The organism is Alcanivorax sp. P2S70 (assembly GCF_000475295.1).
Lineage (GTDB): Bacteria > Pseudomonadota > Gammaproteobacteria > Pseudomonadales > Alcanivoracaceae > Alcanivorax > Alcanivorax profundi.
The window spans coordinates 1-115,343 of sequence record NZ_AXBZ01000001.1; the positions used below are offsets into that span (position 1 = coordinate 1).

The 115,343-nt window shown below is 58.2% G+C and carries 89 protein-coding genes (1 of these 89 running past the window's edge); 37 read left to right on the forward strand and 52 right to left on the reverse strand.

Going from position 1 to position 115,343, the window contains the following annotated elements; all coding sequences use genetic code 11:
- Positions 1–42: 42 nt before the first annotated feature.
- Entirely contained in the window at positions 43–960 is a 918-nt protein-coding gene (locus Q672_RS17475) for a DUF808 domain-containing protein (RefSeq protein ID WP_022983681.1), read from the reverse strand.
- A 139-nt stretch (positions 961–1,099) separates the two neighbouring features.
- Between Q672_RS17475 and Q672_RS17480 the strand changes: the two genes are divergently transcribed.
- The gene (locus Q672_RS17480) at positions 1,100–1,792 is read left to right on the forward strand and encodes a 4'-phosphopantetheinyl transferase family protein (protein WP_022983682.1); all 693 of its coding nucleotides are present in this window, start codon (positions 1,100–1,102) and stop codon (positions 1,790–1,792) included.
- 134 nt (positions 1,793–1,926) lie between these two features.
- Here Q672_RS17480 and fhuF read toward each other — a convergent pair whose 3' ends face one another.
- The 8 genes from fhuF to Q672_RS17520 all read right to left on the reverse strand — a co-directional run bounded on the left by fhuF (position 1,927) and on the right by Q672_RS17520 (position 25,879).
- Positions 1,927–2,649, reverse strand: coding sequence for a siderophore-iron reductase FhuF (fhuF, locus tag Q672_RS17485; RefSeq protein ID WP_022983683.1), 723 nt, complete (start codon positions 2,647–2,649; stop codon positions 1,927–1,929).
- Positions 2,649–3,941, reverse strand: a complete 1,293-nt coding sequence (locus Q672_RS17490; RefSeq protein WP_031225681.1) for a lysine N(6)-hydroxylase/L-ornithine N(5)-oxygenase family protein — start codon at positions 3,939–3,941, stop codon at positions 2,649–2,651. Before Q672_RS17490 ends, fhuF begins: the two co-directional genes overlap by 1 nt.
- 158 nt (positions 3,942–4,099) lie before the next feature.
- A complete protein-coding gene (locus Q672_RS17495) occupies positions 4,100–5,152 on the reverse strand; it encodes a GNAT family N-acetyltransferase (protein ID WP_235047170.1) in 1,053 nt (350 codons plus the stop codon).
- Positions 5,076–7,334, reverse strand: coding sequence for a TonB-dependent siderophore receptor (locus Q672_RS17500; protein WP_022983686.1), 2,259 nt, complete (start codon positions 7,332–7,334; stop codon positions 5,076–5,078). Before Q672_RS17500 ends, Q672_RS17495 begins: the two co-directional genes overlap by 77 nt.
- Before the next feature lie 128 nt (positions 7,335–7,462).
- Positions 7,463–12,985, reverse strand: a complete 5,523-nt coding sequence (locus Q672_RS17505) for a non-ribosomal peptide synthetase (protein WP_022983687.1) — start codon at positions 12,983–12,985, stop codon at positions 7,463–7,465.
- Positions 12,986–12,998: 13 nt separating this feature from the next.
- A complete protein-coding gene (locus Q672_RS17510; protein WP_022983688.1) occupies positions 12,999–23,915 on the reverse strand; it encodes a non-ribosomal peptide synthetase in 10,917 nt (3,638 codons plus the stop codon).
- Positions 23,916–23,947: 32 nt separating this feature from the next.
- Positions 23,948–24,151, reverse strand: a complete 204-nt coding sequence (locus Q672_RS17515) for an MbtH family protein (protein WP_022983689.1) — start codon at positions 24,149–24,151, stop codon at positions 23,948–23,950.
- A gap of 69 nt (positions 24,152–24,220) precedes the next feature.
- A complete protein-coding gene (locus Q672_RS17520) occupies positions 24,221–25,879 on the reverse strand; it encodes a multidrug ABC transporter permease/ATP-binding protein (protein WP_022983690.1) in 1,659 nt (552 codons plus the stop codon).
- A gap of 228 nt (positions 25,880–26,107) precedes the next feature.
- Between Q672_RS17520 and Q672_RS17525 the strand changes: the two genes are divergently transcribed.
- Positions 26,108–26,719: a TetR/AcrR family transcriptional regulator gene (locus Q672_RS17525; RefSeq protein WP_022983691.1), complete on the forward strand. Its 612-nt coding sequence runs from the start codon at positions 26,108–26,110 to the stop codon at positions 26,717–26,719.
- A gap of 104 nt (positions 26,720–26,823) precedes the next feature.
- A complete protein-coding gene (locus Q672_RS17530; RefSeq protein WP_022983692.1) occupies positions 26,824–27,459 on the forward strand; it encodes an endonuclease in 636 nt (211 codons plus the stop codon).
- A gap of 122 nt (positions 27,460–27,581) precedes the next feature.
- On the opposite strand, the gene Q672_RS17535 is transcribed toward Q672_RS17530, so the two are convergent.
- From Q672_RS17535 to Q672_RS17550, 4 genes are all read right to left on the reverse strand, one after another.
- Positions 27,582–29,357 carry an acyl-CoA dehydrogenase C-terminal domain-containing protein gene (locus Q672_RS17535; RefSeq protein WP_022983693.1) on the reverse strand — a complete coding sequence of 592 codons (1,776 nt, stop codon included), beginning with the start codon at positions 29,355–29,357 and terminating at the stop codon, positions 27,582–27,584.
- Between the two features lie 123 nt (positions 29,358–29,480).
- On the reverse strand, positions 29,481–29,846 hold the full coding sequence (locus Q672_RS17540) for a YbaN family protein (protein ID WP_031225685.1): 366 nt from the start codon (positions 29,844–29,846) through the stop codon (positions 29,481–29,483).
- A 98-nt stretch (positions 29,847–29,944) separates the two neighbouring features.
- Positions 29,945–31,429: a DUF945 family protein gene (locus tag Q672_RS17545; RefSeq protein WP_022983695.1), complete on the reverse strand. Its 1,485-nt coding sequence runs from the start codon at positions 31,427–31,429 to the stop codon at positions 29,945–29,947.
- Positions 31,430–31,807: 378 nt separating this feature from the next.
- On the reverse strand, positions 31,808–33,604 hold the full coding sequence (locus Q672_RS17550; protein ID WP_022983696.1) for an acyl-CoA dehydrogenase C-terminal domain-containing protein: 1,797 nt from the start codon (positions 33,602–33,604) through the stop codon (positions 31,808–31,810).
- 288 nt (positions 33,605–33,892) lie between these two features.
- Between Q672_RS17550 and Q672_RS17555 the strand changes: the two genes are divergently transcribed.
- Together Q672_RS17555 and Q672_RS17560 are read left to right on the forward strand one after the other, a co-directional pair.
- Entirely contained in the window at positions 33,893–34,081 is a 189-nt protein-coding gene (locus tag Q672_RS17555; RefSeq protein WP_022983697.1) for a Trm112 family protein, read from the forward strand.
- A gap of 30 nt (positions 34,082–34,111) precedes the next feature.
- On the forward strand, positions 34,112–35,182 hold the full coding sequence (locus Q672_RS17560; protein WP_022983698.1) for a phospholipase A: 1,071 nt from the start codon (positions 34,112–34,114) through the stop codon (positions 35,180–35,182).
- A 135-nt stretch (positions 35,183–35,317) separates the two neighbouring features.
- Here Q672_RS17560 and Q672_RS17565 read toward each other — a convergent pair whose 3' ends face one another.
- Genes Q672_RS17565 through Q672_RS17585 form a run of 6 tightly spaced genes read right to left on the reverse strand, consistent with a single transcriptional unit; the run spans position 35,318 to position 41,237 of the window.
- A complete protein-coding gene (locus tag Q672_RS17565) occupies positions 35,318–36,442 on the reverse strand; it encodes a DUF3570 domain-containing protein (RefSeq protein WP_031225689.1) in 1,125 nt (374 codons plus the stop codon).
- Positions 36,433–36,651: a DUF4266 domain-containing protein gene (locus Q672_RS17570; RefSeq protein ID WP_022983700.1), complete on the reverse strand. Its 219-nt coding sequence runs from the start codon at positions 36,649–36,651 to the stop codon at positions 36,433–36,435. Before Q672_RS17570 ends, Q672_RS17565 begins: the two co-directional genes overlap by 10 nt.
- Positions 36,648–37,145: a TlpA disulfide reductase family protein gene (locus Q672_RS0116940; protein WP_031225690.1), complete on the reverse strand. Its 498-nt coding sequence runs from the start codon at positions 37,143–37,145 to the stop codon at positions 36,648–36,650. The genes Q672_RS17570 and Q672_RS0116940 overlap by 4 nt, the downstream gene beginning before the upstream one ends.
- A gap of 22 nt (positions 37,146–37,167) precedes the next feature.
- Positions 37,168–37,833 carry an outer membrane beta-barrel domain-containing protein gene (locus tag Q672_RS17575; protein ID WP_022983702.1) on the reverse strand — a complete coding sequence of 222 codons (666 nt, stop codon included), beginning with the start codon at positions 37,831–37,833 and terminating at the stop codon, positions 37,168–37,170.
- A complete protein-coding gene (locus Q672_RS17580) occupies positions 37,803–38,567 on the reverse strand; it encodes an outer membrane beta-barrel protein (protein ID WP_022983703.1) in 765 nt (254 codons plus the stop codon). The genes Q672_RS17575 and Q672_RS17580 overlap by 31 nt, the downstream gene beginning before the upstream one ends.
- 45 nt (positions 38,568–38,612) lie before the next feature.
- Entirely contained in the window at positions 38,613–41,237 is a 2,625-nt protein-coding gene (locus Q672_RS17585) for a hypothetical protein (RefSeq protein ID WP_022983704.1), read from the reverse strand.
- A gap of 203 nt (positions 41,238–41,440) precedes the next feature.
- Between Q672_RS17585 and Q672_RS17590 the strand changes: the two genes are divergently transcribed.
- The 4 genes from Q672_RS17590 to Q672_RS17605 all read left to right on the forward strand — a co-directional run bounded on the left by Q672_RS17590 (position 41,441) and on the right by Q672_RS17605 (position 47,762).
- On the forward strand, positions 41,441–42,619 hold the full coding sequence (locus Q672_RS17590) for a DUF1585 domain-containing protein (RefSeq protein ID WP_031225691.1): 1,179 nt from the start codon (positions 41,441–41,443) through the stop codon (positions 42,617–42,619).
- Between the two features lie 3 nt (positions 42,620–42,622).
- Positions 42,623–45,091 carry a LamG-like jellyroll fold domain-containing protein gene (locus Q672_RS17595; RefSeq protein ID WP_031225692.1) on the forward strand — a complete coding sequence of 823 codons (2,469 nt, stop codon included), beginning with the start codon at positions 42,623–42,625 and terminating at the stop codon, positions 45,089–45,091.
- A gap of 13 nt (positions 45,092–45,104) precedes the next feature.
- Complete coding sequence (locus tag Q672_RS17600) at positions 45,105–46,664, forward strand: hypothetical protein (protein ID WP_022983707.1); 1,560 nt, start codon at positions 45,105–45,107, stop codon at positions 46,662–46,664.
- A gap of 99 nt (positions 46,665–46,763) precedes the next feature.
- A complete protein-coding gene (locus Q672_RS17605) occupies positions 46,764–47,762 on the forward strand; it encodes an FAD:protein FMN transferase (RefSeq protein ID WP_022983708.1) in 999 nt (332 codons plus the stop codon).
- Positions 47,763–47,806: 44 nt separating this feature from the next.
- Here the strand turns inward: Q672_RS17605 and Q672_RS17610 are convergent, their stop codons facing one another.
- Positions 47,807–49,690 carry a tetratricopeptide repeat protein gene (locus Q672_RS17610; protein WP_022983709.1) on the reverse strand — a complete coding sequence of 628 codons (1,884 nt, stop codon included), beginning with the start codon at positions 49,688–49,690 and terminating at the stop codon, positions 47,807–47,809.
- Positions 49,690–50,187: a hypothetical protein gene (locus Q672_RS17615; protein ID WP_022983710.1), complete on the reverse strand. Its 498-nt coding sequence runs from the start codon at positions 50,185–50,187 to the stop codon at positions 49,690–49,692. The genes Q672_RS17610 and Q672_RS17615 overlap by 1 nt, the downstream gene beginning before the upstream one ends.
- Before the next feature lie 438 nt (positions 50,188–50,625).
- On the opposite strand from Q672_RS17615, the gene Q672_RS17620 reads away from it, so the two are divergent.
- Positions 50,626–51,087: an LEA type 2 family protein gene (locus tag Q672_RS17620; RefSeq protein ID WP_022983711.1), complete on the forward strand. Its 462-nt coding sequence runs from the start codon at positions 50,626–50,628 to the stop codon at positions 51,085–51,087.
- Between the two features lie 9 nt (positions 51,088–51,096).
- Here Q672_RS17620 and Q672_RS17625 read toward each other — a convergent pair whose 3' ends face one another.
- On the reverse strand, positions 51,097–52,104 hold the full coding sequence (locus Q672_RS17625) for an AraC family transcriptional regulator (protein ID WP_022983712.1): 1,008 nt from the start codon (positions 52,102–52,104) through the stop codon (positions 51,097–51,099).
- 103 nt (positions 52,105–52,207) lie between these two features.
- On the opposite strand from Q672_RS17625, the gene Q672_RS17630 reads away from it, so the two are divergent.
- Genes Q672_RS17630 through Q672_RS17640 form a run of 3 tightly spaced genes read left to right on the forward strand, consistent with a single transcriptional unit; the run spans position 52,208 to position 55,348 of the window.
- Positions 52,208–53,665, forward strand: coding sequence for a flavin-containing monooxygenase (locus Q672_RS17630; RefSeq protein ID WP_022983713.1), 1,458 nt, complete (start codon positions 52,208–52,210; stop codon positions 53,663–53,665).
- A complete protein-coding gene (locus Q672_RS17635) occupies positions 53,649–54,590 on the forward strand; it encodes an alpha/beta hydrolase (protein WP_022983714.1) in 942 nt (313 codons plus the stop codon). The genes Q672_RS17630 and Q672_RS17635 overlap by 17 nt, the downstream gene beginning before the upstream one ends.
- Positions 54,587–55,348: an SDR family oxidoreductase gene (locus Q672_RS17640; protein WP_022983715.1), complete on the forward strand. Its 762-nt coding sequence runs from the start codon at positions 54,587–54,589 to the stop codon at positions 55,346–55,348. Before Q672_RS17635 ends, Q672_RS17640 begins: the two co-directional genes overlap by 4 nt.
- A gap of 49 nt (positions 55,349–55,397) precedes the next feature.
- Here Q672_RS17640 and Q672_RS17645 read toward each other — a convergent pair whose 3' ends face one another.
- Positions 55,398–55,838 carry a 3D domain-containing protein gene (locus Q672_RS17645; RefSeq protein WP_022983716.1) on the reverse strand — a complete coding sequence of 147 codons (441 nt, stop codon included), beginning with the start codon at positions 55,836–55,838 and terminating at the stop codon, positions 55,398–55,400.
- A gap of 3 nt (positions 55,839–55,841) precedes the next feature.
- Here Q672_RS17645 and Q672_RS0116950 point away from each other — a divergent pair, with 3 nt between their 5' ends.
- Together Q672_RS0116950 and Q672_RS17650 are read left to right on the forward strand one after the other, a co-directional pair.
- Positions 55,842–56,807, forward strand: coding sequence for an alpha/beta fold hydrolase (locus Q672_RS0116950; RefSeq protein WP_022983717.1), 966 nt, complete (start codon positions 55,842–55,844; stop codon positions 56,805–56,807).
- Positions 56,804–57,637, forward strand: coding sequence for an SDR family oxidoreductase (locus Q672_RS17650; RefSeq protein WP_022983718.1), 834 nt, complete (start codon positions 56,804–56,806; stop codon positions 57,635–57,637). The genes Q672_RS0116950 and Q672_RS17650 overlap by 4 nt, the downstream gene beginning before the upstream one ends.
- Here the strand turns inward: Q672_RS17650 and Q672_RS17655 are convergent.
- Positions 57,632–58,237, reverse strand: a complete 606-nt coding sequence (locus Q672_RS17655) for an acyl carrier protein phosphodiesterase (RefSeq protein WP_022983719.1) — start codon at positions 58,235–58,237, stop codon at positions 57,632–57,634. The genes Q672_RS17650 and Q672_RS17655 overlap by 6 nt on opposite strands.
- 53 nt (positions 58,238–58,290) lie before the next feature.
- Positions 58,291–58,629: a histidine triad nucleotide-binding protein gene (locus Q672_RS17660; RefSeq protein WP_022983720.1), complete on the reverse strand. Its 339-nt coding sequence runs from the start codon at positions 58,627–58,629 to the stop codon at positions 58,291–58,293.
- A gap of 212 nt (positions 58,630–58,841) precedes the next feature.
- Here Q672_RS17660 and Q672_RS17665 point away from each other — a divergent pair, with 212 nt between their 5' ends.
- Complete coding sequence (locus Q672_RS17665; protein WP_022983721.1) at positions 58,842–59,750, forward strand: 6-pyruvoyl trahydropterin synthase family protein; 909 nt, start codon at positions 58,842–58,844, stop codon at positions 59,748–59,750.
- Positions 59,751–59,847: 97 nt separating this feature from the next.
- Here Q672_RS17665 and Q672_RS17670 read toward each other — a convergent pair whose 3' ends face one another.
- A complete protein-coding gene (locus tag Q672_RS17670) occupies positions 59,848–60,795 on the reverse strand; it encodes a LysR family transcriptional regulator (RefSeq protein ID WP_022983722.1) in 948 nt (315 codons plus the stop codon).
- A gap of 380 nt (positions 60,796–61,175) precedes the next feature.
- Here Q672_RS17670 and Q672_RS17675 point away from each other — a divergent pair, with 380 nt between their 5' ends.
- Positions 61,176–61,448 carry an Arc family DNA-binding protein gene (locus tag Q672_RS17675; protein WP_022983723.1) on the forward strand — a complete coding sequence of 91 codons (273 nt, stop codon included), beginning with the start codon at positions 61,176–61,178 and terminating at the stop codon, positions 61,446–61,448.
- Positions 61,449–61,569: 121 nt separating this feature from the next.
- Entirely contained in the window at positions 61,570–62,799 is a 1,230-nt protein-coding gene (locus Q672_RS17680) for a GGDEF domain-containing protein (protein WP_022983724.1), read from the forward strand.
- Positions 62,800–62,863: 64 nt separating this feature from the next.
- Here Q672_RS17680 and Q672_RS17685 read toward each other — a convergent pair whose 3' ends face one another.
- Both Q672_RS17685 and Q672_RS17690 read right to left on the reverse strand, forming a co-directional pair.
- On the reverse strand, positions 62,864–63,688 hold the full coding sequence (locus Q672_RS17685) for a M23 family metallopeptidase (RefSeq protein ID WP_022983725.1): 825 nt from the start codon (positions 63,686–63,688) through the stop codon (positions 62,864–62,866).
- Between the two features lie 250 nt (positions 63,689–63,938).
- Positions 63,939–65,504 carry an HD-GYP domain-containing protein gene (locus Q672_RS17690; RefSeq protein WP_022983726.1) on the reverse strand — a complete coding sequence of 522 codons (1,566 nt, stop codon included), beginning with the start codon at positions 65,502–65,504 and terminating at the stop codon, positions 63,939–63,941.
- 237 nt (positions 65,505–65,741) lie between these two features.
- Between Q672_RS17690 and thrS the strand changes: the two genes are divergently transcribed.
- The 3 genes from thrS to cysS all read left to right on the forward strand — a co-directional run bounded on the left by thrS (position 65,742) and on the right by cysS (position 69,581).
- The gene (thrS, locus tag Q672_RS17695; protein WP_022983727.1) at positions 65,742–67,655 is read left to right on the forward strand and encodes a threonine--tRNA ligase; all 1,914 of its coding nucleotides are present in this window, start codon (positions 65,742–65,744) and stop codon (positions 67,653–67,655) included.
- A 118-nt stretch (positions 67,656–67,773) separates the two neighbouring features.
- Positions 67,774–68,202 carry a phosphoribosyl-AMP cyclohydrolase gene (hisI, locus tag Q672_RS17700; protein WP_022983728.1) on the forward strand — a complete coding sequence of 143 codons (429 nt, stop codon included), beginning with the start codon at positions 67,774–67,776 and terminating at the stop codon, positions 68,200–68,202.
- Positions 68,199–69,581, forward strand: coding sequence for a cysteine--tRNA ligase (gene cysS / locus Q672_RS17705; protein ID WP_022983729.1), 1,383 nt, complete (start codon positions 68,199–68,201; stop codon positions 69,579–69,581). The genes hisI and cysS overlap by 4 nt, the downstream gene beginning before the upstream one ends.
- Positions 69,582–69,848: 267 nt before the next feature.
- On the opposite strand, the gene Q672_RS17710 is transcribed toward cysS, so the two are convergent.
- Complete coding sequence (locus Q672_RS17710; RefSeq protein ID WP_022983730.1) at positions 69,849–70,511, reverse strand: START domain-containing protein; 663 nt, start codon at positions 70,509–70,511, stop codon at positions 69,849–69,851.
- A gap of 127 nt (positions 70,512–70,638) precedes the next feature.
- Complete coding sequence (locus tag Q672_RS17715; RefSeq protein WP_022983731.1) at positions 70,639–71,340, reverse strand: START domain-containing protein; 702 nt, start codon at positions 71,338–71,340, stop codon at positions 70,639–70,641.
- A gap of 125 nt (positions 71,341–71,465) precedes the next feature.
- Here Q672_RS17715 and yidD point away from each other — a divergent pair, with 125 nt between their 5' ends.
- The 5 genes from yidD to Q672_RS17740 all read left to right on the forward strand — a co-directional run bounded on the left by yidD (position 71,466) and on the right by Q672_RS17740 (position 76,279).
- Positions 71,466–71,711 carry a membrane protein insertion efficiency factor YidD gene (gene yidD, locus Q672_RS17720; RefSeq protein WP_022983732.1) on the forward strand — a complete coding sequence of 82 codons (246 nt, stop codon included), beginning with the start codon at positions 71,466–71,468 and terminating at the stop codon, positions 71,709–71,711.
- Positions 71,708–72,016, forward strand: coding sequence for a hypothetical protein (locus Q672_RS17725; RefSeq protein ID WP_022983733.1), 309 nt, complete (start codon positions 71,708–71,710; stop codon positions 72,014–72,016). Before yidD ends, Q672_RS17725 begins: the two co-directional genes overlap by 4 nt.
- Positions 72,017–72,146: 130 nt before the next feature.
- A complete protein-coding gene (locus tag Q672_RS17730) occupies positions 72,147–74,222 on the forward strand; it encodes a TonB-dependent receptor domain-containing protein (RefSeq protein WP_022983734.1) in 2,076 nt (691 codons plus the stop codon).
- Between the two features lie 74 nt (positions 74,223–74,296).
- Positions 74,297–75,637 carry a hypothetical protein gene (locus Q672_RS17735; protein ID WP_022983735.1) on the forward strand — a complete coding sequence of 447 codons (1,341 nt, stop codon included), beginning with the start codon at positions 74,297–74,299 and terminating at the stop codon, positions 75,635–75,637.
- A 123-nt stretch (positions 75,638–75,760) separates the two neighbouring features.
- Complete coding sequence (locus Q672_RS17740) at positions 75,761–76,279, forward strand: outer membrane beta-barrel protein (RefSeq protein WP_022983736.1); 519 nt, start codon at positions 75,761–75,763, stop codon at positions 76,277–76,279.
- Positions 76,280–76,370: 91 nt separating this feature from the next.
- Here Q672_RS17740 and Q672_RS17745 read toward each other — a convergent pair whose 3' ends face one another.
- The 6 genes from Q672_RS17745 to Q672_RS0116955 form a co-directional block, all read right to left on the reverse strand.
- Positions 76,371–76,727, reverse strand: a complete 357-nt coding sequence (locus Q672_RS17745; RefSeq protein ID WP_022983737.1) for a glyoxalase superfamily protein — start codon at positions 76,725–76,727, stop codon at positions 76,371–76,373.
- A 155-nt stretch (positions 76,728–76,882) separates the two neighbouring features.
- Positions 76,883–77,461 (reverse strand): NAD(P)H-dependent oxidoreductase, encoded by a 579-nt coding sequence (locus Q672_RS17750; protein ID WP_022983738.1) that lies wholly within the window; start codon positions 77,459–77,461, stop codon positions 76,883–76,885.
- Positions 77,462–78,122: 661 nt separating this feature from the next.
- Positions 78,123–80,870, reverse strand: coding sequence for a peroxidase family protein (locus Q672_RS17755; RefSeq protein ID WP_022983740.1), 2,748 nt, complete (start codon positions 80,868–80,870; stop codon positions 78,123–78,125).
- A gap of 286 nt (positions 80,871–81,156) precedes the next feature.
- Positions 81,157–83,802 (reverse strand): LuxR C-terminal-related transcriptional regulator, encoded by a 2,646-nt coding sequence (locus Q672_RS17760; protein ID WP_022983741.1) that lies wholly within the window; start codon positions 83,800–83,802, stop codon positions 81,157–81,159.
- A 179-nt stretch (positions 83,803–83,981) separates the two neighbouring features.
- Entirely contained in the window at positions 83,982–84,941 is a 960-nt protein-coding gene (gene folE2, locus Q672_RS17765; RefSeq protein ID WP_022983742.1) for a GTP cyclohydrolase FolE2, read from the reverse strand.
- A 202-nt stretch (positions 84,942–85,143) separates the two neighbouring features.
- Positions 85,144–86,049 carry a tetratricopeptide repeat protein gene (locus Q672_RS0116955; protein WP_035481501.1) on the reverse strand — a complete coding sequence of 302 codons (906 nt, stop codon included), beginning with the start codon at positions 86,047–86,049 and terminating at the stop codon, positions 85,144–85,146.
- A 153-nt stretch (positions 86,050–86,202) separates the two neighbouring features.
- On the opposite strand from Q672_RS0116955, the gene dctP reads away from it, so the two are divergent.
- Entirely contained in the window at positions 86,203–87,213 is a 1,011-nt protein-coding gene (dctP, locus tag Q672_RS17770; RefSeq protein ID WP_022983744.1) for a TRAP transporter substrate-binding protein DctP, read from the forward strand.
- Positions 87,214–87,302: 89 nt separating this feature from the next.
- Here the strand turns inward: dctP and Q672_RS17775 are convergent, their stop codons facing one another.
- Together Q672_RS17775 and Q672_RS17780 are read right to left on the reverse strand one after the other, a co-directional pair.
- Entirely contained in the window at positions 87,303–88,586 is a 1,284-nt protein-coding gene (locus tag Q672_RS17775; protein WP_022983745.1) for a TRAP transporter large permease, read from the reverse strand.
- On the reverse strand, positions 88,580–89,164 hold the full coding sequence (locus Q672_RS17780; RefSeq protein ID WP_022983746.1) for a TRAP transporter small permease: 585 nt from the start codon (positions 89,162–89,164) through the stop codon (positions 88,580–88,582). Before Q672_RS17780 ends, Q672_RS17775 begins: the two co-directional genes overlap by 7 nt.
- Positions 89,165–89,433: 269 nt before the next feature.
- On the opposite strand from Q672_RS17780, the gene Q672_RS17785 reads away from it, so the two are divergent.
- From Q672_RS17785 to Q672_RS17800, 4 genes are all read left to right on the forward strand, one after another.
- Positions 89,434–89,979, forward strand: a complete 546-nt coding sequence (locus Q672_RS17785; RefSeq protein ID WP_022983747.1) for a MarR family winged helix-turn-helix transcriptional regulator — start codon at positions 89,434–89,436, stop codon at positions 89,977–89,979.
- Positions 89,980–89,983: 4 nt separating this feature from the next.
- Complete coding sequence (gene ectA, locus Q672_RS17790; protein ID WP_022983748.1) at positions 89,984–90,523, forward strand: diaminobutyrate acetyltransferase; 540 nt, start codon at positions 89,984–89,986, stop codon at positions 90,521–90,523.
- 52 nt (positions 90,524–90,575) lie between these two features.
- Positions 90,576–91,880 (forward strand): diaminobutyrate--2-oxoglutarate transaminase, encoded by a 1,305-nt coding sequence (ectB, locus tag Q672_RS17795; protein WP_022983749.1) that lies wholly within the window; start codon positions 90,576–90,578, stop codon positions 91,878–91,880.
- A gap of 77 nt (positions 91,881–91,957) precedes the next feature.
- A complete protein-coding gene (locus Q672_RS17800) occupies positions 91,958–92,356 on the forward strand; it encodes an ectoine synthase (protein WP_022983750.1) in 399 nt (132 codons plus the stop codon).
- A gap of 302 nt (positions 92,357–92,658) precedes the next feature.
- Here Q672_RS17800 and Q672_RS17805 read toward each other — a convergent pair whose 3' ends face one another.
- Positions 92,659–93,855, reverse strand: a complete 1,197-nt coding sequence (locus Q672_RS17805) for a DcaP family trimeric outer membrane transporter (RefSeq protein WP_022983751.1) — start codon at positions 93,853–93,855, stop codon at positions 92,659–92,661.
- Between the two features lie 422 nt (positions 93,856–94,277).
- Here Q672_RS17805 and Q672_RS17810 point away from each other — a divergent pair, with 422 nt between their 5' ends.
- Positions 94,278–94,937, forward strand: coding sequence for a response regulator (locus tag Q672_RS17810; RefSeq protein WP_022983752.1), 660 nt, complete (start codon positions 94,278–94,280; stop codon positions 94,935–94,937).
- A 54-nt stretch (positions 94,938–94,991) separates the two neighbouring features.
- On the opposite strand, the gene Q672_RS17815 is transcribed toward Q672_RS17810, so the two are convergent.
- The 6 genes from Q672_RS17815 to Q672_RS17840 form a co-directional block, all read right to left on the reverse strand.
- Positions 94,992–98,456 (reverse strand): hybrid sensor histidine kinase/response regulator, encoded by a 3,465-nt coding sequence (locus Q672_RS17815; protein ID WP_022983753.1) that lies wholly within the window; start codon positions 98,454–98,456, stop codon positions 94,992–94,994.
- A gap of 25 nt (positions 98,457–98,481) precedes the next feature.
- A complete protein-coding gene (locus Q672_RS17820) occupies positions 98,482–98,697 on the reverse strand; it encodes a hypothetical protein (protein ID WP_022983754.1) in 216 nt (71 codons plus the stop codon).
- Positions 98,697–99,311, reverse strand: coding sequence for a 3'-5' exonuclease (locus Q672_RS17825; RefSeq protein ID WP_022983755.1), 615 nt, complete (start codon positions 99,309–99,311; stop codon positions 98,697–98,699). The genes Q672_RS17820 and Q672_RS17825 overlap by 1 nt, the downstream gene beginning before the upstream one ends.
- Positions 99,312–99,371: 60 nt before the next feature.
- The gene (locus Q672_RS17830) at positions 99,372–101,183 is read right to left on the reverse strand and encodes a putative nucleotidyltransferase substrate binding domain-containing protein (RefSeq protein ID WP_022983756.1); all 1,812 of its coding nucleotides are present in this window, start codon (positions 101,181–101,183) and stop codon (positions 99,372–99,374) included.
- Between the two features lie 94 nt (positions 101,184–101,277).
- Positions 101,278–103,074, reverse strand: a complete 1,797-nt coding sequence (locus Q672_RS17835) for a sodium:solute symporter family protein (protein WP_022983757.1) — start codon at positions 103,072–103,074, stop codon at positions 101,278–101,280.
- A gap of 13 nt (positions 103,075–103,087) precedes the next feature.
- On the reverse strand, positions 103,088–103,345 hold the full coding sequence (locus Q672_RS17840) for a DUF4212 domain-containing protein (RefSeq protein WP_022983758.1): 258 nt from the start codon (positions 103,343–103,345) through the stop codon (positions 103,088–103,090).
- A 217-nt stretch (positions 103,346–103,562) separates the two neighbouring features.
- Here Q672_RS17840 and Q672_RS0116960 point away from each other — a divergent pair, with 217 nt between their 5' ends.
- Entirely contained in the window at positions 103,563–104,579 is a 1,017-nt protein-coding gene (locus Q672_RS0116960; RefSeq protein ID WP_031225726.1) for an MBL fold metallo-hydrolase, read from the forward strand.
- Here the strand turns inward: Q672_RS0116960 and Q672_RS17845 are convergent.
- Positions 104,494–105,471, reverse strand: a complete 978-nt coding sequence (locus Q672_RS17845) for a tRNA dihydrouridine synthase (protein WP_199699477.1) — start codon at positions 105,469–105,471, stop codon at positions 104,494–104,496. The genes Q672_RS0116960 and Q672_RS17845 overlap by 86 nt on opposite strands.
- A 343-nt stretch (positions 105,472–105,814) precedes the next feature.
- Between Q672_RS17845 and Q672_RS17850 the strand changes: the two genes are divergently transcribed.
- From Q672_RS17850 to dxs, 4 genes are all read left to right on the forward strand, one after another.
- Complete coding sequence (locus Q672_RS17850) at positions 105,815–106,873, forward strand: porin (protein ID WP_022983762.1); 1,059 nt, start codon at positions 105,815–105,817, stop codon at positions 106,871–106,873.
- 451 nt (positions 106,874–107,324) lie between these two features.
- The gene (locus tag Q672_RS17855; protein WP_022983763.1) at positions 107,325–107,567 is read left to right on the forward strand and encodes an exodeoxyribonuclease VII small subunit; all 243 of its coding nucleotides are present in this window, start codon (positions 107,325–107,327) and stop codon (positions 107,565–107,567) included.
- A complete protein-coding gene (locus tag Q672_RS17860; RefSeq protein WP_022983764.1) occupies positions 107,557–108,453 on the forward strand; it encodes a polyprenyl synthetase family protein in 897 nt (298 codons plus the stop codon). Before Q672_RS17855 ends, Q672_RS17860 begins: the two co-directional genes overlap by 11 nt.
- A 66-nt stretch (positions 108,454–108,519) precedes the next feature.
- Complete coding sequence (dxs, locus tag Q672_RS17865; protein WP_022983765.1) at positions 108,520–110,448, forward strand: 1-deoxy-D-xylulose-5-phosphate synthase; 1,929 nt, start codon at positions 108,520–108,522, stop codon at positions 110,446–110,448.
- Between the two features lie 4 nt (positions 110,449–110,452).
- Here the strand turns inward: dxs and Q672_RS17870 are convergent, their stop codons facing one another.
- The 6 genes from Q672_RS17870 to ribBA all read right to left on the reverse strand — a co-directional run.
- Entirely contained in the window at positions 110,453–111,685 is a 1,233-nt protein-coding gene (locus Q672_RS17870) for a GGDEF domain-containing protein (protein WP_022983766.1), read from the reverse strand.
- Positions 111,686–111,866: 181 nt separating this feature from the next.
- Positions 111,867–112,352: a phosphatidylglycerophosphatase A family protein gene (locus Q672_RS17875; RefSeq protein ID WP_022983767.1), complete on the reverse strand. Its 486-nt coding sequence runs from the start codon at positions 112,350–112,352 to the stop codon at positions 111,867–111,869.
- Positions 112,353–112,418: 66 nt separating this feature from the next.
- Positions 112,419–113,360, reverse strand: coding sequence for a thiamine-phosphate kinase (gene thiL / locus Q672_RS17880; protein WP_022983768.1), 942 nt, complete (start codon positions 113,358–113,360; stop codon positions 112,419–112,421).
- Between the two features lie 8 nt (positions 113,361–113,368).
- The gene (nusB, locus tag Q672_RS17885) at positions 113,369–113,821 is read right to left on the reverse strand and encodes a transcription antitermination factor NusB (RefSeq protein ID WP_022983769.1); all 453 of its coding nucleotides are present in this window, start codon (positions 113,819–113,821) and stop codon (positions 113,369–113,371) included.
- Positions 113,822–113,893: 72 nt separating this feature from the next.
- The gene (gene ribH / locus Q672_RS17890; protein ID WP_022983770.1) at positions 113,894–114,364 is read right to left on the reverse strand and encodes a 6,7-dimethyl-8-ribityllumazine synthase; all 471 of its coding nucleotides are present in this window, start codon (positions 114,362–114,364) and stop codon (positions 113,894–113,896) included.
- A gap of 66 nt (positions 114,365–114,430) precedes the next feature.
- Positions 114,431–115,343: the 3' portion of a bifunctional 3,4-dihydroxy-2-butanone-4-phosphate synthase/GTP cyclohydrolase II gene (gene ribBA / locus Q672_RS17895; RefSeq protein WP_022983771.1), read on the reverse strand. 197 nt of this gene lie beyond the right edge of the window; the window shows 913 of its 1,110 coding nt (coding positions 198–1,110); its start codon lies beyond the right edge, outside the window; the stop codon is at positions 114,431–114,433.

Genomic DNA, 115,343 nt, shown 5'->3' on the forward strand with positions numbered 1-115,343 from the left:
AAGGAGTTATTCAGAGGCTCCTTAAGTCGTGATACGCGGGGCCTATCGCGCCCCGCGTAACCGACCGATGGCAGTCACAACAGCCAACACCATCGCCCCGGCAATCACACCGCCCACCAGATTCACCAGCAACGGCACCGCAAATGCCACGGCGCCAGCCATTTCCTGAAGGTGATGCAGCCAGTCATGGGAACCGGGAATACCGTGAACCAGAATACCGCCACCCACCAGGAACATGGCCAGGGTGCCCACCACCGACAGGGTTTTCATCAGCCAGGGCGCCAGGGCCAGAATGCCTTTACCCAGTGCGATGCGCGCATTCGCCGCGGATGCCTGGGGATCCGTTTTGGCAAGATAGAGGCCGGCATCATCCAGCTTCACAATGCCCGCGACCAAACCATAGACGCCGATGGTCATCAGCACCGCGATGGTACAAATCGCGGCGACCTGAACACCAAAGGTGGCAGACTGGACCGCCCCCAATGAAATCACGATGATTTCTGCCGAGAGAATAAAATCGGTGCGGATAGCCCCCTTGATCTTGTTCTTCTCGAAGGCCACCAGATCCACCGACGCATCGGCCACCGCCTTCAGTTTTTCGGCGTGTTCGCCCTCATCGTTGCCATGGAAAAACTTGTGGGCCAGTTTTTCACAACCCTCGTAACACAGAAACGCGCCGCCCAGCATCAACAGCGGCGTGATCAACCAGGGAATAAAGGCACTGATCAGCAACGCCGCCGGCACCAGGATCAGCTTGTTCAACGCCGAGCCCTTGAACACGGCCCACACCACCGGCAGCTCCCGGTCGGCTTTTACCCCGGACACCTGCTCGGCGTTCAAGGCAAGATCATCCCCCAGCACACCAGCGGTTTTCTTGGCTGCCACCTTGGTCATGACAGAGACGTCATCCAGCAGCGTTGCAATATCATCGATCAGTGCCAGCAGGCTGGTTCCGGCCATGGTGTTCTCCTCTGGGTCTGGCGTGCGGCAGGGCAAAAGGTAACAGAATATCTGCGCCGGCAAGTGTACCCTTTGGCGTTAACGGACGCACAGGCGCGGCTTTGTTATAGTCGCCCTTCATGCAAGGAAACGTGTCGTCATGACGAACCCTCAACGCCCGGCCTGCCTAAGCCAACCTCACCAGGAAGAACTGGCAAACGGACTGCTTCGCGTCAGTTGCCGCTATCAGCCTGAGCGTTTGCTTGATGACAGCTTCCTGTTGGCAGGCATTCCGTTACCGGTGACCCTGCGAACCGCTGTCGCCAAGCGCAAGGCCGAGTATCTAGCCGGGCGATGGTGCGCCCGCGAGGGGTTACAGGGCCTGGGCGCCACCGGAATCCCCGGCGTCAATGAAGACCGCTCGCCCCGCTGGCCCAAGGGCAGGATCGGCAGCATCACCCATAGTCATGGCATCGCCGAGGTGCTGGTGGCAGATGCTGAGCGCTGGCTTACCGTGGGGCTCGATACCGAACAGTGGGTCGTCCCGGAACGGGCAGCCCGACTGGAAAAAGAGTTGTTCACCGACTACGAGCGCCAGCAACTGAACCGTATGACGCCGCTACAGCGGGCAAACCGGCTAACGCTGATTTTTTCCGCCAAGGAAAGTCTGTTCAAGGCCCTGTACCCCCTGACCGGGAAACGCTTTTACTTCCACGATGCGGAACGACGCAAGCCAGACCGGTTGACGCTATTGCGCACGCTCAATGCAGACTGGCCAAAAGGCACGGAAATTCCGTTCCGCTGGCGCGAACGTCAACATGGGGTGCTGAGCTGGATTGCCCTTCCCCGATAAGCCCATTCCGATATAACCCGGTGCAGCATCGCTTGCAGGCAAGCTCCCACAGGGGCAAGTCTCCTGCAGGCCATCACACTCTGTGGGAGCGGTGGTTCCACCGCGATTAAAGCGACGGGCAAGGCCATCGCGGCTCAGCTGTGACAGAGCCGAGGGCAGTCTTCACACAACTCGGTGTCGGGCAACAGATAACGTATGCAGCAGAGCTTTCGAACCGACAGCGGCTCACCATCGTCGCGCCGAAACCGCTCCACATAGGCCTGGTAAAGCGGATTGCGGGTGCCATCGGCATAGGCTTTCGCCTCCAGCAGACTCTTGCCCGGCGCCCACATCGGTTCCGGTAATCCAAAGCGTGACAGTTCCTGTACGAACCAGCGAAGGTAGCGCGAGGCATTGCTCCACAGCACTTTTCCCGACAAACCATATCGCTGTTGCCAGCCATCGATCATGAAGGCCAGGTTGTCCTGTAGCAGGGACGCGAAGCGGTCCAGGCCGTGCAAAGGCGGCGCTAGCGGGCCGCCCTCATCGGCGAAGACGAATACCGCTGGCAATCCGGTCGGATCCATCTCCACGCGCATGGCATGGGGATCCAACGGCAGGTCGCGTTGCAGAATCAGATTGGCGGCCAATACCGGCGGCACCAAATACAGAAAGTAGTACTTGCTCCAGATCGACAGCACCGCGCGGGGATCTTCCTGGGCGAAGTTACTGCGAAACGCCTGTAACTGGACGTCCAGCACCGCCGGGTCCAGCAGTGCCGTCAATGGCAGGGCAGGGTCATCCGGTTGCGCCAGCCGCAGCCGTTCACCGTAGTGAGCAAAGCCCCCCTGGAACAGGGGGGCCAGTGCCGGGATCATCAGCTGGCGCAGGCCGCCGCCAGCGGGCGACTGTGACGCTGAATCAGGGCATCCACCACTTCCTGGGAACGCACTGCCAGTACTGACAGCAAGGTATCGCTCAGGCCGTGAGTTTCCTCGCAGCACCCTTGCAGGAAGATATTGGCGCGGCAGCCTTTCGCCATGGGCAGACGATAGCAACGCTCCACCCCTTGCTCCGACATCCAGTCGGCCATGGGCGCCAGCAACTGTTCATGGCCATTACGGTTGTAGCCGGTGGCCAGCACCACCCCGTCGTAGACTTCGGTCTGTTCCAGACCGGTGTCTTTGTCGCGCAGGGTCAGCAATACCCGGGTGCCGTCATTCTGCACACCGACAATGTCGCGGTTGGACAGGAACCGGTGCTGTACCTTGCCGGTGACTTTTTGCAGGTACAGTCGCTCATAGATCTGTTCGATTTCCGCAAGATCCACCACCGCATAGTTGGTCTGGCTGAACTTTTTCAGAAAATCACGACGCTCTTCTTCCGGGCGCGCATAGATGGTGTCGGTGAAGGCGGGATCAAAGATCTCGTTCACAAAAGCGCTGTCATCCGCCGGGTGGAGCGCACGGCTGCGGGTGATCATGTCCATCTTTCCATCCGGATACTGGTTCATCAGATCCAGATAGATTTCTGCGGCACTCTGACCGGCACCGATAACCGCAATACGCGGCGTTTCATGGCGACCGAAACGCTCGTATTCATGTTTATAGCGGGAGGAATGCACCATGTTGTCGCCCATCTTGCCGGCAAACACGGCGGGCACATTCGGGTATCCCCCAATCCCGATGACCAGATTACGGGTAAAAATTTCTTTCTCTGAACCGTCGGCGTTGCGGGAGCGAATACGCACCCACTCCACTTCGCCACCCTGCTCCACTGGTTCGATGGCAATCACTTCCTCACCGTATTGCACTCGCTCGCTGAACTGCTCCGCCGACCAACGCATATAGTCGTTGTATTCCACACGGGTCGGGAAAAAGGTACCCATGTTGATAAAGGAATCCAGACGGTGGTTGTCGTGCAGGTAATTCACGAAGGTGAAACGGCTGGCCGGGTTGCGCAGGGTCGCCAGATCTTTCAGAAAAGAGACCTGCATCCGGGTGCCATCCAGCAGCATCCCGCCGTGCCATTCAAAACGCGGTTGTTTTTCGAGGAAACAATAACGCAGCCCTTTCAGGTCCGACTGTTCTTCCAGTGCAATGGCAATAGCCAGATTTGCAGGGCCAAAGCCAATGCCGACGACATCATATTCCTGGGAATGAACGTTCATGGGGGTGTCCTCAATGTGGCGGAGACCCATCCCGGTCTCCGGGTTATCCATACACCGACCGTCCGCACCCTGCGGACAGGTCAGCCACTTGCTGCCGGGTAGTGGTGGGCAGCGCGCCATGGCAGTCCGGTATAAGAGTCCCTACCGAACCGTGATTTTCAGCTCAGCTCGCAACGCTCAAAAAACGCATCACGTTGCAGCACCATCAGGGCTGCGCGCTTGTGCGGAAAATCAAACTCCTTTGGCTTGGCAAAACGCCTGGCTTGAAGGTGTTGAATCATCCTGTCGTTGTCCGCACGCGGCTCGGACACGATCCGCGTGGTGCGACAATCATCGAGAAACAGATAATGGCAAAGGGCATTGAGCCACGCCTTTACCTTGTGCGGCCCACGGTGGTGCTCTTCGCCCACCAGCATATGGATGCCGCGGTCAAAATCCTGTGCGTCGTAGTACGGCGCAATACGGTCCTCTTTCGCCCAGTACGCTTCAAAGTAGGCGAAGGGATCATCATCAATACAGCCAATCAGGTTGAGCACGCGCGGATCCCTTGCCTGGCTTTCCAGGTAGGCGCGATGCGCTTCCAGTGTGCCGCTCTGTTCCCAGAAAGCTGCGACCCGCTGGCTGTTCTGCCAGCGCATGAAGCGCTCCAGGTCTTCTTCAATATCCAGCACTCGCAGTGACACCCACGCTTGAATACCGGTATCGAAACGGCGATACACTTCGCCACTCGGCTTGGCCGGGCGACGGGGGTGACGGCGACCACTGTCGTCCATCACCATGCGGACCGGGTACGGAAACGCCGCTGCCTTGGGCAGCCAGTCGCCGGTCAACTGCCAGAGCATGTCTCGCTCCAGCACAGCAGAATCATTGTCGCGCTGCACCATGAAACCGGGATGACCATCACCAGAAAATTCCAGCGCCGTCACCGCGGGCCGCGAGACAAAAAAAGCCCAAGCGGCCCGGCACAGTTGTGCCGGGTCGTCCGTGGATTGCAGAACGCGAGCTGTCGTATCGTCCAGCTCCACGGTCAACAGATCCTGATCATTGCTCTGACACCGCCACTGCGGTGTCAATTCCTGATCGAACACATCCAGCTGCTGCCCGGTGGGCAGCAGCATGGCGGTGTGGCGGGCATTACCAGGCATAAGAGATACTGCCAATGACGTTGCGACGATCGCCATACCAACACCAATAGTTACAAGTAGAAACATACTCCTTGTCTTCCAGGTTTTTGGCGGCAACCTGGAATTTGAAGTTATCCCACTGGTAGCTGACCGTGGCATCCCAGATTGTGTATGACGGCACCTTGAAACTGTGCTGCTCAAGATCATTACCATAGGTTGAGCCCACATAGCGGACACCTGAACCAATGGAAAGACCGTTCATAACTCCACCGATGAAGCTGTATTTGCCCCAGATTGAACCCAAGCGTTTTGACACCTGATTTGGCTGGTTACCAATAACGGTCTCTCCGCGAGCATCTTCGGTGATTTCGGGGTCCAGGAAGGTCATATTGGCAACGAAGCTGAGACTCGGAGTCACATTCGCCACTGCCTCAAACTCTACCCCTTCACTTTCGACTTCACCGATTTGCTGAAACGATGCTGTTCCTGCAGTGCCAGAGGTCAGGTTTTCCTGGGTAATTTTGAACGCCGCGGCATTAAAGTAACCGTCAAACCCTTCAGGCTGCACCTTCAAACCAACTTCGACTTGATCACCACGTTCCGGCTTGGCGGGCTCGTTATTGGCATCCAGCTGAATAATGGGCTGGAAGAATTGGGAGTAGTTGGTATAGGCAGTAACGCCATTATCGAAGATCCATGCCAGCCCGGCATTGGCAGTCCACTCATCACCATCTACATCTTGCTTAGCCCCAGTCGCCTTGTTTTCGAATTTGGTATCAACCTTGTCGTGGCGGGCTCCTAGCATCAAAACCAAGTGGTCCTGAATTTTTACCTGATCCTGCAGATAGAAGCCCAGCTGATAGCTGTCCGTAGTACGGCGCTGAAGATCACTTTCCGATAGTGGCTGCAGAGTTCCATCCAGCAGAACGATATCGCTTGCATTGGCGTATTCAGGGTTATAGACGTTCAATGTATTAGGGGCATAAATACCCGGAAACAATTCTTCCCCTACAATCGGATCAGCCGCATAGTCCTTCCCGTCTATCTTCAACATTTGATAATCGATACCTGCCAGCAAGGTATGCTCCATGCCGTTCAGATCCCATTTGAAGATAAAGCGGTTGTCGGCATTCAGGCTATCTGCATGCCCATCTTCTGTAGAGATATAGCGTACGACCTCCGTTCGATTCGAGGGCATACCAAAATCATCGGAATATGCCAGCGCATACATTTGACGCAGATCGATATCAATACGGCCATAACGCACGTTCTGCTGAAACGACGCCCCGTCATTAAAATCGTGATTCAGTTCGTAGCCAAGAGTGTATTGCGTTCTGTCAAAGCGCTCATAATCCGGGTTGCCAATGGCAACATCGTCACCAATGTATCCATTTCCGGTAGTGCTGGGATTCAGAGTGCCTTCCGCCAAATGGAACTGCAGGTAGGGATCGGAATTATCTTCCTGATAACTGGCCAACAATGTCAGTTCAGTGTTGTCCCCTACGTTCAACTTCAGCGAAGGCGCGAAAAGAACGCGATCCTGCTCGACATCGTCCACTTGCGTGCCGCTCTGCCTGCCTAACGCCAATAGCCTGAAGGCATGACCATCGCCAACAATACCACCGAGATCAGCCGACACCTGCTTTCGATCCCAGCTTCCGTACTCAACTTCAACAGAGCCAAAGCTATAATCCTGAGGACGTTTGCTGATCACGTTGATCACCCCGCCCGGAGGAGTCTGCCCATAAAGGACGGATGCCGGACCGCGAAGAATTTCAACCCGCTCCAGTTGGAAGGGGTCGATCTGCCAGCTGTAAAACCCTTCTGAATAGGTTCGGGTTCCATCTCGATACAGGCCTTTGTTCGCCTGTTTGAAACCCCGGACAATAAACCAGTCTTGCTTGTTATCTTCGCCGTAAAAACCGGCCTGAATACCGGGCGTATAGCGCAAGGCATCGCTGATGCTGACGGCTGCCCTGTCATTCATCTGCTCGCGAGTTACGATAGAAACGGAGCGTGGAGTCTCGCTTACAGGGCTATCTGTCTTGGTACCCGTCCGGCTGCGCTGACCGACATAACCAAAGTCATCACGACCATACACGTCCTCAGACTGCTCAGCGTTGACTTCAATGGTTTCCAACTGTTCTTCGTTGGTGGCCTCTTCCGCCCAGACCGGTGAAGCTGCCAATGCAGCCGCAATAGCCAATGCCAACGGATGACGACAGACCCCAATCCCCTGAGCCAGTCTGCTCCCTGTCCGATTCTCCATCGTTTTTCTCCTGACGATCGTAACAAACACATTAATAGGAATGATTCGCATGCGCGATTATACAGATTACATTCCTTACAACCAGTCTCCCCGGTGCAATTCCTGCCGGGTTTTCCTGTCAATTTGTATCAGTTCACACTCGACAAACGTTCCTCGAACCACCGAACCATTTCCGGTTCACGCACAATGCCAACATGATCGGTCATCAAGACCTCGCTTTGTGCCAACATCACGCGTTGCTCGATGCCATTTTTCAGCATCTCGGCCCTGCCTGGTGGCTGTGCGGCCCACCAGGCATGGCAGGGCGTTTTAAGGCTGGGCAATTGATAACCCCAACAGAGATCACGCAGGTGTTGCTCCACAGCCCATGAATGCAAAAGTTGGCGCGCACTGTCTGCCACCATGGCATCCACGGGTTGCTGCGATAGCCATGTTGAAAATTGTTGCGGCCACTGAGGGGGCTGGTGATTTCGCAACAGGACAATGCACTCATCCAATGCCGCAGCACTTACCCCCGGCAACAGCAAACCCAGATGCTCTCGCAGAGTTGCCTGCGCCTGCGGTGACGACCACTGATCTTCCGCCACTTCGGTGCCAGGAACATAGCTATCCAGCAGCCCTACAAATGCCACGGTCTCGCCATCACGTTCCAGTCGGCTGGCCAGCTCCATGGTCAGGGCGCCGCCCAGCGACCAGCCCAGCAGGTAGTAAGGCCCGCGTGGTTGCGATTGCTTCAGGGTGCGGTAATAGCGCTCTGCCATTTCTTCCAGCGACGGGTCAAACCAGCCTTCCTCAAGAAAACTGCGCGACTGTATGCCGCGCACCTGCCACTGCCCTTCCAGGGCTGCCGCAATAGTCTGATAGCCGGTGACCCGGCCGGTCACCGGGTGCGGACACCACAACACCGGTATGTCTGTGGCCGTGTTCTGTAAAGAGTTCTGTGAAGAGTCCTGCGACCAATTCTGTGAAGAATTCAGCGCCGTCACCAGTGCCGGGTCGGCCTGGCTGTCCCGTGGCGCATCGGCCAGCGCCAGCAGTGCCAACAGTTCCTGGCGATAGCGGCCGCACCAATGCTGAATGGTGCCAGCGTCATAACGGCTGCTGGCAAATTCCCACACCAGCTCCAGCTGCCCAGCCATTACCTGGCCATTAATGGCCAGCGGCGCCGCCATAGGGTTGTCATCGGCCTGGGCATTACCGCCACCGTTGAGCGGCGTGAAACCCTGAATCAACGCATCATCGTGATACTGGCCCAGATAATTGAACGTCAACGGCGCATCGGCACTGTCGTTGAGCGGGCTATCGGCCATAAACCGCAGGGCGCCATAACCGACGCCAGCATCCGCTTCGGTGCCTTTGAGTTGTTCGGTAACCGCAAACAGGTTCTGGCGGGGATCCGCCGCCCACGGCAACGACACCGGGAACAGGCTGGTAAACCAGCCCAGGGTACGGCTGAGATCCAGCCCGGGGGCAAGCCGGGTTTCGCGACCGTGGCCTTCCAGATTGATAACAAGATTGCTCGCAACCTGCGGAGCTCGAGTCGCAAGCGCGGCGCCTTGATGCTCTTTCTGGTCGCCTTCCTGATCGCCTTTCTGATCATCAGCCTGGAGCGTTCTCACCAGCGCCGTCAGCAGCAATGCCGGCACAGACGCCCCCAGCTTGGTCGGCGCCTCCTGAAGCAAACGACGGGTCGCCGATTCATCCAGTGATACTGCAACGCTGCGTTTTTCGCCATACACCGGCAGCGGTACATGGCCCGGCTCCGGCTGCTGTTGCTGCCAGAACGGCAAACGTTGGGTGCCGTTTTCCTGCAGCCATTGCTGCAGGGCCTGATGCCAGTCCGACACGGTATGTGTGCGTTGCGGCAAAACAATCTCTTGTCCTCCGCCTTCATCTCCGTCTTCATTACTCTGCGCCTGCGAGTACGCCGCCAGCAGGTCTTCCAACAGTACTCGCCAGGACACACCGTCCACGGCCAGGTGATGGATCACCAGCAAAAGCCGGTCTTGCTGCTGGGGGGTTGTCACATAAAGCGCACGCAGCAAGGGGCCATGTTCGATATCCAGACTTTCCTGGGCTTGCTGGCACAGTGCGGCCACGGCGTCCTCATCTGCTGCCTCGCGCCACCACAACACATCGTCACTCACCGCTTCTGGCGAGAGGCAATGTTGCGACCAGACACCATCGCGGCAACGGTAACGCATGCGCAGCGCATCATGCTGACGGCACAATGCCGACAACGTTTCGGCCAGGGCGTGCTGCGACATGGGTTGCGCCAACGCCAGCCACAGGTGCTGATTCCAGTGATGGGGGCTGGGCGGGTTGAGCGAAAAGAAATGCTGCTGGATCGGCAGCAGCGGCACCTCGCCGGTCAACGGCTGTTGGGAAATCGCCAGCGCCTGGGCACTGAGCGCAACCCGGGCCAGGTCCTTGAGCAACGGCTGCTCAAACACCTCTTTGGGCGTTAGCGCCAACCCTTGCTGGCGTGCCCGGCTGACCACCTGCAAGGCCAGAATGGAATCCCCGCCAAGGGCAAAGAAGTGGTCGTCACGGCTGACGAACGACAGCCCCATCAAGGCCTGCCAGATGGTCGCCAGAATGTTTTCGTTATCGGTTTGCGGTGCATCGCCGGCACTGGCGGTTTGCCATTGCGGAGCCGGTAGCGCCTTGCGGTCCACTTTGCCTGCGGGCGTCAGCGGCAGGTGCTCCAGTGTGATCAACTGGCTGGGCACCATATAGTCCGGCAGGGCTTGGGACAGGCTTTCCAACAGGGTTCGCGGCTCAAGCGCCGCTCCTACGGTGTGACGTGGCACGATGTAGCCCACCAACCGGTCACCGGTGGGGGAAGGTTGTGCAACCACGGCGGCGTCGCAGATCGAGTCAAAAGCCAGCAGACGACTTTCGATTTCACCGAGCTCAATGCGGAAGCCACGGATTTTGACCTGCTGATCCACCCGACCCAGATATTCCATGACGCCGTCGTCGCGGAATTTCACCAGATCGCCGGTGCGGTACATCCGCTCACCCGCTTCGCCGAACGGATCCGGCAGGAAACGTTCAGCGGTCAGGTCCGGACGGTCGTGATAGCCGCGCGCCAATCCCACTTCATTGCCGATATACAGCTCACCCGCGACACCAGCGGGTACGCGATTCAAATCCTGATCCAGCACATACAGTTTGCGCGGCCCCACGGCGGTGCCGATGGGCGCGTAGGCGCTGGTCAGGCTGTCACCCTCATAGGCCGCCCACAACATCGGCGTGACCACCGTTTCGGTGGGCCCGTAGCCGTTGATGATGCGTTGCGGTTTGAGCACTTGCTGCATGCGCTCGAAGGTTTCGCGAGTAAACGCTTCACCGCCCAGGGTCCAGGAGCGAACCTTGAGTGCGGGCTTTTCCTGCTCGATCCAGTCCAGCAGCGGGCCCACATAACTGGGCGGGAAACAGGCGATGGTGACGCCTTCTTGTTGCAGCACCTCGCAGCATTTTTCCGCGCTCCATAATGCCTGGTCGCGAATCACCACCCGGGAGCCAAACGCCAGCGGTACGCTCCAGCGCTCCACCGCACCATCGAAACTGATGGAGGCGAATTGCAGCTCCACATCCTGCGGCGTCATGCCGTAACGCTTGCCGATGGTTTGCACATGCATGGACAAGCCGCCGTGAGTGAGGGCCACGCCTTTGGGCTTGCCGGTGGAGCCGGAGGTATAGATCACATAAGCCAGTTGATCGGGATGGGGTTCGTTATTAAGCGAACCGCCGTCGGTATTCGCCAGCGACAGTTGATCCACGAACACCGGGCTGACGCCCTCCACCTGCGGCAAGGTCTCCGCCAGATCCGACGAGGTCAACAGCAACCGGGCACCGCTGTCTTCGAGCATGTAGTGCAAACGGTCTGTGGGGTAACCGGGATCCAGTGGCAGGAAAGCCCCGCCCGCTTTCATTACGGCCAGGAACGCTTCGATCATGGTGACGCCACGCGCGAACGAAACGCCGACCACTTCATCCGCGCTGACACCCTGCTCGAGAAGATAACGCGCGAGACGATTGGAACGGGCTTCCAGTTCAGCAAACGACACACGGGTATCGCCATGCACCAGGGCGATGGCCTCGCCGCGCAACGCCGCCTGCTGCGAGAACAGCGAAGGAAAACTCTGGGCCACATAAGCCCCTTCGCCTTCACCCCACTGCTGCAAACGCGGCAAGTCTTGTGTAGCGGTATCCACGGTGCCCAAACACCGCTGGCGGTCTCCTGCAAAAGCCGCCAGCACCTGTTCCATGGCGTGCTGCAAACGTCGGGCCGTGTCACTGTGAAAGCGGTCGGCCGCATAGGTCAGCGTAAGCGCCAGCGCACCGTCACTGGCTTCGTGCACATCCAACGCAAGATCAAACAGCGCATGGGGCACGCCCTGCGCCTGCGGGGCGATGGTGACCTCATTATCCAGCTGGCGGCGACCACCATCACGACGCTGATAATTAAACAGCACCTGAAACAGCGGGGTTTCGCCAGGTTCACGACGAGGCGCCAACGACGCCACCAACTGGTCGAAAGGCAGCGCCTGATGGGCCTGGGCATCCAGCATGGTCTGGTGCACCTGCTGCACCCATTGATCCACGGTCATGGCCGCGCCGGGTTGTCCTCGCACCACCAGGGTGTTGACGAAGAACCCCACCAGCGCCTCAACCTCACTGCGGCCACGGTTTGCCATCGGCACCCCCACCGGAATATCCCGGCGACCACTGACCGACGCCAACGCCCACTGCCAGGCCGCCAACACCACGGTAAAGAGCGTGGTGTCATTGTCTCGCGCCAAGGCCTGCAAGCGGCCCTGCAAGGTCTGCGACAACGACCATTGCTCGCTGGCCGCCTGACGAAGATCGTTGTGCTGCGGATGACGATCATAGGGAATCAGTAACGGCGGCTGAACGCTATCACCCTGATCCAGCCGCAACTGCTCACGCCAATAGGTCAGTTGCCGCTCGCGCTCACCGGCATCCAGCCAGGCCTTTTGCCACAGCGCGTAATCGGCATACTGCACTGCCAGGGGCGGCAACGGGGCATCGGACAGATACGCGCGGCCAAGATCGGTAAAGAACACCTCCATGGACCAGCCATCAGAGACCAGATGGTGCATCACCAACTGCAGCCGCCATTGCTGCTCGCCTTCCTGTAACAATTGCACGCGCAACGGCAAGTCCCGTTCCAGCACAAAGCGACGGCGGGCATGTTCATCAGCCAGCGTCTGACGGGCAGCCTGATCCAGCGAGCGAACATCGCGCTGCTCAACCGGCAACCGCGCCGACTGGATGATCTGCTCGGCGTCTCCGTCGTGGTCCTGAAAACCGGTGCGCAAACTCTCGTGTCGCTGCACCACCGCCTCCAGGCTGCGCAGCAGACGCGCCACCTCAAGCGGACCGCTCAAACTGAAAGCGGTAGTCAGGTGATACGCCGTGTTGTCCGGCTCCAATTGATAAATCGTCCAGAGCCGTTGCTGGGCCGGCGCCAGCGGTACCCGCGCAGGGCGATGCCCGGACACAATCGGCAGCCGCTCAAACGGAATGCCCTTTTCACCCAGCTTCTGCAAAAAGATGGCCTGCTTGCTTTCTTCCAGCGCCATAAAGCGCTGGGCCAGTGCCACTTTATCAAGACTCATCCCTTACTCCGGCTCATAAATCTTCCAGGTCATCCAGCAGATCCGCCATGGCGGCAAGATCATCCTGTTCCTGTTGCTTTGCTTCGCCGTTGTGTTCGTCCACCAACGCCGCCAGTGCTTGCAGGGTGTCGGTTTCAAACAGGGCACGCAGGGGCACATCCACGCCCCAGCGATCACGCAACGCCGCCACTACCCGCGTGGCCAACAGTGAATGGCCACCCAGCGCAAAAAAGTTATCGTCCAGCCCGACAGCACCGTTTCCTGACAACGCTTCTCCTGACGGCGATGCCTTCGCTAAAGACAGCCCCAACAACTCTTCCCACAGCGCAGCGAGTTGCTGTTCGGTGTCGGTCACCGGCGCTCGGTATTCCCGGGCCTGCCATTGCGGCTCAGGTAGCGCCTTGCGATCCAGTTTGCCGTTGGGCGATAACGGCATCTGCTCCAGCAACATGAACAGGCCCGGCACCATGTAATCCGGCAGGGCCGCCGACAGGGCTTGCTGCCAGGCCTCCGGGGAGGACGCGCCACTTACCACATAGGCCACCAGCTGATCACCTGCCGCGCCGGAGTGGGCCACGACCACCGCATCCTCAATGTCCGGCTGCTGTTTCAGTTGCTGCTCGATTTCACCCAGCTCGATACGCAGACCGCGAATCTTGACCTGATGATCAAGGCGGCCCAGATAATCGATAACGCCATCGGCACGCTGCACCACCTGATCACCGGTGCGGTACATCCGTGAGCCAGGCTCACCAAAGGGGTTGGGAACGAAACGCTCTGCGGTCAGATCGGGGCGACCGTGATAGCCACGCGCCAACCCCGCGCCCGCCAGATAGAGCTCACCGGCCACCCCACGCGGCACCGGGTTGAGATCGGTATCCAGCACATGCAGCTGAATATTGCTGATCGGTGAGCCGATCGGCACGGTGTGGCCGGCGCCCGGGCGGCACTGCCAGTAACTCACATCAATGGCCGCTTCGGTGGGGCCGTACAGGTTGTGCAACTGCACATCGTCACGGGCGGCAAACACCGATCCCTGCAATGCCATGTCCAGCGCTTCCCCACTACAGATCACCTGCTTCAGGGACGGCAGGTTTTTCAATCCTGTTGAGGACACAAAGGCATGCAGCATGGAAGGCACAAAGTGCAGCGTGGTGACCTGCTCTTCAGCCATCACCTGCTGCAACCACTGCGGGTCCGCATGGGCATCCGGCGGCGCGATGGCGAGACGCGCCCCCACCATCAACGGCCAGAAAAATTCCCACACCGACACATCAAAACTGAACGGTGTCTTCTGCAACACACAGTCGGATTCATCCAGTGGGTATTGCTGCTGCATCCACAGCAATCGATTCTCCAGCGCGGCCTGGGTATTGAGCACCCCTTTGGGTTTGCCAGTGGAGCCAGAGGTGTAGACCACATAGAGCGCCTGATCCGGATGCCACTGCACCGACGGTGCCGTGGTCGCCTGCCCGCTCACGTCCAGTTGATCCAGACACCACATGGGCACCGCTTGCGGCCAGCTGTCCAGCAAGCGGCTGTCGGTCAGCAACAACGCCGGCTGCGATGCCTCCAGAATGTAGGCCAGACGGTCCTGGGGATAGGACGGGTCCAGCGGCACATAGCCCCCCCCGGCACGGGTAATGGCCAACAGACCGATGACCAGATCCAGTGATCGTGGCAGGCCGATGGCCACCCGCACTTCTTCCTTCACCCCGGCCGCACGCAAGCGGTTGGCCAGCTGGTTTACCTTGCGGTCCAGCTCGGCATAACTGAGCTGCCTGTCGCCCATGGACAACGCCACTGCCTCAGGCGAACGCACGGCTTGCTGACGCACTCTTTCCGGCACGGCAACAAAATCACCCCAGCGTTTTTCGGTGCGATTGAAGACTTGCTGGTCGGCCTGTTCCTGATCTGACAGCAAGGCGATATCCGACAAGGACTGATCAGGCTGGGTGAGCAGCGCCGTCATCACCCTCAGGAAATGTTCCCGCAAGCGCTCAATGGTGCTGGCACGGAACAGGGTCGTGTCGTAACCGATAAACCCCTGCAGCTGTTCATCGTCTTCCAGGACATCCAGTGCCAGTTCAAACTGGGCACCGGCGGCACCCGGATCAAACGGTGTGATGACCGCTTCCGGCCATTGCGGGGCAAAGTTTTCACTCAACCGCTGGTGATTGAACACCACCTGGAACAAGGGGTGACGATCCAGATTCCGGTCCACGCCCAGCGCCTCGACCAACACCTCAAAAGGCAGCGCCTGGCGCCCTTGCGCTTCGCCGATGAACTGCTGTGTGGCCACCACCTGCTCAGCCAGCGATTGCGAGCCGACAAAATCGGCCGGCACGACCAGGGTATTGATAAAACACCCTTGCAGGGTTTCGGTTTCGGCCAGCAATCGGCCGGCAACCGGCACCCCCACCCGCACCTGCGACTGACCACTGTAGCGATGCAACAGTACCTGCCAGGCCGTGAGCAACAAGGTGGATACCGTAGAACCCAGCTCGGTGGCACGCTGCTTCAGCCGCTCAAGCTGATCATGGCTAAAGGTCACGGGTAAACGTGCCCCGCCTTCTTTCGAGTTAGCAGGTTTGGTGTCGACTAACACACCACGAGGGAAGTCGGTGGGCAACGCCAGCGGCTCACCGCCCTCGCCCAACTGTTCTACCCACCACTGCTTTTGTGCACGGGCCTCATCACTGGCCAGCCACTGCTGTTGCCAGGCGGCATAATCCGCGTACTGGATTCGGGCGGACGGTTGAGCGGAAACCAGCGGCATGGCATCACCGCGATGGGCCTGGGCATAACGGCTGCTCAGCTCCGCCATCAACAATTGCATGGAAACGCCATCACCAATGATGTGATGCTGGACCAGCAACAGTTGATAGCGCTGTGGGGCCAACTGAATGACCTGCACGCGCAACAACGGATCACTGGCCAGATCGAACGGCGCGTTCAGGGTGCGCGCCTGGCGTTCGCTGGCCACAGATTCGGGTAGCGCCTCGCCGGTGAGGTCCTGCCAGTCGATGACCACAGGGGCCTCATCCAGAATACGCTGGCGAGGCTCCCCTGCGGTTTCCACAAACCGGGTACGCAGGCTTTCGTGATTCGCCACCAGGGCATCCAGCGCCTGCTGCAAGGCAGCGTGATGCAATTCACCACGCACATCGAGCCCCAACGGCATGTGGTAGGCACCGTTTTCCGGCTGCAATTGCTGCACGAACCACAAACGCCGTTGCGCCGCGGAACACGGCAAATCGCCGCCACGCGCCACCGGGCGAATTGCGGGCAAGGCCGCTGCACTCTGGCACAAAGCCGCACACTGTTTCAGCAGCGGTTGTTCAAAAATGCGATTGAGCGGCAAATCCAGCTGGTGCTGATGACGCAGCCGGTTAACCATTTGCACCGCCAACAGGGAATGCCCACCCAGATTGAAGAAATGGTCATCGCGACTGACGGCTTCCAGCCCCAGCAACTCTTGCCAGATGGTTGCCAGAATGTTTTCGTTATCGGTTTGCGGTGCGTCGCCAGCACTGGCGGTTTGCCATTGCGGAGCCGGTAGCGCCTTGCGGTCCACCTTGCCTGCGGGCGTCAGCGGCAGGTGCTCCAGTGTGATCAACTGGCTGGGCACCATGTAATCCGGCAGGGCTTGGGACAGGCTTTCCAACAGGGTTCGCGGCTCAAGCGCCGCGCCTACGCTGTGACGTGGCACGATGTAGCCCACCAACCGGTCACCGGTGGGGGAAGGTTGTGCAACCACGGCGGCGTCGCGGATCGAGTCAAAGGCCAGCAGGCGACTTTCGATTTCACCGAGCTCAATGCGGAAGCCACGGATTTTGACCTGCTGATCCACCCGGCCAAGATATTCCATGACGCCGTCGTCGCGGAATTTCACCAGATCGCCAGTTCGATACATCCGCTCACCCGCTTCGCCGAACGGATCCGGCAGGAAACGTTCAGCGGTCAGGTCCGGACGGTCGTGATAGCCGCGCGCCAATCCCACTTCGTTACCGATATACAGCTCACCCGCGACACCAGCGGGTACGCGATTCAAATCCTGATCCAGCACATACAGTTTGCGCGGCCCCACGGCGGTGCCGATGGGCGCGTAGGCGCTGGTCAGACTGTCGCCTTCATAGGCCGCCCACAGCATCGGCGTGACCACCGTTTCGGTGGGCCCGTAGCCGTTGATGATGCGTTGCGGTTTGAGCACTTGCTGCATGCGCTCGAAGGTTTCGCGGGTAAACGCCTCACCGCCCAGGGTCCAGGAGCGAACCTTGAGTGCGGGCTTTTCCTGCTCAATCCAGTCCAGCAGCGGGCCCACATAACTGGGCGGGAAACAGGCGATGGTGACGCCTTCTTGTTGCAGCACCTCGCAGCATTTTTCCGCGCTCCATAATGCCTGGTCGCGAATCACCACCCGGGAGCCAAACGCCAGCGGCACAGTCCAGCGCTCCACCGCGCCATCAAAACTGATAGACGCGAATTGCAGCTCCACATCCTCCGGCGTCATGCCGTAACGCTCGCCGATGGTTTGCACATGCATGGACAAGCCGCCGTGGGTCAGCGCCACGCCTTTGGGCTTGCCGGTGGAGCCGGACGTGTAGATCACATAAGCCAGTTGATCGGGATGGGGTTCGTTATTGAGCGAACTGCCGTCGGTATTCGCCAGCGACAGTTGATCCACGAACACCGGGCTGACGCCCTCCACCTGCGGCAAGGTCTCCGCCAGATCCGACGAGGTCAACAGCAAGCGGGCACCGCTGTCTTCGAGCATGTAGTGCAAACGGTCTGTGGGGTAACCGGGATCCAGTGGCAGGAAAGCCCCGCCCGCTTTCATTACGGCCAGGAACGCTTCGATCATGGTGACGCCACGCGCGAACGCTACGCCGACCACGTCATCCGCGGTGACTCCCTGCTCGACCAGATAACGCGCGAGACGATTGGAACGGGCTTCCAGTTCAGCAAACGACACGCGGGTATCGCCATGCACCAGGGCGATAGCTTCCCCGCGCAACGCCGCCTGCTGCGAGAACAGTGCAGGAAAACTCTGGGGCGCATATGCCCCTTCGCCTTCGCCCCACTGCTGCAGGATCGCCTCATCGCCGCCCAGCGCATCCAGCGTCGCCAGCAGCGCTGTCTCTTCGCCACCCTGTTCCGCCAGCATCAGCAGGGTATCGCGGAACTGGCGAGCGAGTCGGTCCACCAACGGGATCGGCAAAGCCGCCGTGTCATGGGCAAACAACATATCCAGCTGATCGCCCGGCAAGACCGCCACGGTGAGCGGGTAATGGGTAAACTCGTGACTTCGTGGCGTCCCCAGAGTCAGGGTCTGTTGCCCGGAGCCCAGCAAGCTCTCATCCAGCGGATAGTTTTCAAACACCAGCAAGGTATCGAACAAACTCTCCCCGCCCCAACCGGCGTCCTGCTGCACATCGAACAGCGGTGCGTGGCCGTGTTCACGCAGGGCCGCATTGTCGGCCTGCAACGCCGCCAGCCAGGACGCCAGCGGCTGGTCGCCCGCCAGGGACACCGTCATCGGCAGGGTGTTGATAAACAGACCGAGCATGGCATCGCTGCCTGCCAGATCCGCCGGCCGACCGGCCACCGTATTGCCAAACACCACCCGCTGCTGCCCGGTAAAGCGTCCCAGCACCCGGGCCCAGGCGGCCTGCACCAGGGTATTGATTGTCAGCCCCTGATCACGGGCGGCCTGTCGCAACCGATCGCTGGTGGCGGCATCAAACGTGATCGGATGGCGACGGAACTCGCCCTTCTCCGACGTCCCCACCACATCCACCAACCGGGTAGGCGCCTGCACCGGGGCAAGATACTCTTGCCAGAACGCCTGAGTGGCCGCCCGGTCCTGGCGGTGCAACCAATGCAGGTAATCCACGTATTGCAGAGGCGCCGGTGGCAACGGCATCTGGTGATACAGCGCCAGCAACTCGGTGAGCATGACGCCGGTGCTCCAGCCATCCATCAGCAGATGATGCAGGGTCAGCACGGATTCCCAGTGATCATCCCCCAGCTGCAGCAAGTCCACCCGCCACAACGGTGCGACTTCCAGATCGAAACCGTCACTCAACCTCTGCTCACAGAAGCGGGCAGCGGCATCATCACCGGCATCACGCAGATCGGTTTCCTGCCAGCACAGCGATACTTGCTGCGCAGACCAGACCGCTTGATGGCGTTCCCCGGCGCTGGCATGCGCCGGCAGCAGTCCGGTTCGCAGCACGTCGTGTCGCTCCAGCATGGCCTGCCAGGCCTGTCGGAAACGGCGGGGGTTTAGCCCGGTCACCGGCAAGACCAGCTGGTTAACATAGGTGCGACTGCTGGCACTGAGCTGGGAATGAAACAACAATCCCGCCTGCAGGGGGGACAACGGCAACACCTGCTCGGGCCGTGCCGGCAAGGCATCCAGTTCCGCCTGGCTCAACGTCGACAGCGGCACATCGGATGGCGTCAGCACCGGTTCGTGCTGCTCACAGTGCCGGGCCAGTTGCTCGCACTGCTGCAGCCATTGCTGCACGAGTGCCTCACCCTGTTCACGGCTCAGACGCACGCCGTCGGTCTCAATGCGCAGCCGCAATTGGCCTTCCCGTTGCTCGGCATTAATGGCGAGTGCAGCATCTGCCGGGGCATCGGCTTCTTGCCAAAGCCCTGCCTCTGTCACCGAGACACCGGGCAGCCCCTCGTGCCGGAACTGGCCGAGGTAGTTGAACAACACATCGCGAGGCCGGTCACCGGCCGCCGTGGAGAGCTCACCGCGTTGCTGCAAGATCCCGAATCCCAAACCACCATGGGCGGCACCACGCAGTTGTTCTTTCTGACAACGCAGGGTTTCTGCCAGAGAACCCTGACGATCAAGACGCTGGGGATAGAGGCTGGTAAACCAGCCTACGGTACGGCTCAGATCGAGTTCAGCCACATCGCCGGCACGGCCATGACTTTCACGATAAATACAGACCTGATCCGTGGCCGCAAAATCACACAGGGCATTGGCCAGCCCCATCAACAAAAATTCTTCCAGATTCAGCCGGGCATGCCGTTCGGCCTGCTGCTGCCAGCGAGCCAAGGTAGACGCCTCGATCTGGATGTCCCACTGGCTGGCCGCTTGCGGCTTTTCCTGTAGCCCGCGTTGAGGCGTAAACAGCGACGGCATGGCCATTGTCTGCTGCCAGAGATCCTGCTCCTGTGTGGCCACAGAAACCAAGGTGTCATCCAGGGCATTGCGCCAGTCGACCACGCTGTGGGTCTTGCGCGGCAGACTGGCCGACCCGCCCTGACCGTACTGCTGGTAGGCAGAGAACAGGTCCTCCAGCAGGATGCGCCAGGACACACCATCCACCGCCAGATGGTGAATCGTCAGCAACAGCTGCGGCGGTTCGCCCTCCACGCCCTCCACATAGAGCGCCTGTAACAACTTGCCCGTCGCCGGATCCAGTGAACGCTGCAGTGCGTCTTTGTACTGTTCCAGCTCGGCAGAGGTAGCGGGTGCGCAGCGCTGCAGCAACGCATGCGACGCTGACGGCATGGCCAGTGCCTGGGCCGGGTTCTCGGTGGAAAACCGCAAACGCAGGGCATCATGGTGTTGCACCAGCAATTGCAGAGCGCTCTCCAGTGCATCGAGCTGGAACGGCTGCGCCAACGACAACTGCAGGTACTGGTTGCAGGCGGCTAATCCTTGTTGCTCGATAAACTGTTGCTGGATGGGTAACAGCCCAACCGGGCCGTCCAGCGCTTGCTGACTGGCCGTGTTGACCGTTACTGCGCCGGCCACTGCCGCCAGCGCGCGCAGCGTGGGCTTTTCAAAAAGGTGTTTCGGGGTTAGCGCCAAGCCTTGCTGGCGCGCCCGGCTGACCACCTGCAAGGCCAGAATGGAATCGCCACCCAGGGCAAAAAAGTGATCGTCGCGATTCACCGATTCCATCCCCAGCAAGTCTTGCCAGATTGTGGCCAGCGTTTGTTCGTTATCCGTCTGCGGCGCCTCACCGGTAGTGCGGGCATGCCACTGCGGTGCCGGCAGCGCCTTGCGATCCACCTTGCCTGCGGGGGTCAGGGGCAGGGCTTCCAGTTGCATCAGCTGGCTGGGGACCATGTAGTCCGGCAGGGAGTGGGACAATTCTGCAAGGATGGCACCGGTATCGATTCGCGCGTCTTCTGTATGACGTGGCACGATGTAGCCCACCAACCGGTCACCGGTGGGGGAAGGTTGTGCGACCACGGCGGCGTCGCGGATCGAGTCAAAGGCCAGCAGACGACTTTCGATTTCACCGAGCTCAATGCGGAAGCCACGGATTTTGACCTGCTGATCCACCCGGCCCAGATATTCCATGACGCCGTCGTCGCGGAATTTCACCAGGTCGCCAGTGCGATACATTCGCTCACCGGGTTCACCGAAGGGGTCGGGAAGAAAACGCTCTGCGGTCAGGTCTGCGCGACCATGATAACCACGGGCCAGACCCACTTCGTTACCGATATACAGCTCGCCCGCCACTCCCGGCGGGACACGATTCAGGGAAGCATCCAGCACATACAGTTTGCGCGGCCCCACGGCGGTACCGATGGGCGCGTAGGCACTGGTTAAGGTGTCCCCTGCATAGGCATCCCACAACAGCGGTGTAATGACGGTTTCGGTAGGACCGTATCCATTGAGAATACGCCGGGGCTGAAGCACCTGCTGCATGCGCTCAAAGGTTTCGCGGGTAAACGCTTCACCGCCCAGGGTCCAGGAGCGAACGTTGAGTGCGGGCTTTTCCTGCTCGATCCAGTCCAGCAGCGGGCCCACATAACTGGGCGGGAAACAGGCGATGGTGACGCCTTCTTGTTGCAGCACCTCGCAGCATTTTTCCGCGCTCCATAATGCCTGGTCGCGAATCACCACCCGGGAGCCAAACGCCAGCGGTACGCTCCAGCGCTCCACCGCACCATCGAAACTGATGGAGGCGAATTGCAGCTCCACATCCTGCGGCGTCATGCCGTAACGCTTGCCGATGGTTTGCACATGCATGGACAAGCCACCATGGGTCAGCGCCACACCTTTGGGCTTGCCGGTGGAGCCGGAGGTGTAGATCACGTAGGCCAGTTGGTCCGGGTGCACGTTGACACCCACAGGCTCGGTGGAAAATCCCTGCAGTGACAGGGAATCCAGCGGCACTTTTTTCAGCCCCGGGACATCCGGCAAGGCACTGACCAGTCCCGAGGCCGTCAACAACCACCGGGCACCACTGTCTTCCAGCATGTAGTGAAGTCGCTCCGACGGATAAGCCGGGTCCAGTGGCAGGAATGCCGCTCCGGCTTTCATGACGGCAAGGAATGCTTCGATCATGGCGATACCACGTTCGAAGGAAACCGCGATCACCTCATCCGCCGTCACTCCCTGCTGCAGAAGATACTGGGCCAACTGATTGGAGCGGGCGTCCAGCTGGGCAAAGGTGCAGCGATGATCGCCGTGCACCAGCGCAACGGCCTCTTGCTGACGTTGCGCCTGGGCAGCGAACAGCGCGGGATAGCTCTGCCAGTGCCAATCGTCCTGCCCCTGTTGCTGCCACTGCTGCAAGCGCGCCAGATCAGCAGGCGGCAGCACATCGCTCTCGGCCAGGGTCAGCTCACTGTTGTGTAGCCACTGTTGCAGCAACCCCACAAACGCCTCGCGCAGGTAGCGGGCAAAATCATCACTGAGCACACCCTCGCCATGCACCAGCCGCAGTCCCAGTCCGCCATCGGTATCGGGCCAGGCATCCAGCACCAGATCAAAGGGGGTTTCCGTGACCGGCACGTCCTCCGCCGTCACGGTAAGATTGCCCAGGTCGAGCTTCATGCCCTTGCCCTGTTGGCGATAATTGAATGCCACCTGGAACAAGGGATGACTACCCTGATCGCGGGAACGGCACAGGGCATCCACCACCCGGTCGAAGGGCAGGTCGCGATGTTGTTTGGCTCCGTCCAGGGCGGCATGAATCTGCGCAACCCAGTCGCGCACTGTCATCCCCGGCTGCACCCGGCCCTGAATGACCAGATTGTTGACGAAGAAACCAATCAGAAACTGGTTGCTACCCTTGCGGTTGGCACTCGGCACCCCCACCCGCACTTGCTGCTGCCCCGACACCCGGGCAAGCAAATACTGAAAGGCCGCCAGCAGCACGGTGAAACGACTGACACCCAGCTGCGTGGCCAACTGTTTAAGCTCGCGGTTGTCCTCGGCACTGAGCGAAAAGTCATTGCAGCAAGCAGGGTGTGAGGCGCCGGCGTCCTGCTTCAGGCGCGGCAATGCCAGGGGCTCCCCTTCGTGTTCCAGGGTATCGGTCCAGTAGCTCAGCTGGCTGGCGGCCGACTCCCCCTTTAACCACTGCGCTTCGTTTTCTGCCCATTCCACATACTGTTTTTTCAGTGGCGGCACCGCCGGCTGAACACCGGAACGAAACGCGCTGTAGGAAAACAGGAATTCCTGCAAGAACACTCCCAGCGACCATGCATCGCCAATGATGTGATGCATGGACACCAGAATCGCATGTCGGGTAGCCGACAATCGCACCAGACGGAAGCGAGCGGGGCTTTCCGCTTCCAGATCAAAGGGCCGGGCATTGAGCTGACGAGCCTCCTGATAGGCTCGCGCCAGGGGATCGGCATCGTTACTCAGATCCACCAGCGGTATGTCATCCGGGGAACGCGGCACCGGCCGCTGCCAGGCAACGCCATCGATTTCGGCAAAGCGGGCATTGGCGATCTCTTGCCGTGCCAGGATATAGCGCATGGTGTCCTGCAATGCCGGGACATCAAGCTCGCCATCCAGCCAGACGATACCGCTGATGTTGTAAGCGGTGCTGTCCGGAGACAGTCGGGAAAACAACCAGAGCCGCTGCTGCGAACAGGAAAGCGGAGACCACTGCGGTCCGGGGTGGGCAGTGTTATTGGCAGACCCGGTCATGTCAGCTCCTTGCCGAAAGTATCAGAAAAATCTCAGGAGGCCTGAGCGTCACGCAGGCGCTTGGGACGCTGGTCGGTCCAGACGTCGTTGATATGGGCCAGACAATCTGATTTGTTGCCCGTGACCCCCACGGTCTGCCAACCGGCAGGCACAGGGCGGTAGGTAGGCCAGATGCTGTATTGCTCCTGATCGTTGATCACTACCGTAAATTCGGTATCCGGGTTATCAATGCTCATGACATTCCTCGTCGTTGAGACTCAAGGCTGGACGCACCTGCAAAGCCGGAGCGTCCTGACAGGCAGGGTTCAGACCCCTGCCTCGCGAAGGACCTGCACACTTTGTCGTGCGGTCTGGCCATCCACTTCGGTGAGGCAACCGGCGTCCATTTTCAGCAGCCGGTCTGCGCGATCGAAGTAATGGTCGTCGTGGGTAATGGCGATGATGGTTTTGCCCTGCGATTGCAGTGCGGGTAGCAGCTCGTGATAGAAGAACTGACGAAATTGCGGGTCCTGATCTGCCGCCCACTCATCCAGCAACAGGCAGTCACGTTGCTCCACGGCGGCCATCAGCAGCGCAAGACGTTTGCGCTGCCCTTGAGAGAAACGCACATCCGACAACCGTTGGCCGTCGTGCTCGACCTTGTGATGCATGCCCAGCGTGGCCAGCCACTGATCCACTTCCGTTGCAGGCACATCGCCCCCCGTACCACGCAGCAGTCGGGAAAAGAGATGGAAATCGGTAAACACCGAAGAGAACAACTGCCGATAGGCGACCCGGTTGTCATCGCAGACCGGCACGTCGTCAACAAGGATATCGCCGCTGGCAGGCCGGTAGAGCCCTGTCAGCAGTCGGGCAAAGGTACTCTTGCCACTGCCATTGCCGCCCTGCACAAAAATCAGGTCGCCACGATGAATCTCCAGATCCAGTGGCCCCACGGCAAAGCCGCCGAGCCCATCCTGATCGGGGTACCGGTAGGTAATGCCCTGCAGCACCAGACGCTGAAAACCGGACAAGTCATCGCCTTGCGGGACAATCGCCTCACCGGCCTCCGCCAGCGCCAGCCCCGCCAGTTTTTTCAATGAGACTCGCGCAGCCAGCAGGGTTGGCAGTGCCGCCACCGCACCAATCAACGGTGTGCGCAGCAGCAGGATGGTGAGCGCAAAAATGGAGGCGGTATCCGCCGGTGCCCAACCCTGGCCCACCGCCAGAAAGAACAGCACACCAATCAGCCCCAGCATCAACACATTGGCCAGGTTGCCCGCGATACCATTGTGGATATCGGCACGGGTCACATGGTCGCGATAGGCTTCGGCATGACCATCAAACTCTTCATCAAAGAAACGGGCCGCACGATGACGATTCAGGGCCAGCTCCTTGCGGCCATCAATCATGGCCTGGTAATCCTGGTAAAGCCGGTCATCGCCTTCGCGTACCTGGCCAACGTGGAAATTGATTCGCCCTACCAGCCAGATTCCCATGCCCGCCGTGAGCAACAGCCAGCCCACCGTGACGCCGAACAAGCCTGGCGACAACCACGCCAGCCAGCCCAGCGCCGCCACGCTCAGGGCGCAGCCATACACCAGCTCGGGAAGATGCACGAACGCGATGGTGAGATTACGAACATCGGTACTCAGCGCGGCAAGCAGCGGTGCCCCACCGACTTTTTCCAGCTGTTCGATATCGGTGGCGAGAACACGGCGCACCAGATCCCGGCGCAGCCCGTAGACCATCCGGTGACCCAGCTTGTGCAGCGTGACCTGTGCGATCGTCGCCGCCGCGAGCAACGCCGCAAGCAAGCCGGAGAACTGCAGTAATACCAGCCCCAGATCCGCCTGCGCCGACAACATCCGCTGCCCGATAAAGGCCAGCACGGCCACGCTCAGCAAGGCGCTGAGCACACTGAAAACAACAACGGCAACGAATGCCGCCTTGCGCCCGGAGAACAACAATCCCAACAAGGTCATGTACCGTCCGCCTCCATGGACAATTGTAAGGGTCGTAAAGAGATGCGAAATGATATTGATTCTTGTTTATATATCAACCCCGAAAACGTGCGGCTTCTCTCGTTTCCTGATGCTTTCATCCAGTTTTCATAATGCGCATGCGCGCTTCTGTCAGCCCGATCTCCATCTGCAGTCATTGCCGAAAAGTGTCTTGCCCAATACCATTTCAGCACGCAACAGGACCCATTGATGGATACACCACGCACTGAACGCGGCCTGAAACGCCGTCAGGCCTTGCTGGATGCGGCCACCGACATCTTCAGCACCGAAGGTTACACCGGCACGACCCTGGACATGATCATTGCCCGGGCGGGCGGCTCACGCCGCAGCCTGTACCAGTATTTTGGTGACAAAGACGGGCTTTTCAGTGCGGTTATGCAACACCATGTCGGCACCATGATGGCGGAACTGGAAGCCACCGGTGTTGAACACCTTCCTGCCAGCGAGGGTTTGCGCAGGCTGTCATCCACCTTTGTGAAGCTGATGCTTTCGCCACTCTATCTGGAGCTGTACCGCCAGCTGATTGGCCTTGCCCCCACCTTCCCCACCCTGGCAGAACAGATTTACGAAGCAGGTCCGACGCTGGTGCTGGAAAAACTCCACGACTACCTGCAATGGCTCGTAGATCGAGGAGAGCTGCCTTCACATCGGCTTACTCGTCACACAGCCCGCCAATTTCTCGGCATGGTGAAAACCGATTTTCAGATATGTGCACTGCTGGCCCCGCATAAACTTCCCGATGCCGAGGCTATCGATGCCCATGTCCGCAATTGCATTACCGTTTTGTTGGACAACCGCTAAACGGGTCATTGGCACCGCCTGTCGCTCCGGTATACATTGTAGATATCTGTCACCCTGGCCTTGGGGGCTAAGATGGCGATTAGAAATGTGACAGGATTCACAATATGCGCAAATTATCATTGCTGCTGATGGCACTCCTTATGTCTGCCGGTGCGTGCTTGGCAGACAACATGGAAGACCAGTTTCTGAAACAGGTCTACGCCAATGGCGGCAAGACACTTTACTGTCAGGAAAGCTTCAAGCCCGGGGACAGGATTTCCGTCGAAGAAATCTACGACAAACGTCAGCTCGCACAGCATTTCGGCTGCCGCTCCAGCCGCTTGTGTGAAAAACAACCCGAATTTGCTGAAATCCTGCAGGATCGCCACAGTCTTTTCCCTGTGACACGAAAGGCAGAGCTGGACCGTCGCCGCACCCTGTTTGGGGATCTACCAGACTCCACAGCCGCAGATAGCGAGTGCGGATACCGACAATCGTTTCAGGTTTTCCAGCCACCCGCCCATGCCAAGGGGGACGTGGCCCGCGCCATGCTCTACCTCCATGAGAAGTACGCACTGCCACTGCTTGGCACCCTTGAGATGTACCAGCGCTGGAACAAGGAAGATCCTGTGGATGAGGAAGAACGTCGCCGCAATGACGTTATCGCCGACGTACAGGGCAACCGCAATCCCTTTATTGATGCCCCCGCCCGCGCAGACAGCATCAAAGCCGCCTCACCACTGAACATGCAGTTTCCCTAACAGACAACACGGGAAGCGCCCTTCGCAAACCCCGGCTCTGCAAACCGGCATAGAATCCACAACAAAAAAACCGCCCCCTCTCGGGGGCGGTTTTTTGTCAATCACCTGCGAGACGCGGCTTATTAAAACAGCGCGTCATCCAGGCTCATCATGGTGTCTGCACCGCTCTTCAGCTGGGCAAACAGGCCTTCTGCTTTCGGCAGGATGCGCTCGAAATAGTACTTGCCGGTAATGCGCTTGGCTTTCACAAAGTCATCATCACGACCATCGGTTGCCGCCAGCATCTGCGCCCACAGCCAGGCGTAGATTACGTAACCGAAGATATCCAGATATTCCACGGCACCGGCACTGATCGCATCCGGGTTACCCCCAGCCTGGCTCAGTAGCTCATCGGTGGCGCGCTTGAGCAGCGCCAACGCGGCCTTCACCGGCTCCACATACTCGGCCAGCTGGGCGTTAGCGGCATTGGCATCCACCCACGCCTGGGCATCTGCCAGGAAAGCATCAACGGATTTGCCGCCATTGCGAGCGACTTTACGGCCAGCCAGATCCAGCGCCTGAATACCGTTGGTGCCCTCGTAGATCTGGGAAATACGGCAGTCACGTACGAATTGCTCCATACCCCACTCACGGATATAACCGTGGCCGCCGAAAACCTGCTGGCCAGTAATGGTGGTTTCCAGACCGCGGTCCGTGAAGAACGCCTTGGCAATCGGGGTCAGCAGCGCTACCCGGTCTTCCGCTTTCTTCTTGGTGTCCGCATCGTCGCTGAACTTGGACGCATCCAGCTGCATACCCACGTAAGCCGCCAGTGCGCGACCGCCCTCGTTGATGGCACGCATGTTCATCAGCATGCGACGCACATCACCGTGAACGATGATCGGATCCGCCGGCCCTTCCGGATTCTTGGCACCGGTGGCGCTGCGGCCCTGCAGACGCTCGCGGGCATAATCCACGGCGCTCTGGTAGCTCACTTCACCCAGACCCAGGCCCTGCAGACCGATAGACAGGCGCTCGTAGTTCATCATGGTGAACATGCAGGCCAGGCCCTGGTTAGGCTCACCGATGATCCAGCCTTTGGCACTATCGAAATTCATCACACAGGTCGCAGACCCCTTGATGCCCATCTTGTGTTCGATGGAGCCACAGGTCGCGCCATTGCGCTCACCGGGGTTGTTGTCCGCGTCCGGGAGGAATTTGGGCACCAGGAACAGGGAGATACCCTTGGAGCCTGCCGGTGCGTCCGGCAGCTTGGCCAGCACCAGGTGGATATGGTTGCTGGTCAGGTCGTGCTCACCGCCGGTAATGAAGATCTTGGTACCGGTGATGTTGAAAGAACCGTCGTCGTTGGGCTCTGCCTTGGTGCGACCAATACCCAGATCGGTACCGGAATGCGGCTCGGTCAGGCACATGGTGCCGCTCCATTCACCGCTGTAGAGCTTCGGCAGGTATTGGGCTTTCAACGCTTCAGAGGCATGGGCATCAATGGCCAGGCAGGCACCGCTGGTCAGCGCCGGGTAGAGGGCAAAGGAAGAGTTGGCGCTGTGCATCATTTCTTCGAACAGCACCGCGAGGGACTTCGGCATGCCCTGGCCACCAAATTCCGGGTTACCGGAAAACGCGGTCCAGCCATTTTCGGCAAAGGTCTTGAAGGCGGCCTTGAACCCTTCCGGGGTAGTCACATCCCCGTCGTTCCACTGACAACCCTGCTCGTCGCCTTCACGGTTGAGGGGGAACAACAGACCTTCAGTCATCTTGCCCGCTTCTTCCAGAATGGCGTCGGACAGGTCGCGGGTTACCTCGGCGGTGGCCGGCATGGTTGCCCACTGCTCATCCGCTTTGAACACATCGTTGAGAACAAAACGCATGTCCTCGAGGGGCGCTTTATAGATCGCCATTTGCACATCTCCCGAAAATTGGCAGGGCGCAAATTTTAGGCAGCCAGACGCTTTGGTGACAGGCTTATTTGTGACCCACCGTTCATGCCGGCCCCAACACGCGATGACTGCAAAGTCACCGCCCTAATCACGGGGTTCGGGCCGTTTCCATAACCATAACAGGGTAATACAAAGCATCAGCGGCACCGCAACTTTTATCACATCGTGGGCACCAGAAAAGGCGATAAGAATGACACTGATCAGCATCATGGTAGACGCCGCACACTTGGCGCGGCGTGACACTGCGCCCTGTTCCCGCCATTGACGGATGGACTGTCCATAGCGCGGGTGGTTCAGCAACCAGGCTTCAAGCTCTGGCCAGCCACGGGTGCCGGCCCAGGCCGCCACCAGCAGGAACGGCACGGTCGGCAACCCCGGGATGATCACACCGATCATGCCTAGCGCCACAGACAATACCGCTACCGATCGCCACCACAGAATCCGAACCATTGCCCTGCCCTTTCACGACTCCAGTCCAGCATGCCGGAAACCAGGCGGGGAAGAAATCACCAATCACAGTGACCTCAGGTCGCCCGCCCCGGGCTACGTTACTGCTCGTCCAGCTCCAGCATGTACATTTCTTCCATAGAAAGGTCATCCCCTTGCGGCGGGGGATTCAGCGTCTCAATTAATGCTTTCACTTCCGCCACAGACGTTGCCTTGCCGTTAATGATCAAGGAATCGCCGCGGGCATTAATATCCCCCCGCCAGCGATCGTTTTCGTGGACAACCAGCCCCTGAGCCTCGTAAGCCTGCAGTTGCTCCAGCAGCGGCACAGGAATAACCGAATCGGCGACATCCAGATGTACCGTCATATCGAGCATGGTATTGAGCTCGGACTCATCCAGCATCATCAACTCATGGAAAGGCAGATTTTTACCCTCCAGCCCCAGATAACGCGCCTTGCTGTCAAAAGTAAATTGCCGCTTGCCATCCAGATCGACCAGCATCTTCATCCGCAGGGTGCTGTCACCTGGCTTGAGAAGTTTTTCGCTCATAACGCCCATCATGTCGTCCATGAGGGTCTGCATTCTTTCGATTTGACTGTTAATGTCTTCAGCGCCTTCTCCACTGATGGCGGAGAGCGCCATGGCAGTTTGCACCTGATCCAGCTCCCGCGTGATGCGGTTCAGACGAACCAGGGCAGCTTTGTCGATACCTTCGAAATCCATGCCGATGTAGGCACTGTCCATGGGAATGGGCAGTAGCGGTGCCTGGACATTTTCCAGCCAGATTCCGGAATTGCCGTTGAGAACAGCCCCCTTATCCTGGCTGTTCCCTTGCAGGATGGCATCAAAGGCAAGCAAGGTCAGGCCATCCTGGATGTAGCTGAATCCCTTGCTCGCAAGATTCACATTGGTCAGCGGCACTTCGTCATCCAGCATGGCAACGACATCCATGGAGCCACTCAGGGAATCGAGTGAGATTGCCCCCTTGGGACTGTCCGCGTGAAAACCCTTGATGGTGAGGTAGCTGTTAAGCGGGTAGGAATTCGCAGAGGGACGCACCATGTCGACAGAGAACTGCTTGAGTTCAAGTTTCCCCATCGGGGATTCCACATCCACCGGGGGCATTTCGAGAGTCGCAGTCAGGCTTCCATCAAATCCGTAAAAGCTACGGCCTTCCAGTGGTGCTCGACCCTTGAAAATTTCCTCCAGCACCGCCTTTCCAGACGGCGGGAGCGCGCTGACATCGAAGGCATCCCGGGTAGCAGCAAGACCCAACGCGACCCCATCGGCAAATATCAACGGGCCATGATAAATGGTGCTGTTCATGCACAGGGTTCCGGTCAGATCCGCACCTCCGGCCAGCGCCGCCAGATCTCCCTGAATGACCAGACAGGTATCTGCCTCAGAGGAAAACAGGCCGCGATCGTAACGCACCACATCGAGCACAATATCATCACGGCCCGGCAGTAACGAAAGATTGGACACTTCACTGCGCACCATTTCTTCTGCGCGCATACCAACATACCAAGTGGCCCCCAGCCACCCCAAAACCAGCACCAGAACCAGTGCCAACAAGCCTTTCATGGGCAATCCCCTTCTTCCATGTACCCGATCATTATTTTGTGAGCAGTCACTATAACGGAATTCATGGCATATGGCTTTGAGGCAGGCTTTCTCCGGCGGTCCAGATCACGCTCCCACTTTTCGTAGAGCACCCACAAAAGGATTCAGTGTGGAATGGAGCAACCCTTCTGGTGCGCGCCGTGTTCTTGCAGGAACGGCACTGGCGGCGCGAACCAGAACGAAAAAGGGGTAGCATTACTGATGGCAGCTCGCAGGGTGCACGACACACCCCCCAACACTTTTGTCGGATAGCACGTTTTGTTTACGGTTAATCCAGCGAGGAGCCACAAAAAAGCCCGCCATAAAGGCGGGCTTTTTCAGGTCGAAGGACCGTCAGGATCAGAATGCAAAGTGCTCGGCATCCAGGTCCATCATGCAGTCCAGACCACCTTCAATAGCACCCTTGTGACCGGCAACGCGCGGCAGGATACGCTTGAAGTAGAAGCGGGCGGTGCTGATCTTGGCCTTGTAGAAGTCCTCATCACCGGCGCCGGCTTCCAGTTTGGCGTGGGCCACAGAGGCCATACGCGCCCACAGGTAGGCCAGGGTCACGTAACCGGAGTACATCAGGTAATCCACAGACGCGGCACCCACGTAATCCGGGTTCTGCATAGCCTGCATACCGATGGCCTGGGTCAGCTCACCCCATTCCTTGTTATAGCCGGCCAGCGGCTCAAGGAATTCTTTCATGTCGGCATTGTCGGCGTTGGCTTCACAGAACTTGTGCACGATCTTGGTGAAGTTACGCAGGGCCTGACCCTGGGTCATCATCACCTTGCGGCCCAGCAGATCCAGCGCCTGAATACCGGTGGTGCCTTCGTACAAAGTGGAGATGCGGGCATCACGTACGTTCTGCTCCATGCCCCACTCGCGGATAAACCCATGACCACCGTAGATCTGTACACCATGGTTGGCCGCTTCCAGACCGGCTTCGGTAATGAAAGCCTTGGCGATCGGCGTCAGCAGTGCCATCAGTTCGTCGGCTTCCTTACGCTCGGCTTCGTCCTTGGCCAGTTTCACCTTGTCACCCAGCTGGGAGCACAGGTAAACCAGCGCACGTCCGCCTTCAGCGAAAGACTTGGCTGTCAGCAGCATACGACGCACATCCGGGTGAACGATGATCGGATCCGCCGGACCTTCCGGGTTTTTCGGACCGGACAGGCTACGCATGGCCAGACGGTCCTTGGCGTAGGTCAGACCACCCTGGAAGCCCAGTTCAGCGTGCGCCACGCCCTGGATGGCGGTACCCAGACGGGCGAAGTTCATGAAGGTGAACATGCAGTTCAAACCTTTGTTCTCCGGACCGATCAGGTAGCCTTTGGCACCATCAAAGTTCATCACACAGGTCGCAGAGGCCTTGATGCCCATCTTGTGTTCAATAGAGCCACAGGTCACGGCGTTACGCTCACCCACGCCACCGTTACCGTCAGTCATGAACTTGGGAACGATGAACAGGGAAATACCCTTGGTGCCTTTAGGGGCATCGGGCAGACGCGCCAGCACGATGTGGATAATGTTCTCGGCCATGTCATGCTCACCGGCTGAGATGAAGATCTTGGTGCCGGTGATGCTGTAAGAACCGTCTGCGTTAGGCTCGGCCTTCGATTTGAGAATACCCAGGTCAGAACCACAATGCGGCTCGGTCAGACACATGGTGCCGGTCCACTCACCGCTGATCAGCTTGGGCAAGTAGGCATTCTTTTGCTCGTCGGTGCCGTGCTCTTCCACGGTAGCGATGGCACCGTGGGACAGACCCGGGTACATGCTCCAGGACCAGTTCGCGGAACCGGTCATTTCGGAGATGGCAATACCAGCAGAACCCGGCAGGCCCTGACCGCCAAACTCCACGTCGCCGCCCATGGCCGGCCAACCGCCTTCCACGTACTTGGCGTAGGCTTCCTTGAAGCCTTTCGGAGTGGTGACCACACCGTTGTCGAAGCCACAGCCTTCCTCGTCACCGGAACGGTTCAGGGGAGCCAGCTCGTTTTCGGAGAACTTGGCGCCTTCTTCCAGGAAAGCATTCAGCAGTTCGCTGTTTACATCTTCCAGACCCAGGCTGGCATAGTGGCCATCCAGATCCAGGACTTCATTCAGTACGAAGCGCATGTCGCGCAGGGGAGCCTTGTAATCCGGCATCTCACATCTCCCTAAAAGACACTATGAAAATGGGGCGGGCCTGAGGCTCGCCGAGCATTGATAATTTATTCGGAGGGTAATCTTAGGTCAGCGCTTTGCGGTGTCTCCAGCGCTATTTGTGACCCGCAAGTCAAACAAGCGTTTGAAACCATCGTTTGCTTTCTAAACCCTATGATTTCACTGGCATTTCTTTAAAATTCGTAAAAATACACACGGTGTTTCCACTATCACGGCAAAACGCGTTTCCCTTGCTATACTCGTCCGCAATCAATGAAGGAATCATGAACAATGATCGACCCCAACCTGCTCGATATTCTGGTTTGCCCGGTCAGCAAGGCACCGCTGATCTATGACGACAAGCTCGCCGAACTCAAGTGCAAGGCCAGTGGATTGGCTTACCCGGTACGCGATGGCATTCCTGTCATGCTGGAAGAACAGGCTCGAGCGCTCAATGACGACGAACTGAAAAGCCTCTAAATCCCACAGTCACTCTGGCAAGGACACTTCATGCGCAAGGCTTTCGCTTCTTCCTTCCTGCTGCTGAGCAGTACGCTTTACGCCGCAAACGATGTGCAGGCCGAGGGCTCCACTGCTGATCCTGACCTGCAGGCTGAGGTCCCCTCGGAATCAACCCCACCCAGCCAGATGAGCGAACAGCAGCAACTTAACGATTGTTTGCTACGCAGCGCCCAGACTGCCGATAACGCAGTAACGCTGAAAGAGGTCCGTAATTGGTGCACCAATGGCGACGAAGTCAAAAAGCGCAGTGTCCATGAAGATGCCCTGCGCGCGCGGCTGGCGCTGGAAAACACCACCCAGGGCAACCCGTTTGTGATTACCCCTCATCGGCGTAATTACCTGATGCCTTACAGCTACTGGTCCAACCGTCAATGGAATGACCCGGACAAGGACGACAGCGCGCTGGATCACACCGAAGTCAAGTTCCAACTCTCACTAAAAGCACCGATCAAGGAAAACCTTGTTGACGATGTCACCTTGTGGATGGCCTTCACCGGGACCTTTTTCTGGCAGGCCTATAACAAGGAAGAATCCGCCCCCTTCAGGGAAGCAAACTACGAGCCGGAAATCTTTATCACCAAACCGGTGAACTGGCAGTTTGGCCCTGTGGATTCCGAACTTCTGGCGCTGGGCATCGTGCACGAGTCCAATGGGCAAGATGTACCGGTTTCACGAAGCTGGAATCGCATTTTCCTGAACTATATCGCCAAGACCGGTGATTATTACTGGTCACTCAAACCCTGGTACCGGCTACCTGAAGACGAAAAAGATGACCCCACCGATCCCCGCGGTGATGACAATCCGGACATCGAAAAATACATGGGTAACTTCGAGCTGGAAGTCGCCAGACCGTTTGGCAACCATGTGGTGGAAATCATGGTTCGAAACAACCTGCGGTCTGACAACAAGGGGGCTGGCCGCCTGAACTATTCTTTCCCGTTGAGCAAGCGCTTCAAGGGCCTGGTACAGGTCTTCAGTGGATACGGGGATTCACTGATCAACTATGACAATTACGAAAATCGCTTCAGCGTGGGGATCCTGCTGACAGACTCTTTGTAATTCCGGTCTGGATGTTACCCGACCCGGGGACCAGGCCACGGTGGGAGCCAGCCTGCTGACGAAGAACTCCATCGCCGGCAGGCAAGCTCCTATACAGGCCACCGGAACGGTGGGAGCGGTGGCGGCTGATGCAGTTTAATACCAGATCGTAAATAGCAAACGAGTGACGGTGGCGTCGAAGCTGTACAACGGTTCCTGCCCTGGCAAGGTGGTGACACGGATGTCCCGGAAGTTGTTGTAGTCAAACTGGAACTGGTCCACCCACAGGTGCAATCCTGCCCGATTGAAAGTCTCCCGCTCTGCTCGATTGAACTGCACGCCAATCCCTACCCCAAATACGGTGGAATCGAAGTCACTCAATTCCTTGTCGCGGGCCAGAAAATTTTGTGCATTCTGGAAAGGAAACAGGTCTGAATAAAAATCTGCCTGACCCTGACTGTAACGTCGATAGCGAGTCTCCAGCGTCCAATGCTGCCCCAAAGGCTGGATCAGTTTTACCTGCCAGCTTGTGGCGTCGATACCCCATGAATCGTCATACATCCGGTATTCGCCATGCAGCCCCGCACGCCACGGCAAATAGTAAGACAAACCGATCGTAGTGGCCTCACTGGTACGGGTACGCGGATAGCGTTCAGGTTGAAAACTGTAGCCACCGGCGCTATTGAGATAACGGACCGAGCGGTAAGGGTTATTCAGATACCCCTCATCGGTAATCAATTCTGCCTTGATACTGCCAACCAGATCGCGGGTTAAGACTTGCGATAACCCGATCCGGAAATGTCGCCGCTCGGCCTCATCGGAAAACGCACTGTCACCGGTACGAAACACTTCGTCCTTGCCCAGGGAGTAGCCCATGGTCAACGTGGTCAGATCACCAAAGAAATCCTGACTGAGATCAAAATGCGCGGAGTTCGCCTCAAAATCATTCTCTTTACTGTTGCCATAACTCAGGGAATAGATGGCCTTGCCACGAAGATAGTCCAGCCCAACGCTCTTCTCTGTGCGCTTTTCCGTGTAGGGACTGGCACTGGTCACCACATCAATTGAAGCGGCAGACACCTCATCCACGTAATAATTGGCGCTGACCGCAACGGTATCGGCGAAGGACTTGCGCACCAGCACAGACGGCCCCTCAATCTGCATCCCACCACCATCATACTGGTGCCCCAGCAGATCAAAGCGGTCTTCCGGCAGCACCGCCGCTTGCGAGGATAGCGGCAACGCCAACAACAAAAGCCATCCTGCCCGTATCAGTTGCACCCGCAGCCTCCCCCGGCACTTCCTTCAGCACCACGCATGGCTTCACGTGCCTGATGCACATGATTCATATAACTTTCAGCCACAGGATGTCCTGCCGCATTCATCACCGGATCGGCCAGACGCGACCTCTCATAGGGTTTGACCCAGGGTTTGATAGAGCAACCCGCCAGCAACGTAACCAGCAGCAGCAGAACAATACGAAAGGTCATTCCAGCACCAACGCCTTTACCTGATCTTCGTACTTGTCCATGTAGCCATCCTTGTAGCCGCGGTGGTGGTGACGAACCACACCGTTTCGGTCAATCAGTACGGTGGTGGGCATGGCGTCAACCCCATAGGTTTCACTGGTAAGATTGTCGGGATCGAACAGAATCGGGAAAGTAACCGGCACCTTGTCGAGCAGTTTGAGCGCCTGACTTCGGTCTTCATCCAGATTTACGCCCAAAATAGTGAAACCATAGTCACGGTATTCACGGTAAAGGGTGTCAAGCAATGGCATTTCTGTCCGGCATGGGCCGCACCATGAGGCCCAAAAGTTAACAAGCACCACGGTGCCACGCAGCTCATTAAGCTTGACGTTAGGCCCGTCAAGAGACTCGAGAGTAAACCCTGCAGCAGGCTTGCCCTCCTCAGCCGCCACCGCCGGGCCTGTCAATGCCAGCCCTGCTATCAATACAGCGGCAAGAATTCGTTTCAGTTTCATTTGCGCACCCCGATTATTATTTTCAGAAATACAGACTCACGCCCGCCGTCATTTCCAGATTATGCGTGGTCTTGTCTTCACCCAAGATATCGTGAGTAAAGATATGGTCCTTCATGTCCACGCGAACGGCAGTAAAGTCATTGATGAGAAGCCGGTAGCCAACCCCCGCGCTGATGGTGAAATATTCATCGCCGGCAAAATCTGTCATCCCGGCACCACCAATCAGGAATAACGAATTATTGAAAGCCCGATTACGGGTCAGGAACGCTTCGCCAGGCAACAAGTTATAGCCAATTGATGCCTGATAATAGGTAAACTCCCGCTCCTCATCTGTCAGCAGCTGCACGCCTGCATTCAAGGTTTCGAAGCTGGTTTCATCCCCTTTGGCTCTCCCCAGGGCGGCCTCAAAAAAGACATCCTCGGACAGGTGATAGTCAAAACGAAGCCCTATCACTGGCTGGGTACCAAAATCTTCAATGGAGATCAGTCCCGCGTAAATTCCGGCTTCAAAGTTTTCGGTGTCGATCTCGGCTTCCCGGATACGGCGTCGTTCAATACGCGGGTCCAGTACAGATTCAGGAGAGGCCTCACGCACAACCGACTCACGGTCATCGGTCCCTTCGGCAAAAACAGTGCCTGATGTCATCCAGGCAAGGATCAGAACAAGACGGAGAAACCAAGTTTCCATTCTTCAAGATTCCGGTTGTCGTTTTCTTCGGTGAACAGCACATAGCTGCGGTACTCACCCCTCATGACAAAGCCTCGTGCCAGATACACGTTCAGCCCTATCCCACCAAAAGCGTAGTTTTCCTCACGATTCTCAGGTTGGACCAATGTCGCCCGGGGCTCAATCCTCGCTCTTCCTGTCCCGAGAGCCACATAGGGAGAGACTCGCCACTGAGGGAAAAGCTGGTGCTGCACATTGACATCAAAGAGGTTGTTATTCGAAAAATCGCCACTGGCTTGCGAGTACATCAACTCGCCAGTGAGGTTTTCTGTAAAACGGTAACCCAGAGCCACACCAAGGGAGGTCGCACCATCCAGCTCCCCCACCAGGACAGAAGCGTGCCAGTGGCCTTCCTGAAAAGCTTCGTGCCCAAGAGCATCCAGCTCGGGAGTTTCCCCGGTGCCATCCAGAGTGGCAGCAAGAGCGGTGCGAGGAACCCAACCTGATTTCCCCCGAACGGTCTCCACTTTTAACCATCCCGCACGCATGTACAGGATCGTCAGCGGGGCATCGCGCTCCACAACATGAAAGACGGGATAGCCCCGCCCCGGCCCCGTGTGAACTTCCACGTAGGGGTCCGAGACTTTCACCTGGACGGCGTCATATTCCCGCTCGAAGGCGTCATCAGACTCGGGCTCGGCGGCCAACAGCAGCGGCGGCAGCCAACAAGCCAAAAGGATCACTACAAGGCGCACAGGGTGCGTCTCCCCTTTCTATTCATAGACAGCCGCAAGGCTGTATTAATTTTCCGGTACCCGGAAAGGATCGTTATACAGCTGCGCGCCAATATCGATCCACTCAGCAATCAAACGGAGTTCCTGAGCGCTTAGCCATTCCTCATGCCCTCCATCAACCGCAAATGTATCAAAGAAACGGTCCGAATTGCGTGCTTGTCCTGCACGAATAGCGGCCGCCACGGGTACCGGCTCTGTCACAGGGACAGGATTGTCGTCGCCATCCAGCACCAGCTCACCCTCTTCATCCGTCTGGTACACAATATTCCCTTCGTCATCGAAGACAATGACCAAACGGTCTACAAGTGCACCATCCTGCAATTCAAGTTCGTTGTCATTGAATAGCAGTTCCCGATAACTGGTCAGCTGGTCCGGCTGATCCGGAGAGGGATCACCAGTGAGCTCAAGCTGCCCGGGAGGAACCTGCAGGGCATTCATGCTATCGCGACGGTTGTGACAGACTGAACAGGTGACATCCTGCATGGAGCCATCGACGTCGGCGACCCTGGGCAAATCCCACAACGGCTGGATGTGGTCCTCATAATGGATGGTCGCCCGGCAGCCCGGCGCCCAGGCACCCTGGCACTCAGGTGTCACCGGGGTTGGGGTGTTCAGGTCCTCGTAGGACAACAACACTTCGGTATCCGGATCTGGCGCGGGATCGCTCCAGGCGTCAAATGCCCTCAGGTCTACCGACGGCATGGCGCGTTCGGGATACAAGCGCGTCAGCGCCTGCGCCATGGTTTCTCCCGCATCCGCGAAACCGACCACATCAGAGCGGGTATTGGGGAAAGGCTGGCCGGTAAAGGGGGCTCCAGCGTTGAGAGAAGGCGCCATGCCATCAATCCTGCCATGGGGCAACGGGCTGTTGTTACTGTGACATCCCTGACACTGCAGGGTCTCGCCGGGACGCAAATTGATCCATGCTCCATGGCGGGAATACACGGCCTTGCCTTCCGCATCCACCAACTGAAGGCCTAAAGGAGCATCCGCAGGAACCTGCACGCGAACCGATCCATCGGGTTCAACCGGGATGTACCCCACGATTTCACGCATTCCGAAATTGGGAGCCCGGCCAAACTGGGCACCACTGATATCCCGAACATCGTCATCGGGAATCAGTACCCCCTTGGTAATTCTCAGAAAACGGACCGCGCGTTGCTCGGGACTTACCTGGTTCGGATCGCGGTAATCCGCAATAGTGTTGACTCCTGCCACTCCCCCATCAAACGTAGCGAACGCACCATCCCGGTCATGAACACTGCGAATATCCAGCATTGCCATATTGTCTTCAGCAAGCGCATCGTCGCGCTCCGGCAGCACTGCCGGCGCCGCAGACGGCTGTGGCGTGGCGACCGCAAGCTCCGTCACCCACAAGCCATCGCGGGGGTTTACCACTGGCCGTTGGGTGCCTTCCGCAGGGTCAAACACCCACAACCCATAGGCAGGAGGTGCCGCTGGCAAGTCCTGCGACAAATATTCGTCGGTGCAGGGTCGCAGGGTTTGCCCTTCCAGCAAACGACAAGGGGACCAGGCCATCAGGTAGCGTCCCGTACCATCACCAAGATCAAGGACATCGGCAACTGTTCCGCTGGTGATGTCGCCCGAAAGTCGCGTCACCGGAATAGGCAGGGGCTGTTCAGCCTGAGCGCCCACAATGCCAAACAGAGGAGTGTCCTGGTTCACAAAACGAGCCACATCGATGGCCACCGGTACCAGGGAATTGCCAGCGACCAGTTCCCTCAATCGAACAGCCGTCAGCACACGCCCATCCCCCATCATGGTCATCGGCAGGAACTGGCGGTCTTCCTGATCTTCACGAGCATGACTATCAGCTCCATAGAGCGGTGTCAGTGAGGTACCGTCCGGGTTAACGCGGTAAAGATCAAACCGGTCTTCGTTATCCTTGTTGTCCCAGCGCTGGAAGACAATGCGGCCGTCATCCATCACCAACGGTGCAACGTCATGGCTCATATTAAAGGTGATCTGCTCGATATCGTTGCCATCCTCGCCCATCACGTGCAAGGCAAAAGCGTAGCTGTCACGGCCTTCTTCGAGGGGGGCGAACTGGGGCTTGCCCTCGTCCAGTAACCGGGCCCGGGCCTGACGCTGACGGGTGGAAGCAAATACGATACCGCCTCCAGGCAGGTAGGCGGGGTAACGGTCCTGCCCCTGTTCGGCAATCAGGTCGCTGGTGACAAGCCGCCGGGCAACCCGGCTATTGAAATCGTATTCCCAGAGATTCCAGGTGGGCTGCTCATCCTCATCCGCATCCTCGATCTCTGGGGCCCGAGCCGAAAACAGCAGCCGATCGCCCGCAGGGCTGACCACCAGATCGCGAATATCGTGACCACCACCCAACAGGGGAGTCGAAATATCACGTGCCACGGCGCCACTCGACAGCCCATCGCGCACCATCAGTCTCGCCCCCGCCATAAAGGCCGCAGGCTGCTCCAGGCTGTCAGGCTCCATATCCATCTCCATGTCCGCAACCGGCACGGTACGTTCCACGTACGCCACCGGAATATCGGTCACGGTAGGATCCTGGCCTTGTTCTCCCCCGTCCACACCCCCGCAGCCGCTGATCACCCCCAGCAGGCACAGAAGTCCGGATAAGCTTGTTGTTTTCACCCGTTCATCCGTCTTTCTTAGTTTTACGTCAGTATCGCGAACTTATTCTTAGTTTTCTGGGGCCCATATCACAGAGCCTGATGCAGAATGTCATACAGAATAACAGTGGGATACGGGAATTCTGTTGAACGGTCGTAACAACTGGCTTGCCTGTCGCCCATAATGCGACGGCACAGAGAAGACAACAAAAGAGGATGCTTCCAATGAGACGCACCCGGGGGATCGTGCTAGCCACAATGGCGCTACTGCTCAGCACGCAGGGCCAGGCCAGCAGCCGCGATCAGGCACAACGCATACACAACCGGCTTGCAGGGGTCCCTGCAGATGCCAGCACACTGGATACCATGGCGAGCATGATTGATGGCGCTGGCGGCCCCCAGGCCGCTGCCGAACTCGCCATGGAACACCCAGCGTTCTACAACGTCACACTCAAGCAGTTTGCCGCTCCCTGGACCAATGAAGCCCAGGATGTGTTCGTTCCGCTTAACGATTACACCGCTACGGTGATCGGTGCCATCCGTGACGACGTGGATTTTCGCCGCATTCTCTACGCCGACCTGCTCTACGTCGGTAACGCCAGCCCCGCAGCCGCGGCGGACAACAACGCACATTACCGAAATCTGGAAAACCAGCATGCGGACCTTAAAGAGGTTCTGCAGCCCACCAGCCAGGTGTCTCAGTACGGTACGCCCGCAGAGGCCGTTGCCGGGGTACTGACCAGCCGGGCTGCGGCCCAGGCATTTTTCTACGCGGGCACCAACCGGGCCATGTTCCGTTTCACCCTGATGAATCACATGTGCCGTGATCTGGAGCAGGTCAAAGACGTGAACCGACCGTCAGACAGAATCCGTCAAGATGTCAGTCGCAGTCCAGGCGGTGACAGCCGGATCTTCCGCAACAACTGTATCGGCTGCCATAGCGGCATGGATCCCATGGCCCAGGCTTTTGCCTACTACGACTGGCAAGGTGACCAGGAAGGGGATGGTGGGCGGATGCTTTACAACACCTCCAGCGACCCCGACACCGGAACCCGGGTCCAGGGCAAATATCTGATCAACAGCAACAATTTCCCCTGGGGCTACATCACCCCGGATGATCGCTGGGACAATTACTGGCGGGAAGGCACCAACGCCAACCTGGGCTGGGACAGTACTGGCCAGGGGTACGGAAACGGCGCCGCCAGCCTTGGCCGCGAGCTCGCCCACAGTGACACCTTTGCCACCTGCCAGGCAGAAAAAGTATTCGAGGCCGTTTGCCTTCGCAAACCCGCAGACAGCACCGATACCCAGCAAGTGGCCTCCATGACGACGGCCTTCAAAAACAACAACTACCGCATGAAGTCGCTGTTTGCCGATGCGGCCGTTTACTGCATGGGGGACTAAGCGATGCGACACTGGATACTTACCGCAGTTGCGCTCGGCGCCTTGTCCATGCTGTCTGCCTGTGGCGGCAGCGGGAGTGGTGCCTCCACAGAAGCCAACACCAACACCGGCTCAAATAACAACAACGTGAATTATTCAGGGCCGGCACCACGCAGTGCTGACGTCTCTGCATTCAAGATTTATATCTGGAACAACCTGGTAGAAGAACAACGCTGTGGCGCCTGCCACCGCGACCAGCAACCGGCTTTTGTCCAGACCGGCGACATTAATGCGGCCTACGCCGCCGCCAACCCACTGATCAATCTTAACCAGCCTTCCGCCTCGCGCATGGTGCAGAAAGTCGCTGGTGGCCACAATTGCTGGGAAAGCGATCCCCAATTCTGCGCCGACCAGATCAGCACCTGGATCAGCGCCTGGGCAGGGCAGTCCCTGGGGTTGGGCGGCGGCACTACAGAGCTGGATCCCCCTCCCATCAAGGAGCCCGGCAACAGCAAGAACTTCCCCTCTGATTCCGGCCTGTTTGAGACCACGGTATACCCGCTGCTCAATGATTACTGCAGCGAGTGTCATCAGAGTGATGCCAGCACTCCGCAAGGTCCCTATCTGGCTTCCGACGACGTCAACGAAGCCTACAGCGCAGCGCAGAGCAAAATTGATCTTAACCAGCCTTCACTCAGCCGCCTGGTAGAACGACTCGGCGAAGACAGCCATAACTGCTGGTCAGACTGTGATGATGATGCCCAGGAAATGGAAAATGCCATTCAGGCCATGGCCGATGGCATCACAGCTACAGCCCCGGACGAAGACCTGGTTCTCAGCAAGGCGCTCAACGTCAACGATGGCACCCTGGCAGCAGGAGGCGGACGTTACGAGAGCAACGTGATCGCTCGCTACGAATTCAAGACTGGCGAGGGTACCACCGCCTTTGACACCTCAGGGGTCGATCCGGCCTTGCATCTGCAGCTCAGCGGCGATGTTACCTGGGAAGGCGGCTGGGGCATTCGCCTGAATGGCAACGTTGCCAAAGCCCAGGGCAGCACTGCCACCAGCAGCAAGCTCAGCGACCTGATCACAGCCACCGGTGAGCTAACCCTGGAAGCCTGGCTGGTACCCGCCAGCACTGGCCAGGACAACGCCCACATCCTCAGTTATTCCGCCGGCCCCGATGCCCGTAACCTTACCCTGGCGCAAAGCACCAGCAACTATCTGGTTTATCAACGTATCGGAGAAGCCACCGACGCCAACGGCGAGCCCGTACTGGCAACGGACGACGACCCGCTGCAGGCCAGCCTGCAACATGTCGCACTAACCTACGACCCGGTCAATGGTCGCCGGCTTTACATCAACGGTGAGCTCAACGGGGCCATGGACCCAGCCCCCCCTGGCCTGCTGAATACCTGGGACGACACTTTTGCCCTGGTGCTGGGTAACGAGGCCTCAAGCAACCGTCCCTGGGAAGGGGTGATCCGTTTCGCCGCAATCCATAACCGTGCCTTGAGCGCAGAACAGGTTCAGACCAACTTTGCAGCCGGAGTTGGCGAACGTTACTTCCTGCCATTCTATATCGGTCACCTGATCGATCAGCCAGGCGCATATCTGGTATTCGAAGTGTCTCGCTTCGATAACTACAGCTATCTTTTTGCGGCACCCTACTTCATCAATCTGGAACAGGACATCGTCGAGGACGAAGCCCCGCTTGAAGGGCTGCGTATTGGCATCAATGGCCGTGTTCCGGGTGTTGCCCAGTCCTTCTCCACGCTGGAAACCCTCATCGGCGGAGAGGGTTACAGCGAACAGGGTGAAAACTTGTCACGACTCGGAACGTTGCTGCCGGTAGAACAGGGACAGGAAAACGACGAATTCTTCCTGACCTTCGAACGACTGGGCCAACACACCAATGTCTACACCGAGCCCACTCCCTTGCCGCTGATGCCTAACATGTACGGCGAACAGCCCAGTGTTGGACTTCGCGACTTTGCCGAAGTGAATGCCACCATGAGCCAACTTACTGGTGTTCCCGAAGGATACGGAGACGTCCCGGACACCTACCAGCGCCTTCGTACGCAACTGCCAACCGAAGAAAACATAGAGGCATTCCTGACGGCTCACCAAATCGGTATTGCGCAACTGGCCATCGAGTACTGTAACGCGCTGGTCGAAGCCGAACGCAACGGCGACAACAGTGTGACCCCGTTGTTCGTCGGCATGAACTACAACGCCCGGGTAGACAGCATTACCGAGCAACAATGGCGTGATCGTGTTATATCCCCATTGTTTGACCGCATGGTGGGTCTCGATCTGAATCATCAGCCATCACGCAATGCGGTGGAAGGGGAGCTGGAAGACCTGCTGTTCACCACTAATCTGACGCAGTGCAGTGGTGACAACGAGGAGTGCATAGAACGCACCGCCACTGCCACCAAAGCCGCCTGCGCTGCAATGCTGGGCAGTGCCACCATGCTGGTGCAATAAAAGGGGACGAAACATGATCAAACGACATTTTTTCAAGAAACGTCAGCAGCCCCTGCACCCGGATGCGCCGCTGATAAACCTCGGTCACGGTAAACCGGTCAGCCGCCGGGACATGCTGGGTCGGGGGCTGGTCAGCGGAGCAGCATTTGGCACCGTGGGATTATTTGGCCTTTTCAGCAACCCGCGTGAGGCCATGGCCCTCAGTGGTGGCCTGGAAGCCATGAAGGAAACCTGCGGAATCGCCGCATCGGGAGCCGGAAAGATTCCCTTTATCTGCTTTGACCTGGCAGGCGGCGCCAATATCGCTGGCTCCAATGTGCTGGTTGGCGGCCAGGGCGGCCAGGAAGATTTCCTCACCAGCGGCGGCTACTCCAAGCTGGGCCTGCCTGGCAGCATGGCCCCCAATAACGATGCCGGCGTAGTAAACCGGGAACTGGGGCTGGCCTTCCACAGCGATTCACCGTTCCTGCAAGGCATCATGGAAAAAGCCGCCGCCGCCGCGCCCAGCACCAATGGGTGTGTTATCCCTGCCCGTTCGGAGAACGATACTGGCAATAATCCGCACAACCCCATGTACGGCATCTTTACTGCAGGCGCCGATGGCGAACTGATGTCCCTGATTGGCTCCAGCAGTTCGGTATCAGGCGGTAACTCCATGGCCCCGGATGGCTCGATCATTGCCTCTGCCCGTCCCACCAAGGTAGACAGAGCGACCGATGTGACCGGGCTGGTGGACACCGGGAAGCTGGTGGGCCTTCTGGACCAGGCTGATGCAGTGTCCGTGATGGAAAGCATTGCCCGTATTAGCCACCGGCGTATCGACCAGCTAGATAGCGGCCTCACCGACAGTAACCGACGAGCCAATCTTGAGGACCTGTTGCGCTGCGGCTACGTTGAAGCCGCCGATATCACAGAACGCTTTGGCGACCCCGCTGAGCTGGACATCGAGGAGGACCTGGACATCCTCGCCATCTTTGATGAAAACGAACTGCGGGACCGGGAATTCCAGAAGACCGCATCGATCATGAAATTGGTCGTCAACGGCTATGCCGGAGCGGGCTGCATCTCCATGGGCGGCTTTGATTACCACACCGGCGAACGCGGCACGGGTGAGCAACGCGATCTGCGCGCAGGGCGCTGCATGGGCGCCTGCCTGGATTACGCCCGCCGCAAGGGTGTTCCACTAATGATCTATGTGTTCAGCGACGGCTCTGTTTCCAGCAATGGGCGCATTGATGACTCTGAGGCAGGCAGGGGCAAGGGTGAATGGACCGGCGACAACTCCTCCACTGCCGCGTCGTTCATTCTGGTCTACAGCCCCAACGGACGCCCCACGCTAAATAACGATCAGCAGCAAATCGGCTGGATGCGACCCGACGCCTCCGTGGAAACCGCCGGCAGCCCGGCAGCCAACAACGTGAACCTGCTGGCCGAGGTGGTGTGGCTGAATTACCTGGCACTGCATGGAGAGCAAGGGCAATTTGCCAGCAAATTCCCTAACCACAGCCTGGGTAATGCGGCATCCATGGATCGACTAACCGCCTTTGAACCCATTGTCAGTGGTACTATCTAGCGACCCCGAGCCCTGTCGGCGGCAAGGTAAGGTATCCCTCGCCTACCTGCCTGCCGGCCCCGCGGTCGGCTCACTGACAATGTAAAGGTGACCCTCACCATGGCCTTTAGACCCTCTGCCCGCCTGCTGGCCGGCAGCCTTCTTGTCGCTCTTTGCATGCCCGTTTTTGCTCAATGGCAACAGCATCAATGGGACATCATGGGAACCCGTGCCAGCGTAACCCTGTGGTCCCCAACCCCTGCGGCGCCGCTATTCCGGACCCTGGAAAACGAAATGGCTCGGCTGAATCAGCTGTTGTCCCCCTGGGTAGAAGACAGCGAACTGGCACAACTCAACCTACTGGCAGCCAGTAAACCGCAAACCATCAGTGCCGAGTTTTATCGCCTGTTGGAACGCTCCGCACATTATTACCAGCTCACCGACGGCGCCTTTGACATTACCTTCGCCAGTGCAGGCCACCTGTATGACTACCGGAAAGGCAAGGCACCTGATGCTCAAGCACTGAAGCGTGCTACACGGCATATCGGTGCTTCACGGATAGCGTTACTGGATAACCATCAGGTGCGTTTCAGCGACCCGGGGACACGCATCGATCTGGGCGGGATCGCCAAAGGTTACGCCATCGACAGAGGGATCGCCTTGCTAAAAGCCGCAGGGGTGGAACATGCCTGGCTGTCACTGGGCGGTGACAGCTATGTGCTGGGAGACCACCGTGGTCGCCCCTGGGAAGTCGGCATACAACACCCGCGCGATCGCAGCGGCATTGCCATGCGACTCCCTATTTCCGATGTCGCCATGTCTACCTCTGGCGATTACCAGCGATACTTCATTCAGGATGGCGAACGCATCCACCACATTATCTCCCCAAAGACGGGAAAGAGTGTCGGGGAACTGGTCAGTGTTACCGTGCTGTGCGACAACAGTGTGGATGCTGATGCCCTGTCAACCAGTGTATTTATCCTCGGCAAGGAAAAGGGATTGGCACTCATCGACAGACTACCCAACACCTCGGCAATCCTGATCGATCAGCACGGCAAGGTAAGCTACTCCAACGACCTGGCTGCCCCTGCCACGGCTACGCCTCCCTCATCAGACTGACGCTGAAGCATGCCCGCCGGGCATGCCTCCTGTCAGGGTGCCGTTTAAGGCTGGATTTGCAGAGATTCGAGGCCCTGGCCTTCCACTGGTGCGGGTGACCCGCGACGCTCACGCAAGGCCCGGTGATAGAGGTCCGCCAATCCTTCATGGGCGGAAGCCGAGAACCGTTTGAGCCGGGCGCGGGTTGCCGTTACCTGCTCATACGCCGATGCCTGCAAACCGTATTGCTGGCGGCGCATCAGCCTCTCGCCTCGCTTTTGCAAATTGGAAAGTTCCGCTTCCAACTCCGGCAGCTCACGTTGAAAGACCTCAAGGCGATCGACTCTGTAGGTGGCATAAAGCACGCGGCTACGCAGCAGGCGGTTTTCTTCAAGCAGACCTTCTATCTGCTTGATTTCACGCTCACGGTCCCATTGTCTGGGAACAATGTCCTGCTGCATTTCCCATAGCAACACGCCCTTGTAGAAGTCCAGCTTCTCCACCATATCCGGGCGCGCCTGCTGCCCCCACCCCTGCGTATGCTCTCTCGCCTGCTGCTGGGCAGTCCAAAGCTTCTGCTCGCGATCCGTGGCAAACGGGAGCGGATCCTGGGACTCGACCGCCTCGCTAAAACGACGTTCCAGACGGGTCATCTGCCCCTGAAAATCCTGGCCAGCAAGATCTTTCAACAAAGCTTTTGCTTCCGGGCGCAAGGTGTTGTGCTTGCGTTCATGGGCTGCCAGCATCGTGTACAGGCCCGGCATCTTCTGCTGCCAAAGGCTGAGCAGATTCCGCTGACGCATCAACTCATGATACTGATTCCAGCCCTGCTGGAATTCCGCAGTAGCGAACCACTCGTAAAAGGTAGGAAAACTGCTCACCCGCTGAGGCAAGAAAGCGGGCACTGGATCCATGGCCGTGGACCAGCGCGGCGAGCCAACCATCTCAGCAAACCATTCGCCACCGGCAATTTGCGCCTCCACTTCGACCAGGTAGGTATCCAACTTGTCAAAACGGTCCAGCGCAGTTTCGAATGCCTGCCTTGCCGCCTTCTGATTGTTCAACGACTCATACAGGTAAGGTATGGCCAGCTGAGCCTCCTGAACCGTGGCACGCTGAATCGACCCCTGATCCAGCTTCTGCAACACAGGCAAGGCTTTGCCTGGCTGGTTGGCCAACAGCAGAGCGCGGGCATAAAGCAGCAGGGAAATATCCGAGAACGGTCCCTCCAGACGGGCATTGCTCAGCAGTTGCAACGCGCGATCCTGTTGTTCGCTGCGCAACATGTAGATGGCCAAAGCCAACATGGCCTTGTCTTTGATCGCGTTGGTCTCTGCACTACCGGGCGGCAGGTTGGCCAACTTCCAAAGCCACTCCTGCCCCAAAGAGGGATGCTCGCCGTTGATCCAGCTGATGGCGAGGTTATAGCGAAGGTAAGCATTGAGCGGGTGATTTTCCGAGAAAGCATCCAAAGACTCAGCCGCCTCTTCATACCTCCCCAAACGCATCAAAATCTTGGCTCGCAGGCTGTAGAACACCTCCTGCAACGCCTCGGGAGGTTGCTCCCCTACCTGCTGCTCAAGGGTTGCCAGCGCCTGCTTGTATTTGCCCTGTCGATAGTAAAGACCCGCCAGATGAATCCAGGCCCGCTGGGCAACACCATCACTAACCTGACTGTCGAGCAGCGAATCAAACACCTGCTGGGCATCTTCCGGCATGCCATAAGCGCTATACATGGCACCCAGCAACACCTGAAGCTCAGGCTTATGAACCTGCACTTCACCGCGCTCCAGTGCCATCTGCGCCCGGGTCAAGGCCGCGAAGTAATCGCCCTGCAAATAGAGATAGGCCACCTCACCATAGGCGGGCTCCTCCACCTTGTGCGGTTCATCCAATCGCGCCCAAACCAGACTGCTGCACAGCAGCAGCAGATAGAACACACCACGCATCAGCGCCAGTCCCGAAAGCGAAAACGGGGCTGCTGCTTTGACTCGTCATCTTCGATATGCAGCTGAATGAAATGACGGCCATGGGCTTTTTCGAACTGGCCGTTTACCCCACGACGGATTTCCCGGCCACTGGGACCAGTACCGGTCACGAAAGCTGTCAGCTCATGCTCACCGTTTTTTACGTTAGCCAGCGCCAGTCGTTGCACCGCGCCATTCATCAGCGCCCGAATTTCTTTTTCGGTGTAAAGATGACTGGCCAGCACTTCGCCGTCCAACTCCAGGGTAATACTGTCTGGCTGGAAAAAGTGCCCCACATCCAGGGAGACATAGATCCCCACCTGGGTATCCGCCGGGAACAACAACTCTTCCTCCAGCAGCAGCAGGCGCTTGTTCACTTCCAGTACATCCCGTTTGAAATCTGCCAGATCCTTGTCCAGCTCGCCCCCATGCAACTGGCCCATCACCAGTAACAACAGCATCACAACTACGCGGCGCATCGTTCCCCCGAATTCAGGCTTTCAATGGTTTTTCAGCAATCTAGCACAGTCTTTTCGCCATGACTGTCGGCATTGTCTCATCCCATGGTTACAAACAGTGCCGGCTGTCGGCCTTGTTCGCCGGTGAGATACAAATTTCTCACAGTTGGCCCTTGCCATCCTTCCCCCTTGAGGACCATTATCAAGGGGTCGGCTTTGGTCGACACCGTGCCGGCGGCCCGGCCAGGATGCCGCGCCATGCGCGCCCCCTTGGGGCGCGGTGGCGTGGCGGGAGGCCGGGCCGTCCGGCATGCACTTGTTCCACCCCTCTCTCCAGCGGGTTCCACCGGCACGCCCCAGACCAACTGCGTTTCGCCTCTCGCTTTTCGCGATGAACCTTTGTCCGTATTCTAGTGAGTCTCTGAGTCTTACCGCACACCCTCACGAAATGGATTCCCAATGAAAGCACGCGTTTCTGCCTGGCTTCTGGCCACCGCCCTGCTACTATCCGGCTGCCATACCCTTGGCCAGCTTGAAGCCCCGGAAGTCAGTGTCACGGGCATCAACCTGAACAGCTTCACCCTGTTCGAGCAGGAGTGGGGGCTCACCCTGAGAGCGCGCAACCCCAATGACCGGGAACTGACACTGAAAAGCCTGGATTACGAAATCTATGTGAACGGCGAAAAATTTGCCCGCGGCCTGACCGGGGACACCGTCACCCTCCCTGCCATGGGCGATGCCAAGGTGACGACCACTATCACCACCAGCCTGATGAGCAGCCTGCAGCAATTGCAAAAGATCCAGCAGCAACAGGGTGAACCACTCAAATACCGGCTAGTGGGCAAGGCCCGGGTGGCCGGTGTTCCCATCCCCCTGGCCTTCGACAAGGAAGGGGAAATGCAGCTGCCGAAGATGCCCTGAGAGGCCGCTTCAGCCCGCGACTCGGCCACGCCGATAGCGGGCAGGGGTCTGGCCAGTCCAGCGCCGAAAAGCGTGAATGAAGTTGGACAGCTCCGAGTACCCCAGCCTTTCGCTGATTTCTTCCAGAGTCAGAATGCCCAGCGTCAGCCACTGCTCTGCCAACATCCGTCGCACCTCATCAAGCAGTTCCTGATACCCGGTTCCCTCCCGGTTGAGATGGCGTCGCAGGGTACGGGGACTCATGTGCAGCTCCTCAGCCAGTGTTTCCAGAGAAGGAAAGCGGCCCGGCTGCTGCAGCAACCGCCGGCGTAATCGGGCCGCCGTTCCGCCGCGGGAATGCCGCTGCACCAGCAACTGGTGGCACTGCTCTTCGCAGAGCCGTGCCGTCACCGGGTTCGCCTGCGGTAACGGCATATCCAGCAAGCCGCGCGCGAAAGCGGCCTCACTCACTGCACTGTCGAATACCGGCTCGCGACCGAATAGCGAGATCACCTGCGCGGGGTCTCTGTCCGGCAATCGCAGCCGTAATGCCGTCAAAGGCACCCGCAAAGAAAACAGCTCCTCCTGGATCACCATGATGGCACTGGCATCCCGGGCCAGCAGATACGGCCGCACCGCTTCCGGCAACCCGGCATCTTCCAGCACCAGGACGGCGTTGTCCCGGGTTTCCTGCAACCGCACATCCACAAACGCAAAGGTCAGCCCCAGATAGCGCACCCCCAACCGAATGGCATCGCCAAAGGTGGGGCTGCTCAGCAGGGCAAAGCCCCACACACCATAGCTGCTGAGGTGGTAGCGCTGTCCCATGGCCAACCCGTGAGACACGGGGTCATCGAGGTGCGCACAGAGGTTCTCGATCACCTTCAGTTCCTGCGCCGATTCAATGGTGGCGTCCGCCTGATTGAGCATGGCCGCATCAATCCCCGAACCTGCCAGTGCTACCGACACAGGCACCCCCTGCTCTGCGCCATAGGCGGCTTGCAGTCGTACGCTGGTGATGGCGCGCAGGGTGCTCATGGCCGTGTCCGTTTTCCACAATTTTGTGTCCCAGAATGCCATAAACAGCAGCAACCGGTCTCGCTACAGTGGTATCAATAACAGTTAACGGGATGTATACCCCATGAGCCCTACCCATCAGGTCATCATCATCGGCGCCGGTTTCGGCGGTCTTGGCATGGCGATTCGTCTCAAGGAACAGGGGCAGGATGATCTCCTGCTGATCGAAAAAGGCCACGATGTGGGCGGCTGCTGGCGCGATAACACCTACCCCGGTGCGGCCTGTGACGTGCCGTCCCACTTGTATTCGTACTCCTTTGAGCGGCACTACCCCTGGAGTCGCCGATTTGCCCCGCAGCAGGAAATCTTTGCCTACCAGCAATACTGCGCCCGCAAATACGACATCTACCGCCACATTCGCTTTAACACCGAAGTCGCCGACGCCCGCTACCAGGATGACGCTGGCACCTGGCAGGTTACCCTGACCAATGGCGACATTCTCACCTGCAAGGCACTGATTACTGCGACAGGCCAGCTCAACCAGCCCGCCTATCCCCCCCTCGCCGGCATTGAGGATTTTCAGGGAGCGCACTTCCACAGCGCCCGCTGGAACCATGACATCGACCTGACAGGAAAAACCGTGGCGGTGGTCGGCACCGGCGCCAGTGCCATCCAGTTTGTCCCGGAAGTGGCCAAACAGGCCGCCCGGGTAAAACTGTTCCAGCGCTCTGCGGCCCATGTGATTGCCAAACCCGACCGCCCCTACCATTCCCTGGAACACCGGCTGCTCAAATGGCTCCCGGCCACCCAGACGCTGGACCGGCTGCGCATTTACGCCGCCAATGAATCCCGGGTGCTGGGCTTCACGTCCCTGCAGCAGGCCATGAAGATCTACGAATGGCTGTTCAAGCGCCACCTGCGCAAGCAGATTGCCGACCCGGCGCTGCGTGAGAAGCTCACCCCGGACTACCCCATGGGCTGCAAACGCATCCTGATGTCCAATGACTATTATCCGGCCCTTGCCAAGGACCATGTGGACGTTATCAACCACGGCATCGCCTCGGTCGATGCGACCGGCCTGACCGATACCGACGGCACCCACCACCAAGCCGATGTCATTATCTATGGCACCGGATTCCGGGCCACTGACTTCCTCACCCCCATGACCGTTATCGGCCGCGACGGCCAGGATCTGAACCAGGCGTGGCAGGACGGAGCCGAGGCCTACCTGGGCATCACTGTTCGCGGTTTCCCCAATCTCTTCATGCTCTACGGCCCCAATACCAATCTCGGACACAACTCCATCATCTACATGCTGGAAAGCCAGATTCACTATGTGCGCCAGTGTCTGGCAGAGATGGATGAGCAAGGCCTGCGTGCACTGGAGGTCCGCGATACGGTACAAGCTCAATTCAATGACGACGTGCAACGCAAGATACGCGCAACCGTCTGGGACAAGGGCTGCCATAGCTGGTACAAGACTGACAGCGGCAAGAACACTAACAACTGGCCGGGCTTTACCTTCGACTATCGCCGCCTTACCCGCCACGTAAACTGGAGCGACTATGAGCTTGTTCGTTGACCGCATCAGCCGGTCTCAATCCTTGCTGCAGCAAGTGCTGGCCGGGATCCTGCGCACCTCGCTGGCGCTGCTGTTCAAACCGGTGGTCAACCCGCGCTTCAGCATCCAGACTCAACGCCGCTGGATGACCCTCATTGCCGGCACCACCCTGACAGCACGGGACGTGGGCAGTCATGACGCCCCGGTTGGCGACGTGCCCTGCCGTCACTATCAACCGCTTCATGCCCAAGGCACGGTGTTGTATCTGCATGGCGGTGGCTATGTGGCCGGAAGCCCCGACACCCACAAAGCCATCACCTCTCATCTGGCCCGCTATGCCAATGCCCGGGTGGTGGTGCCAGATTACCGTCTCGCCCCGGAGCACCCCTGCCCGGCAGCGATTGACGACGCGGTGGCGGTCTACCTGGGTTTGCTGGATGAAGGCGTTCACCCGGACACCCTCACCCTGATGGGAGACTCCGCCGGCGGCGGGCTGGCCATGGCGCTATTGCAGGCCCTGCAGGCCCGCAAGGTTGCCCTGCCCAGCAGCGTGATTCTGTTTTCGCCGTGGGTCGACCTGACCGCCACGGCACTGTTCGACACCGACCGTGATTGCCTGCTCAGCCCCGCCTGGCTGGAGAGCGGCGCCCTTCTGTACGCCGGTGCAGACACCGACCGTGCCCGCCCGCAGTGCTCGCCCATCAACGGTGAGCTGGGCAACCTGCCACCGGTGCTGATTCAGGCCGGCAGTGACGAGATCCTGCTCAATGACAGCCACCGGCTGTGCCAGGCACTCAATGACGCTGGCACGCCCGCACACCTGCAGGTGCACCCTCAACGCTGGCATGACTTCCAGCTCCACGCCGGGGTACTGGCTGATGCCGACCAGGCACTCATGACCTGCGCCCGCTTCATTCACCAACACTGGAAGGACGTCCGCCCATGAAACGGATCCTGATCACCGGCGCGGCCAGCGGCATCGGCCTGGCCACCGCTCGCCTGTTTCACCGCAATGGCTGGACACTGGGGCTGACGGATATCAACCACGACGCCCTTGTCGAGCTGGCCAGCGAGCTGGATCAGTGCTGGCATCGGCAGCTGGACGTCACCGACGACATTGCCTGCCGTCACGCCTGCCAGGAATTCGCTGCCGATAGCGGCGGACTGGATGTGCTGTTCAACTGTGCCGGCATCCTGCAGATGGGGCATTTTGAAGACATCAGCGCCGAGCAGCACAAGCGTATTATCGACATCAATGTCACCGGCCTGATCAACATGACGCTGGCCGCCCATCCGCTACTGCAAGACAGTAACAGTGCTGCCGTCATCAATATGAGCTCCGCCTCGGCGCTCTACGGCACTCCGCACTTCGCCTCTTATTCCGCCAGCAAATTTGCCGTGCGTGCGCTGACTGAGGCACTGGATATTGAATGGGGCCGCCAGGGCATTCGGGTACTCGACATCATGCCCCCCTTTGTCAGCACCCCCATGTTGACCGAAGCCAGCTTCCGTTCACCGGTTGTCGATCGTATGGGGGTCAACCTGGATGCCGACGACATCGCCCGCACCGTCTTCCAGGCTGCCACCGAGACTGCCCCTGTGCACAATCCGGTGGGTGGCGTCTTCAAACTGATGACGCTGAGCAACAAGCTGCTGCCCAGCCGGGCCACACGCCTGCTGATGCAGTTCATGAGTCGGGAATAGTGTCAGCGGCGGGTTGCCCTGCAACCCGCCAGCAAGGAATGTCGTCTCGTCACTGCCCGCTCTCACGGGCTGGCACGGTGTACCGGATCACGACCTTGCGACGCCCCCATTCCCGCGCGGCCTCAATGTCCTCACCCATGTAAATATCGATTTTTTTCTTCCAACGCCTGTGCATTTTGTCTTTGACTTTCCAGGTTCCGGGCAACCCCTCGATCTCCACCTCGGTGTTATGGTCCAGCCCCAGCGCAATCAGGTCACGGGACACCGCAATGGCCTTCATGCCCGGCTCCAGCCTGTCTCCCCACGCCGCCAGGGCATGGTCCTTGCCGTGCCCCTGGCCGTGCAGGGAGTTGTACGCCGTCGCAGTGACCGTGAGGGTTTCCGGCTCGGGTTGTGCCTCGCAAAACGACACCAGCCAGGTCAGCGACACCACAGCCAATGCAAAGCCGCCCGCATTCACTTTCCGTTGCCTCGGCAGGGTTACACTCATTCCATGCTCCGTTTTCTGGTTTTCATTATGGTGTTGCCTTTGTACAGCGCCTGCAGTCAGCAGGCCTATGTGGAGACCCGCACGCCCATCGAGCCAACACTGACGTCGTGGGAGGCAGATCAACCGCCCCGTGGCGTGGTGCTGGCCCTGCACAGTTTCGGCGACTACCACGCCGCCTTTGATCAACTGCGTCCGCGCTTTGCCGAGGCCGGCCTGCTGCTGGACAGTTATGATCAGGCCGGTTTTGGTTCACGCCTGCAGCAGGGCCACTGGCCAGGGGAACAACGGCTGGTCGAGGATGCGGTACAACGCATCGATCATCTTTACCAAGCCTACCAACGACCGGTGTTCGTGCTGGGTGAAAGCATGGGCGGCGCAGTCGCCATCCTGGCCGCACAACAGCGCCCTGACAAAGTCGCCGGGCTGGTGCTGGCCGCCCCGGCGGTGCGAGAAGGCATACGCTTGCGCTACGGCTGGAATGCCGCCATCGCTACCGTCGCCGCTATCGCACCCGGTTACCGCGTCACCGTAAACCGTGACCCGGACGACCCGTCTCTGGCCCCTGCCAATGCCCGGCGGCTGGCCCGCGATGCCCTGGTCATGCGACAGGTCAGGCTGGACACCTACTGGGGGCTCATTCAACTGGCCGATACCGCCAGCAACCAGGCCGCCAGCCCGGCTTACCCCGAGTTACCCGTGATGCTGCTCTACGGCGGCAAGGACAACACGGTGCCGCAAGCCGGTATCGATGCCCTGCGCAGGCATTTTGACCCCCACCTGTGCTGGCAGTTTCAGCCACAAGCCCCTCACCTGCTGCTGCAAGGCAATCAGTGGCAGGCTACCGCGCAGCGCATTATTGACTGGATCCAGCAACAAGAGGCAGGAATTGGCCCCAGCAGCACGTTACAGATGTCGCCAGACTGTTACCCTGTCGCCACGGATGACAACCACAGGGAATACTCTCCATGAGCAAACGGGTACTGATCACGGGTGGCAATTCAGGTATCGGGCTTTGCACCGCGGAACAGCTGGCAGCACAGGGGGCAGACGTGACTCTGGCCTGCCGGAATATCAGCAAGGGCCAATCCGCCGTTGCCCGCATCAAGAACCGCTATCCCAATGCCGGCGTACGCCTGTTTCCGCTGGACCTGTCTGATCTGGAAAATGTCCGTGACAGCGCAGCCAGCCTCTATCGTGAGCTGGGCGCCATTGATGTGCTGATCAACAACGCTGGCGTGGTACCTACCCGGCAGGAGTACACCCGGGATGGCTATGAAATGCAGTTCGGGGTCAACTATCTGGCGCCCGTGCTGTTTACCCACTTGATGCTGCCACTGCTGCAAAAGGGGGAACAGCCCCGCATCCTGCATCTGGCGTCTGTGGCTCACTGGTTGGGGCGCATCAACAAGAAAACCTGGCGGGGCCGCAAACCCTACCTGGTGATGGATGCCTACGGACAATCCAAGCTGGGTAACATCCTGTTCAGCAATGTGCTGGCAGATCGGCTCCAGGAACTGGGCATCACCAGCAACGCCCTGCACCCCGGCGGAGTGGACACCCCCATTTTCCGGCATGTGCCCAAACCCATCATGGCGCTGATCAAGCCCACACTGACCACCCCGGAAAAGGCCGCCCGCCTGCCCGTGAGCCTGGCCCTCGATCCACAATATGCCGGCATCAGCGGTGAGTACTTTGCCAATTTCAAACCCGCCATGCGTTCGCCACTGGCCCGCAACCGCAAGCTGGCAGACACCCTCTATTACGACACCATGGCGGAGCTGGGCCTGCCCGCGCTATAGCCGTTCAGGCGATACAGGCAGCTCAAGGGCTGCCTGCTCTACCGCCTCACGCAACTGCGGGTAAAACACCAGAAACCCGGCTTCCAGCGTTTCATAACGCGGTTCGATTTCCTCGACCATTCCGGCAAACGGGTTCGCAAAACGGATCCTGGCCGCGATGGCATCCAGGGCTTCTCCCACCTGCGACAGGCGGGCGTACCGGTTTAGCAGATCATGCTCCAGCAGCCCCTCCATCCGGGGGCGCATGGTCGCCGGCATCATCGGCAAGCCCGCTTCCAGGTCCCGGTAGTGCTGCGCAATGGCTTCCTCGCGTGGCTCCGCATGAAAATCCGACCAGTGCTGCCATAGAAAATGATCAAACAACACATCCAGTGCCACCCCGGAAAATCGCCTGCGTTGTGAAGAAAAACCTCGCCGCTGGGCCACGACCCAGGGGTGGTCATCGGTAAAGCGGTCCACCAGCAGGTGATTGGCCAACCCCCGTGCCACCGGACCAGACAGGGCTGAACGGTCCACGCCACGCAGGAAGTCACCCAGCACATTGCCCACCTTGGAAGGCACGGAGGGCTTGGCCAGAGAAAGGTGCGCCAGATAATTCATGACACTGCACGGAGCGTGCCCAGTGCATACTCACACCGGGCCCGCGGCAGGATTCAGCCCGGCGGCCAGTTGAAGGAACGGCCGCCCAGTACGTGCACGTGAAGATGGAAAACGGTCTGGCTGGCGCCGGCACCGTTGTTCACATTCAGACGAAAATCTTCCAGCCCTTCCTGTTTGGCAACCTGGCTGGCGATCAACAGTAAATGCCCCAGCAGCGACGCATCTTCGGCGCCGGCATCCGACAATTTGGGAATCGGTTTTTTGGGAATCACCAGAAAGTGCGTCGGGGCCTGGGGATTGATATCCCGGAAAGCGAGGCACTGGTCGTCTTCGAAAATGATGTCGGCGGGAATCTCCCGGTCGATGATCTTGGAGAACAGGGTTTCAGCCATGGTGTGATTCTCTCCTGGTTAGCATGCCAGCCGCGAGCAGGACATTTACCGTCAGGATGTGCACTTCACTGAGTATCGGGTGTGCCCCGGTTCACAGCTCGCACGATAACTGCACGGAAAATAACCCAATACGGTGACGACAACCTTAGCGGCAGGTCAGAATGGTGGCATTATAGTGCTCTCTGAATCCATCTTTGATCAACCGGGACAGCATGGCGACACTCTTTGTTGAAAATTTGACCGTTGCAGATTTTTCCTACCTGCACCCCAAACGCGGCATGATCGGGGAATCCTGGCTGGTTGACCTGGAATTAAGCGGCGATCTGGACCATCAGGGCATGGTGTTCGATTTTGGCCACATCAAGAAATCCATCAAACGTATCATCGACGACAATGTGGATCACCGACTGCTGGTGCCGATGGACTGCGAACAGGTCTCCGTGGCCGAGCGCGACAACAACACCAGCCTGGAGTGGCAATACCGGGGCGGCACGATTCGCATGGTCGTGCCCAGCGAAAGCCTGTTGCTGATGTCCGGCCCGGAAGTCTCCAAGGCCAGCCTGACCTTGTACCTGATGGAGCTGGTACAAAGTATCGTGCCTGAGAATGTCGCAGAGGTTCGCGTCATTCTGCGCGAGGAAGACACCGGTACCGCTCCCTATTACCACTATTCCCATGGCCTGAAGAAGCACGACGGCAACTGCCAGCGCATTGCTCACGGCCACCGCTCCAGCATCCATATCTTTGAAAATGGACGCCGCAGCCGTTACTGGGAAAAGCTCTGGGCCGACCGCTGGGAAGATATCTATATCGGCACAGAAGAGGATCTCGAGGGCACCTACTACATTGATGAGATTCCTCATCACCGGTTCCGGTACGACGCACCACAAGGGCGATTCGAGCTGGTCATCCCGGAAGATCACTGTTATTTGATCAATACTGACTCCACCGTGGAGCAGCTGGCCGCCCACATTGCTGAGCAGCTTGCGGTAGAGGCGCCCGGCAAGCACTTCCGGGTGCGTGCCTTCGAGGGGGTTGGCAAAGGGGCCATCGCCGAAGCGGGCGAGGATCTGCCCGGCCGAACCCAATCGGGCTGGCTGGCCGGTTCTGCCGTAATCTAGGGCCTGTCTGCAGGAGCCATGGGCACATCCAGCCGGATCCCCATGGGAGCATCGCCCCCTGCAGACAAAGGGCGGGGGCGAGCGGCGTGGCGGCCCATTACTCCTGCGAGAGAATGCTTTCTGCCTCTTCCTGAATCAGTCGACGCAGCCAACGATGAGCCACGTTGTGGTGCAACAATGATGACCAGGCCATCTTCAGCTCGAACTCCGGGATATCGAAAGGCGGCTGCTTGATCAGCAGCCGGGGATTCTGTGCCTGCATTTTCGCCACCCGGGACGGCAGGGTCGCCACCAGATCATTGTTCATCGCCAGCAACGCCGGCATCTGATAGTGGCGGGTAAAAATACTGATCTTCCGGCTCTTGCCCAGCAACTCCAGGGCATGATCAATCCAGCCAAGCCCGCCCAACTTCTCGGGATTCATGCCAAAGCCAACACCAAACCCGGTTTTCGACACCCAGATATGCTGAGCCGACAGGTAGCTCTCCAGATTGAAATCCATGGCAATGGGGTTGTCGCGATTCAGCAGACAGGAAAACGAATCTTTCCACAGATTCACCTGATGAAATGATCCTGGCATCTCGTTGAACCGGTTCACCGCCATGTCTACCCGGCCCTGCTCCATATCCTGATAGCTCACATCCGAGGGGGTCAGAAAATCCAGAACCACATCGGGCGCTTCTGCCCGCAGCCGCCGCACAATATGCGGCACCAGAGTCGCCTCGGCATAATCACTGGTCATGATCCGGAACACCCGGCGACTGGCTTCCGGCCGAAAAATATCTTCCGGGACGAACAACTGCTCTGCCTGGGCAAGGATTTGCCGAACCAACGGCCGTAACTCCTGGGCTCGCTCGGTGGCAGTCATCCCCTCGCTGGTTCGAATCAGCAGGGGGTCACCGAACATTTCCCGCAACCGTTTAAGTGAGTTACTCATGGCAGGCTGGGTAATCCCCAACTGCTCGGCAGCCCGGGTCACATTTTGCTCACGCAACAGCACATCCAGGTACTTGAGCAAGTTCAGGTCTGCGCTGGCAATATTCATTGCTTGAATAACCTATCAAATCCACATCATTGAAATGGATTCTAACACCCGGCCCGCCCGCCCTGCCCGAACTATTTGTGGGCATGGCGCGCCACGCCTTAGTGCAAGACTTCGAGACCTCTCATGACAGGTGTTAACCACGTCCCCCTTTGCACTAATGGCAACCTGCCAGTATCGCCTGATAACAAAAAAATGCGTAAGGTGTGGACACATGTAGATCACGGTGCGGCACAGTAATACAAGCCTGAATCTGATCCGGCACTGTTCTCACAGGTAGTGGTTTTTCCCTGTTTACCCATTTCCCGGCGGCGCAGTCGAACGCCCTGCATACCGCAAAGGCAGCCAAGCATCAGGCCACCGGGAAAGAATCAGAGGTTACTATGACAAACAACGCCACCACGCGAACCGAGAAGTTCGTGGTGCGTTTCCCTTGCGGAATGCGTGCAGAAGTGTCAACGGCGGCCAACCATAGCCATCGCAGCATGAATGCAGAAATCATTGCCCGGTTGGAGCACAGCCTGGGTAATTGGCCCGAAACCCTGCCTCAGGGAGAAACCGCCGTGCCGCAAGGTTCGGAGGAAGCGTTTTTGCTGGAGCGCTTTCGCCAGCTTTCGGTGACCAAACAGCAGGCCCTGCTTGCCCTTTTGGACTAACAGGGAAACCGACCTTTCATCTCCGGTGCGCGCCGTCAGGAAAACAATTTATGCCGTCTCGTGGCGCTTGCGCTACCATGGCAGTGCCAACTTCATGGAATGAACAGGAGCCCGGTCCGGCGTGACGGCAACACAGTCTCCCAATCCCCTGCCCACCGGCAGCGACATCTCGCTGCCCTGGCATCTGCGCCTGCCCAAGGCGCTAGAGAAGGACTTCCGCCTATACTTTCGCGCCTCAGTGGCCAAGGTCGCCCCGGGCGCTTTCCTCCTGATCGGTATCCTGTTGGCCTGTGCGATGCTGGTGGAATCTGTCGTTGGTGACGAAATCATTGCCCACTCGTGGCGTCCGCGTCTGTTTACCCTGATGATCACCGGGGGCTGCCTGCTACTGGCCCGTAACCCTCGCGGGCGCGAGTGGCTGCACCCCGCTACGCTCACACTGGGGCTTGCCATCGCCAGCACGGGAAACTACCTTGGATACACCATTTCCCACCCTCTTTCCTACACGTTCTTTCTGCATACCCCTATTGCCGTAATCATGATCTGCACGCTGATCCGGGTCCCCTTTTACCAGGCACTGGGAGGGTCTCTGATTATGATAGGCGCTCTTGGGGTTACCCTGTTTATGGATCCTTCACGTGTAGAATTCGAACCGCTGACTCTGATGTTAGTCACCCTCGCCTTTTCCAGCATGAGCCTGTTCGGTCAATACGTGTATGAACGACTGCTACGTCAGCACTTCCTGTCAGAACACGTTCTGTTTCAACACAGGGATGAACTGCACTCCGCCAACCTGATTCTGGAGAATCAGGCCACGGTGGATGGCATGACCGGGTGTATCAACCGGCGGGGTATGGAATCCCGATTGAATCATCTTTATCACCTGCTCCAGAAGCAAAGCCCTGACGCTCCTGAACGCGTGACACTGATGCTGTTTGATATCGACTTCTTCAAGCAATACAACGACACCTATGGCCACCCTGCCGGGGACGAATGCCTCAAGAAGGTCGCCAGCGTACCGCTATCCATGGTGCAGGCGGAAAAAGACTTTGTGGCACGCTATGGCGGCGAAGAATTCGTGATCGTACTGACCGATTCCAGCTTCAACGATGCGCTGGTGTTTGCCGAGCGCATGCGTAACCGCGTCGAGCAACTAGGCTTGCCACACAGCGGTTCCCGCATCAGCCAGGTGGTCACCATCAGCGTCGGGGTCGCCTGCTCAGACGGCCAGGCCGACAACGGTGCCGAACTCCTCAAGCTCGCCGACGAAGCCCTCTACCAGGCCAAAGGCGCAGGCCGTAACCGGGTGGCGCTGATGAGCAATCAGGGGCTGGTAGAAATGCTTAATTAATACCGCCGCGAGACGGTTTTCCATGTGTTTCAGGTTCCAATCAGCGCGACCACGCCGCTGTTAACTATTCATTGTTACCTGCCATTTGTGGAACTACCGTCACCGGATCCAGCTTCTCCTCAAACCAGTTGAGTCGCCAGTCCAGGTGGGGGCCAGTGGCGCGGCCGGAGGCGCCGACTTTGGCAACCGGGTCGCCCTGCTTGACGGTCTGGCCTTTTTCTACCAGTACCTCACTCAAATGAATCATGGTGGACGAGACCCCATAGCCATGATCCAGAATCAGGGTGCCTCCGGAGTAGTAATTATCGTTCTGGACCAGGGTCACCACCGCATCGGCCGGAGCCACCACCACCGTGCCGGTGGGACGGGCCACATCGACGCCGTAATGGGGGCGGCCCGGCTTGCCGTTGTAGACCCGCTGACTGCCATACACGCCACTGATTCGGCCGGTCAACGGCCACTGGAAATTCGTCAGGAACGATTCGCTGTCAGAATCCGTCGCTCTGGCGGCTTTGATACCTGCGGCTTCGCGACGAATACGTTTGAGCACTGCCTCCGGGGGAGGCGCCACCGTCCGCTGGGGCACCCCTTCCACACGCTGGATGTCGTACTCACGCTGGCTCAGGGTGACCAACACTTGCTGAGTCACCTCCTCCTTTTGCAAAACCAGTGTCTGTTCCAGCGCCGCATCGCGACCGAAACCGACGGCAAAAAAACCGTCACCCGTGGTTCGCACCGGTTTGCCGGCCAAGGACACGGAGACTCCTGGCGCCACCTGACCGCGCAACAATGTGCCCTGGGTGCGCTCACCGTTCAGGGACAATAGCCAGTCGCCGGCGAAGGCGGGACTCACCAGTAGCCATGCCGCCAGCACGGCAAGTGTTCTCATGCTTTGCAATTCCGTCTCCTGATAGATGAACCGTGACAACAGTATTTAGCCACCCTGGCTGCGAAGCCGATGAGGGAGCCCGCACGCTGGCGATAGAGCATTCCCGATGCCACATCGCTGCAAGCAAGCTCCCACTGGGGGACAACCGAACTGTGGGAGCGGTGGTTCCACCGCGAATAAAGAGCCGGCCGCAGCAAGCACGGTCGGACGACCGCCCCCACTCTGCCGTTCAGCCTCCAGCCCGCGCCTGTCAGGCAAAGGCCGCCCCATCCTCCACGTCCAGCTGCACCGGGTCCAGATGCATTTCGCCATAGCGGCGCCACACACGCGAACGGATGAACAGCTGATACAAGTCGGGGTCAAGATGATGGTTATCGCGCATGCGCTGCATGATCGCCAGCGCTTCGCTGAGTTTCAACGGCGTCTTGTAGGGTCGCTCTTTGGCGGTCAGCGCCTCGAACACATCGGCGATCGCCATGATTCTGGCAGGAATGGACATCTGCTCGCGGGTCAGGCCCAGCGGGAAGCCGGTACCGTCCATTTTTTCGTGGTGGCCACCGGCGTATTCCGGCACCCGTTTCAGCTTGGCCGGGAACGGCAGCGAGCCCAGCATGTCCAGTGTCACATCCATATGGCCATTGATGATCTGCCGCTCCTCCGGGGTGAGAGTGCCCCGGGGAATGCACAGGTTTTTCACCTCATCCTCGGTTAACAACGGGCGGCACTGCCCCCAGGCATCGGTCCAGGTTCGTTGGGCCAAATCCCGTACCCGCTGCTGATCCTCTGGGGGCATGCGCTCGCCGCCCCGATTGATTCTCTCCAAAAACGCGAGGTCAGCCGTCAGCGCATCGATTTCCTGCTCCATGCGCTCACGCAACGAAGGTTCCAGTTCCGGGGTCTGCACGCTCTCCTTTTCGTACTGGAATCGGATTTCTGCCCGCAGGGTGGCAAAGCGGCTGGCGACTTCATCAATGCGATCGTGCAGTGTATGTAATTTGGTGGACTTATCGAGCACCGAATCCGGGGTCGCCAGCTTGCCACAGTCATGCAGCCAGGCAGCCACATGCAATTCGTACCAGCCTTCCTCATCGAGCTGAAAGTCCGCGAAATCACCCTCGTCTTCACAAGCCGCCTGGGCAAGCAGCTCGGTAATCACCGGAACACGCTGGCAATGCGCGCTGGTGTGGGGGCTCTTGGCGTCAATAGCCTGGGCCAGCACCTTGATAAAGGCATCCAACAGTTCCTTGAGCTCCTGCACCTGACTGAGGTTGCTGAGCGCAATTCCCCCATAAGTCAGCAACGACTGGAAGATCAGATGGCCATGCTCAAGGCGTTGCAGGTTCCGCGGAACCGCTTTGCGGTAGAGCAGCTGCAAGACCCCTGTGACACGCCCTTCATGGTTATATAGCGGCCACAGTTGCAAGGCCTGGGCTTCAGGGACCAGTGCCTCCATCACCGCGTGATCCTGCTCGGGCAGCGTCTGTTCTGCGAGCAGCACGGTCTGGGGTTCGCCAACCTGAAAGCAGGCTTCTACCAGGCCTCCGGCATCCAGCGGCCTGAACCAGCGCGCGGCCTCCCGGAACTGGGCTGCGCCAGGCGCCCGACACAGGCAACGCAAACCCTCCCCTTCCCGGGCATCATCGTACAACCAGGCAAGCCCCGCATCGGCACCACACAGCGAACCAGCCTCCTGAAGCAGGGTATCCAGCAACCGGGGAACATCTTTTTGCTCGCTGAGATGCTGGGCGACCTTCAGCAGGCGGGGCAGCAGGGACTCATCGGTTGTCGTCTGCGTGTGCGGCACAGGCGTGGTCATGGGCTATCCAGCTCCCGTTAAACGTCCATTCTTGCCGGTCTCATCGGGCAACCGGCCTGTATCAAGCATAAGGCGGTGCTTTCATTCAGGCAAAAGGCATGTTTGTTGCCTACAATTATCAGCCGTATGTCCAATAATCACTGACAAGCGCCAACTGCGGCACTTTGCTCCTTGAAGCACAACGTCCGATTGCCTACCATCCTCCGGTTCTGAGCCAATCACCTGGATCCTTCAACCATGAGTGTCAGCTACCAACTGCCCGATGGGGCAAGCATGGAGTTTGATCAGCCGGCTTCCGCGCTGGAGATCGCCGAGCGTATCAGCAAAAAACTCGCTAAACAGGCCCTTGCCGCCAAGGTCAACGGCACCCTGATCGACGTGTATCTGCCCATCGAAACAGGCGCAACAGTCGAAATCATCACCCGTGACACCGATGACGCTCTGGAACTGATCCGCCACGATGCCGCCCATGTCATGGCTGAAGCGGTGCAGGAACTGTTCCCCAACACCCAGGTGACCATTGGCCCGACCATTGAAAACGGCTTTTACTACGACTTCCATCGCGAAGAGTCGTTCACCCCGGAAGACCTCAAAGCCATTGAAAAATGCATGCAGGACATTGTGCGTCGCAACGAGGAAATCCGCCGTGAAGTCTGGGACCGCGACGAAGCCGTGCAGTTCTTCCTCGACAAGGGCGAGGAGTTCAAGGCGGAAATCATCCGCGACCTGCCCGCCGATCAGGAAGTGAGCCTCTACCGTCAGGGCGATTTCATCGACCTGTGCCGTGGGCCCCACCTGCCCAGCACCAGCAAACTTGGGGATGGATTCAAGCTGACCAAGGTCGCCGGTGCCTACTGGCGCGGCGATGCCACCAAAGCTCAGCTGCAGCGTATCTACGGCACCGCCTGGCGCGACAAGAAAGAACTGAATGCCCACCTCAAACAGCTTGAAGAAGCGGCCAAGCGCGATCATCGCAAGCTGGGCAAGGAAATGGACTTGTTCCACCAGCAGGAAGAAGCCCCCGGGATGGTGTTCTGGCACCCCCGCGGCTGGGCGATCTGGCAAAGGGTGGAACAGTACGTACGCAAGGTGTACCGCAACAGCGGCTACCAGGAAGTACGAGGCCCGCAGATCATGGACGTGAGCCTGTGGAAGCGCTCCGGACACTGGGACAACTACCAGGAAAACATGTTCTTCACCGAATCCGAAAAGCGGACCTACGCGGTGAAGCCCATGAACTGCCCGGGCCATGTCCAGATCTACAACGCAGCCCTGCACAGCTACCGTGACCTGCCGATCCGCTACGCGGAGTTCGGCGGCTGCCACCGTAATGAACCTTCTGGCGCGCTGCATGGCATCATGCGAGTGCGAGCCTTTACCCAGGACGACGGCCACATCTTCTGCACCGAAGACCAAGTCGAAGCCGAAGTGACCGCTTTCCATAGCCAGGCCATGGCCGTCTATGCCGATTTCGGCTTCGAGAATATCTCGGTCAAGCTGGCCCTGCGCCCGGAAAAACGCATCGGCACTGACGAAGCATGGGACAAGGCGGAAAACGGCCTGCGGGCGGCCCTGAGCAATGCGGGTGTCCAGTGGGAAGAACTGCCCGGCGAAGGCGCCTTCTACGGCCCCAAGATCGAATACCACCTCAAGGATTCCATCGGCCGTGCCTGGCAGATGGGCACCGTGCAGTTCGACCCCATGATGCCTGAGCGCCTGGACGCGGAATACGTGGATGAGCACTCCCAGCGCCAGCGCCCGATCATGCTGCACCGCGCCATCGTGGGCTCCATGGAACGCTTTATCGGCATCCTCATCGAGCACCACGCCGGCCACCTGCCGCTGTGGCTGGCCCCGGTACCGGTGGTGATTGCCACCATTACCAACGCCGCCGATGACTACGCCGAAACAGTGAAAGCCAAACTGGAAGCCGCCGGCGTGACCGTGGAAATGGATCTGCGTAACGAGAAAATCGGTTACAAGGTGCGCGAACACTCCCGCGCCAAGGTGCCGGTGATTCTGGTGCTCGGCAAACAGGAAGAGGAAGAGCAGCAGGTGGCCATTCGCCGTCTGGGCTCACAGGCGACCGAGACCTTCGCCCTGGACGAGGCCGTGGCCAATCTGGCCGCAGCCACCCGTATGCCGATCTGATCGAGGCCGCTGCAGGGGCGTCGCCGGGGTGCGAATCGAGGGCCATCGAGGATAACCTTGACCCGCGTCGCCTCTCATGCGGCGCCCCTAAGGCCGATTGACTCGCCCCGGAGGCGTCATGTTCAAAGACAATGAACACCAGCCCGAAGGCTTTCAGCTTCCCCTGAAGGAAGCCCTGGACAACCTCAAATACAACGCTGAGGGGCTGGTTCCTGCCATTGCCCAACAGCATGACACTGGGGAAGTTCTGATGATGGCATGGATGAACCGCGATGCCATCGAGGAAACCCTGGCAACCGGGCGCGTCTGCTACTTCTCGCGCTCCCGCGGCAAACTCTGGCGTAAGGGCGAATCTTCTGGCCAGATGCAAATGCTGAAAGCACTGCGCATCGACTGCGACGCTGACACCTTGCTGGTCAGCGTGGATCAGACCGGCCCCGCCTGCCATACCGGCCGCCGCGACTGCTTCTACTGGAAAGCCGACACCGCCAGCGTGACCATCGACAAAACGCCGATCATCGATCCGAAAGAGCTTTATAAAAAATGAGCCTCAAGCTGCACAACACCCTGACCGGGCAAAAGGACGACTTCATTCCGCTGGACCCCAATCGCATCACCCTGTATGTGTGCGGCCCCACGGTCTATAACTTCGTCCATATCGGCAACGCCCGCCCGGTGGTGGTGTTTGATGTGCTGTACCGCCTGCTGCAGCGGCTCTACCCGGAAGTGGCCTATGCCCGCAACATCACCGACATCGATGACAAGATCATCGCGGCGGCGGCGGAGAATGGCGAAGACATCGGCGAACTTACCGAGCGCTTCAGCGCGGCGTTCCTCGACGACATGGCCGCCCTGAACGCCAAAACTCCGAACATCATTCCCAAGGCCACCGATCACATCCCGGAAATGCTGGCGATGATCGAAACACTGGTGGAAAAAGGCCACGCCTACGAGGCGGATGGTCAGGTGCTGTTCGCGGTGGAATCCATGCCCGACTACGGCAAGCTGTCCGGCCGCAAACTGGAAGACATGCTCGCCGGCGCACGGGTGGAAGTGGCCGACTACAAGCGCCATCCTGGCGACTTCATTCTCTGGAAGCCCTCCACCGAGGAACAGCCCGGCTGGGACTCCCCCTGGGGCCGTGGCCGTCCCGGCTGGCACATCGAGTGCTCCGCCATGATCCACAAACATCTGGGCGATGTGATTGATATTCATGGTGGCGGCCAGGACCTGATCTTCCCGCACCATGAAAACGAGATTGCCCAGGGCTGCTGCGCCCACGGCACCGATTACGTGCGTTACTGGATGCACAATGGCTACATCAACATCGACGGCGAGAAGATGTCGAAGTCGCTGGGCAACTTCCGGCTGGTGCGTGATCTGCTGACCCAGTACCACGGCGAGATCCTGCGCTTTGCGCTGGTCTCCAGTCACTACCGCTCGCCGCTGAATTTCTCTGCCGACGTGCTGGAAAATGCAGAGAAAGGGCTGGATACCCTTTACTACGCCCTGCTTGGGCGGGGTGAAACCGTGGAACCTGAAGCCGGTTACCAGCTGCCGGATAACCACCCGGTACTGGAAGCCCTGAAGGACGACCTGAATACCTCGGAAGCAGTCAGCGCCCTGCACGCCATTGCTGGCGAGCTGAACAAAGCGGCGCTGGCAGACAAGCCAAAGCGGAAAGCCGAATTGCTGGCCGCCGCCGACCTGCTCGGCCTGCTCACCGTCGAGCCGACCGCCTGGTTCCAGAACAAGAACGCCAGCGAGGACGGCCTCAGCAACGACGAAATCGATGCCCTGGTCGCCGAACGTACCCAGGCCAAGAAAGACAAGAACTTTGCCCGCGCCGACGAGATCCGCGAGCAACTCACCGACGCCGGTATCCAGCTGGAAGACACCCGCGAAGGGACCCGCTGGAGCCGGTAAGATCAGCTGCTATCCATAAGCTGTAAGCGATGGAAAAAAGCGACAGACAAGCTGTGCTGGGGCCTGTCGGGTTATGTGAAACCCCGCCGCAGACACCGGCCTGCTGGTGACCCCCTGCAGCGCCCAGCCCAGATCAGACAGGCGCTGCAGGAGACCCTGCTCCCACAAAGACCAACAATCGCGTAACGCGGCCGCTTTGTCTTCCGCTTACGCCACCTCCTGTCCGCGTTGTCGCTTTTCCTTGGAGCTCATCGCTGACAACGACTTTTACCACTCCAGCTGATCCATTCCCGGCAGTGCCGGCAGATCTTCGCGGCGCGCATTGGCAAAGCGCGGCTTCTCCAGTTGTTCCTTCAATCCTTCCAGCGTTTCGTAGGGCGCACGGGTCGCCACCAGGTTGGCCAACCAGACGGGCACGCTGCCACCGGGATCCACGAACGTCTCAAACTGGACACGTATCCAGCCGTCCTCCATCGGGGTCAGCACAAACTGATTATCCAAGGCGGGAATACGCACATACCCGTCCTGTTTGGGCAGGAACCCCTCGGCATTAACGCTATGCAAGATAATCGTACCCGAGCCCGATTCCTGTGTGAGGGTATTGGCGAGCACCACATCCCGGTCAGAGACCGGCCAGATGCCCTTGAAGCGCATGTGGATACGCTCTTGGTGATCCGCACTCAACCGCTCGGCGCCTTTTATCTGGAAGATCCACTCACCAAAGTTGTCCACTCCCGTCAGCACCGCCAGCACCGACGCCATGGACGCCTTGACTTCCACAATGCCCTTGAAGGCCTTCACCGGGCTATTGTCCACCTCACGGGCATAGGTGAAGATATCCCCACGTTCCTGCCCCTGATGGGTCGTCTTCCAGTCTTCCGCCCACAATGGGCCTGCCACTACCAATAGAGCCAGAAACAACGCTCTCACGATTTATTCTCCTGCCAGAAAATGCGCCAGGCATTATGCCCGGCAGTATCCCGGAGACAAGTTCCGGCCAGCGGATTGTCCCGGACACACAGTGCAACGATGTGAACATGATGCCGTTATGCGGAGCTCAATCAGGCTGGTGGCTCTCGGGCAACACCATGCCCTTGAGTGCCGGGTAACGCACCAGTGCCTGATCCAGCTTGGCCCCCTGGTAAGCGTCACTGCCGGCCAGCTTCCGCAGGCCTTGCAGCGTTTCCTTCGGTGCCTGATTGGAAATCACATTGGCCACTGACGACACATTACCGCCCGGATCGATCAAGGTCTCGAACTCGATACGGGTCCAGCCATCATCCAGCGGCGTCAACACAAAGCGGTCGCGCAGAGCGGCCACACGCACGTAGCCATCATGTTGCGGTTCACCATCCACCTTGCGGGATGCGATAGTAATCGCGCCGCCGTCAGCGTTCTGTGTCGTCTGAGTCTGAATCAAGGCATCCCGATCCTTTGCAGGCCAGATACCTTTGAAGCGGATATAGGCTTGATCATTGTCACGCAACTCCAGCGACTGGCACTGGTACAACCATTCAGCACAGGCCTGGGCGTCGGCCAGCACCGCAAGCACGCTGAGTACCGGTGCCTTGACCTCAGTCACCCCCCGGAATGCCTTCACCGGGCTATCGGCCACGTCCTTTTCGTAGGTGCTTACCTCCGTACGTCCCTGACCCTGTTTGACCGGCTCCCAGCCGGCAGCCTGAGCCATCGGCGCCCATACCAAACTGCCGACCACCAACCCTGCCGCAAACCATTTCGTAACGCCTGACCTCTCCATGTCATACTCCTTTCAAGGTAACAGGGTAGATATGACTGCAAGGAAAACTGGAAAATCCGGTGCCTCAGGCTTTATCATGCTTTTTTACATACATGTTATAACCTAACAACTCAGGATCGCGATCCGTGAAACCACTGCTGCTTGGCATTATCTGGGTATACCAGAAGGTGCTGAGTCCCTGGACAGGCAACCAATGCCGCTTCTATCCGAGCTGCTCGCACTATGCGAAGCAGGCGGTTGAGCTGCATGGTGCCGTGCGAGGAGGGACTCTGGCAGTCAAACGGATTTGCAAGTGCCACCCCTGGCATCCCGGAGGCTTCGATTACGTGCCCGGCACCGAGCCGGCAGAATCGGGAGAGGCCCCACCGTGAGCCTGCGTCACCGCACCCTCCCCCTGTTACTGATCCTGTCGCTCGGCTTTGCCCAGTTGCTGCTGGCCTGGCACGCACCGTCGCATATCTTGAGCGACGGTCATGGCCCCCACGAAGAGCTGCTGGCCCCTGCGGACTGCCAGGTATGCACCAACGGCCAAGGGCTGCTGGCACTGCCAACACTCTTTTTCCCGATAACCGCCGGGCACGTGGAGCCCACGCCGTCGGTCACGGGCCCCTCCCGGCTTCAGCGCAGTGAATCGCGCAGCCAATATCCTCCCCGCGGCCCTCCGGCCGCTGTCTGAACCGTCCCTGATTCATCCGACAGTTCCGCAATCACGGGTATCAGCCGAACTGCGGCTAGTACAGCGCCCTTGCCTGCATGGCAATACGGCGCGCTCATGCCCTGCATGAACGGTAAAGACAGAGGTAATCATGAATTTTCGACGCTTGGCCCTGGCCGGGGGCGTCGCTGCGGTGCTGAATGCGCCAGCAGCTGTAATGGCCGAAGACAACAATGCGTCTACCCAGGACGACACCGTCAATGAGCTGAAGCAGGTGAACGTCTCTGCCCTGCCACTGGGTAGCGATAGTGTCAGCACCCCCTACTCGGTGATGGACCAGCAAAGTCTTATCAGCCGAAACGAAGACACACTGGGCGAAACACTGAAGAGCGAACCGGGCGTACACAGCGATACATTCGGCGGTGGCGCCAGTCGTCCGGTCATACGTGGCCAGGGCGGGCCTCGTGTGGGCGTCCTTAATGATGGCTCGCAGGTGCTGGATGCTTCCACCATCTCCCCCGACCACGCTGTTACCGTCGACCCCATGTTGGCGCGACAGATCGAAGTGCTGCGCGGCCCCTCCACCCTTCTGTATGGAAGCGGAGCAAGTGGCGGGGTAGTAAATGTGCTGGATAACCGTATCCCCACCCAGCGCCCCCGTGACGGCGTGGAGGGCTTCGTTGGAGCCCGGGCAAACACCGTCGCCGATGAAAACGCAACTGCTGCTGGCGTGACCTTTTCCGCCACCGATCATCTGGTATTCCGGGTAGAAGGTAGCCGCCGTGATGCTGATGACTATGAGGTCAACGGCTTTGAAAGCCTGACCGTTCCGGGTACCTATGCGGAAAGCGATAACAGCAGCATTGGTGCATCGTGGATCGGGGACCAAGGGTATTTCGGCCTGGCCTATAGCTACCGCCGTGATAACTACGGTCTGCCAGGGCATAGCCATGAGTTTGAGGAATGTGAAGCCAATGGCACATCCCTCGACTGCCCCACCGAGGATCATGACCATGATCATGACCATGGCGAGGTGGTTCCCTACGTGGATCTGGCCAGCCGCCGGGTGGATGCCCGCGGCGAATACCGGAATCCCTTCGCAGGCATTGCCTCTATCCGGTTTCGGGGCAACCACACCGATTATCGCCATCACGAAATTGAAGAGGGCGAGATCGGCAGCACCTTCACCAACAAAGGTGGAGATGCGCGCCTTGAAGTGGAGCATGCGCCCTTGGGAAACTGGCGTGGCGTGGTCGGCCTGCAATACACAAACTTTGATTTCAGTTCGCTGGGGTCAGAGGCTTTTGTTCCCAGAACGGAAACCGAGTCCATTGCCCTCTTTGTGGTAGAGCAATACACCCTCAACGATCAGTGGTCATTTGAGTTTGGTGCCCGCCAGGAACACCTTACGCAAACACCGGATGCCCGTGATGGTGACACCTTGCTGAAAGTCACAGCGGATAATGCATCCTTCTCTGGCGCGGCGAACTGGGGCTTCGCGCCCGGTTACGAGCTGGTACTGTCGGCTACCCATTCCGGTCGCGCGCCTTCAGCGCAGGAACTCTATGCCGATGGTGTCCATCTGGCTACCAATACCTATGAGTGTGGCCTGCTCAGCGACTGCGGTGGTACCCCGCGGGATCTTCTGGATGATGAAATCAGCCTGAGCGCCAACCTGAATCTGCGTAAAACAGAAGGGGACTGGCTGTTCGATCTGGGGGTATTTGAAAACCGCATCAATAACTACATTTATGCCCGTACCCTGGACCAGCAGGAAGACTTCCGTCTGATCAAGTACAGCCAGCGCGACGCCACCTTTACTGGTGCCGAAGGCTCGGTGAGCTACTACGGCATCGACCGGCTTGGCATCACCGTCTTTGGTGACATGGTGCGCGCCACCTTCGATGACGGCGGCTATCTGCCTCGCATTCCTGCCAAGCGTGCCGGCACCCGACTGACGAGTTATGTTGGTCACTTTGACGGTGAGCTGGAACTCTACCGCAGTTTCGCACAGGACCAGATCGCCGGATTCGAAGAAACCACCCCTTCCTATGACATGGTGAACGCCACCCTGAGCTACCGCCTGCGCGGTGACCAGCGCTACACCTTCTTTGTGCGGGGCAACAACCTGCTTGGCGAAGAGGTATTCAATCACGCCTCCTTCCTTGCCAGCACCGTGCCGGAACCGGGTCGCAATCTCACGGTAGGCACCCGCATCGAATTTTGACGCCGCACATCACAACGGCAACTCGCCTGGCGCCTTTATCCGCCAGGCACGACAACACCGAATTGGAGAACACCATGCAACGCATGATGAAAAACCTGAAACACCACGCCGCCCTGCCCCTGTCACTGGTCGTCGCGCTGGCGATGGCTGGCTGTAATGAGACGGGCACCAGTTCATTGGGAAGCGCCGAAGACGAACATGACCACGGCAGCAGCGAACATCCCGGCCGGCTGGTCATCGCCTCCCGGGATGGCGCGGGCGACCAGCTGTACGTCTACGACCTTGAGGAAGGCGCACTTTTGCCCGGTTCCCTGGCTCTGGATAACGCACCCAGCGCACTTTACACCAGCCCTGGCAAGCGCTTTGTGCTGGCCCTCCAGCGTACTGCAAACCAGGTACAAATCGTGGATGGCGGCCTGTATTACCATGACGACCATGTTGACGAAGTCGCTCCCGGCTTCGCCGGAACCCTGACCGGCCCGGCCCCCACCCATTACCGTGTCCACGGTGAACAAGCCGCCATTTTTTATGACGGTGATGCAGGTAGCAGCCTGATGGCAGAGGTTGACGTCGTCACCGACGACACCCTGGAATCCGCCAGCAGCGTAGCCAGCCAGACTCTGGCAAGCGCCCACCATGGTGTCGCTGAACCTCGTGGCGACATCTTGCTGGCCACGTTCCGCACCGCCGCCTCAGGCCTGCCGGAAAAGGTAGACGTATACCATCAGCACGATGATCACTACCACAAGGAAGACACCATCAGCCTGGATTGCCCGGACCTTCACGGAGCCGGTTCCAACGAAGACTACTCTATTTTCGGCTGCAGCGACGGTGTACTGATCGTGCATCAGGACGGTGAGGACTTCACCGCCCAGCATGTCAGCAATGCGACATTGGGCCTCACTGGCAGCGAGCGTGTCGGCAGCTTCGACAGCCACCATGAACTGGCAGAGTTTGTTGGTTACGCCGGTGATCGCGTCCTGATCATTGATCCTGATACCGCCTCGGCAACTGAGCTCGACTGGACAGAAGGGGCCTCGGTCTCCCTGGATAATCACAGCCTTGATCCCCATGCCGAGCATCTGGTCCTGCTGGACGATACCGGCGATCTTCGCATCATCGACACCGCCGACTGGAGCGAGCACGCCCATCTTGAAGATGCCATTGACCCCGATAGCGCCGCACCCGCATCAAGCGGCCACGGCAGCCGCGTCTCCATGACCGTGGCAGGTGAACCCGCCCACGCCTTCCTGTCTGATGCCGGCAACCAGAATATTGTTGTCATCCACCTGGAAGAAGGCAGCATTGAAACTCCGCTCGCCCTCAATTTCCCACCGGCCGCACTGGCCTGGGCCGGGCTGGGGGAAGCGCATGAAGACGGTGACGAACATGACCATGATGGTCATGACCACTAAGCCATACCGGTTGCGACGGCGCCCCGCCCGGGGCGCCATTTCCTATCAGTCGCCGAAGGCGCTGCTTTTCACTACAATCTCTCACATGACATCGTTGTGACTACAGACCCTGCGGGAGAGATCATGAAGAAAGCCCTGATTGCCGCCACCCTGGCACTGCCTCTGTGTGCCAACGCAGGTGGTTTCGCCGGCCTTGATTACATCAGCAGCAAGATCGAACCGGACAACACCACCGCCAGTGCCAAACCCGAGGCCGTGCAATTCAAGTTCGGCAGCTGGATCAACAAGGATGAAACCCTGGGCGGCGAATTGCGTCTGGGGCTGGGCATGGGGGACGACGAACTCAGCAATGGCGTCGATGTGGAAATCGACCGTTACTACGGCGCCTACTTCCGTGGCCAATTCCCCAACACCCTGCCAGTACGCCCCTACGGTCTGATCGGCCTGACCTATATGGAAACCACCGAAGAAAACCGTTTCGGTAGCAGTGACGGGGAAAACTACAAGGACATCTCCCTCGGCCTTGGGGTTGATGTCACCATCACCCACAACATGTTCGTCAGCGTCGAGTACATGCGAGTTGTCGACCGCAGTGGCGATGAAGTCACCAATCTTGGGTTGGGCCTGAACGGCCGCTTCTGATACGGATCGGAATATTGCCCATAAAAAACCGCGCCGCCGCGCGGTTTTTTGTGAGTGGCAGTACAGCGCCAAGGCCCCACGGCGTGAAACCCTAACCTTCGCTAAAAAGAATCCGGTTGGAAAACGGGTCCACGACTTCAAAAACCCGGCTATCCCAAGGGGCAACGGAAATGTCCGGGCGGCAGTATCGATACCCTTTGGCCATGATGTCCCGGTACAACCCTTCCAGATCCGCCGTCTTCACGAACAACTTGGACCCCGGCGTTCCATCACCGGAATGCTCACTCAGGTGAAACACCAAGTCGTCTCTCGACACCTGCATATACACAGGATAATCCGCCTCGAACCGGTGTTCCCACTCTACCTTCATGCCGAGAAAATCCAGATAAAAGGCTTTTGCTTTCTCCACATCAAAGATGCGAAGCACGGGGATCGTCTGAAATGTCATGACCCATTCCTGTTGCAGGTAAACCCGCATGGCACGATCGCCAATCGCGATAACGAACCTTGCTTTCGTTGTTGAATCAGAGCCCCCATAACAGTGAATCCAGGAGCACACTCAATCTCACTATTTGCCCAAAACCCACTCGCTGGCAGGGCCTCTCATGATGCCTTGGCGAAGGCGGCGATCTTGTCCAGCCAGGCCGCTTTCCTGGACCGCGAGGCATCACGCACCGGCCCAAGCACCGTTATGGTTACTGGCTTAAAACCCACAAACTCGAGAATGGTCCTGCGAATCTGGTTGTGGGCCGGGCTGCGATAGACCAGTTTAAAATACCAGGGAGGAGTATCCATGGTAGTGATGACATGAGCAGAGCGCCCTGCCAGCAGCTTGTCCCAAAGCGGCGAATTCTTTCGGTATTGAAACGCATACCCGGGAAGAAACACACGATCCAGAAAACCTTTCAGCAGCGCAGGCATCCCGCCCCACCACACCGGATAGACCAATACCAGATGCTCAGCCCAGCTGATCGCCTCCTTGATCTCCTGCAGACCTGGCTCCAATTCCTGTCGCTGGTTGTAGCCATGACGCAGTACCGGGTCAAACTCGACCTCCCCCAGCCGAAAATAACGCACCTGATGACCGGCCTGCTCAGCCGCCTGGGCATAGCGGTCCGCCAGCGCACGGCAAAAACTGTCCGGATCCGGGCTACCCAGAATCACTGCAATGTTCTTCTCCATGGAGTTCCCTTCTTCACTATCCGTGAATCAACGTACGCCGCCGGCGCATCGAAACGACAAAATAGCGGAAATCGTATTCGGCTGCCGCAGCTCGTTATCCATTATCTTCACCATGCCTGGTTTGCCAAAACGTGATTTGAGATACCTCACAGTCATTTGCACCCTGCGAAATATGAAAGTCGAAAGAAATAATTTCAGATTCACCCATTGAAACTCCAGCCCCCCAATATACGCAGCACATCACATCAGCACTGAATATATACCCCCTCTGAGAAACCCCAAATCGTTTCACACAGCACCGGCACACCTGTGCTTTTATTTTCCTCATCGAACAAAGTTACGGTATATCCAGCAGCGAGCTTTTCTGTAAGCCATCTCTTACAACCACAGACAGCCTGCTGAGCAAAGGAATCACTCCATGCTCGACGTCGCGCGAGCCGAGCCTCCTCACAGAATGGTGACGTGATAGGGATTGGGATCAAGCCCCTTTTCAGCAAATCGGTGACAGAGCATCAAGATGATGTCCTCTGTGCTGAACATCACTTCAATAAAGCGACAGGATGCAACATCGCGGCCTGTTGTCTCATTTATCAGGCTGCATAAAAAAAGCCCGGGCTGCGATGCAGGCCCGGGCTATCAGGGGTACCTTTCTTGTTGTTATTTAGCGGTCTTCATAGCGCTGATGTTTGAAGAAAATACCGGTGTCGCCGAACTGGGACAGGGTAAATTCGGAATCAGTCACCAATTCACCTATCTTGACGGCACTGTTACGGCGCTCGCGGGCATAGCGCGCGGTGACCCAGGGCCAAATCGAGGTTTTGATGCTCTTGGTGGTGCCATAGACATCATAGACCCTGGTGCCCGCCGGAATCGCAGTCAAGTCATCACGGAAATCGTGCGGGGCGGCGCTGGTGCTGTTTTTCAGGCTGCTGTTGGGTACGAAATAGATCTGCGATGGCGTTTTCGCACTGCCAACCGTTGAGCCATCCTGATTCACTTTGGCCATGTCACTCATCACCAGCAAGGTCGGCTTGCTGGATACCAGAGAGAACAAGGTCGTGGTTCCCAGGGTTTCGTTCACTTCTGCCTGAACATAGTTGGACAATTCGTTGGCGAAGATATTGTGATTGTCTCCCTGACCACTGAGGGTATACAGCGCAGAGACGTTTTCAGAGCGCTTACCGTCCACGAACAGTTTCAGTGCCAACCCTGGGGCAAATCCTCGATCAGACGGATCACCGGTGACAGACAGGCGCAACAGACCATGATCCGCCCCCTGGAACAGCCCGGTAAAATCATGCCCGGAACTGGGGACAAACTTCACCTTGGCCAGGGCACCACGGGGGTGGATCGGCTTGCTGTAACCCGGAGGCGCCACATCGGTCACGTCCTGCACTTTCTTCCACAGGATGGAATTGATCAGACCGCCAATATCGATAGGCTCGATAGCCGGGACCTCACCCTCTTCGTAACTGGTACGCAGTGCGCCATTGACCCACAGGTGGTTCTGCTTGGTTTCGGCATCCCAATCCTGATAGTCAGAAGGAATCTTCAGACCCCAGGGTTTGAACGCGTTGTCCATGCCCACCAGGCTCGACGCCAGGGCCGGGAAGTGACGACGAATCACATCCACCATGGTGTTGTTTTCTACCCAGTCGATACCCTCGGCGGTGTACACCTCGTCGGTGTAATCGGTGGTGAAGAAACGGTCGGTCATCAAACGACGAGACGCATTCAGGATAAAGATCTGGAACGATGTCTCGCCAAAGCCGAACCCTTCCGGACGGGTTTCTTCAGCCAGCTGCCCGACCAGGGTATCGATCAATTCGATGTCATTGTTGTAAAGCGACTTCAGGTCCGCCAGCAGCTGCGGGTCGTTGGTCAGTTGCTCGAAGCTGGTCAACGGCTTGAGGCCGATCTGGCGTCGGAATTCGTTGTAACGCGGCACACCACGCTCACGGTCACGCAGGATATCGATAGCGGCCATATCGATGTCGCCAATCAGCGGCATGGACAGGTTACGCAGGAAGTCCGGGTAGTTGTTCAGCGTCAGCGCACCCGGATGGGTAATACCGAAGGAGTACCACAGGCGGTCCTGGCCAATATCATCCATCAGGTCTTCGGCATCACCGTTTCGGGTGTCCTGCAGGGCGATTTCCTGATCCACCACGTTGGAGCCGATGTCGTATACCTTGATCTCGTCACGCAGCAACGGATGCATCCGATACACCGACACGAATTCCTCGGTCAGGGTATAGGGCACATCGTAGTTGTTGGGGGTGCGGGAACCCACCAGGCCAGCGAGGGCATGCTCGATGGAACCGGTGTCTTGCTGCCCCAGATCATTGTCGATGCCGACAGCATTGAACAGGGCGCCCAACTGGCCGATGTTGTTGTTCAGGTTGTCGAGATCGTCCTGGAATTTGTCGCGGGTATCGCGATCCCCACCCAGGCCCCACCAGTTGGCGTACATGGCACGCTCAAGTACCGGGTTGGCGAGAATCGCCGGTGTCCATTCCACCGTGTGGATCTTGGCCATCAGCGCAGAGTTGATCAGTCGCGCCTTGTCGAAGTACCACTGGTCTGATTGCCCCGGATGGTTGGCCTTGAGCATGTCGGCGATGGCGTTGTGTTCCTGGGTGAAAATATGGTGGAGCATGCTCAACCCGACCCACCAGTTTTCATTGAAACCGGTGATGGGCTTGCCGCTCAGGAACTCGGTAGGCAGGCGACCATTGCCATCCACCTTGAGTTTACCGTCCACGAAGGAACGTACTTCATCGTTGGTTTCCTTGCTGCTGCCATACAGCTGTGAACCATCCCACCAGTGGGTGTTCACGTTTTCGTAGGTGATGATCCCTTCATCACCACTGACAGAGGGATCCGGACGGGTACGCTGCACCGACATGGTGCCGCCACCCAGTACATCCCCAGCAGGAATCGGAAACTCGATGGGATCGGCATCGGTACGCGGGCCGTGATCGAACCAGTCATGGACCATGAACTGGATCCAGCTGGTGGCGATGAAGTTAAGGCTGGTGGCAGGTTTGAAATCGCCGCCCCGGGACATGATCAGGTTACTGACTTCACGGGGGTTGGGGTTCAGCAGGTTGCCGCTGTTGGACTCGGCATACACAGACGCCGGATCCACATTACGGCCGAAGTTCACGTGCACGGACCCTTCTGCCGGGTTTTCCAGGATGTTACAGGTTCCGTCTTCGGTACGGGCGGTCAGACTACGTTCGTCACAGGTGATACCGGCATTTTTTTCATCCCAGTTTTCCGTGTCGAACATGTTGTTTTCAAGCAGTTCGCTGCGCTCGCCGGCCAACACCAGCAGCGCGGCCATTACGCCCAGCGAGCCGAATTTGGTCAGGGCCGGCCAGGTGACCCAGGGGGACATAGCCATGATAAGCCTCCGTCGTTGTTATTCTCGGGGTAATTACAGACAACGACGGCACTCTAGCAATGGTCCCCCCCCTCCACCCCCTCCCCTGGGAGGGGGTAATCAAAAGGGAGTAAAAATCGCGAACCGGTTCAAGGTTTGGGGAGCTGTTGAACGTTCAAGGTTAAAAGGCGAATCAAGACCCGGCCAAGGCACTCCAGCTCCGGGATCACGCGACAATCAGGCCCTTGAGCGCGGGCACCTCACGGCAAATTCCCACCGACCTCACCCGCGCTTTTCAACTTTCAACTCACCGTGTCGACGCGCGGAGCACGGCTTCCGTCCGATTGGAAACCCCAAGCTTGCTGTAGATGTTCTTCAGGTGCCATTTGGTGGTGGTGACCGAAGTTCCAGTCTGTTCACTGATCTGGGCATTACTCAAGCCACTTTGCAACAACTCGAAGATCTCGTGTTCACGAGGGGTCAACACAGAAGCCGGATCCACCTCAAGGGGAGCATGACCGGTTGTCACCGACGTAAATACAGCGCCAAACAACTGCGTATAAAACTCCGGTAAAACCAGCCGCCCTTTTTGCCAAAGCGCCTGCATCAGGGCAGCCAGACCGGGCGCTTCGTCGAACACTGGCTGATTCACATTGAGCAGCCCATAGCGGCTGATCAAGGTATCGATCTGACGAATTTGTTCTGTCTCGCTCTTCCTTCGCGCATGCAAGACCAGCAAGTTTGCCTCCATGATCAAACCGCGGGTACGGATTCCCGCACCGTTTACCACCTTGCGCAAGAGCAACAGCGCCGTCTCCGCGTCATCGTGACGACCAACCGCCATTAGCCAATAAGCGGCGGCCAACCCTCGGCGCTCCCAGCTTTGGCTGTAGGGAACATCTTGCAGATCCAGATTTTTCTGCACCCATTCCGCCAGTGCAAAACGCTCTGCAATGACATCCAGCTGGCTCCAGTCTGCATTGACATAGGCCTGTCGCACTCTTTCCAGCAGGGCCATGCTGACGAATCGCTCGTAGTTTCCCAATTGCAGGATACCCAACAATTTTTCCAGCATGCGTTCAGAATGCTTACGGTTGCCTTGCAGGTGATGAAGCCGCGACAGCGTCAGGTAAACAGTAGAAATTACTTCTGTAGCGGAAGCAGTAGACACCATTGGCAACAGGTCTTCACACAATTGCCGGGCCTCGTCCAATCGGTTCTGGTCATACAACACCACCACCATCCCGGTAGCCCACAAAGACCAGGTGGGACAATCCCGAGGCGTCTTGCTGAAATGCTCGGTAATGAAGCTTACCGCCTCGGCAATATGCCCCAATTGCTGATTGGCAAGCGCTGTGATGAGGCCGGCATACCCTGCCGTAAAACGGTGCCCCAACTGCATCAGCACGTCACGAGCTTGACTGGAAAAAGCCAATGCCGACTGCAAACGGCCATGCTGCAAGTGATAGTACGCCACCATGGCAAGAGAAAACGCACGCACATCATGGTGACTGCTAGTCTCCATCAGCAGCGACAGGTTCGCTCCTTCCATGAAGTCTGTGTCGTGCTGGAACAACTGCAAATGGAGCTCGAGAAACTCCAGAGTATGCTCATCGCCGTACCGGCCCCGGTAATCCAGAGGTGGTTCCGCTTTTAGCGCGTCGAGAAAATACCGTGCACGAAAAAAACGGCGCGACAAGGTCAAGGTGCTAATCAGAGGTGCCGCCAGGTCCATACGTGACAACAACGCCTCGTCCGAGACGTCTTCCGCCCATTCGAGAATCTGACTGGCATAACCTTCACGTAACCAGTAATCAAACGCCCTGGCCAGTGCACCCAGAAACGCTTCGTGGTCCTCCCCCCGCCTGGCGTGCCATAGCGCCTGCTCGTAATCTTCCTTGGCGATAAAATAGCGCGCAGCCCGACGGTGAATCGGGACAACACAATCGGGCATATCAATGGCCACTCTTGCCTGCAAGAAATCACGCAGAAGGGCATGGTAGCGAAACCAGCCCGGCCGCCCCGGAACGGCCAGAATAAACAACTCGCGACGGGATAACTCCTCCATCAAACGCGCCGAGTACGTGGTGTCGAGAACAGCGTCACACAGTGGGGCATCAAAGCTGTCCAGCAGACTGCTTTGCATAAACAGGGTTCGGGCAAATTCAGGCAAGCCCTTGAGGACGGCATGGCCAAAGTACTCCATGATCTCCGGCTGGCTCGCATTAAAATTATTCAGCGCCCCGACACCCGCCCCCATGGCGCCCATCAGGGCAATCTTCACTCCCGCCACCCAACCTTCAGTAATGGCCATCAGGTGATCCAGTTCGCCTCCCTCCAGGGGCTCGCCTCCCAGGCGCGAATTTAACTCCACCACCTCGGCACGACTGACCCGCAAGGCCGAAGCATCCAGCTCGAGCAGCTCGCCATTCAGGCGCAGCCGCCCCACATCCAGTGGTGGCCGGCTTCGGCTGGCAATAATGAGACGGACATCCGTTGGCGGGTGGGCAATCAGCGCATTAATGACGCTGAGGGCCTCGTCATTGGTGATGTACTGAAAGTCATCAAACACGATGTAGACCGGTTCGGGGATCTGTTCCAGTGCATCGTAGAGCGCCTCAGCCACCGAAGACGCTGGCAGCTCGGACACATCAAAAGGCATGAACCAGGAGGTATCGAAGGCAGGGATGGCGGCACGGGTCTGCTCGGCAAAGCGACGCAAACAACGCACGGGCTCATCGTCCATGGGCTGCACAGCAAAGCTCACCACATGCGCTTCCGGCCGTGTCGCGGACAGATGCTGCTGCCACTGATGCAACAGCGTTGACTTGCCGGAACCTGCCGGCGCCAGCAACAACGTAAGTGGAACACATTCACAACCATCGAGTCGCGCGACCAGTTCGCTGCGCTCGAAACTCCCGGATACCGGGGGCGACGCCTCAGTGGAGCCCATTCCTGTGCCTGCCTAGCGCATTTATTATTGTTGATATGCTCGGACTATACGCAAAACGAGGGTAGCAAGCCCGGCTAAAGGTCACAATATCGCCAACTCTGTTCCCCCGGTCAGCCAATCCAGAAACGAGAAAGGGCGGCCACAGGCCGCCCTTTCAGGTTTCACGCGATATCGAATAATCAGGGTATCGGCAAATAACCGCCGTCCACTTCCTTGGTGACAATGGCCACTGCGTTGTGGGCGTGCAGGCTTTCCAGGTGATTCACCCGCAGCCAGAAGTCCTTGTAGCAGGATTGCGGATCGATGGCCTGCTTCAGGCGGCGGGCCGCATCTTCACAGAACATCAGATTCTGGCCATTGAGTAGCGCAAACTCTTGCTCGTCCACACGCTTAACCGCGGTCTGCACCGGCGTCTTCAAAGCGCCTTCGATGGAGTCAATCAGGGCTGTGATCGGGAAGGCATCACCCTCGTTGTGATCCAGCAACACACGCACCTGCGCCACAGAGCGCTGGCTATGCGGAGTAGCAACGATCCCTTCCTCTGTACCCAGCCACTCCAGAACCGCTTCCGCATCCACCTTGCCATCCTGGAAGTCCTTGCGGAACTGCTCCTGGATCAGCTGGCGAGACAAGGCAGCAGAACACGGGCAGGTTGAGGAATACGGCACCTCCACATACATTTCGATGCGCATGCCTTCTTCGCACAGAGTGCCCTTGATACTTACCGGGTAGCTTTTCCAGCCGGAATAGCTGCTCTTTAGCGCCGGGCGGCGCATGGAGTATTCAAAATCCAGCTGCACGAAGCCACGGGTACTAAGCCCTTCGTGGGTTTCCAGAAAATTGCGCAGCAACTGCTCGATGGAGGCAGAGCTGACGGAATGGTCGCCAAAGGTCTCTTCCAGCATCAGGAACAGACGGGACATGTGAATGCCTTTGGCATCCGGATTTGCCAGATTCACATAGGCCTGGATAGAGGTGCTCACCGGTCTTTCACCGGCCAGGGTATCACTGACCCGCGCAGGCAAGTGAATTTCACTCATGCCCACCCAGTCCAGGGTGCTATGGATATGATCCACCATGGAGTTGGATGCCACATCCGGCATCTGCTTGGTGCTGTCGGCACCGTTTTCACGTGTCATGGGTTTCTCCACAGGGGGTGATGATATCGGCCAATCGCAGTGAAATCCCTCGATCAAGCCATGTAACGGTCATATGGGGGTCATCACCCTTTCCTACAAGGGGGGCAAGTCTAGCAGAAAGTGACCCGCAAAGGGGCAATTTACGGGCCCCTACAACCTATCAGTCTGACAGAAAAGTACTATGGCGCCCGTGAAGAAGCCGTCAGCCAGAGACTGTCGGGTCACTGTCGTTTCCGACCAACACATCAAAGCGCTCCAGTCCTTGCAGTGGTCGGAACATTTCCTCTACCCGAGCGTGACGGACGAGGGTTTCCGAGGTATTTATCGCCGCCTCCAGATCGCTGAGGGCGTTGTCGATTTCGCCAAGTCCGGACCAGGCACATGCGCGCTGATAGAGGGCATGCGCGTTTTCTTCATCCACTTCCAGCACCCGGTCACAGAGGCTCAGCGCCCAGCGTTGCTCTCCCAGTTCCAGAGCGGCATCGGCCTTCCAGGCCAGCGCCTCCGGATCATCAGGGCGAAGCTCCAGAATGCGGTCGTAGATCTCGATCTTGGCCTGGGCACTGGGTTCCTTGGTGGACTTTAGCCACAGGCTGTGGATTTCGTTGGTTCGCTCAATCTCTTCCTGGTTTTCCGCGATGGTACGCGACTTCTTGCGCAGCTCGCGCTCAAGGTCCGCCAGCCGAGCTTCGTATTCACTGGTGAGCCGCGCCATCTCCTTCTCAGCATAGACCCGCACATTATCCTTGAGATCACGAATCGTCGACCAGCCCACCAGCGCCAGAATGGAAGCGGCACCGGCGATCAAGTAGAAAAAGTAAGTCACCGTATTGGTGGCATAGCCCATGGCCTTGTCGGCCACTTCCAGCTCCCGATCGGTCACCAGAAGGTTCATCTGGTTGCGATATTCCATCATGTCCTGACGCAGGGTTCGCAACTCACCAAGAATCCAGTTCTCCCGGAACTGGGATATCACCGGTCCCTTCTCGATTTCGCTCTGGGCTTCGGGGCGAGGGGCCTGTGCCGCATCAGCGCCAGGTTCAGCGGTGGCCGTCATGGCGAACAGCACCAACAGCACTGCGCAACCTTGCTGCAGAAACGTTTTCATCAATGTTTTGTCCTCATCGCTTGCGCTACCCAGTGCGGTAATGGTCGCATTCTGGACACGTCGGTTCCAGTCACGGATGTGGGCCGACCGGTTGACAGTGATGTTGTGATGCCATGTAGTGGTTTCCACATTTGGCAACCAAAAGGGATAAGCATGCACTTGCGACGACTGATTGGCGCCGCCACGCTGGGCGTTTTCACTCTCTCTACCACCGCCATGGCCGAAACCTGGCGCTTTGGCCTGGAAGAAATAGAAGGCAGCGTCCAGCATCGTTACGCCGAGCAATTTGAAAAACGCATCGAAGAACGCAGCAATGGCGACATTGATGTGCAACTCCTACCCTACGGCAAATGGGGCTCCAGCTACTCGGCGCTTTATGACGCGATTCAGGGCGGCGCGATCCAGATCGGCTTCGCCTCAGGGGCATTGGGCGGCACCGTGCCGGAAAGCCAGCTACTCAACCTGAACTACATCATGCCCGCCGACCAGTGGCGTACCGCCCAGGCCCTGAACTCAGACACCTTCCTGAAAAGCGACGCCTGGCAGAACGCCTTCCGTCAACGGGGACTGGTACCGCTGGCCGAGCTGGCCGAAGGCTATCAGGTATGGACTGCGAACAAGGCCATCCGCACCCCTGCCGACATGGAGAACCTGGGCATTCGCGTCATGGATAACACCTTGCTGCGTTCCACCTATCGGGCGTACGGGGCTTCCCCTACCTCCATTGCCTATGGCGAACTGTACAGCGCCCTCCAGCAAGGTCAGGCCGAAGGCAACATTCAACCCGTTTTCGCCCATCAAGAAATGGCGTTCTACGAGGTACAGGACTACATGATCTTTGCCGACCAGTCCCAGTTTGTTGCCACAGTGATCGGCAACTCGGACTGGTATGACAGCCTCAGCGATGAGCAGCGCACCATGGTAGACGAGGTTACCAAGTCGCTGGTAAAGGAAGGTCACGACATTCAGACCCGGTTCAACAAGGAACGACTGGATATCATTCGTGACAAGAGCGATATCGAGATCATCGAGCTGACCCAAAAAGAGCGACAGGCCTTCGAAAAAATGGCCAAACCCGTTCGCAAAACCTTTGTAAAAGAGGTTGGCGCCGGAGGCGAGGCCTCAATGAAAGCGCTATTGAAGGCGATCAAGGAAACCAAATAATTGCGGCTTCCCTGAACAGAAAAACCCGGCAGGGATGCCGGGTTTTTTTGTACCTGTTGCGGGTGCAATAAAACCCCGCATGTCACAACCTACTCTCCGCCCAGCGACGGCAGCCACAGGGAAATCTCCGGGAACAGGATCAGGATGACCGTGGCCAACAACAACATGGCAATAAACGGGGGCGTGCCGCGGATCACTTCCAGATAGGGACGACGGAACACCGCGATGGCGGTAAAAATGTCACAGCCAAAGGGCGGTGTCGCTGACCCGATAGCCGCCTGCAGGGTGACGATCACCCCCACATGGACCGGATCCAACCCGGCCGCCTGGATTAGCGGTTTGAAAATCGGCACCAGAATCAGGATCACCACGATGGGATCCACAAACATGCAGCCGATGAAAAACGACACGGCAATCAACGCCAACGCCGCCACCTGATTGTCACCAATGGAATCGATCACCGGCCCCAGCAACTGCTCGGGAATGCCGGCGGTGCCCAGGGTGTGGGAGAACGCCGCCCCAATCGCCACCAGAATAAAAACCACGGCGGTAATCATGCCGCTGGAAAGCGCCAACGGCCCGAGATCACGGATTTTGACTTTGCGGTAAATCACCACTTCCAGCAGCAAGGCATAGGCCACGGCAATGGCGGATGCCTCCACCGCACTGAACCAGCCACCGTAAATGCCGCCGACCACCAACACCGGAAACCCCAGCGGCAGAGCAGCCCCCCGAAGCGCTCGCAACCGCTCGGACCAGGAGGCGCGAGGTTCAGGCTCAATGCCCTTGAGATATGCCCCGGCCCAGCAGTAGGCCGAAAACATTAACAACACCAGAAGGCCGGGCAGAATCCCGGCCAGAAACAGATCACCGATGGAGGTCTTCATCACCACGCCATAGACGATAAATCCGATACTGGGTGGAATCAGCAAGGCAATATCACTGGCATTGATAATCAGGGCCAGCGCGAATTTGTCGGAGTAGCCCCTGGCTAGCAAACGCGGCCGCATAGGCCCGCCCATAGCAACGACCGTGGCCTGGGTAGATCCTGAGACAGCACCGAACACGGCGCAGGATGCCGCCGTAGTAATCGGCAACCCACCACGCAGATGACGGACAAAGGTGTCCACCAGATCCAGCAACCGGTTGGCCGTATGCCCCTTGGTGAGAATGTCCGCGGCAAAGATAAACATGGGCACTGCCGCCAGCACCCAGCTGCTGACCCCGGTGATCATCCAGGTCACGGCCTGGTCCGGGCCGAAAAATGTCATGTCCGTGAACATCATGAACAAGGTGCCGACCGCCAGTGGCACCATCATGGGGTAGCCCATGAGCAACAACAGCAACATGATCAGGGCAAGAATAATCAGCATGACGCGTCTCCTTGCCCCTTATCATGACCGCCCTGCTCCGGCACGCTGGCATAGACATCCTTCTCAGTGAAACTGCGCCATACCCCTTCCGTCGTCAGGTTGCGGACGATGGTTAGCAGGTACTGGATGCCGGCCAGCACAAACCCGGCTGGCAAAGTGGTATAGACCGTCCACATGGGAATCTGCAGTGACGCGCTGACCCGCCCCCGCTCATAAATATCCATCACGTACTGACCAGATTTCCAGGCGAAAAAGAACATCAGCGCGGCGGTACCGGCGGCAATCAGAATCTGCAGCCCTTTGCGGGAAGGGTCGTTGAGCTGCTCATAAATGGCAGACATCCGGATGTGGCGGGCCTGGCGTGCTGCGTAACCCAAGCCCACAAAGGTAATGCCGAGAATCAGCATCTTGGTGATTTCATAGGTACCGGGAATCCCCTCCCCAACTACCGCCTGCCCCACCACATGGGCACTCATCAGCAGGGCCATGGCCAGAATACAGCCCCCCACCACACATTGCTCAAGAAGGCGCAGACCGCGGTCCACCCCTTCCAGCAGTCGCAATAACGTCTGTTGCATTCAGGTATCCCCTCGCGCCGGACTGACCCGACCAAACGGCGCTGTCCCCCGCACTGTCAGGGCTTCAGCGTGGTTCGGGCCTGATCTCCAAGCATTTACTTTGACATCTAAATATTACACCACTAAAATAGCCTACCAACTTTCGCAGGGAATTACTTGCCATTGCCCTGATTCTGTATGGAGAAAAGTTACTTACACTTCAAATTGATATCAGACATACCATGTCTCAATTCAGTCATATTACTTTGTTATCAAGAGAACTCACGGCAATGGCCAGACACGAAGACGTGCTAATTGCATTACGACAGATTATTCGCGCCACCGACCTCTACTCGCGCAAGTTGAGCAAGGTCTCCGGCCTCACCTCACCGCAACTGCTGATCATGCAGGCCATTGCGGGTAAGGGAGAGATGACCATGGGCGACCTGGCCAGCGAGGTATCGCTGAGCCAAGCCACGGTCACCACCATTCTTGATCGCCTGGAAAAGCGCGAACTGATTGAGCGCAAACGGGGCGAAACGGATAAGCGGCGCGTTTATGCCTGCCTGACTCAGGGAGGCCTGGCTATCATCGACCAGGCTCCCACCCCTCTGCAGGACGAATTCATTGCCCGCTTTGACCGCCTGGAAGACTGGGAACAATCACTGATTCTCAGCTCACTGCAGCGCGTCGCGGCCATGATGAACGCAGAGGACATCGATGCCTCGCCAGTGCTGGACCTGGGCGCCATCGACCGCGCCCAACCCACGCTGGAACTGTCGGCACGCACTGCCGGCACAGAGGCAACAACCCATTCAAAAGCGGACCATAAGTGAAACCATGTCAGACGACGTAAAGAAAGCGGATTCATCCACCGACAAAGCGGATGACATTACTTTCCGGAAACCGGAGAGCCAGGACGGCAGCCGGGTTCACAAACTGATCAGCGAGTGCAAGCCACTGGACGAGAATTCGGTCTACTGCAATTTGCTCCAGTGCACGCATTTTGCCGATACGTCTGTCGCTGCCGAAATGGATGGCGATCTGGTTGGCTTCATCTCCGGCTACATCCCGCCCAAGCAACAGAATGTCCTGTTTGTCTGGCAGGTTGCGGTCCATCAGAAAGCCCGAGGCAAAGGGCTGGCCAAGCGCATGCTGGCCGAACTGATCAAGAGGGAAGAAAGCACCGACGTTCAGTTCATTGAAACCACCATTACTCCGGACAATGAGGCGTCATGGGGCATGTTCCGCAGCTTCGCTTATGAGCGCAGCATGCCTACCGAGGAGTTCATTCTTTTCGACTCCCGGATCCATTTTGCCGGTGAGCATAACGACGAGTATTTGCTGCGTATTGGCCCGTTCAACCGCGACGACGCCTGAGAGCGCCACAGCCCGAACGAACAACCCGAATTCAAGCGAGGATAGAGGAACCATGGATACTGAAATTTTTGAAAGCCACGAATCGGAAGTCATGAGTTATGCCCGTAGCTTCCCGGTGGTCTTCGACCAAGCCAAAGGCAGCTACCTGTACGACGAAACCGGCAAGGAATACATCGATTTCCTGGCAGGTGCAGGCACCCTGAACTATGGCCACAACAACCCGGTTCTGAAAGAGAAACTGCTGGAATACATTCAGCGTGACGGCATTGTTCACGGCCTGGACATGCATACCACGGCCAAACGTGAATTCATGGATGCGTTTTATGAAGTGATCCTGAAGCCCCGCGACATGGACCATGTCATGCAGTTTACTGGCCCCACTGGCACCAATGCCGTAGAAGCGGCACTCAAGATTGCCCGTGTGATCAAGGGTCGCGAAAACATCATCAGCTTTACCAATGGCTTCCACGGTGTAAGCCTCGGCTCACTGGCGGCTACCGGTAACAGCCACCACCGTGGCGTGGCCGGTGTCACCCTCGGTGGCGTGACTCCGATGCCCTACGACGGCTACCTGGGCGATGCCTTCGATACCACCGAATATCTGGACAAGGTATTGGGCGATTCTTCCAGCGGCGTGGACCACCCTGCCGCCGTGATCGTGGAAACCGTTCAGGGCGAAGGTGGCATCAACGCCGCCAGCTTCGAGTGGCTGCGCAACCTCGAAAAGATTTGTCGCAAGCACGACATGCTGTTGATTCTGGATGACATCCAGGCCGGCTGTGGCCGCACCGGGACCTTCTTCAGCTTTGACGAGGTAGGCATCAACCCGGACATTATTACCCTGTCCAAGTCCCTCAGCGGCTATGGCCTGCCATTTGCCATGGTGCTGATGAAGCCGGATCTGGACCAGTGGAAACCGGGCGAGCACAACGGGACCTTCCGTGGCCATAACCTGGCCTTCGTGACAGCTGCAGCGGCCTTGAATCACTATTGGCGTGACGACAAGTTCGCCAAGGAAGTGCAGAAGAAGGCGGACATCATCACCGACCGCTTCCGCGAAATCGCCAACAGTTATGACGATCACTGGTTCTACCTGAATGGTCGCGGCATGATGCAGGGCCTGGTGGCCCGTGATGGCGAGCTAGCTGAAGAAATCACCAAAGCGTGCTTCAAGCGCCAGCTGGTGATCGAAACCTCCGGTGCCGATGATCAGGTCATCAAGACGCTGTGTCCGCTGACGATCAGCGAAGAAGACCTGACACGCGCGCTGGACATCGTCAAGGAGAGCGTCAGCGAAGTGATGACCGACCGCATCAAGCGCGGTGAAGCTCACGCGGTATCCAGCCTGGCCAGCTAAATTCACTGCCAGCCCTTCTGGTTGGCCCGCCTTGCCGGGCCAACCTCTCCCTCCCCCTTATTCCGGAGACTCTATTCATGATCGTTCGCACTCTGGCAGAAGCCGAGAAATCAGAACGCTGCGTCAAAGCCGAAAACGGCAACTGGCAGTCTGTTCGCCTGTCCCTGAAAGAAGACAAGATGGGCCATTCTTTCAACATTACCACCATCTTCAAGGGCACCAAGACACACATCAAATACGCCAACCACTGGGAATCCGTCTATGTGATTTCTGGCAGCGGCAAAATCGAAACGCTGGATGACGGCAAGGTTTACGACCTGACTCCAGGCACTATCTACCTGCTCGACCAGCATGATGAACATTACCTTTATGGTGGCGAGAACGAAGATATGGTCGTTGCCTGTGCCTTCACCCCGCCCTTGAGCGGCAAGGAAGTACACGACGAGAACGGCGTATACCCGGCGGATCTGGATTGATAAGAGAGACGCTACACGCTACGAAAGAGGGACGCATTAGCGTCCCTTTTTTTATGGTTCACCGGTTTTGGAGAATAGGCCACAGCAAAACCATCCCGTAGGAGTGTCGCTCGCGGCGCGATTCCATACGCCTGACAATCGCGCCGCCGCCGAGCGCAGCGAGGGAACGCCCGCAGGGCGGCCCGAAGGGTGAGCGGAGCGAAAACCGACGCTCCTGTGGACAGTTGGGAAGAGTAAACTCCCAATCCGCGAACCCTAAAAAAGGGCGCCGAAGCGCCCTTTTTTCCGTGGGGTGTGCTTCGTTAAAACGCATACTTGGCTGTGAACTGCACGCGTTTGAGATCACCGTCATCGCCATTTTCCTGCTCGCGACTGCCGTAGATCAGTTCGCCCCCCAGTGACAAGGGCTTGGCCACCTGCCAGATCAGATTGGCGTGGGCCGTTTCCACGGTCTTGTTGGTTGTTGCCGCAACGGTATCAGGGTTATCCGCTTCACTGAGAGAAACCGCGAAGTTGGAACGCCAGCGCTCACTCCAGTGATGACGCAAGGCCAGTACCGCGCTCCAGGCATCGATCAGCTCAATATCACCATTGGCTTCAATCTGTCCGGCCCGGAAGGCATTGAGCACGAAGTAACGGCCCATGGCATTGCCGTAGTTGGCCTGAAAACGGATGTCATCTCGCTCACCAAGCATCAGGCGGCCCGCAAAGGATACGCCATAGCCATATTCGCTTTCGTCCTGATCAACCCCACCAATGGTGTCCTGGTATGCCAGCTCACGCCCCATGGCCGACAAGCTCATGTTGCCCCAGTCACCGGTAACGTTATAACGCGCGACAATATCCGGCATGGCGTTGTCGTCATAGGGATTCTGGGTGCCGCCATACAAGGTGGTAGAAGGATTCTCCAGCGACAACATCAGCCCGCCATGGGTATAGCGAATCTGGGGTTGGCGCTCAAAGATCGTGCCTGACGAACCCACGAAATCCAGGGTCTCGGGTAGCGCGCTGACGTTAAAGAAAGTCGACCAGGTCTGGCCAAACAGCCACTTGTCCCAACTCAGGTAGGCGTGCCGGATACGTGGGGCATAGCTGTTACTGATACGCTCATCGCCAATATCATTGGTCTGAAAATCTATTTCGATATGCCCCTTGACCAATCCTGCTGATGTCATGGTCGCACTCTTTAACCAGAAGCGGCTCTGTTTGGCACTGAAATCCACCTCGGCAGAGCTGGCATCCCCTCCCACAGGAATTGTGGACGGGACCATGAAATCACGTCCAACGGATCCACCCGCTATTTCACCGTCGCTATATTTACTGATCATGGTATCGGCTTTGATAAAGCCCCCGAACTCGATCTGAGTATTCCCCTCAGCCGGGGTACCAACACGCTCTTCCAGAATGGTAATGCGCTCTTCGAGCGTCGCTGCCCCGGCAATACCCGCATGAGCAACCAGAATCGCTGCACACAGGCGCGTGGGAATTATTGCTTTCATGGCCCTGTCCTCTTGTTGTCATCAAATTGCAAGTGACTCCGAAGACAGCTTGCTGTGAGGACGAAACCTTCTCCATTAGCCATAGGTCGAAGGCAGGGAACCTTCTCCAACGATGCCGGTCCTTGCCACCTAAGACCAAGGTCTAATACCGACAGAAAAGACAGACAAGCACACTATTGGCCATTAATTCAGACCGCATACAATCCAGGGAAAGGACCGTTTTCACTCCCTTTTCTGTATATGCCCTACACCTTGGGCAGTCAGTGGACTGTTGCGCTTTCGCTGAGAAGATTCTGTTGTTATTACAGTTTCTTTCCCCTGTGCTGCCCTCCCCGGGCAGCCACTTTTTATTTCAGACCAGCAAAAAGCCCTCACCCAAAACAAGGCTATACACAACAACAAAAAATCGCTAAAACAGGATCATGACAACCATACTGATTGCAGATGATCACCCCCTCTTCCGTGCAGCCCTTAAACAGGCGGTGATGGCCAGCTTTACCGATGCCAATATCCACGAGGCTGACTCCCTGTCCGGACTTGAAGAGCTCGGACACAAGTCTCTCCCTTTTGATGTCATTCTTCTGGATCTTCACATGCCGGGAACCCATGGTTTTTCTGGTTTGATTTATCTCAGGGAACAATATCGGAAAGTGCCTTTAGTGGTGATATCCGCAACGGAAGATGTGGATGTCATACAACGGGCTATTCACTTTGGTGCAGACGGGTTCATTCCCAAATCCGCATCCGTAGAGACCATGACCGAAGCCATGAAAAAGATCATGGCAGGAGAGCGATGGTTACCGGAATATGCGCGTCGAGCCATGCCTCCCACCCTGCCCGATCATTCCGCAATGAGCGAACGCATTACCAGCCTGACGCCACAACAGTTCCGGGTCATGGGCATGCTGATGGAAGGGATGCAGAACAAGGTAATTGCTTACGAACTGGACGTTTCTGAAGCGACCATCAAAGCCCACATGACCGCCATCTTCCGAAAGCTCGGCGTCCGCAACCGCACACAAGCCGTATTGGCGCTGAAGGATCTGGCGATTGAGCCACCGTCAGTCGACAGTAACCCATAGCGGACAGTTAAAATTGACAGCTAGCCCCTCATAACTCGACAACGCCTTCCGCCGTTAACTGTTAACTGCCTCTAACGCTCTTTTCAACATCATCTCTGTTAACGGTTTCTGCAAAAAACCCACACCCTGCTCTTCAGCTTGCTGACGGATTTCCGGACGTCGATCGGCGGTCATCAAGATGGCAGGCACGACGTCATCCCAGCAGTCATCCAGCCCTTCGATGACGTCAAAACCGTTTTCATGGTCCAACTGGTAATCCACCAGCAACAGATCCGGAGCCGGGCAAAATGCCGCTTTCTTCCTCGCCTCCTCCAGTCCGCTTGCAGCAACCACCTCACAGCCAAGAGTCTGCAAGGCACCAACCAGACTGGCCAGTAAGGCAGCATCGTTATCTACACAAAACACCCTCATACCACTCACGTCAGGACGCTCTTGTACCGCTTCCTCAGAGAGAACCGGCGGCGCCTCACCGCAGGAGAGCGGTACGGTGACACTGAAGACCGTCCCTTTGCCCGGCCAGGACCTGACTGTCAGGGTATGCCCCAACAAACGGCATATGCGATCGGCAATGGCCAAGCCCAACCCAAGCCCCTTAACCGATTGCTTCCCTTGCTGAGGCAAGCGCATGAACTCACGAAAGATTTTTTCATGTTGATCATCCGGAATTCCCGGCCCTGTATCCCAAACATCAATACGGATACAGCGATCTTCACGCCGGCACCCAAACAGAATTCGACCACTGTCGGTGTAACGAATAGCGTTGGATAACAGGTTCTGCAATACCCTCCTGAGTAACACCTCATCGCTATCAACTACCGCCGAACACGCCACTACCTTCATGGACAGGTCTTGAGCATTGGCAAGCGCGACAAATTCTTGACCGAGGGGCGTCATCAGCCTGTTCAGCTGAAGCGGATGGATATGGACAGGCATGGTATCTGTGTCCAGTTTGCTGATTTCAAGCAGCGCAGTAATGATTTGCTCAGCAGCTTGCAGCGAACTGTCGATATGCCCCAATACATCTACCTCCTGCGTAAATCCAGTCTGGCTGGCTAACTGTTGCCTCAAGGAAGATGCAAATAATTGGGCGGCATTAAGTGGCTGCATCAGATCATGTCCTGCTGCAGCAAGAAAACGGGTTTTTCCTTCATTGGCTTGCGCCAGCTTGGCGTTCAACTCGGTTAATTTCCGGGTGCGTTCGGCCACCATATGTTCCAGGTTTTCATTGATTTGCCGTAGTGCCAACTCATCCCGCTTTCGCTCCGTCACATCCATGTAGGTGCTGACAAATCCGCCTCCCACCATGGGAGTACCACGCACTTCAACAACAATGCCGCTTGGAAGTTCGCGCTCGAATTGATGCGAACTGCCATCGCGTAACAACTTCACCCGCTTTTCCACATCGGCATCCTGATCTTTACCTGCATAGAAGCCGCGTTCTGCGTTGTAGCGATACACTTCCTCAATCGGTCTGCCCAACCGAATCAATCCGTCGGGATAATCAAACAGCTTCACATAAGCCTGGTTCCAGGCCACTACCTTCATGGCCCTGTCTACCACACAAATCCCCTGACTAATGGTTTCGATGGTGGTACGCAACAGCTGGTGATTAAACTGAATCAACTCAGACGCTTCATCCATCATCCGCACAACATCATCGTGGCGGCTGTTCTGCTTGCGCAGAAGCGAGCTCATCACGATGCGTGCCGTCGACGCCCCCATGGTCCCGGCCAACAGGCGTTCCACATAACGCACCAGATGAAGCGGGGCAGGCAACGCCAAATCTTCCGACACATGGCGGCGTTGCATATAGTCAAAAAACAAGGGCTCGGCCCGCGGGTTTCCCAGGCCCCGTTTGCAGACCTCCAGCAATTCGGCGGTGGTAATGGAAGGGTGCCCCATCCCTTCACGCCACCAGTCAGTGGGCATATCCACAAAGCGTGCGGCCTGCGCTTCATCCAGAGCATCATGCGTGGCGCTTCGGGACAGGGAAATAAAGGCCGCAGTATTCAACGATAACGACCAGAACACGCCATGGGTCAGGGGCTCAAGACCCTCGATCCCGAACAGTGCCTCGGGGCGCAGCATACCCAACCCCAACAACCCGTTCTCATTCAGCAACATCACCCATTCGACGGGAAGAATGACCGGCACCAGCAAGCAGTAAAACCACACCACAAAGCCCAGACAAAGCCCAATAAATGCGCCACGTTTGTGCCCGCTACGCCAGTAAAGTGCACCAATCAACGAGGGAGCAAACTGGGCAACCGCTGCGAACGAAAGCAGACCAATACTGGCCAACCCGTCGAAACGATCTATCAGCGTATGAAAGGCGAACGCCAATCCGAGCAAAACAAGGATGCTGGCACGACGAAGAAAGCGAAGCTTGCCACCCAGATCCGACAGCTGGTCTTTTTCGTTCAAACGCGACTGCAACCACAACGGTAGCAGCACCTCATTGGTCAACATGATCGCCAACGCGATGGTAGAAACGATGACCATGCCCGTTGCAGCAGCAATCCCTCCGATGAAGGAAAGCATCAGCATAAATGAATTTCCCTGCGCCATTGGCAGAGACAACATATAGGTATCAGCCTGCCCCAGCAGATAAGGCTGGGTAATCACTCCACTGACCACAATCGGCAACACAAACAGCGCGAACAAAAATAAATACAACGGCAGCAGCCATCGCGTCGTGCGCAAATGGCGCAAGTCATTATTCTCCACAACGCCAGCATGAAACTGCCTTGGCAGGCAAAGTATCGCCGCCATGGAAAGCAACAATGCAGTGATAAAGCTCTGCGAAAACAAGGTGGGCTCAAATGTCTGCAATACGTCCGGACGTTGCGTAACTGCCTGCCACACGTCCACCGGGCCGTCGAAGATCCCAAACAGGCAGTACACCCCAATCAACACAAAAGCGACAAGCTTGATAAACGACTCAAAACTGACCGCCAGCATCAGACCAGACTGATGCTCGGTGGTATCGATGTGGCGAGTCCCGAATAGCAGCGTAAACAAGGCCATCAGTATCGCCACCATCAGCGCAGTGTCGCTTTGGGCGGGGGAGGCATCCTTGAGTACATAGTCGAACGACAATGTCACGGCTTTGAGTTGAAGCGCGATATACGGCAGCACGCCGATCACCGCCACTACAGTCACCAGCACGGCCAAACGTCGGGACTTCCCATAGCGAGCAGCCAGAAAGTCCGCAATAGAGGTAATATGATTCTGCTGGGCCACTGACACCATTTTGTATATCAGTGAGCCCCCTAACAGCACAGTAATGATGGGACCCAGATAAATCGGCAGGTAATTCCAGCCGTTCTGGGCCGCCTCCCCTACCGCCCCGTAGAACGTCCACGAGGTGCAATAGACCCCGAGCCCAAGGCTGTACACCCAGGCATTCTGAAAGGTGTGTTTGCGCTGGCGGGCAGCACGATCTCCCAGCCAGGCGATAACAAAGAGTACCAGCACGTAGCCCAGTGCCAGCCCACTCAGCTCCCATAAAGAAAACACGGCGGCTCCTGTTTTTTCTTCGAGCTTACCCCAGTGCGCCGATAAATCGCAGCACTACCGCCACCAGCATCAATAACAACCCGGCCCGCTGCAACTTGAACTCCAGTACGCTCATGGCCATACCGCGACGCCAGAACAGCAACACCCCACGGGCGTCCCCGGTACGACGCCAGTAATGGAGATAACTGCAGAGAACCACCGCAATACCCAGTACCAGAAAAAGAGAGTCGAGTTGTTCCATTAGCTATCCAGGGTCGTTTTTTGCAATTGCAGGTACATCAGCCCTGCAGTAACCGCATCTCCCCGAGCGGTGTGACGCTCCATGACGGGCACTTGCAGAGCGTTGGCCATGGCCTCAAAGCGCAAGTCCGGAGTGATATCCGGCTGCCAGTGGCGCAGCTTTTTCTGGTACAACGCCGATAACTCGATGACCGGGTTCGGCAAGTCAAATCCCATCAGTGGCCGCAGGTAACGGTTGATCATCGCCACATCAAAATCAATACACCACCCCACCAAGGGCCGGTTGCCTATTTTTTCCAGCAGCTGCTCCAGTGCGTCTTGCACCTGACACCCTTCTTCCAGATCCACTGGTCGCAGCCGGTGGATACGAATGGAGTCTCCATCGAGACTTCGCGGCGCCTGAAGTTTTACGTCCAGGCACTCACTGCTGGCTACCCGACCCTGCCTGACCGGCACCGCCGCCACCGACACCAGCTCGGCCTCACGGCGATCCAGGCCCGTGGTTTCACAATCCAGTGCGATCACTTCATCCCCTTCGCAGGGCATAAAAAGGTGGCCGTAAGGGCCTGCGCCATGCCGGTAACGATCCGCATAGCGACGTAACTGCCTGATCATGCGTGCCAGTCTCCTGTCCAATTCCACTGCCTCGTCATTGCCCGCGCCGCTTTCCAGACCTCAATATTCCAGATGAAAACGGCGTGACAACCGTTGTTTGAAATCACCGACCAAATGCAGCGCATCGCGTAACAGGTCGCGCTCCAGCGACGACAACGATTGCACCACAATGTGGTTGTCTTGCAGTTCTGTCTGTTGGCCATGCAACTGCGCCAATTGCTGGTTCAGCCGCAGCTCACTGAACAGCTCCATGGCTTCGCCCAAGTCCTCGGCAAAGGACGCCTCCATGGCACCGGCTGCCACCAGTTTTTTCAGCCGCCGCAGCGTGGAGGTCTCAGCGATGCGGTGCTGCAAGGCCATGGCCCTGACTCCATGCACCAGGGGAAACAGCGCGCCCTTCTTGATATCGATTCCGTGCTGCGGTTTTTTCAGGGAGCCGAACAAGTTCAGCGGCGTGGCGAACTGCAGTACCGGCCGGGCAAAATGCGCCATCAGCAGATCATCGCCGCTACAGCGATCGAACAAGGTCTCGCGCACTGCCTCCAGCAAGCTGCGATCTCCGGCGACACAGTGAGCATCCGCCAGAATCGTCAGGTTCAACACCCCCTTGCCGGCCGCCTCCCCCGCCCAATGATAGACACGCTCTTGCCACTGCTGGACCGGCCCCTGCCAATCGGGGTTATTCACCATTACCTTGCCGGGACAGGGCGGATACCCCATCGACAACAAGGCCTGGGTAAACCGCTCGGCATCGCGCGGCAACCCGGGCCAAGCCTGGTGATCGCCGAAAATCAGACCGTTGTCCTGATCCGTTTTGAGAATCTGCTCACCACGCCCCTCACTGCCCATGACAATCAGGCAGCCTTGCAGCTGGTCTGCCGGCATGACCATCTCCCAGGCCTTGCCCATGACTCGACCGTTAAGGGCCGCCAGCAACTCCATGGCAAAGCGCATCTTTACGCCCTGGGCCATGAGCGCATCCACCAGTTCCGGCAAGCGGGCACTGGCCAGCTGCAGGGCATCGAGACTGTCTGCCTTTTCGATTTCCAGTCCCACCACGTAGGAACGGCTGGAAAAAAAGCTGAGCACGTCGGTCAACTCGACCACGCCTACCGCCTTGCGCTCTTCCATCACCACCACCCGCGCCACCTTGTGGCGGGTCATGCGGGTCAGCGCGGAAAAAAGATAATCCGACGGCGACACGGTGATCAGCCGGGTTTCCGCCACCACACTCAAAGCAGTGCTGGCATCGTGATGCTGCAACACCAGTGCGGTCAGCAGATCGGTCTTGGTGATGATCGCGTACTGCGCTTGATGTTCGATCAGCACACTGTCGACACCATGCTGCTTCAGCGCTACCACGGCGTCGTGCAGGGTCGCCGTGGTAGCCATGATCAGCGGCTCACGCATACAGGCATCCACCCGGGCCAGCATAAAACCGGCCATGGTCACGCCGCCCTCGCGACGCTCTGCCAAGCGCTGGCCTTTTTCCACCAGACGTTGTTGAAAATGCCGACCGAAATCTGCGTTATCCTCACACAGGGTGAGAAACAGCGCAGCGGGAATCAGGTAACACAAACTTTGCTGTTCTGCCCGAAAGCGATAGCGACTTTTGCCATTGAGCACACTGATCGCACCGAACACATCGCCTGCAGCATAGACCCCTACCTGCTCTCGACCATCCGGGGCCAGCACATCCAGTTCCGCCACACTGCCCTTGTGCACCACGTACACGTACTCACTGGCGCTGGACGCATCCAGGATAATGTCGCCGGCCTCGAAGTAGGCCAGGTCCACGCCGTCCCGAAGCCGGGAGCGGGCAGTCTCATCCAGCAGGCTGAACGGATGTTGGTGCAGTTCCTGTTCGATCATGATGTATCCGTACAGGTCATGGCATGCAGGGCGAAAAAAGCCGGTGTGAATACGCGATCCACACCGGCTGCTCTCCCTTTCTTATTGTCGCTCTTTAGTGAGCGTGAGCTTCACCGGCACCGCGCGGGATACGGATATCCTCAACGATGTGCTGAATGTGCTCCGGCGGCGGTGCAGTGACACGGGACACCGCGAAGGCGACCGCGAAGTTCAGCACCATCCCCAGAGTACCGATCCCTTCCGGAGACACGCCCAGCCACCAATGCTCGGCCGTATTCAGATCTGGCGACACAAACTTGAAGTAAACGATGTAGCAGAAGGTGAACGTCAGACCCACCAGCATGCCGGCAATCGCCCCTTCCTTGTTCATCCGCTTGTAGAAGATGCCCATCAGAATCACCGGGAAGAAGCTTGCGGCTGCAAGGCCGAAGGCGAACGCCACCACCTGTGCCACAAACCCGGGCGGATTGATCCCGAAGTAACCGGCAATACAGATCGCTACCACCGCAGCACCGCGTGCCGCCAGCAGCTCCTGCTTCTCGGTAATATCCGGCTTGATCGTCTTCTTCAGCAAGTCATGGGAAATCGCACTGGAAATCACCAGCAGCAGACCGGCGGCTGTGGACAAGGCCGCGGCCACCCCACCGGCAGCCACCAGGGCAATTACCCAGGCAGGCAGATTCCCGATCTCCGGGTTGGCCAGTACGATGATATCGCGATCGATATACACCTCGGAGGCGTTGTCGGTCGGCGCATTGGTGACCACACGCTCGCCCTGGTTGCCCTTGGCTTCGTCACGGCTGCCGGCAAAGTTCGGCTTGCCGTCAAACGGCGCACCGGCACGCATCTGCACGGCACCATCACCATTCTTGTCCACCCAGCCAATCAAACCGGAATTTTCCCAGTTGTAGAACCAGTCGGGCAGCTCGGTGTACTGGGTTTCGTTAACGGTATCAATCAGGTTGAGGCGGGCAAAAGCACCCACCGCCGGGGCAGAGGTGTACAGCAAGGCAATGAAGAACAGCGCCCAGCCGGCACTGATACGGGCATCCTTGACACGCGGCACGGTAAAGAAACGCACGATTACATGGGGCAGCCCCGCGGTACCACACATCAGGGCAGCGGCAATAAAGAACACATCAATCGTGGATTTGGAGCCTTCGGTGTACTGGGTGAAGCCCAGATCCGTCACCACCTGATCCAGCTTCTGCAGCAGGTATACGCCGGAATCATTGCCGGCGGCATCCAGCACCGTGGCACCGAAGCCGGTCTGCGGGAACACATGCCCGGTCATCATGATGGACAGGAAGACCGCCGGTACCAGGAAGGCAAAAATCAGCACGCAGTACTGCGCCACCTGAGTATAGGTAATCCCCTTCATGCCACCCAACACGGCGTAGAAGAACACGATGGCCATGCCAATGACGACACCCACATTCACGTCCACTTCCAGGAAGCGGGCAAACACGATACCGGTACCGCGCATCTGCCCGGCCACATAGGTGAACGACACAAAGATCACACAGATCACCGCCACGGTTCGCGCCACATTGGAGTAGTAACGGTCACCGATAAAATCCGGCACGGTAAACTTGCCGAACTTGCGCAAGTAAGGCGCCAGCAGCATGGCCAGCAACACATAACCACCGGTCCACCCCATCAGGTAGACCGACGCATCGTAGCCGGCATAGGCGATGATCCCTGCCATGGAAATAAAGGAGGCGGCAGACATCCAGTCAGCCGCAGTGGCGGCGCCGTTGGCGACAGGCGACACCCCGCCACCCGCGACATAAAAATCCTTGGTTGAACCGGCTCGCGACCAGATGGCGATGCCGATATAGAGGGCGAAAGAACCGCCCACAAACAAATAGGTAAGCGTTTGAATATCCATCGGGCAGCCTCACTCAGTCTTCATGGACGTCGAATTTGCGATCCAGTTTGTTCATCGAATGCGCGTACATGATGATCAGCACCAGGAACACATAGATAGCTCCCTGTTGTGCAAACCAGAATCCCAGTTTGAAACCGAACATCTGAATCTGATTGAGTTCGTCCACCAGCAGGATGCCGCAGCCATAGGAGACAGCGAACCAGATAGCCAGGTAGGTCAGAATCAATCGCAGGTTGGCGGCCCAATAGGCGCGGGCATTTTCTTCTTTCATTACTCGTCCCTCTGCGTCCTCGTTACAAGTGGCCTTCTCCTGTGAAGAGCCGGCATATACCAAGACTAGCCAAAGGGCCGACGGCGCACAGTATGACTTTAGTCGAACCCGCAGCCGGCGTTACGAACGTGCAAACCTGCGCAAAGCGTCATTTTTTCGTACAATGCGCCCTTGTGGTCAGGAAAGACCTAATGCGAACAACAAAAACGGACACTCCATGAAAACAGCGCGATGGCTCATCGGCGCACTGTTGCTGCTGGCAATCTTGATGATTGCAGCACTTCAGCTCTCTCCCTCGCTGGGACACTGGCCCGTCGCCAAGCCCCCCCAGGGCCATGAAAAGGTTTCAATCACCTATCTTGGCACAAGCACCATTCTGATTAGCGATGGCCGCAATCACCTCCTGACAGACGGATACTTCACCCGCGTTGGCATTGCGCAACTGTTTGGACGAATCGAACCCGATAAAGATCGTATTCAGGCGGCACTGGAGAAAGCGGGGATCACAACACTGGACGCCATCCCGGTGCTGCACTCTCATTTTGATCACGCCATGGACAGCGGATTGGTCGCACAACTGACCGGCGCACAGCTGCTGGGGTCGGATTCCACGGCCATGGTCGGTAGAGGAAGCGGCCTCAAGGAAGAGCGCATCACTACCGTGAAACCTCACCACCCATATCGTTTTGGTGACTTTACGGTCTATTTTATTCCCGCCAGCCATGTGCCCTTGCCCCGGGTGATCGAACAGTGGACAGGCAAGGGCGCCATCACTGAACCGGTAAGACCGCCGGCATATCTGGGTGCATGGGAAGAAGGCCGTTGCTATGGGTTGGTCATCACCCATCCCGGCGGCTCCGTACTTATTCAGGGAAGCGCAGGGATGCAGCCCGGTGAACTTGACGGTTACCAGGCAGACTATGCCCTACTCGCAAGCGCCAGTTTGGGTAAGCAAAGTGAATATTATCAGCAACGGTTCTATGAGCAGACTGTCGGGGCCGTAGGGGCGCACACGATTATTCCAGTGCATTGGGATAATTTTTTTACTGAGCTCACCGAAGACGTCAAGCCACTGCCCTGGCTGCTGGATAATCTGGACGAATCCTTTAAGGCCATGGCCGACCGACACGATGGCGACTTTGTTGTTCTCAGGCCTTTTCAGTCGTTGGCTCTGCGCGCCCCTGCAACTCCACTGCCTGCCGTAGATAAGGCAGCATCGCCTCGGGTTGATTGACGCGCTTAACCTGCTCCAACAACGCCCCGGCCTGGGGCCAACGGCGACGCAGATAGCTGAGCCATTGCTTGACCCTGCCAGCGACCTGGGCATCTGTACCGGAACCGATGACATCGCCCACGAACTGCTCTAGCACCGGCACGATGTCCTGCCATTCACAGGCTTGCCCTGTTCGCAAGGCGCGCACCAGCCAGGGATTGGCCACCGCACCTCGCCCCAGCATCAAATCAGCGCAACCACTTTCTCGCTGGCAACGCCGTGCATCCTCTACCGTCCAGATTTCTCCGTTGGCAATCACCGGGATAGACACCGTCTCGCGAATGGCGCCAATCCGATCCCACCAGGCAGGAGGCCGGTATCCCTGACGTTTGGTGCGACCATGCACTGTCAGCCAGGCGGCTCCGGCCTCCTGCACCGCCATGGCATTGTCCAATGCCAAGGCATCATCCTGGTTACCCAGCCGCATCTTTACCGACACCGTTACCTGCGCGGGTACCGCTCGTCGAACCGCTGCCGTGACAGCGTGCACCAGCTCCGGCTCGTCCAGTAGTACCGCGCCCCCCCGGTGACGATTCACGGTCTTTGCCGGGCAGCCAAAATTCAGATCAATGGCGGGCGCCCCCAACGTGACCGCGCGCATCGCATTGTCTGCCATGCACGATGGATCTGAACCCAGTAGCTGAAGATGTACCGGTATTCCCGCACGGGTACGTGCGCCGTTCTTGAGTTCCGGGCACCAGCGATAGAAGACTCGGGGCGGCAGTAGCTGGCCGCTCACGCGGACAAACTCGCTCACACACCAGTCAAAGTCACCCACATCGGTCAGCGCCTGACGAACCCAGAAATCCGCCAGACCTTCCATAGGGGCCAGAATAAGTTTCATGGGGCGCATTCTAGCGGCATTGACCATTACTCAGCCACGAAAACGGAGATGACAGCTTTCCTGCAACTTGCAATCATCGGTCGCTTTTGCAACGGTGTATCGCAACGCACATAAAACATGGAAATTTTATGGCTGCCGCGGGACCGGGTTTCAATACAGAGGGAACGCAAACCGTTTCAGCATGCCGACAGGGCTTTTCCTTCGGCTTCCTGCCTCACCGGAGTGGTGATCGACACGCGCCACCCGCCCCCGTCATCGGGTCCCGCCCGCCCCTTTTGGCATCCTTTTCAACATGATTTTGGCACCCTTTTAGGTTCCGCCCTGATTTGAATACCACCCAAGGGAGAGACGAATGAAACAGACACGCATGCTACCCCTGTCATCGGCACTGCTGGCCGGTCTTGCTGCCTTGCCCGCCCACGCCGAACTGGAAGTAACCCCCTATGGCTCACTGCGGATCCAGTCCGAAGCGGTCTCCGTCGATGAGGCGCAACCCGGTGAGGACGATTCCTATAGCGGGCTGCGAGATGCCTACTCCCGCCTGGGGGTAACCGCCAACTACAACGATATCGACAACCTGAAAATTTCGGCCACCGTGGAATTCCCCATCAATTCCGCTCGACTACGGGCAGAGGATCCGACCTTTTTCCAGGAAAGCTACAAAGGAAACAACAAGCCACGCGTCGCCGATATCACCGCCACTCACGACAGCTTCGGTAGCCTGCGGGTGGGCACACAATGGCTTACCTATTACAACAATGTCGCTTACCCACTGGACTTCTTTAGTTCGTTTTATTCGGGTTATGCCACCCAATCCACCTTCCGTCGCGATGCGGTGACTTACCAGACCCCGAGCATGGGCGGTTTTACCGCCACCGTCTCCGGGGTGGATCTCACCGATCAGCAAGGCACCAGCTTTCTGGACACCCTGCAGTACGCGCTCGGCTACGCGGTGAATGACTGGAGTGTTGGGCTGGGCTATCAGGACAGCGAGCAGGACTCCGCCAAACACGCTGACCAAATGGGGATTTCTGCCGCCTGGTCTCCGGGTAACTGGCGTTTTGCCGCCAAGATAGAGCAACTTCTTACCAATGATGACACGGTTCAGGATGACGACCCGGTGACCTATAACCTGCTCGGCTCTTACAGCTGGGACAAATACACACTGCGGGCCATGATTGCCCACGGCGAAGAGTCTGATGAAGCCGACGCCTTCTTTCAGGGGGATTCGGCCCAGGTGGGGCTGGACTACCGGCACACCGAGAACCTGAAGTTCTTCGCCGAATATTTTTATGAAGAACTGGGCTATGCAATCTACACCCCCAACTCCGAAAGCTTCAATCCGCTGGCCGGGTACCAGGTAGAAAGTGACGGCCAGGTGTTTACCGTAGGGATGCGATTCGATTTCTGAACCTGACAGTGAAAGAAGGCAGCGTGAGAGGCGGGGCAAGAGCCCCGCCGGCGCCGCAGGCATAACGCCATAGCTTAGGAGATCAAAGGAAGAAACTGCCTGCGAATTCCGGCGGGTCCATCACTATAAGCAGGGCATCCTGTGACCAGGAACCCCTTTTATTAGAATCATTTGGAATCAAACAAAACCTTCGACAAAACATCGAAAAACCCTCTTTATATCAATGCATTACCGCAAAATAAGCCCCCTTTCAAACAGCCTGAACCTATAGCCAAAACAGATCAAACCGCACCAAAGGCCCATTCCCTGCTCTCCCAAGACTCATTCCCCTTGCGAATGCCCAGCGTCAGGCGCACGCGGCAATCCGCCCGCCCCTGACGATTGATTCACCTGCCCGGCTGCATTACTGTTGCCGCCGTAAATGCCCGCTTACGGTCCACCGGAGAGACGCATGGCCAAAAACACCCCCCCGGCACTGGAAACCGCCCTGGATAACCTGGAAACCCTGGTGGAACGTATGGAGTCCGGTGATCTGACCCTCGAAGAGTCCCTCAAGGCCTTCGAAGAAGGGGTGCGGCTGTCCAGAGAGTGCCAGCAGGCTTTGCAGCAGGCAGAACAGAAAGTTCGCATTCTGCTGGAACAATCGACCGAAGCCGAACCTACCCCGTTTAGCGGCGGCAGTGATGAGCAGTGAACTGACCGCCCTGGACGGGCTTCGCCAGACCAGCCTGATTCGCCTTGAGCAAACGCTGGATGTGTTTCTCCCTGCCATCAGCGCGGCGTCACGCCTGAGTGAAGCCATGCGCTACGCCGCGCTGGGCGGCGGCAAGCGCATTCGCCCCTTGCTAGTCTACGGCGCCACCGCTCTGGCGGGCGGCACCCCGGAACAAGCCGACACTCCTGCCGCGGCAGTCGAACTGATTCACGCCTACTCTTTGGTCCATGATGATCTGCCCGCCATGGACGACGATGACCTGCGCCGGGGGCAACCCACCTGCCACAAAGCCTACGACGAGGCCACCGCCATCCTCGCTGGAGACACCCTGCATACCAAAGCCTTTGAATTGCTGGCCACCCGTGGGGATTACCGCAGCGATACGCGTATCGCCATGATCCGACACCTGTGTCAGGCCGCGGGGGTTGATGGTATGGCTGCCGGCCAGATGCAGGACATGTTGGCGCAGGGACAACAACAGACGCTGGCGGCACTGGAGGAGATGCATTACCTCAAGACAGGACGACTGATTACTGCCAGCCTCCAGCTGGGTTACTTCGCGGCCCAAATCGACAATATCGAGCTGCTAGACAGTCTTACCCGCTTTGGCGATGCGGTTGGGCTTGCTTTCCAGATTCAGGACGACATTCTGGATATCACCATGGCAACGGACCAGCTTGGCAAACCCGCCGGCTCTGACGAAAAGCTCGACAAAAGCACCTTCCCGTCCCTGATTGGCCTGGAGGCCAGCCGTCAGCGGGCCTCGCAACTGTGTGCCGACGCCATCGCCACACTGGACGGCTTTGGCATTCACGCCCTGCCGCTGCAACAACTGGCACAGTACATCATCGCCCGCAATCACTGACGACGACCCTCCCGGCCCTGTATACTTGTCACACTTGCAGTATGCACTGACCTGGCAACCGGAATTATGCCCAAAACCTTTACCCAGATACCGCTGACGCGCCCTGCCACTCCGTTGCTGGACACCCTGGCCAGCCCGACGGACCTACGCCGCCTGCCTGCCAGTCAGCTGGAGCGCGTGGTCGATGAATTGCGTGAATATCTGCTGTATTCAGTCGGGCAGTCAGGTGGGCACTTCGGCGCCGGCCTTGGGGTGGTTGAACTGACTGTCGCGCTGCACTACCTGTACAACACACCGGACGACAGACTGGTCTGGGATGTGGGGCATCAGTGCTACCCCCACAAGATTCTGACTGGGCGCCGCGAAGGGCTCACAGCTATCCGTCAGCAGCATGGTTTGTCAGGCTTTCCCAAACGCAGCGAGTCCGACTACGACACCTTTGGTGTAGGTCACTCCTCCACGTCCATCAGTGCGGCGCTGGGGATGGCACTGGGAGCCGAAATGGCCGGCAGTGACCGGCGAGCCGTCGCCATCATCGGCGATGGTGCCATGACCGCAGGGCAGGCCTTCGAGGCCATGAGCCATGCGGCCCATACCCGTTCCAATCTGCTGGTGATCCTCAACGACAACAACATGTCGATTTCCCACAACGTGGGCGGGCTGTCCAATTACTTTGCCCGTATCTGGGCCAGCAAGAGCTATATCGCCCTGCGCGAAGGGGGCAAGAAGGTGCTCTCGACCATGCCGGCGGCCTGGGATTTCATTCGCCGCACCGAAGAGAGCATGAAAAACATGGTGAGCCCGGACATGCTGTTCGAGGCCATCGGTTTCAATTACATCGGCCCTATTGACGGTCACAACCTGGACGAGCTGGTGCGTACCCTGGGGAACATGCGCACCCTGGAAGGCCCGCAGCTGCTGCATGTCTATACCACCAAGGGCAAGGGCTTTGCCCCGGCTGAAGCTGACCCGGTGGGGTACCACGCCATCAACAAGATCGAACCCAAGCCCAAGGTGCAAGTTGCCGTTCCGCCCCCCCCCAAACCCAAGCGCCCCAAATATCAGGATATTTTTGGCCAGTGGCTGTGCGACATGGCCGAACAAGACCCGCGTCTGGTGGGGATCACCCCCGCCATGTGCGAGGGCTCCGGGATGGTTGAATTCAGCCAGCGTTTTCCTGACCGCTTTCACGATGTGGCGATTTGCGAGCAACATGCCGTCACTGTCGCCGGCGGACTTGCCTGCGAAAACCAGAAACCGGTGGTGGCCATTTATTCCACCTTCCTGCAACGGGGCTACGATCAGCTGATTCACGACATCGCCCTGCAGGAGCTGGATGTCACCTTCGGCCTGGACCGCGCTGGACTGGTGGGCGAGGATGGCGCCACTCACGGCGGAGTCTTTGATCTTGCCTACTTGCGCACCGTCCCCAACATGATTGTAGCGGCGCCCTCTGACGAAAATGAATGCCGCCAGTTGCTGTACACCGCCTACCAGCATGAAGGCCCCGCGGCGGTCCGTTATCCCCGCGGCAACGGACCAGGCGTTGCGATTGAAGACAGTATGGAAGCCCTGCCCGTCGGCCAATCCCGTTCACTAAGGGAGGGTAACCGGGTTGCGATTCTCGCCTTTGGCGCCCTGACTCCAGCCGCTCACGAAGCCGGTGAAGCCCTTGATGCCACCGTCATCGATATGCGCTGGGTCAAGCCGCTGGATCGTGACGCCATTATCAAGGCGGCAGCCAGCCACTCCCTGCTGGTCACCGTAGAGGACCACCAACGCATGGGAGGGGCAGGCTCTGCCGTAAATGAATTGCTTCACGACGAGGGTATCGTGGTGGATGTGATGAATCTGGGCCTTCCCGATCACTTTATTCATCATGGCAAACGCGACGTACTGCTGGCCGAAGCCGGACTGGATGCGGCAGGCATTGAGCAACAGATTCGGGCGCGCCACACGCAGCAATCCCGGTCGGTAGCCGACGCAAAACCGTAACGCATTAATCGTCCGGCTTCGCAGTATCGCTAACCAGTCTGACCGGAGGAGGCGGAGAATACAGTTTCCAGGTATCACGGCCCGCGGTCTTCGCCTGATACAGGGCGCGATCGGCCGCCTCCAGTAACTGCTCAGCGCAATTCCGCTCCCCGGGCACCATCACCGCCGCTCCCACACTGATAGTCACCTCCCCCACGCGAGGGTTGGGCTTGTGCGGCATGCCCAGCATGCGTACGGCACGGCAAACACGCGATGCCAACTGCATGGCTTCCGCTTCCTCAACACCGGGGTAGAGCAACACAAACTCCTCTCCCCCGAAACGGGCAACAAGATCTCCGCCCCGGCGTCCATAGCGTCGCAGCTCGGTGGCCAGAGCCTGCAGACACTCATCCCCTTTCAAATGTCCATAGTGATCGTTGTAGTCCTTGAAATGATCCACATCGACCAGCATCACAGCGAGCGGTTTTTTCTCCCGCTTGCAGCGGCGCCATTCGCGCTCCAGAGCCTCATCAAAGAAGCGCCGGTTAGCCAGCGAAGTCAGACTATCCTCCCGGCTCAAACGGTGCAGACGATCGGCCAGTGCCTGTGTGCGTTGTTGCTGCCGGTAAAGCTGGCGCTGGTTAAAAAACAGTAATCGATCTCTCACCTCCGCGGTGTAGCACAGGAACATGCCAAGCAAACTGATCCCGGTGTAAGTCCGGTGAGCAATCTGCCAATCGATTCCTGCGCCAAAGCCCTCTGCCAGCATCCAGCCCAGCACGCCCCCGCCCCAACACGCCATTACAGCATGGGTGAATCGCAGCCCGACCATGGCATAGACAATCACCAACGCATAAATCACCGAAACGTGAGCCAGCTGAGTCTCTGCCGGGCCATACAGAAACCCGGGGATGGCCATGGACAAGGTGACCGCCAGAAAACTGCCGATCCCGGCATAAAGAGGGAAATACCGATCAAGGGGCCGCAACTGGGCCATGCACCCGGCCACCAGCACAATGACCCCTACCCAGATGTAGGTACCCAGCCAGCGACCACGTACTGCTTCCGGGGCCAACGCATAAATCCCGGTAATTAACAGCACATAGAGAAGTAAAATATAAAAGGCATTGACCCGGAACGCCGTTACGGCCTCCCGACAATGATAATCACGGTACTCACGTTCCAGCCGCCGGGGAAACCGTAACCAGCGAACCCCCGGCACTACCACCCGACGAAATCGGGGATCTGTGCCTGACATGGCAATTCCTTTGCGCCGCCCGTATGCAACTACAGGCAATTGCTTAATGATATCAGGCTAGAAAGGAATGGCCTCGCAGGCCAGCAGGAAAGTGTGAACGGTACCAGCAAAACGATATCAGGCTGTGGCCTGAAACGGCGCAAAATCCATGACAAAAAAATGACAACCCTTAAACCGGTCGCTAGCCGGCGAAGGCTGGCACATAGAACAGCAGCAGCTGCATGACGACGGCGGCATACACCCCCGCGAGCAGATCATCCACCATAATACCCAGCCCGCCATCAACGCGCCGATCCAGCCAGCCAATAGGCCAGGGTTTGATAATATCGAAGAAACGGAACGCCAGAAAACCGGCCAGCGCCCCCCAGGGGGTAACCGGTACTGCAATCATGGTCACGAGCAAGCCCGCAATTTCATCCCAGACAATGCCCGGGTGATCATGCACATTCATGTCATGGGAGGTCTTGCCGCACAGGTAAGGGCCAACAGCGATCACCAGCGCCGTCACTGCCAGGTACCCCCACAACGGCAACTGGGCGCACAACCACCAGATAGGCATCGCTGCCACTGTCCCGAAGGTGCCCGGCGCCACCGGTGCCAAGCCTGAGCCAAAACCAAAGGCCAGAAAGTGCACCGGGTTACTCATCTTGGGGCGTTTCAGTTCCATTCCATTCCTCGGTGGCCCGGGGCCATTGGCTTCGTGTTGTCTATTCTTGTCATGAGGCAACGACACTCAGAAATGTTGCCACCCCCCCAGCGTCAGCGGGACAGGCTGGCCCAGCAAATTATTCAGACGAACGCCGGGCTGCGACTCCACCGTACCAATACGATGACACCCTTCTGGCAGCGTCGTGCGCGGATCGATAGTGAACAGCAATACATAATCATCCCCGCCCTGAAGCTGCAACTGGCGCTGGGTCTGCGCATCGCAGTCAACCAGCAATGGCGAGCCCAATGGCAACCACGCTTCGTCCAGCAAGGCACCCAGCCCACCGGAGGCCGTGAGGATATGCCCCAGATCCGCGACGGTGCCATCGGAGATATCAATACAGGCTGTTGCACTACCCCGCAGCGCCTGCCCCAACGCCAGCTGGGGAACCGGTCGCCGGAAATGCGCCACCGCTGCACCCTCGCGCTGCCCTTGCTGCCACTGTTGCAGCCCCAGCAGCCCGGCGCCCGTGACACCCCCCACGCAGATGGCATCACCGACCCGCGCACCACTGCGACGCAGCGCCTGCCCGACTGGCACGGCACCTGTTGCCTGAATGGATACCGACAAGGGGCCACGGGTCACATCGCCGCCCACCAGCGAAATCCCCGTGGCATCCGCCAATTCGAACAGGCCGGCAGCAAAACCTTCAAGCCAGGCCTCATCCACCTCCGGCAGCGTTAACGACAGCAGGAACCATAATGGCTGCGCGCCCATGGCCGCCAGATCCGACAGGTTCACTGCCAGACAACGATACCCCACGTCGGCGGCAGCCATATCCAACGGAAAATGCCGCCCTGCCAGGCTGGTGTCCTGGGTCAGCACCAGTTCGTGCCCGACAGGCGGAGTCACAATGGCCGCATCATCACCGGGACCCGCGACCACCGAGTCCCCCTGGGCATGATGAAAATAGCGCCGGATGAGAGCAAACTCATCCAGCGCTACAAAGGTGGGCGGGGAACTCACGACAACGCTTATTCGTCGCGGGTGTGGCGCTCAGCGGTTTCCGCATAGCGCAACTTGCGCGCCAGCTTGTCGAGCACACCGTTGACATATTTGAAGGACTCTTCCGCACCAAATACCTTGGCAAGCTCGATCCCTTCGTTGATGACCACCCGGTAGGGAACGTCCTGGCGCTCTTTCAGTTCGAAAGCGCCGATACGCAGAATCGCCTTCTCCACCTGGGAGAGCTCTTCCACCCGTCGGTCCAGGAAAGGGGTAAGCAACTCGTCCAGCTCCTTCACCTGCCCGGGCACTCCGTGCAACAGGTCATGAAAGTAGCCACGATCCGCCTTGGCGAAATCGTTGTTCGCCAGAAACTGGGCTTCAATATCCGTCACACTGGCCCCGGCCAGCTGCCACTGGTACAGCGCCTGCAGGGTAAAACGTCGTGCCTTGCGACGGGCGGCGGGTGTTGCTTCGCTCATAACACTCTCTATGGTGCGTCTAACGCCTGGGAGGCCTTACGCGGTGCTTCCCGCGAGAAGGCCAAGCCCGGCTTACAGGGATTTGAACAGAGAAACCATTTCCAGCGCGCACATGGCCGCTTCTGCGCCCTTGTTGCCCGCCTTGGTACCGGAACGCTCGATGGCCTGCTCAATGGTATCCACCGTCAGTACACCGAAGATCACCGGCACGCCCGTGGCATTCTGCACACCGGCCAGCCCCTTGGCGGCTTCGCCCGCCACGTATTCGAAGTGGGCAGTGCCCCCACGGATGACCGCGCCCAGGGTAATGACCGCGTCGTAGTCACGCTTCTCGATCACTTTCTTCACGGCCACTGGCAGCTCCCAGGCACCGGGTACGCGGATCACTTCGATGTCATCACGGCTGACACCATGACGCACCAGCGCATCGATCGCGCCATCCAGCAGGGCTTCGACCACAAAGCTGTTGAAGCGGGCGACAACGATGCCGTAACGGCCACCGACGTTATTCAGGGTACCTTCGAGAGTCTTGATGTTTTGCATGTGTAATCCTCGCTAACACACTTTGCGCAAACACGCCGGCCACCAGGGCGACGTGCCGACGCCAGTTTAACTGTCTGCTTCCACGTACTCGGTAATTTCCAGGTCGAAACCGCTGAGGGCATTAAAGCGCATGGGAGAGCTCAGCAGGCGCATCTTGCGCACACCCAGGGCCTTGAGAATCTGGGAACCGGTACCGATGTTGCGATAAGCACGGGACTCGCCCTTGGGCTTGCGGGTGCCGCCGCCGAAGAACGTATCAAGGCGGTCGACCATGTCCTGGGAGTCGTAATCCTGCCCCAGAATAATCACCACCCCGGCATCCGAGCCGGAAACTTCTTCCAGTACTCGGTGCATGTTCCAGCCGGTACGGCCATTCATCTTGGCGCTCATCAGGTCGCGCAGCGGATCCACCTGATGCACGCGCACGGTGACCACCTGCTCTTCACTGATCTCGCCTTTGACCAACGCCACATGAGTGAGGCCGTCAACGGTGTCGCGGAACGCCACCAAACGGAAATCGCCATACCAGGTATCCAGTTCATTATCGGACACCTGTTCAATGGTTTTCTCATTCAGGGCGCGATACTGGATCAGGTCGGCAATGGTGCCGATCTTGAGATTGTGCTCCTTGGCGAACACTTCCAGATCTTCCCGACGGGCCATGGAGCCATCTTCATTCATGACTTCACAGATCACCCCGGCAGGTTCACAGCCGGCCAGCTGGGCCAGATCGCAGGACGCCTCGGTGTGACCCGCGCGGCGCAATACACCGCCCGGCTCTGACATCAGCGGAAAAATGTGCCCGGGCTGGACAATATCGTAGGCGCGAGCATTACGCGCTACCGCAGCCTGCACCGTGCGAGCCCGGTCTGCCGCAGAAATCCCGGTGGTCACCCCTTCACGAGCCTCGATAGAGACGGTGAATTTAGTGCCAAAACCACTGCCATTGCTTTGCACCATCAGCGGCAGCTCCAGCAGC

Bases quoted from the DNA above. Each gene is read 5' to 3' on its own strand.
- Q672_RS17475 (WP_022983681.1), bottom strand. From the start codon at position 960: ATGGCCGGAACCAGCCTGCTGGCACTGATCGATGATATTGCAACGCTG.
- Q672_RS17660 (WP_022983720.1), bottom strand. From the start codon at position 58,629: ATGGCTGAAACCCTGTTCTCCAAGATCATCGACCGGGAGATTCCCGCC.
- Q672_RS17760 (WP_022983741.1), bottom strand. From the start codon at position 83,802: ATGGGCTCCACTGAGGCGTCGCCCCCGGTATCCGGGAGTTTCGAGCGC.
- dctP (WP_022983744.1), top strand. From the start codon at position 86,203: ATGCACTTGCGACGACTGATTGGCGCCGCCACGCTGGGCGTTTTCACT.
- Q672_RS17785 (WP_022983747.1), top strand. From the start codon at position 89,434: ATGGCCAGACACGAAGACGTGCTAATTGCATTACGACAGATTATTCGC.
- Q672_RS17735 (WP_022983735.1), top strand. From the start codon at position 74,297: ATGCAACGCATGATGAAAAACCTGAAACACCACGCCGCCCTGCCCCTG.
- Q672_RS17600 (WP_022983707.1), top strand. From the start codon at position 45,105: ATGATCAAACGACATTTTTTCAAGAAACGTCAGCAGCCCCTGCACCCG.
- thrS (WP_022983727.1), top strand. From the start codon at position 65,742: ATGAGTGTCAGCTACCAACTGCCCGATGGGGCAAGCATGGAGTTTGAT.
- folE2 (WP_022983742.1), bottom strand. From the start codon at position 84,941: ATGACACGTGAAAACGGTGCCGACAGCACCAAGCAGATGCCGGATGTG.
- Q672_RS17780 (WP_022983746.1), bottom strand. From the start codon at position 89,164: ATGCAACAGACGTTATTGCGACTGCTGGAAGGGGTGGACCGCGGTCTG.
- Q672_RS17715 (WP_022983731.1), bottom strand. From the start codon at position 71,340: ATGGAGAGGTCAGGCGTTACGAAATGGTTTGCGGCAGGGTTGGTGGTC.
- Q672_RS17810 (WP_022983752.1), top strand. From the start codon at position 94,278: ATGACAACCATACTGATTGCAGATGATCACCCCCTCTTCCGTGCAGCC.
- Q672_RS17605 (WP_022983708.1), top strand. From the start codon at position 46,764: ATGGCCTTTAGACCCTCTGCCCGCCTGCTGGCCGGCAGCCTTCTTGTC.
- Q672_RS17690 (WP_022983726.1), bottom strand. From the start codon at position 65,504: ATGACCACGCCTGTGCCGCACACGCAGACGACAACCGATGAGTCCCTG.
- ectA (WP_022983748.1), top strand. From the start codon at position 89,984: ATGTCAGACGACGTAAAGAAAGCGGATTCATCCACCGACAAAGCGGAT.
- Q672_RS17525 (WP_022983691.1), top strand. From the start codon at position 26,108: ATGGATACACCACGCACTGAACGCGGCCTGAAACGCCGTCAGGCCTTG.
- Q672_RS17540 (WP_031225685.1), bottom strand. From the start codon at position 29,846: ATGGTTCGGATTCTGTGGTGGCGATCGGTAGCGGTATTGTCTGTGGCG.
- Q672_RS17855 (WP_022983763.1), top strand. From the start codon at position 107,325: ATGGCCAAAAACACCCCCCCGGCACTGGAAACCGCCCTGGATAACCTG.
- Q672_RS17850 (WP_022983762.1), top strand. From the start codon at position 105,815: ATGAAACAGACACGCATGCTACCCCTGTCATCGGCACTGCTGGCCGGT.
- hisI (WP_022983728.1), top strand. From the start codon at position 67,774: ATGTTCAAAGACAATGAACACCAGCCCGAAGGCTTTCAGCTTCCCCTG.
- ectB (WP_022983749.1), top strand. From the start codon at position 90,576: ATGGATACTGAAATTTTTGAAAGCCACGAATCGGAAGTCATGAGTTAT.
- Q672_RS17640 (WP_022983715.1), top strand. From the start codon at position 54,587: ATGAAACGGATCCTGATCACCGGCGCGGCCAGCGGCATCGGCCTGGCC.
- Q672_RS17830 (WP_022983756.1), bottom strand. From the start codon at position 101,183: ATGATCGAACAGGAACTGCACCAACATCCGTTCAGCCTGCTGGATGAG.
- Q672_RS17505 (WP_022983687.1), bottom strand. From the start codon at position 12,985: ATGAGTCTTGATAAAGTGGCACTGGCCCAGCGCTTTATGGCGCTGGAA.
- Q672_RS17615 (WP_022983710.1), bottom strand. From the start codon at position 50,187: ATGCGCCGCGTAGTTGTGATGCTGTTGTTACTGGTGATGGGCCAGTTG.
- Q672_RS0116955 (WP_035481501.1), bottom strand. From the start codon at position 86,049: ATGAAAACGTTTCTGCAGCAAGGTTGCGCAGTGCTGTTGGTGCTGTTC.
- Q672_RS17670 (WP_022983722.1), bottom strand. From the start codon at position 60,795: ATGAATATTGCCAGCGCAGACCTGAACTTGCTCAAGTACCTGGATGTG.
- Q672_RS17650 (WP_022983718.1), top strand. From the start codon at position 56,804: ATGAGCAAACGGGTACTGATCACGGGTGGCAATTCAGGTATCGGGCTT.
- Q672_RS17825 (WP_022983755.1), bottom strand. From the start codon at position 99,311: ATGATCAGGCAGTTACGTCGCTATGCGGATCGTTACCGGCATGGCGCA.
- Q672_RS17745 (WP_022983737.1), bottom strand. From the start codon at position 76,727: ATGACATTTCAGACGATCCCCGTGCTTCGCATCTTTGATGTGGAGAAA.
- fhuF (WP_022983683.1), bottom strand. From the start codon at position 2,649: ATGATCCCGGCACTGGCCCCCCTGTTCCAGGGGGGCTTTGCTCACTAC.
- Q672_RS17595 (WP_031225692.1), top strand. From the start codon at position 42,623: ATGCGACACTGGATACTTACCGCAGTTGCGCTCGGCGCCTTGTCCATG.
- Q672_RS17740 (WP_022983736.1), top strand. From the start codon at position 75,761: ATGAAGAAAGCCCTGATTGCCGCCACCCTGGCACTGCCTCTGTGTGCC.
- Q672_RS17610 (WP_022983709.1), bottom strand. From the start codon at position 49,690: ATGCGTGGTGTGTTCTATCTGCTGCTGCTGTGCAGCAGTCTGGTTTGG.
- Q672_RS17835 (WP_022983757.1), bottom strand. From the start codon at position 103,074: ATGGATATTCAAACGCTTACCTATTTGTTTGTGGGCGGTTCTTTCGCC.
- nusB (WP_022983769.1), bottom strand. From the start codon at position 113,821: ATGAGCGAAGCAACACCCGCCGCCCGTCGCAAGGCACGACGTTTTACC.
- Q672_RS17520 (WP_022983690.1), bottom strand. From the start codon at position 25,879: ATGACCTTGTTGGGATTGTTGTTCTCCGGGCGCAAGGCGGCATTCGTT.
- Q672_RS17625 (WP_022983712.1), bottom strand. From the start codon at position 52,104: ATGAGCACCCTGCGCGCCATCACCAGCGTACGACTGCAAGCCGCCTAT.
- Q672_RS17480 (WP_022983682.1), top strand. From the start codon at position 1,100: ATGACGAACCCTCAACGCCCGGCCTGCCTAAGCCAACCTCACCAGGAA.
- Q672_RS17860 (WP_022983764.1), top strand. From the start codon at position 107,557: ATGAGCAGTGAACTGACCGCCCTGGACGGGCTTCGCCAGACCAGCCTG.
- Q672_RS17755 (WP_022983740.1), bottom strand. From the start codon at position 80,870: ATGGCTATGTCCCCCTGGGTCACCTGGCCGGCCCTGACCAAATTCGGC.
- Q672_RS17730 (WP_022983734.1), top strand. From the start codon at position 72,147: ATGAATTTTCGACGCTTGGCCCTGGCCGGGGGCGTCGCTGCGGTGCTG.
- Q672_RS17535 (WP_022983693.1), bottom strand. From the start codon at position 29,357: ATGGCGATCTATAAAGCGCCCCTCGAGGACATGCGTTTTGTTCTCAAC.
- Q672_RS17590 (WP_031225691.1), top strand. From the start codon at position 41,441: ATGAGACGCACCCGGGGGATCGTGCTAGCCACAATGGCGCTACTGCTC.
- Q672_RS17840 (WP_022983758.1), bottom strand. From the start codon at position 103,345: ATGAAAGAAGAAAATGCCCGCGCCTATTGGGCCGCCAACCTGCGATTG.
- Q672_RS17495 (WP_235047170.1), bottom strand. From the start codon at position 5,152: ATGTTTCTACTTGTAACTATTGGTGTTGGTATGGCGATCGTCGCAACG.
- Q672_RS0116950 (WP_022983717.1), top strand. From the start codon at position 55,842: ATGCTCCGTTTTCTGGTTTTCATTATGGTGTTGCCTTTGTACAGCGCC.
- Q672_RS17500 (WP_022983686.1), bottom strand. From the start codon at position 7,334: ATGGAGAATCGGACAGGGAGCAGACTGGCTCAGGGGATTGGGGTCTGT.
- dxs (WP_022983765.1), top strand. From the start codon at position 108,520: ATGCCCAAAACCTTTACCCAGATACCGCTGACGCGCCCTGCCACTCCG.
- Q672_RS0116940 (WP_031225690.1), bottom strand. From the start codon at position 37,145: ATGAAACTGAAACGAATTCTTGCCGCTGTATTGATAGCAGGGCTGGCA.
- cysS (WP_022983729.1), top strand. From the start codon at position 68,199: ATGAGCCTCAAGCTGCACAACACCCTGACCGGGCAAAAGGACGACTTC.
- Q672_RS17570 (WP_022983700.1), bottom strand. From the start codon at position 36,651: ATGACCTTTCGTATTGTTCTGCTGCTGCTGGTTACGTTGCTGGCGGGT.
- Q672_RS17560 (WP_022983698.1), top strand. From the start codon at position 34,112: ATGCGCAAGGCTTTCGCTTCTTCCTTCCTGCTGCTGAGCAGTACGCTT.
- Q672_RS17515 (WP_022983689.1), bottom strand. From the start codon at position 24,151: ATGAGCATTGATAACCCGGATACCGAATTTACGGTAGTGATCAACGAT.
- Q672_RS17800 (WP_022983750.1), top strand. From the start codon at position 91,958: ATGATCGTTCGCACTCTGGCAGAAGCCGAGAAATCAGAACGCTGCGTC.
- Q672_RS0116960 (WP_031225726.1), top strand. From the start codon at position 103,563: ATGAAAACAGCGCGATGGCTCATCGGCGCACTGTTGCTGCTGGCAATC.
- Q672_RS17635 (WP_022983714.1), top strand. From the start codon at position 53,649: ATGAGCTTGTTCGTTGACCGCATCAGCCGGTCTCAATCCTTGCTGCAG.
- Q672_RS17645 (WP_022983716.1), bottom strand. From the start codon at position 55,838: ATGAGTGTAACCCTGCCGAGGCAACGGAAAGTGAATGCGGGCGGCTTT.
- ribH (WP_022983770.1), bottom strand. From the start codon at position 114,364: ATGCAAAACATCAAGACTCTCGAAGGTACCCTGAATAACGTCGGTGGC.
- Q672_RS17620 (WP_022983711.1), top strand. From the start codon at position 50,626: ATGAAAGCACGCGTTTCTGCCTGGCTTCTGGCCACCGCCCTGCTACTA.
- Q672_RS17750 (WP_022983738.1), bottom strand. From the start codon at position 77,461: ATGGAGAAGAACATTGCAGTGATTCTGGGTAGCCCGGATCCGGACAGT.
- Q672_RS17490 (WP_031225681.1), bottom strand. From the start codon at position 3,941: ATGAACGTTCATTCCCAGGAATATGATGTCGTCGGCATTGGCTTTGGC.
- Q672_RS17665 (WP_022983721.1), top strand. From the start codon at position 58,842: ATGGCGACACTCTTTGTTGAAAATTTGACCGTTGCAGATTTTTCCTAC.
- Q672_RS17675 (WP_022983723.1), top strand. From the start codon at position 61,176: ATGACAAACAACGCCACCACGCGAACCGAGAAGTTCGTGGTGCGTTTC.
- Q672_RS17575 (WP_022983702.1), bottom strand. From the start codon at position 37,833: ATGGAAACTTGGTTTCTCCGTCTTGTTCTGATCCTTGCCTGGATGACA.
- Q672_RS17685 (WP_022983725.1), bottom strand. From the start codon at position 63,688: ATGAGAACACTTGCCGTGCTGGCGGCATGGCTACTGGTGAGTCCCGCC.
- Q672_RS17630 (WP_022983713.1), top strand. From the start codon at position 52,208: ATGAGCCCTACCCATCAGGTCATCATCATCGGCGCCGGTTTCGGCGGT.
- Q672_RS17545 (WP_022983695.1), bottom strand. From the start codon at position 31,429: ATGAAAGGCTTGTTGGCACTGGTTCTGGTGCTGGTTTTGGGGTGGCTG.
- Q672_RS17550 (WP_022983696.1), bottom strand. From the start codon at position 33,604: ATGCCGGATTACAAGGCTCCCCTGCGCGACATGCGCTTCGTACTGAAT.
- Q672_RS17555 (WP_022983697.1), top strand. From the start codon at position 33,893: ATGATCGACCCCAACCTGCTCGATATTCTGGTTTGCCCGGTCAGCAAG.
- Q672_RS17875 (WP_022983767.1), bottom strand. From the start codon at position 112,352: ATGGAACTGAAACGCCCCAAGATGAGTAACCCGGTGCACTTTCTGGCC.
- Q672_RS17845 (WP_199699477.1), bottom strand. From the start codon at position 105,471: ATGCGCCCCATGAAACTTATTCTGGCCCCTATGGAAGGTCTGGCGGAT.
- Q672_RS17510 (WP_022983688.1), bottom strand. From the start codon at position 23,915: ATGACCGGGTCTGCCAATAACACTGCCCACCCCGGACCGCAGTGGTCT.
- Q672_RS17655 (WP_022983719.1), bottom strand. From the start codon at position 58,237: ATGAATTATCTGGCGCACCTTTCTCTGGCCAAGCCCTCCGTGCCTTCC.
- Q672_RS17530 (WP_022983692.1), top strand. From the start codon at position 26,824: ATGCGCAAATTATCATTGCTGCTGATGGCACTCCTTATGTCTGCCGGT.
- Q672_RS17870 (WP_022983766.1), bottom strand. From the start codon at position 111,685: ATGTCAGGCACAGATCCCCGATTTCGTCGGGTGGTAGTGCCGGGGGTT.
- Q672_RS17805 (WP_022983751.1), bottom strand. From the start codon at position 93,855: ATGAAAGCAATAATTCCCACGCGCCTGTGTGCAGCGATTCTGGTTGCT.
- Q672_RS17775 (WP_022983745.1), bottom strand. From the start codon at position 88,586: ATGCTGATTATTCTTGCCCTGATCATGTTGCTGTTGTTGCTCATGGGC.
- Q672_RS17820 (WP_022983754.1), bottom strand. From the start codon at position 98,697: ATGGAACAACTCGACTCTCTTTTTCTGGTACTGGGTATTGCGGTGGTT.